The following is a 115,343-nucleotide window of genomic DNA, read 5'->3' as shown; positions in this document are numbered from 1 at the left end:
AGCAGGATTGAACCAATTCGAGATCGACTTCTTCCCGATGGGTGCCAGCGACTTCAGCACTCGGTTCGGCGTGTTGGTGCCGTACACAGGGCTCGTATTCGAAGTGCTGAGGCCATCGAACGTCGGAGTCAGGTAGTCACCCGTCACAGAGAGGAACGCTCCGCTCAACTTCCATCCGCCCAGGAAGCGCGAGGCATAGCCGTCATTGTTCAGGAAGTAGCCACCCTTGCCGATCGGTAGCTCGTACACCACGTTGGAAGTGAAGTCGAGACGCGGAGTGTAGCGTGCGTTGCCCTTCTCTCGCGAGAGGTTGAAGCTCTGCTCAGCCGTCACACCGCCGTCGATGCCGTTGGCAACGGTGTCGTCATCATCGGTCAAGTTCTTCGCCCAGGTCAGTGAAACGTCATAGCTCAGCCCATGGCGGAAGGTCCGGCTCAACTCACCCGAGAAGGCGTTGTAGTTTTCATACCCGCCGTTGCGGAAGAAGTACACCGAGTAGAAGTCCGGATAATTGCTGGTCGGCTGGTTGAATACAGTGCCCAGAGGACTCTGGTCAATGTTGTTGGCATACGGCAGCTTCACTCCACGTGTGCCGATGTAAGAAAGACGGAGGTCGGTTTCAAAACCGACATTCTCTTCCACCGTAAGGTTGAACTGCTGCACATAAGGATTGCGGAAGTTGGGGTCGGTTGCCGAATCGCTGATGTTACCCAGCAGGCTGCCCTGCGCCGAGGTGTTGAAGGGGCTCTGGAACGTGACCGTAGGCTGGTTGTTCACAAAGCTGTTGCTATAAGCGACGTTCACACCAAACGGACCCGCGTAGTTGTAGCCAAACAGAGCAGCGCTGACCTCGTCGTTGAAGATGCCATAACCGCCGCGAATAACAGTGCGGTCATTGTTGAACGGGCGATACGCAAAGCCGAAACGCGGATCGACGGCAAGCTTGTAGCCGTTACGCAGCGAACGGCCAGGCAGACCAACCGACTGCGCAGTCTCAATAGGAATCTGAGACGGGAAAACCGAGTTGATATTGGCAGCCGCAATCTGTAGGTTCGGCACGACGATCGCTCCACGGTACGGATCGAACGAGGCGACGATGTTCTTCTTGTCCACCGCAGGGCTGTCGTACTCGTAGCGCACGCCAAGGTTCAGCGTCAGGTTCTTCAGTACCTTCCAGTCATCCTGCAAGAACGTGTTCACATACCAGAGGCGCGCATACTCCGGGCTGCGAGCATACGTGTAGCTGGTGCTATCAGGAATGCCGAGAAGGAAATCTGCGTAGGCATTGCCGGTGTACTGGTTTGTGAAAGAGAAGCTGCCGAACGTCGGGTTGAAGTAGCTGTCGGCTTCCATCGGTCGATACTCCACACCCGCCTTGAACGAGTGCTTGCCGCGCTCATAGGTGATCTGGTCGATGTACTGGAAGGTCTCTTCCGTGGGCTGGCTCTCCGGCAACTGATACGGCGACGTGTAGCCGGAGATACCCAGCGAAGGAATACCTGTAAAGCTGTTCGCAACCACCGGAAAGCCCGTGATGCCAAGGGCATTCACAAGAGGCTGTCCTTCGATTGCACCACCATAGTGGTTCTCCGTGTGCGTTAGTCCGAACTTCGCGACGTTGACGATATGCGGAGACAGTATCCAGGTATCTTCCATCACGCCCTGCCACGTGTGGCGCTTCTGCACACGGTAGCCAGTGATTGAAGGAGGTAATCCGCTATCCAGCGATTCCGGCGAGGAACGAATGTATCCAACGCGCGCAAACAGAGTGTTGTTCTTTGAGAGCGAGTAATCCACTCGGCCATAGAAGCGGTTGGTATATACGTTCTGCGCGTAGGGTCCGAGGGTGCTCTGCCCAACAATAGAGCTGGGATAGAAAAGGCTCTGCCAATATTTTGCAGCTGGACTGATCAGCGACGGATCAATCTGGTTGTACTTTCCGCCATACGCAAACGGAGCTCCACCCGCATACGGATTCGTGATCGGCGTTGAAAGCGCACTGAAGTCGCCCGATTCAAACGCAGCCGTCGGCAGCGAAGGCGTCAGCGTAATCGGCGTGTCCTCACGCAACAGCTCGGACGAAGCATAGAAGAAGAGCTTGTCCTTGAGAATCGGACCGCCTACATCCGCACCGAAATCATTCTGGTTGTAGCTGCCGACCTTACCCTTGGCAAAATAGCCGGGCGCCTGCAACACATCGGCACCGTAATTCTCGAAGACATCGCCGTGGTAGCTGTTCGTGCCCGATTTGGTGATCATGCTGATGTTGAACAACTGGCCTAGTTCCGCCTTGTTGTTCACAGCCGTGTACTGAACCTCCTGCACCATGCCAAACGGTGGTAGCGAGGGGCCAACCATGTTGCCATAAAGTGCAGAGTTCGAGCTGATGCCATCGACGTTGTAATACGCCTCGTTGCCGCGCGATCCATACATCGACCAGTCAAACAGCGTGCCTGCCTGCGAACCACCCGGCAGCAGCGTCGTGTAGAACAGCAGGCCACTATCGCCCGTGCTGTCTGATGTGCCGAGCAGGTTCGACGACGTATCGTTGAGCTGCTCGGCCGTCACCGTGCTCGAGATCGAAGGCATCTCCAGGTTCAGCACCGACGTGTCCGCCATCACGGTGACCGTCGAGCTTACACCCGAGATCTTTAGATGAGCATCGATACGCACCGTCTGCTGCGCCGACAAGGCAATCGCTTTGTTCTGCAGCTCAGAAAAACCGTCGGCATCGATCTTCACTGTGTAGTTGCCAGGATTCAGGGCGGTCACCATATAGTTGCCGCTCGCATCCGAAACAACAGTACGCGAGAAATGCGTTCCCTCATTCGTCACGGTCACCGTAGCCTTCGGCACCAGCCCGCCATCGGCAGCCGTTACAGTACCTGTGATGTTGCCTTCCGTCCCTTGGGCAAACGAGGACCGAGTGAAGCAAAAGACTGACAACAGTCCCGCAAGTACGAAGAGACAAGGTGACCCCCAGGTGCGTCGTACGCTCCTGGAGGAACTGGTGTGAGCGTGGCCAGCAGACTTCGCAAACTTGGCTGTCATCGGGTACTTCCTCCGTTTGAATGTGTGCAGGTATCTATCCAAATCAGGAAAGATGGGAAGAACATGCGACCTGCATATCTTTTTATTACGATTACTTACTCTTAGTGACTTATTAGTGGACATTAGACGTGCCCGGACAGTTTGTCAAGAAGAAATGAAAGCTAAGGGAAAGTTTCGTAACATTTGCACCGCTTTTGTGGCGTGGATCCACTTTTGCCGCTATCGCGCCGCACACGCGCCGCCTCCACCCTCCTGTCGGAAGCAGGAGCGCGAACGAATGTGTGGTTCTTACGACTTAGCCCCAAACCGATAAAGCTTAGTCAGTGAGTGCGGCCTTGCCCTCGAAATGCAGCTCTACCTCTTCCAACGTCTTGCCCTTGGTCTCAGGCAGAAAGAAAGTAGCCGTCACAAAATAGATCAGCGTGAAGCCCGCAAACAGCAGGAACATCTGCGCGTACCCATACTTGCTGACGATCGGCAGAAACAGGACAGCCAATGTCGTGGACACCAGTTGATTGATCACCAGGGCGATGCTCATGCCCACCGACCGAATGCGCGTCGGCATCAACTCGGACAGCGCGAGCCATACGCAGACACCGGGACCCAAAGCGAAGAACGCGATAAACGAGAAGAGAGCAAGAGCCACCAGCTTGCCATGCGTCGCGCTGGGGATGCGGCCGATACGCGCCCGCTCAATCTTTAGCGGAGCCGTTCTCGCTGCCTTCAAATCAGCAAACGGATTCTTGAACAACGCCTCAATCGCGTTGCCAGGAACCGTATCCTCCCGCGTGATGTGAATTGGCGCCGCGGCGGGATCGTCCGATCGCACAAAGTTTGTCGCCCCCGTAAAGCCACCATACGAATAGATGACCACCAGCGAAGCTTGAGACGCCAGCGAGTTGTCGCTGTTGCCACCACTCGCAGAAAGAAGCCGCTCGGCCTCGTCCTTGTTGAAAGAAAGCGTAAGCTCCTGCGATGGCCCCACAAGCGATTGCACAGCGCGCTGGCACTCCAGGTCAGCTCTCTCCGTGCTCCAAAACAACGCTCCCACCACCAGCAGCGAGATCATGATGCCCGTGCTGCCGAGGATCAGCAGAAAACGCCGCCCCTTGCGGTCCACCAGCGTCATGCCAATCATCGTCATCAGAAAATTGACCGATGTGAAGAGGACATAGCCCCAGTGCGCGGCAAGATCAGAGAGTCCACTCTGCAACAGGATGCTGGTGTTGTAACCAATGATCGAGTTCACTCCCGTCGCCGTATTGCAGAAGAGAATCACACAGGCCAGCACAAAGGGCACCACATACTTTCGCTGCAGCAGCGAACCGGAAATCTTCTGCGTCGTCTCGCTCTGCAGAGAGACCGCACCCATCTCTAAAAACTCAAGCTCTGCCTTCGCTGCAGTCCGCGACCGCCGCAGCGATGCAAGCGCCTGCTCGCCGCGCCCCTTGCGATAGAGCCAGCGCGGAGACTCCGCCACAAACAGGCTGCCAATTGCAAACAGAATTCCCGGAGGCAGAGAGATCCAGAAGATGTGGCGCCATGCCTGATCCTTCACATGAAAGAGCTGAGCCACGTCGCCGCTCACAGCGACGGCCTGCACGCGATAGCTGTAATACATCCCGATGAGCGCCGCTGCCACAATCCCAAACGTCAGCATCCATTGAAAGATCCCCGTGCCCTTGCCCCGGTTCGAAGACGGCAGACACTCCGCCAGATACAGCGGCACCACCACCCCGATAAAGCCACCGCTGACACCCTGCAGCAGCCGCCCGACAATCAAAGTTCCATAGCCAGCCGACAAAGCTATGAGCGGGATGCTCAGCACGAAGATCAGTCCGCTGATCACCATCAATGGCTTGCGTCCGATCCAATCCGCCAGCAACCCGGCAAAGATCGTAGAGATAACGCTTCCCAGTAGCACCGCCGCAACAATCGAGGAGAGTTGGCTGACACTCAGCTTCGACGTAGCCTGCAGATACGGCAGAGCGCCACCGATGATGCCAATATCAACGCCATACAGCAGGCCACCAAGCCCCGCCACATACAACAGCAGAAGGTTATAGCGCCGCAGGTCGGCGGCTCCCGGCATAACAGCTTTCGCTTCACTCGTCATCGTTCGCAGCCTCGTCTTCCGGCGGCGCGAACCGCCATGCAGTCCCTGTCTAGCTCAGGTGTGGCAGCAGGCGCAGCGCGTTCTCGCGATACACCTTGCGCAACACGTCCTCCGGCAGATCGATGCCGTAAATATTCCATCGCCCCTGCCCCGAGGCATGCGTCGGATATTCGAAGTACTCATCCGCCGTCTCGAGAAAGCGATAGTAGAGCCGATACATCTTGATCTCTGGCACCAGGTCCGCGCCGAACAGAATGCGATCTGCAAAGCGCAGGAAAAACTTGCGTGCAGCATACGGCTGACGCCCAAGCTCCGAAGCGCGCGCGCTGATATCCACCATCACATTCGGGCAGTCATCCATCATCGCTGAAACCCGCTGCAAGTCTTCGCTGTTCTCCGCGATGTGCGCCCCGACAAAGGTTGTGTTCGGATGCCTCTTGAAGACTCGATCCCGCTGCTTCAGCAACTCATCCTTGCTGTACTGCGCTCCATAGAATCCCCAGTCAGGATGCGCCGCCAGCTCCTCATACCGCTCATTGTTCGCATCGATCGGCAGGAAGAACGCCTCGGGATCTCCGATGTGTACCATCACCGGCATCTTCAGTTCACCAAGCCGCTCGAAGATCGGTGCAAGCCGCGCATCATCCACGCGGATCAACTCGCCGCTCGCATCGCGTACCACCAGTCCAAGGTCCTTCCAGAACTTGAAGCCGACGATTCCTTCTGCCACCAGCCGCTCAATCCGCTCGAGACTCAGCGCAACGAATCCATCGAAGTCGGGAGCGTCCGCTCCTGTCCAATCCATCCAGCCAATCGTAGAGAACCGCTTCGCATCGGCCGCGCGATAGCGCCGAATCATCTCGACCGCTTCGTCGCCCACCTTCATCGTGATGTTGACCACATGCTCGATGCCGCACGCATCCATGATCTTCAAAACCTCGTGCGGGTCCTGTGCATCGAGGTGATTGTGATAATCGATAACCGGGAATCGCGGCACCAGCACCTCGGTCTGCCGTGTGTGCAACATGCTGCGTGGAGTGAACGAGCTGAGCGGCAGCGTCACCTCAGCCTTCGCTGAAACCATTGCGATGAACTTGTCCTGATCCTGCTGATCCGCCATTCCCGTCTCCTGCCGCATATCATCGGCCCACTAGGCATCGTAATTCCGTTCTCGAGCGTCTAGAATCCGGCTTGAAGGTACGAAGTGCCTGCTGTTGAAGAGAATTGTAAAACGAAATACTGATACATTTCCATATATTACGTTTTATTATCTTCACAGCTTTACCATCTCATTTTTGGAGGCCGCTATGCCCCAATCTCTCGCCCTTCGCGCCACTACCTCCCTCCTTCTCGCTCTATGCGTCACCGCGCCAGCATCGTCTACCTCCCCCTCCAAGGGCGACGCGGAAGGAAAGGGCATCCAGGCAGGCGCGCTCTCGGCCAATGTCACCATACATGGCGAAAAGTTTGATGGCCTCGCGTTCAAAGATGCTCTATCGAAACGAACCCTCCCCTTGGGCGAAGCCTTCGTTCTCGTGCTGAAGGATCATAGCGAACTGCGTTCCACGCAGATGCAGGTTGCCCCGATCCTCGACGCCGCCACCATCGTCGATCCGCACCGGGCCCTCAGTCGCTCTCACGACTCGACCGAGAGCCTCAAACGCTGCTGGAACTTCACCGCTCCGCAGCACAACGCACAGGCCCAGTGGTGCCTTATCGCGCGACCCGGAACGCAGTATCTGCGCGAACTCCTCCAGATCTCCGCGCAGAACAGCGACCTCCCGATCGCCGAAGTCCGCATGTTGCAGTTCGACGATGCGACCGCCAAGGTCGATGGCACCGTCAAGGGTTCGCCCGTCATCGACGGCAACATGTACTTTGGCGTCGAGCATCCCCTTTCCACGAGCAGCGTCAGCAACGGCGTCGTCACAACCTCGTACTTCCGCGAACTGCCTCTGCGCGCCGGTCAATCCATCACCTACTCCGCCGTCATCGGCACCGCCCCCGCAGGCGAGATGCGCCGCGCGTTCCTCACCTATATCGAAACCGAACGCCCGCGCCCCTACGAGCCCTTCCTTCACTACAACTCCTGGTACGACCTCGGCTTCGGCAATCGCTTCGACGAAGCAGGTGCCATCGACCGCATCAACGCCTTCGGCCAGCAACTTACGGAGCAGCGCCACGTCAAGCTCGACTCCTTCCTCTTCGACGACGGCTGGGACGATACGCACACCCTCTGGGGCTTCAACCCCGGCTTCCCCGATGGCTTCACCAAAGCCACCGCCGCCGCTGAAAGATACAACGCTGGCGTCGGCGTATGGCTCTCCCCGTGGGGCGGCTACGACAAGGAGAAAACTGAGCGCATCGCCTTCGGAACAGCGCACGGCTACGAAATCCTCAAGAACGGCTACGCTCTCTCCGGCCCAAAATATTTCGCTCAATTCGAAAAGACCTGCCTGGAGATGGTCGACAAATATCACGTCAATCAGTTCAAGTTCGATGGCACCGGCAACGTCGACCGCGTCTACCCGGGTAGCGCCTTTGACAGCGACTTCGACGCCGCCATCCACCTCATCGAGCGACTGCGCAAAGAGAAGCCCGATCTCTTCATCAACCTCACCACCGGCACCACCGCCTCGCCTTTCTGGCTCTTCTATGCAGACTCCATCTGGCGCAGCGGCGAAGATCACTCCTTCTCCGGCGAAGGTACTTGGCGCCAACGCTGGATCACCTACCGCGATGCGCAGACCTACAAAAACATCGTGCTCAAGGGACCTCTGTTCCCCTTGAACTCGCTCATGCTCCATGGCATCGTCTACGCAAAGCAGGCAGAGAACCTCGGCACAGACCCGGCCAACGACTTCGCCGATGAAGTCCACTCCTACTTCGGCACAGGCACGCAACTGCAGGAGATGTACATCACCCCATCGCTTCTCTCCAAAGAAAATTGGGACACGCTCGCTGCCTCCGCACGCTGGAGCCGCGCCCACGCTGCCACCCTCAAGGATGTTCATTGGGTCGGCGGCGATCCCGATAAACTGCAGCCATACGGTTGGGCAGCCTGGGGTTCGCAGCTGGGTATCCTCACCCTGCGCAATCCATCCAGCAAACCGCAGCACTTCGACATCGAACTCACCAGTGCCTTCGAGCTTACAAAGAATGCACCGCACAGCTATGCCGTACAGGGTGTTTGGAATGGCGTAAAAGGCTGGGCGCCAGGCGACATCCATAAGGTGCAGAGTGGCACACCCGTTGGCTTCGACCTCGCTCCGTTCGAAGTACTCACACTCGAAGCCACACCCCAGAAGTAGCGCTGCTACACCAACGTCAGGTTGATGTTCAGGCTTCGGAGGCCGTCAGCGGTCTCCGAAGTCAGATCGCTGTCAGTAATGACGTGATGGATAGCGGTCGCATCCACAATCTTCGACAGGCTGCGTCGATTGAACTTCGTCGAGTCGCACACAGCTACCACAGTAGACGCGGCCTTCACCATCGCTCGGTTCACCCGCGACTCCATCACGTTCGGCGTCGTCAGCCCCACCTCAAGGTCAAAGCCATCCACGCCCAGGAACAGGATGTCTGCATGCATATCGCGCAGCATATCTTCCGCCAGCGGCCCCACCAGCGAAAACGAATTCTTCCGCAGCGAGCCACCCGTCAACAGCACCTCAAAATCCGTGCCACTCAGCTCCGCTGCAATGTTCACCGCATTCGTAATAATCGTCAGATAGGAAAACCTCTTCAACGCGCGCGCAATCGCCGTGGTCGTCGTACCGGAGTCCAGCAGAACACACTGCCCCTCCTGCACTAGGTTCGCCGCCGCTGCTGCAATCCGCAGCTTTTCGCTCGAGTGACGCGTCTCCTTCTCCTGCAACGATGGATCAGAAAGAGCCCCGCTGCCCGGCAGTAGCGCTCCGCCATGCGTCCGCTGCAGCACACCACGCCCCTGCAGATAATCAAGGTCTTTGCGAATCGTGATGCGCGAGATGCCAAGAGACTCGGAGAGCTCCTCCACCAGAACGCGGCCATGCTTCTGCGCCAGCGCAACAATATATTGGCGGCGCTCTTCAATCAGCATCTGCGAACCCCGCTCGGGATCCTCTACGTTTGTCGGGAGAACTTCTTTCGATGTACTTTTCGCTGCCATAGGGATTCAAACGAGCTGTCTGACTCCACGAAGAGTACATCGCTACTTTCTTAAACGCAATTGGAAAGCCCATTCGAAAGAAAAACATCTACACTGCATCTCGCCTAAACAGCCCTGCACGCCGCCGCATAGTCACGCAGCACATCGCGAACCCGGTCCACGATCAGCGACTCTGGATCTCTCCCAATCTCCCCAGCCCGCACACGAACATACTGCGCCGGCAGATAACGGCTCAACATACTCTCCGGCAGCGTGATCGAAGAGAGGTTCGCGATCAGTCGCTCCACCGCCGCAGCGATCTCCGGCCGGTGCCAGTAATAGCGAACCCGATCGCTGTAGCTATAGAGCCTCAGTAACCGTTGCTCCTCCAGCGTGCCCGCGTAATACGGCAGCCAGTTCTCCGGCTCCTTCAACATCGTGCTCTCAATGGCCGCGCCCAGCTTCGAGCGTTGCGGCTCAGGAACCAGTTGCTGCTCCATATCTTCAAGCGCACTCAACGCCTCGCGCATGGCAAACGTCAGTCCCGGCCCAACCTTCAGGATCGCAAAGTCATCGCGCACCAGCTCTTGATACGCCTTTGCCAGCTGATAGTCCGTCGAGTGAGCCTCAAACACGATCGACTCCGGTTGGTTTCGCAGCCACTGCACCAGCGCCTCCGCCTTGGCAGGCTCGTAGTCCACCACCGCATCGTGGTCGAACTCCACGCCCGGCTGCACCACCATCGCAATCACGCGGCGCCATACACCCGGCAACTCACGCTTAAAGACCTTCTTGTGTACCGCCAGCGTATAAGCCGCAGCCTCGGTCGAGGTCGCAGGTAGTTCATGCACCGCATGCGTCGCTCCGCCCGGTACTGGAACTTCCGTGCCAATCACATACAACGCACGATCCCCTGTTTCATACGCAGCCTCAGCCGCCTTGCAGAGTTGTACCGCCCGCTGCGCCACCACCTCGTCAGAGAGCCGCTCGGGATCATCGGCGCAGGACATGCTGGCGTCCAGATGAATCTTCGTAAACCCAGCGCGCGCATACTCCGCAACCATTGTTTCGGCATGAGCCATCGCCTCGGCCGCTGGCAATTTTCGCCAGGGGTTTGGCCCTAGATGATCGCCGCCTAGCACCAGCTTCGCCGCATCCAGCCCCGCCGCCTCAATGTGCTGCATCACAAAGCTGCGGAACCCCGCAGGCCGCATCCCGGTATAGCCGCCGAACTGGTTCACCTGGTTGCTGGTCGCCTCCACTAGTAACAGTGAATCATCCGCAACCGCCTGCTCCGCTGCCGCTCGGATCACCCAAGGATGCGCAGAGCATACCGAATAAATGCCGGTAGCAATGCCCTCTTTACGCTTGGCCAAATGCTTCTGAAGAAGAGTCGACATAGCAGCCTCAGTAAATCTGGAACTTCTGCACCACACGGTTGATAACGCCGCCAGGGCTGGGCGCATCCGGCTTCAACTTATGCGCAACCGAAAAGTACAAGCCCAGCAACTGACCGAAGATCACATCCAGCACCGGGCGATACGCATCTTCCACGTCGCCGTTGATCTTTAGCGCCAGGTACGTATCGCAGTGCGGAGCAAGCTCTGCCTCTGCGAACGCCGGCCCTACAGCAAGACTCTCCGCCACAACCTCTTTCGCGCGAATCTCCGCCAGCAGGTCCTTCGCATACTTCGCTCGGCGCTCATCGCCCGACACGAAACACACAAAAAGCGTCTGTGGATCGAGTGCCGCCATCGGCCCGTGGCGCAGCCCAAGCACCGTCTCCGACATCGTCTTCACCTGACCGCCAGTCATCTCCAGGACCTTCAGCGCCGACTCTTTCGCCACACTCGCCAGCGCTCCGCTACCTACAAAGCAGATTCGCGCAAACCCGCGTGCCGCAAGCTCGTCCGCCTCTGCCCCAGCCTTCACCAGCAGATCATCACCAGCCTTTACCAGTTGCGCGAGCACAGGCTTGTACTCCTCGATCGACCATGCGTTCGCAAGGCAGTGCCCCATGATAATCATGTTCGTAAAGGAGCTCGTCATCGCCAGGCTGCGATCGTTCACCGCATCGTCCAGCACCACCACGCAGGCCCGCTCTACTCCTTTGCAAAGGTCCGCCATCCGCGCCTCGGCGTTGCACGTCACCACCAGGTGCGACACGCTCGGGTACATTTGAAGGGCCTGCTCCAGCACGGCGACACCTTCAGGCGAATCGCCGGAGCGCGAAAAGGAGATCCACAGATACTTGCGTCCCGGAATCACATACTCTTCCATGTTCGGTAGCAGGTCCGTACTCGCCACCGCGGACACATCGCAGCCCCACTTCTGGCGCAGCACGAACTCCAGCGCCAGCGAGACATAGTCCGAAGTGCCCGCGCCGATCAGCAGCACCGCCGGTCGTGCCTCCAGGGAAGCGCGTACGCCCAGTCCATCCAGAAACGTGGCGATCTCTGCCTGGTGCTGCTCAAAGATGCGGAGCGTCGTCTGCCAGGTCTCCGGCTGCTGTGCAATCTCTGCGGGCGTAAAAAGTAGACCCCGGGATTGCTTCTCTTCAACGGGCAGTTCTACAAAGCTTGCAAGAGATGTCGCCATCGGCTCCTCGTAAAGAAAAATAATCTCAATTCGTTATATCGAAACTAAAGATAAACAATAATAACCAATATACTACCTCAAGGAAAGCATAAACGACGAAAGGTTTCGAATGAGCACCCCTTCTAGCGAAACGTCCGCAAAGTCCCTCGACATCGTCATCGTCGGCGAAACCAACCTCGACCTCATTCTTTATGGACTGCCGGAGGACATGCCGGCGGAGCGTGAACTCCTCGGTGACGCCTTCATCACCACCCTCGGTGGCTCCTCTTCTATCCTGGCTCACAATCTTGCCACACTCGGTACGCGCACCGGCTTTGTCTCAGAGGTCGGCAGCGATCCCTTCGGCCAGATCGCCCTCGACTTCCTCAAAACCAGCGGCGTAGACCTCAGCCATATTCGCCCCAAACCCGGCGCAACCACAGGCGTCACCGTCCTCCTGCCCCACGGCAAACGTCGCCACATCCTTACCTACCCCGGCGTCATGTCCGAGCTGACCGTCGCAGACCTCGACTTCGCCTACCTCACCTCAGCCCGTCACTTCCACCTCTCCTCGTTGTTCCTCCAGACAGGCCTCCATGCTGGCCTGCCCGAACTCTTCGACCAGCTTCGAGCCGCGGGTCTCACGCTCTCGCTCGATACCAACGACGATCCGACCGACACTTGGCGCGGCGTTCTCGACACCCTCCTCGACAAGATCGACATCCTCCTGCCCAACGAAGACGAGTTGCTGCGCATCGCCGGCACCTCCACCTTGGAATCGGCACTCGATGCCCTCGCCTCGCGCGTCCCCCTGATCGTCGTCAAGTGCGGCTCACGCGGCGCTGTCGTCCAGCGCGGGAGCCAGCGAGACTGGGTCGCCCCACTCACAGTCGTGCCCGTCGACACCATCGGTGCCGGCGACAGTTTTAACTCAGGCTTCCTTAGCCGCTACCTCAAAGGCGCAAACCCGCTCGAAGCCGCCGCTTTCGGCAACCTAACAGGCGCGCTCTCCACACTTCGTCCCGGCGGCATCGCTGCCCATCACGACACGAGGCTGCGCACAGACTTTCTGCAGATGCACACTTTCCCCGCTTCAATCGAATAGGCGTCTGTTCTATTCAGCAAAAGTGACCATTTACCTACGAAATGAACTAACATGTGATGATTACGGCGCCATTTCATCCGGCTCCTATTTGCAACGAGAGGCGTCACCTCATGCGAAAGAACGCTCTGCTGGCCTTTGCCATTGCCCTGTCTGCTGTCCGCGTCTCCGGCCAGTCCACTGCCACAGACGCCTTTCACAACAATCTGATGCCAGAGCCATCCAGCCTCACCGCAAATACGGGCAGCCTCAGCATCACGAATGGCCTTACCGTAAGCGCCACCGGAGCCTCCTCCCCGCTGCTCGACCACGCGATCGTGCGGATGATCAGCCGCCTCGAAGACCGCACCGGCCTCCAGCTTTCCAAGCAGATCCAGACCGCCCCGACTGCCACGCTCGTCATCGACGTCCGCTCCGCCGGTCCAGCGGTTCAAAGCTTCGAGGAGGACGAATCCTACAGCCTCACCAGCACCGCCAACTCCATCAAGATCGAAGCCGCCACCCCGGTCGGCGCTCTTCACGCCATGGAGACCCTGCTCCAGCTCGTCCAGGCCAGCGGATCCAGCTACGTCATCCCCTCCGTCACCATTCAGGACTCGCCCCGCTTCCGCTGGCGCGGTCTCATGATCGATTGCGGCCGTCACTTCGAACCCATCGAAGTCCTCAAGCGCAACATCGACGCCATGGCCGCCGTAAAGCTCAATGTCTTCCACTGGCACCTCACCGAAGACCAGGGCTTCCGCATCGAGAGCAAGCGTTTCCCCAAGCTCACCGAGAAGGGTTCCGACGGCCTCTTCTATACCCAGGAGCAGGCGCGCGATCTCGTCGCCTACGCTCGTGAACGCGGCATCCGCGTCGTGCCTGAGTTCGAGATGCCCGGCCACTCCGTCGCCTGGCTCGTCGCCTACCCTGAGCTCAACAGCGGCTCGCAGCCCACCGGCATCCGTCGCGAGTTCGGCGTCTCTGACTACGTCCTCGACCCCACCCACCCCGAGACCTACAAGTTCATCGACTCCTTCCTCACCGAGATGACCACCATCTTCCCCGATGAATACATCCACATCGGCGGCGACGAAGCACCAGCGCCCGATTGGAAGAAGAACCCACGCATCCTCGCCTTCATGAAGGCGCACGACCTGCACGACAACGACGCGCTGCAGGCCTACTTTAATACTCAGGTCCTCGGCATACTTACAAAGCTGCACCGCCGCATGGCCGGTTGGGACGAGATCTTCAACCCCGCGCTGCCGAAGGACGTCGTCATCCAGTCCTGGCGCGGCGTAGCCTCGCTCGCCAAAGGAGCCCAGCAAGGCTACGAGGGCATCCTCTCTGCCCCGTACTACATCGACGGCATGCAACCGGCAGGCAAACTCTATCTCGCGGACCCCGTCCCCGCCGACACAACGCTTACACCCGAGCAGCAGAAGCTGATCCTCGGCGGCGAAGTCCCCATGTGGGCCGAGCATCTCGACCAGCGCACCATCGACTCCCGCATCTGGCCGCGCACCGCCGCCATCGCCGAGCGCTTCTGGTCGCCGCAGAACGTCCGTGACGTCGACGACATGTATCGCCGCCTCGACGTCGTCTCCGTCGAACTGGAAACCCTCGGCCTTCGTCACCTCACCAGCGAGGACGCCGAACTCCGCGCCCTCGCTGGCAGCGAAAACATCGCAGCCATGCGCGACTTCGCCTCCGCGTTCGAACCTGTCAGCTTCGGCGAACGCTCCTCCACACAGCACACCACGCAGCTGACCCCGCTCACCAGCTTCGTCGACGCCGTCCGCCCTGACCCACCCATCCGCCACCAGATCGAAGTCGCTGCAAAGACCTTTCTCACTGCCCCGACCGCACAAGACCCTGCAACGAACGACGCGCACCAACTGCTTCTACACTTCTTTGAAACGGTCGGCGCCTCCGTCCCGCGTGTTCAGCTTGTAATGGACAGGCAGCCGCGCTTCCAACCCATTCACACGCGCGCCGAGCAACTCACCGAACTCTCCGTCATTGGCATCGACGCGCTGAAGTATCTCAATACCTCTACCACGCCTCCCGCCCAGTGGAAGGAACACAGCCTCGCACAGATCGAAGCCGCAAAGAAGCCCAGCGGCCTCGTCAACTTCACCTTCCTCCCCGCACTCACGCAGTTAGTCAACGCCACACGCTAGCTAACATAGATGAGACGCAACCTGCTGTACCCATCCTCCGCGCAGACGATCTCGGCCACACGCCGCGACTTTCTGCGCGGAGCCATTGGGACTCTCTCCGCAGCCTCCATCAGCAGCGCAGCTCTCGCCTCACAGACAGCCTCCGTCCTTCGTCCCACACAGAAGACCATCGTCGTCACCTTCGGCGGCGGCGCGCGCGACGAGGAAACCTTCGCCAAAGATGGACAGGAAAACATCCCCAACCTGCTCCACACCCTTCTGCCGCAAGGCACCTTCTTCAGCCACGTCGTCAACGCCGGCATCCTCGGCCACTACGTCGCCACCGCCAGCATCGTCACCGGCAGCTACGAGCGCTTCGATAACTTCATCGCCCAGCCTCCACCTAATCCCACACTCTTCGAGTACTACCGCAAGGGCCTGCGCCGCCCCGCCTCCGACGCCTGGGTCATCGCTCCCAGCAATGGCTTCCAGCGGATCGGCAGCAGCAGCCACTCCAGCTTTGGTCCAGACTACGGAGCCGGTGTCATCCTGCCCAAGCGCCTGCTCGCCGCCGCCTTGCACAACAGCAAATCACTCGACGCCGATCGACTCTCATACCTGCTGCAGGACAGCTACGAGATGCCGCTCTACCAGCCGCTCCAGACCAGCATCGATCACGAGCTGCACCTCGACACACTCTCCTCCACACTCAAACTCTCCGTCGACGAATTCTTGCAGCACGCTCGCAGCCTCGACAGCGCCGACGAGCTCTCCATCTTCATCACGAAGCAGCTCATGAAACAGCACGCGCCTTCGCTCATGATGCTCACGCTGCATGACATGGACATCGCGCACTCCGGCGCTTACTCGCTCTATATCGACGCTATCCAGCGCGCCGACCGCCTCTGCGCCGAGCTCTGGAGCATGGTGCAGACGGATCCCGAATACAAAGACCGCACCACGCTCTACATCCTCCCCGACTTCGGCCGCGACGGCGACACCGACCCTGGCGGCAACGGCTTCCAGCACCATCGCACCGGCGGAGCCATGGCCCGCACCACCTGGATGCTTGCTCTCGGTCCTCACCTGCGCCAGAACACCATCGTCGATCGCCCCATCCAATCGATCGACCTCGTTCCCACCATCGGCAGCGTCTTAGGCTTCTCCACTAACTCCAGCGGCAAGCCCATCCGGGAGCTCCTATGACCCCGGCGCAACTCACACCCGCTTCCTTCGTCAGCTACTCCGCGCCCGCCCGCGCCTTCGCCATTGAGCACCTCGTTCTACTCCAACGACTCCCGCTCGCCGTCTGCCCCTCATTCCTCCAACAGATCCAGAACCTGCACACCAGCTTCCCCGCCGAACAGGAGGCGCTGCGCTGGCAATGCACCGCCCTCCAGGCTCTTCCCGCAGAGAAATACAAGCAGCTCACCGCGCCACTGTCCACGCTCGCGCTCACCCCTGCTCTTCAATCCATGGACTGGGTCAATGACCCCGCCGCTTTCATCACCGAACTGACCGCACATCTCTGGTCGAGCGGACAACTCAATCTGTTCCGCGCTGCAGCGACCTCTCTCTTCGCCGCCGTCCCACCGCGCGAAACCACGACCCATCGAACCGTCTTTGTCGTGCTCGGCAAAGACGCCACCATCGATCCGCGCAAAGCGCTCCGCAAGCTGGCTCGAAACGGCATCACCCTCACCGCCCTCAAGCACGAGACAGCTTGGCTGGACATTCGGAGCACCCTCCAACAGCGCGCCACCGACGCTCCCTATGCAAGCTGGTACATCGACGGCGGCCCACCTTTACCAGAACTAACCAACAGCCTGCTGCACGCCATAGCAATCAGCTACCCCGGCCTCTCTCCCCTTCGCGAACGCGTTCTGCAGCGCATGCAGTCCACCATCACCAGCGGCAGCGGCGGAGCCGAAGCCATGCGCACAAACCTCACCAGCACCTCACAGCAGGACGTCGCCGCAGCGGACATCACCCCAGACCCCATACTCCAGCGCTTCTACACCGAGCTCTTCACCCAGAGCTCCGGCCCACAAATCTTTAGCACCAGCTTTGTCCAGTGGACAGGCCGCGAACTCGCTCGCCGCGCACAGCCACAAACTCTTCTGCTGCGCTACACTCCCCGCCAGGCCTACCACGATCTCAACGAACTCGTCACCACCACAACCCCCACCCTCGACGCGCAAGGAGCCTTTCGCGACGCCGAGATGGGCGCCTACTACAACTGGATCGAGATGGACCGCATCACCACGAAGGGCAAACTCACCTTCGTCGCCTGGATCGAAGATCACCCCTTCGCCGTGATCCTCAGCCCCAACGCTCCCACAGCAACCACCGCCGCCACACCCATGCCCCTGTCCGAAGCCCTCCACAACTTCGGCTAAGCCAGCAGCCTTCACACCAAAAAGAAAAAGGGCTCCTCTGCAATCATCCGCAGAGGAGCCCTTTCGGTTAAGAGTTAGAAGTAGAGGTGACCCGCTAGCTGAATCACGCGTGCGTTCGGCAATACCGAGCTGAAGCGCGTGGACGTGATCTGGCCTGCGCTTCCACCGGTGATGCCACCACTCGGATCGCCGAAGGAAGGCGTGTTCATCAGGTTGATGCCATCCGCACGAAGCTCAAACGACGAGTTGTGGAACGGCAGCGCAAAGCTCTTGAACAACGACATATCCAGGCGATTGAAACCAGGACCCTCAACCGTCTGACGGCCGCGTTGTCCATAGGGAAGCGTTCCAGCGTTCGCCAACAGAACCGCGTTGGCGGTTGCGCCGCCTGCCTGCAGTGCAGCTTGATAATCCGCCTGCGTAGCGTACGCAGTTGGGGCCTGTGCGAATGCACAGGGGTTGAACCAGTGCGTGATCGTACGGGTTACCGCCGAGCAGGTCTCGTTCGGCTGGGTGACAGCACTTGCCGTGCCACCGGGCGTAAACGGGTTGCCAACGCGGAAGACTCCCGGGATCGCGATCGGTGTGCCAGTCTGCACCTGGAAGATAGCCGACGTCTTCCAACCACCTACCAGACCATCCACCAAACCACCGTGGTTCAGGAACGCCTTGCCCTTGCCAAATGGCAACTCATACTGAGGAGCAAAGGTGAAGCGATTGCGTACATCATTCGCGCTCGCACCGTACTGGAACTTCAGACCGAGGAACGCAGGGTTTCCAGCCTCGCCACCGTCCGTACCTTGGATCGGCTGCGCTGCATCATCCAGACTGTGCGACCAGCTGTAGCCCGTCATGAACGACAGACCATGCGAGAAGCGCTTGTCCAGCTTTGCCTGCAGTGAGTTGTAGTTGGCATCGCCTTCGTTGATGACCTGCACGATGTTGCCGAAGTCATAGAACGGCTGATAGTACTGCGAGCTCAGCGTAGCATCGTGCGGAATCACACCCGGATACTGGTTCGCGCTGTAGCTCACCCGCATATGACGAGTGATGTTGCCCTGGTAGCTGAGCGTGAATGCAATCGTCGGAGTGATCGTCTGCTGCACGCTCAGGTTGTAGGCCTCGGTGTAGGTGCTGCGCGCGTTGATGTCCTGACCGTAGAGCGAAGGCAGCTGCGCATTCGCCTCCAGGCCGGCATTCGACGTCGCCGCCGCTCCGAATCCCGTCTCCAGCGTCTGTCCATTGGTCGGGCAGACAACCCCCGTCGTCGCAGTGTTATAGCACTGGTTCGGATTCGGCTGGATGTAGCTCGTCAGGAAGAACGGAGGGTTGTTGTAAAGGTTCAGACCCAACCCGATGTTCTCCTGCCCGCCGTAGAAGAAGCCGAAGCCTCCGCGAACCACCATCGACGCCTTTGGCTGATACGCAAAGCCAATGCGCGGTGCGAACTCGTGATAATCCGGATGCACCAGCGAACGGTTCGACGTGTACTTGATCGCGATGTTGTCCTTGGCAAAGTCAGTCGTCAGGAACGCGGGGATCGGATAGTTCTGCTGCGATTGAGGAATGTAGAACGTACCGCTTCCCTGGTTCATGCCCGCAAAGTTGCCGACGAAGTTCGCCTGCTGATCGTGCAACTCCACGAACGGCTGCGTGTACTCCCAGCGAATACCCAGGTTGAGCGTGAAGTTCGAACGGAGCTTCCAGTCATCCTGAATATAGCCGGCGTTGTACCAGCGAAGATCCGTCACAGGCGTTGTGCTGTTCAAGCCAGCGTAGTTCTCCAGATCGAGCGCGAAGTCCGCAAGACCAGCGCCGGTGACGGCACCGGAGAGATCGCCGGGATCGCTGGTGTACGTTCCCTTGAAGCCCTGATAGCCGGTCGAATTAGCCGACTGCAGTCCATAGAAACGGATGTGCTGGATATTCACACCGAACGTGAAATCATGCTTGCCCTTCTGCCACGCCACGTTGTCGATGAACTCGACCACGTTCTGCTTCTCAGCCGAAGGCTCGTATCCCGGAATACCGATACCGAAGTTCGATCCACCGCCATTGAAGTCGAGATCGGGAAAGCCGCCGAGGTTCGGGCCGAACGGAATACCGCCCAGTCCGTATTGAGCTGCCACGTCGACCTGAGCTCCCTGTGGGAGGTACGAAGCCGAGAGGAAGTTATAGCCGACGCGGAACACGTTCGAAAGCTTCGGAGAGAAGAAGTGTGTGTAGCTGAACAGACCGCTCTTCGCGTAGTTCGTGTTGTGACCATCCGAGCCGTAACCGCCGCCATCCAGCACACCGAGAGGCGGAGTGTACGCAGATGGGTTATTGCTATAGCTATAGCGCCCGTACATCTGGTCCTTCGGGCTGAAGTTATAATCCACGCGCACGTCGTACTGTGTCGTGTTGTTCTGCGAAGCGGTTGCCGGAGCCGTGTAATTCTGCACCACCTGACCCGTCACACCCTGGTTCGGCAGCGGAAAAAGGTTCATCACCGTCTTCGCCACAGCATTGACGTTCGCCGGGCAAATAACGTTCTGGCCTGCAATCGCCGTGGCATACACAGGCGTGCTTCCCGCACACGTAAGGTAACGGGTCGGATCCTTTGCCAACTCGGCAGTACCTATGCTCGGAGTTACATTGCCGCCAACCTTATAAAGCGTGATGGCGCCATTGCCGTTCGTCAGCGCAGGGTTCAAATACTGCGAGAAGTCACCCGTACGTACAGCTGCCGTCGGCACCGTCAGGTTCGTCTGTGCGGGCTGGTAGATATTGATACGCTGCCCTTGTGCATCGGCAAAGATAAACAGCTTGTCCTTGATGACCGGACCGCCCAGCGTCGCTCCGAAGATGTTCTCGTGATAAGAAGTCTTCGGCTGGGGCGTCGAGCTGAAATTGAACTCGCGCGCCTTCAGGCGATCGCTACGATAGAACTCCCACAAAGATCCGTGGATGTTGTTCGTTCCCGACTTGATCGAAGCGTTGACAGCAGCGCCGGTCGATCGACCAAGCTCTGCGCTGTAATCGCTGGTCTGAACCTTGAACTCCTCCAGTGCCTCTGGCGGAGGCGCAACAGCGTACGTAGCACCGTTCAGAAAGTCCTGCATGTTGGAGTTGTTATCGACACCATCGAGAATGAAGTTGTTCTGCGATACACGGCTGCCGTTCGACGAAAATCCACCCTTCCCCGAGGTCTGCGTGTTGCCCTGGTTCGGCGCGGCCACACCCGTCGTCAGCTGCGCGAGAAACAAATAGTTGCGATCCAGAATCGGGAGGTTCTCGAGCTCAGCCTTGGTAAACACCTGGCCCGTCGAAGCCTCCTCGGTCTGCAGCTCTGCAGACGCATCCACCGTCACCGAGTCCGAAGCTCCGCCAGCCTTCAGCGTCAGGTTCAGGCCGACCGTCTGGCTCACATCGACGTGGATGTGGTCCTGAATCTGCGGCGCAAAGCCCGGAGCATTGATCGTCAGTTGGTAATTGCCGATCTTCACCGGCGAAAAGTTATAGGCGCCCGACTTATCCGTCGTGCGCGTCAGCGTGAGGTTCGTATCCGTGTCAATAAGCGTGACCGTTGCACCCGCCACGACCGCCTTCTGCGTGTCGTGAACGATGCCTGTCACTGCTCCTTGATCCATTTGTGCGTAAGCGGCCGACGTTCCGAACATACAAACCGGAACGAGAAGTAAACCAAGAAGAATTCTTTTAATGGGGTGCATTGGACGACTCCCGTTTAGTTCGCTGAAAGGCTATGTATCCGCTTACATCGTGGTCGCCAGATATTTTGTCGATTTCAGCTCTATATGAACGTTTACGTTATGCTCAACGTTAAAGTCAATTGAATTTTCTCCAGTGGAATGTTTATTTGACCTGTGAACATCCAGACCGAAGCTGCCGTAAGCCGCTTCACTCCCGGAGATGCCCCCAGAATGCCCATTCGTTTCAACGCCCTAGCCGCGCTCTGCCGACGTCTCGCCCTTCTCATCGCCATGTCCTTTACCTTGGCCGCGCAGTCGATCTTCGCGCAGACGCCCCCCGCACCCACTCCCCTTGCCACCGCTGGCGATCACTTCACCCTGCGCGGCAAGCCCTTCCAGCTCATCTCCGGCGAGCTCGAATACACTCGCATCCCTCGCCCCTACTGGCGCGATCGCCTGCGCAAAGCCCATGCCCTCGGCCTCAACGCCATCACCGTCTATGTCTTCTGGAACGTCCACGAACCTCGCCCCGGTGTCTACGACTTCTCCGGCCAGAACGACGTCGCTGAGTTCCTCCGCGAAGCCCAGCAGGAAGGACTCTACGTCATCCTTCGCCCCGGCCCCTACGTCTGCGCGGAGTGGGACCTCGGTGGCTATCCCTCCTGGCTCCTCAAAGATCACACGATGCAGCTACGCAGCCTTCAGCCGCAATTCAAAGCCGCAGCTACGAGCTGGATGCTGCGCCTCGGCCAGGAACTCGCACCACTCCAGGCCAGCAATGGAGGCCCCATCCTTGCCGTGCAGGTCGAAAACGAGTATGGCTCCTTCGGCGACGACCACACCTACATGCAGTGGATGCACGACCTCATCCTCAAGGCCGGCTTCACCACCTCGCTGCTCTACACCGGCGATGGTGCTGACGTCCTCAAGCAGGGCACGCTGCCCGGCCTTCTCGCAGGCATCGACTTCGGCACCGGCGATGCCGAGCGCTCCATCAAGCTCTACAAAACCTTCCGCCCCAACACGCCCATCTACGTCGCCGAGTACTGGGACGGCTGGTTCGATCACTGGGGCGAAAAGCATCAGGTCACCGACGCCGCCAAGCAGGAAGCCGAGATCCGTTCCATGCTCCAGCAGGGCTATTCCATCAGCCTCTACATGATCCACGGCGGCACCAGCTTCGGCTGGATGAACGGTGCCAACAGCGATCACGATGGCTACCAGCCCGACGTCACCAGCTACGACTACGACGCCCCGCTCGACGAGTCCGGCCGTCCTCGCCCCAAGTACTTCCGCCTCCGCACACTCATAGCAGAGATCACGCACCAGACCCCGGTCCCCGTGCCCGACTCACCACCTCTGATCACGCTCCCCACCATCCAACTCCGCACATCGCAATCCCTCTGGAACACACTCCCCGCAGCCATCGATTCCATCAAACCTCTCACCATGGAGGACGTCGATCAGCCTTATGGCTACATCCTCTATCGCACCAAGCTCAGTTCCACCGGCAAGGGCGAACTCGCCTTCACCGACCTCCACAGCTACGCGCGCATCTACCTCGACGGCGTACTCGCCGGCGTCGTCGACCGCCGCCTCGGCCAGAAGACTCTCGCCATCGACACCACCGGCAAACACCAGCTCGACATCCTCGTTGAAAACTCCGGTCGCATCAACTTCAACCCCATCATCCGCACCGAACGTGCTGGCATTCTCGGCGATGTCACCTTCCAGAAAACCGTGCTCAACAACTGGCAGATCTTTCCGCTGCCCCTGTCTCCATCACCCTCCAGCCAATTCAGCTCGAAGCCCTGCACAGGCCCCTGCTTCTACACCGCGCACTTCAACGTCACCACCCCCGGCGACACCTACCTCAACACGCAGCAACTCGGCAAAGGTGTCCTCTGGGTCAACGGCCATCTCCTTGGTCGCTTCTGGAACATCGGTCCCGCAGGCGCTCTCTATCTCCCCGGCGTCTGGCTACATGCAGGCCAAAACGACATCACCGTCTTCGATCTCAACGGCGGCGATCACCTCTCCGTCACCGGTGAAGACCACGCGACCTACTTCGAACCGAAGCCCGAGCTCACCACGCCGCTCCCCTGATTTCGCACGTAATATACACCGCGGGGCGGGCTGCGGCCTGCCCCGTTTTCCTAGCCATATGCAGCTACGATTAAGCGTGAACATGAACCAGACCCAAACCCTTTCCACTGAAATCCTTCGTCACATCTCCGAGCAGCTAGGCATCTCGCTCAACTCCCTCAACGCGACCATCGCGCTCTTCGACGAAGGCGGCACCGTCCCCTTCATCGCCCGCTATCGCAAAGAAGCCACCGGCGCGCTCGACGAAGTCAAGATCCGCGATATCGAAGAGAAGCTCGCCTACTTCCGCGAGCTCGTCAGCCGCCGCGAGACCATCCTCACCTCCATCGCCGAGCAGAACAAGCTCACCGACGAGCTCAAGGCCAAGATCGAAGCCACCTTCGACAAGAGCACGCTCGAAGACCTATACCTCCCCTACCGCCCCAAGCGTCGCACCAAGGCCACCATCGCCCGCGAGCGCGGCCTCGAACCCCTCGCCGACTACCTCTGGTCGCAGCAGCCCGCCTCGCAATCTCTTCTCGACTTCGCCGCCACCTTCCTCAACGAAGAGTTGCAGGTCGCCAGCATCAACGACGCCCTCGAAGGCGCGCGCCACATCCTCGCCGAACGCATCTCCGAACTCGCCGAAGTCCGCAAAGCCTTGCGCACCCTCATGCACGACGAAGGCACCATCGTCAGCCGCAAGATCATGGACGCGCAGGACCCTCAGGAAAAGTTCAAGATGTACTACGACTACAGCGAGCCCGTGAAGACGATCCCCTCGCACCGCATGCTCGCCATCCGTCGCGGCGAAGCCGAGTCCGTCCTCTACTTCCTCATCGAACTCGACGCCCTGCGCGCCACCGGCATTCTGCGCAAACACATCCTCGGCCCCGAAGGCGATTGGACACCGCAGCTCGAGCTCGCCATCGACGACTCCTGGTCGCGACTGCTCTCCTCCAGCATCCAGAGCGAGATCCGCTTCGAGCTCAAGCAGCGTTCTGACCTCGACGCCATTCAGGTCTTCCGCGACAACCTCAACAACCTTCTGCTCGCCCCGCCCGCTGGTCCCATCTCCGTTCTCGGCATCGACCCCGGCCTGCGCACCGGCTGCAAAATCGCCGTCGTCGATGAGACCGGCAAGTTCCTCGCCCACGATGTCATCTATCCGCACACCGGCCAGACCGCCAAGGCCAATCAGACCCTCGCGCAACTCGTAAAGCAGCACAACGTCCGTGCCATCGCCATCGGCAACGGCACCGCCTCGCGCGAGACCGACGCCATCGTCCGCGACTTCCTCGCCGAGCATCACCTCACCGACATCTTCAAAGTCATGGTCTCCGAATCCGGCGCCAGCATCTACTCCGCCTCCGACGTCGCGCGGCAGGAGTTCCCCGACCTCGACCTCACCGTGCGCGGCGCCATCTCCATCGCCCGCCGCCTGCAGGACCCGCTCTCCGAGCTCGTCAAGGTCGACCCCAAATCCATCGGCGTCGGTCAATATCAGCACGACGTCGATCAGCGCCAGCTTCAGCAATCGCTCGAAGCCACCATCGAAAGTTGCGTCAACAAGGTCGGCGTCGATCTCAACACCTCTTCGTGGACGCTGCTCCGCTACGTCGCCGGCATCACCGAACGCATGGCGCTCAATATCGTCCAGTTCCGCAACGACAACGGCCGCTTCACCTCGCGCGCGCAACTCAAAAAGGTCACTGGCGTTGGAGCCAAGACCTTCGAGCAGGCCGCAGGCTTCCTGCGCATTCGCGGCGGCTCGCAGCCACTCGATGCCACCGCCGTCCACCCCGAAAGCTACGAACTCGTCGAGCAGATCGCCACCAGCCTTGGCGCTCCCATCGAAAAGATCATCGCCGAACCGCAACTTCTCGACAGCGTCGATCGCTCGAAGTTCACAACCGGCACCTTCACCTTCAACGACATCCTCGAAGAACTCCGCAAGCCTGGACGTGATCCCCGCGACAAGTTCGTCGCTCCCACCTTCCACGAAGGCGTGCGCGAGTTCGCCGATGTGCAGCCCGACATGGTCCTCGAGGGCGTCGTCACCAACGTCACCAAGTTTGGAGCCTTCGTGGATATCGGCGTCCATCAGGACGGCCTCGTCCACATCTCCGAGCTCTCCAACCGTTACCTCAAAGACCCCAACGAAGCCGTCAAAGTCGGCCAGATCGTCAAGGTCAAGGTCCTCACCGCAGACTCCATCAGCAAGCGCATCGCTCTCTCGATGAAAGCCCTCATGCCCGCCGCAGGCCGACCCTCAACACCCGCGCCTGCCCGCGACGCTCGCTCCAACAACAACGGCAAGCGCCCACAGCAGCAGAGCAAGCCCGCACCAAAACCGGCCCTCAGCATGAACGACAAGCTCGCCATGCTCTCGACCCGCTGGAAGGTCCAGTAGACACTTACGTTTCGTAAGGGCCGGAAACGCCCTCCCATCCTCCCTCGACTTAGTCACAAACAAAAAGGCCCGCCACAAAATCTTGGCGGGCCTTTATCGATCGTCTGTTTCTACAAATCTTCCGTCACATCCGTAGGCTCCGCGTTCGGCGTCGACCGCTCCGTCCCCGTCGCAAAGGTAAAGAACGCATTCGCCGCACGCGACAGCGGAAGATTATGCAGCGAAATAATCCCAAGATCGCGAGGAATATTCACACCCTCAACCTCGATCGCCTGCACCAGCCCCTGCTTGATCTCTTCCAGAAAATTGATTCGCGGCATAAAGCTGATGCCCAGCCCCGCTACGATCAACCTCTTCAACAGCTCGCTCGAATCCAGCTCCATCGTCACGCGCCGCGCCGTCTTGTTTTGGATAAACAAGTGGTCGATCAGTTCGCGCCGTCGCCCTTCCTTCGGCACCAGGAACCCATGCTTCGCTGCATCCGACAGTGTCACCGTCTTCAGCGTCGTCAGCGGATGCTTCGCTGGCACCACCAGCACCAGTTTGTCCTCGTGGATCACCTCGACATGCAGCCGAGGATCGCGCACCGGCAGCGACACAATCCCAAACTCCACCTCGCGGTCCAGCACCAGCGACATCGTCTTCGACCGCTCCGCGCGCACAATGTTCAACGACACCCGCGGATACTGCTTCTTGAACTTCGTAATTAGCAGCGGCAGCACATACAGCGCCGTCGAATCATTCGCACTGATCGTCAGCGTGCCGCGCGGCATCCGCTCCATGTCCTCAAGCGTCAGCCGGATATGTTTCAACTGAATCAGTGACTGCTCTGCGAACGGCTGGAAAACCCGCCCCGCCGCCGTAAGCGTCACCTTGCCGCCGCCACGGTCCAGCAGCCGATGGCCCACATACGTCTCAAGAGATCGAATCTGCGCCGAGATCGAAGGCTGCGTCACATGCAGGCGTTCTGCCGCACGCGAAAAGCTCTTCTGCCGCGCCACCTCGAGAAACGTACTCAACCACTCAAAATCCATCTTCTGTCCTTGGAGAGACTGCTACTGCGTTCAAGCCTGCGTCCATCGGGTTACAGGGTAGACGATAAAGACAAGGGCCACTGCGGAAGCTCAGTATAGCTTATGCAGCGAATAGCCTTTCCCTATTGAGTCAGCGAAAGCAGCGCGTTACGATCGTTCATCTACCCACATAGCCGACGCCAACAAAGAGAGTTGCACTCTCTCCTATCGCGACCATAACGCTTCCGCTCTCTTCTTGATTCTCCGTACACCCTCTTCTGATAATCAAGGAGTAGCCACCCACAGACTCCACTCTTGCCAGAGGTATACGTTGAAACCTTCGCGTTCCGCAGCCAGCCTCGTGCTCGCTCTCAGCCTCGCCTCCTGCTGTCTGCGCGCCCAGTTTCCGCAGCCCGACGGCGGCACCCTCGAACGTGGCTCACTCCCCGAGCACTGGCTCTCGGAAGGTCCCAAGTGCATGGAGATCCCCGAGTGGCAGGTCCACGAGTACAACCCCAACTTCTTCATCCTCCGCCAGTCGCCCTGCACTGACTACGAGAAACCCTTCGTCTTCCTCTTCTTCGGCAAAGACAGAGCCATGCTCGTCGACACCGGCTCGCGCAACGGCAACCTCGCCCCCGCCATCCAGACCACCGTCAAGAACTGGCTCACGCGCAACAACCGAACCAGCGTCCCGCTCATCGTCACGCACACCCACGCGCACGGCGACCACATCTTCGGCGACAAGGCTCTGCAGACTCTCAACGATCCCGCCCTCCCCATCACCTTCGTAGCGCCCGAAATCGAAGCCACGCGGAAGTTCTTCTCCATCGACGCGTGGCCTTCCGGCACCGGCCACATCGACCTCGGCGGCCGCGTCCTCGACATCGTGCCCATCCCCGGCCACAACAACGTCAGCATCGCCTTCTACGACCGCAACACCGGCATCCTGCTCTCCGGCGATAGCCTCTACCCTGGTCGCCTCTACGTGCAGGACTTCCCCGCCTTCCAGGCCAGCACCGAACGCCTCATCAAGTTCACGGAAGGCAAGCCTATCGCTCACATCCTCGGCAACCACATCGAGCAGACCAGCACCCCATTCCTCGATTACCCCGTCGGCACCATCTATCAGCCAAACGAGCACGAACTCGCCCTCTCGCGCGGCTCTCTCCTCGAACTCGAAGACACCCTGCTCTCCATGCACGGTACGCCCAAACGCCTCGCCCTGCGCGACTTCTCCGTCTGGCCGCAGGGACAAGCCTTCGCTGTCCCGAACGAACGCGCAAAATCCGCTCAGCATATGAAAGAACAGAAGGAAAAGATGTGGGATCACACCACACCTTAATCTCTGCATCAGGGTCTTTTATCTCAGCAGCACAACTCGCACCGGAGGCACCATGTACCACCGCACATCAGGCTTCATCCTCGCAGCAGCCGTCGCCCTGCTCGGCGCCGTTTCCTGGAACCTCGCTTCGAACACCTCCACGGCCTCCGCGCACGAAGACGCTTCCAAGCCAGAGTTCTACACCACTAAGGTCAAGCCCATCTTCGACGCAAACTGCGCCCGCTGCCACGGCGGCATGAACCATCGCGGCGGCCTCAACATCGACACCAGAGAATCGCTGCTCAAAGGCGGCCACACCGGCCCGGCCATCGTCCCCGGCGACCCCTCCAAGTCCCTCCTCGTGACCCTCATCCGCCACGAAGGCCCCGTCAGCGATCCCATGCCCATGCCCCCCAAAGGTGACAAGCTCTCCGACGCCGACATCGCCACCATGACCGCATGGATCAAAGCCGGAGCCGTCATGCCCGCTGCGCCCGCTCAGTAGCTTGCTTCGCAGACTGTCTGCCAGAGCACACACTCTCAGACATTGTCATTCTGAGCGCAGCGAAGGACCTGCTTCTGCAGTAGCGAGAGGCGAAGCGGCGAGCCTGTTCACACATCAAAAGAGCCAGGGCAACCGCCCTGGCTCTTTCGTTCTTGAAGATCAAATCTACTGTCCGCTATAAACCTTCGGAACTCCCAGGCTTCCCGCCTTCGGCAGATGCCGTAGGTACAGCACCATCTCCCACATATCCCGATCCCCAAAGTCTCCACTGAACCCCGGCATCCCCGACGGATAGATCCCGTTCTTGATAATCGAATTCAACTGCCCATCGGTATACGCCTGCACCTCGGGCGAAGCCAGCGACGGCACCTGCGGCGACATCGTCGCTGCAAACGGCACACCCGTATTCTGCCCATCCAAGCCGTGACACACCATGCACTCCGACGCGAATAGTCCCTTACCCTCTTCGATGTTCTCTTCCGTCGCCTTGATGGGGTTCACGTCCTTCTTCCCCCCCACCGTAACGTGATGCTTCGCCCAGTACGCTACTTTGGTCTCCGTAGGCGAAGGCGGTGTAGCGCGGCAGCCTGCAAGGGCCAGCGTTGAAAGCAATACAACCGTACCCGCAGAGAATCTCCCGCCCATAGCATTGAAGGGTACGGGCTTCAGCCCGTACATCGAACTTGCCACGGAAGCAGAGGGCTTTAGCCCCGGAGGGAAATGATCAGACAACCGGGCGAACCTTGAGCGCATACTTCCAAAACATCTCATACTTCTATCGTCGACTCCCCATCAAGAACCTACATCACCGCTTACGCGATGATGTCGTGGACAACATTCCCGGCAACGTCCGTCAGACGGAAGTCGCGACCGCTCGAGCGGAACGTCAGCTTCGTGTGGTCGATGCCCATCAGGTACAGGATCGTCGCGTGAATGTCATGCACATGCACCGGTTTGTCGACGACCTTCCATCCGAAGTCATCCGTCGCTCCGTACGTCATGCCGCCCTTGATGCCGCCACCCGCAAGCCACATCGTAAAGCCATGTGGATTATGATCTCGGCCAGCGTGCGTTCCCGCACCGCCCAGCTCCACCACCGGCGTACGCCCAAACTCCGAGCCACAAACAATGATCGTCTCGTCCAGCAGTCCGCGGCCCTTCAGATCCTTGATCAGCGCGGCGTACGGCTGATCCGAGTCCTTCGCGTTCTTGCGGTGCGCCTGGATGTCCTGGTGAGCGTCCCACGGATCGCCCGAGGAGTAATACACCTGCACCATGCGAACGCCCTTTTCAATCAGGCGTGCCGCCGTCAGGCAGCCACGAGCCGTCGAGCCCTCACCGTACATCTTGATCGTCGCGGCCGTCTCCTTGCGCACGTCGAATACATCCGGAGCCTCCGTCTGCATACGGAACGCCGTCTCCATCGAGCCGATCGTCGCCTCCAGTTGAGGATCGGCGTCAGCCTTGTCCGCACCATACGTCTCTTCCACATTCAGCGCGTCGAGCTTCTTCACAAGATCCATCTCCTTGCGCTGCTGCTCAATGTCGTACTTCGAATTGTGGATGTCAGGAATCAGCTTGTACGGATCGAAATCCTTGTTGCTCGTATCCGAAGAAACATACGTCGCCTGGTTCACCGCAGGCAGGAAGCCCGCGCTCCATAGCGGCGGTCCCACCGTCGTCGGCACCCGCGGACACAGCACCACAAAGCCCGGCAGGTTTTTGTTCGTCGTACCCAGTCCATACGTCAGCCACGATCCCATCGAAGGCCGACCGATGATGTTCGCGCCCGTGTTCATCATGATCAGCGCCGGCTCGTGGTTCGGTATCTCCGTGTACACCGACTTCACCACGCAGATGTCATCCGCGCACTCGCCAACATTCGGAAACAGCTCCGACACCTCGAGCCCGCTCTTGCCATACGTCTTGAACTCGAACGGCGACTTCATCAGCGTGCCGGTCTTGCGCTCGTGCCCCAGATCGCCACCCGGCATCGCCTGCCCATCGTACTTCGCCAGCATCGGCTTGTGATCGAAGCTGTCGATGTGCGACAGACCGCCGTTCATAAACAGGAAGATGACATGTTTTGCCTTCGGCTTGAAGTGCGGGTCCTTCAGCATCCACGGATTCGTCGCCGCCGTCGTCGCGTCCGCAGAACCTGGCTTCTCCTTATTCATCGATTCGGCTTGCGCGAGCGATTCGCCAATCATTCCGGCGAAACTCATCATCGCGAATCCGCCGCCGATCTTCCGCAGCGCTTCGCGTCGTGTAGTAGGCTTTGGCTTCTCACAGGACATAGTCTGTTCTCCTCCAAATCTTTGTCATACCCAACGGAATCTGTTTCCGCTGCTGCTGCTCATTCGTTTGTCATTCCCGCAGGGAATCTGCTTCTTCAATTCAAAAACGTAGCTAATTCAAAAATTCAAACTCATTCGAGCTGAACAGCACGCGACAGTATTCCTTCCACGCATTGATCGGCTGTTGGTCCACCACGTATCCTGGCTTGTCCGGCGTGGTCTTGATAAACTCAAGCCCCGTCTGCAACTCCGCAACGCTCGGCTCCCGGCCATACACCAGGTGATAGATCTCCTTGATGCGTGCCGTGTCGTCGCCCTTGCTGTACACCTTGGTCGTCAACACCTCCGCCTGCTTGTACACAAACGGATCGTTCATGAAGTACAACCGCTGCACCGGCACGTTCGTTGAGAACCGCTGCTCCGCCGTAAACGTCGGATTTGGGAAATCGAACGCCTGCAGGAACGGATCGATGCGGAAACGGCTCACCTTCGCATACACCGTGCGCTTGTCGTTATCCATGCCCAACGGTGTCGCCGGTCCGCCAACCTTTTTCAGGTCCAAATCGCCCGCAGCAAACAGCACCGAATCGCGCAGCTGCTCCGCATCCAGACGCTGTATCGAGAAGTGCGAGTAGTACCGGTTGAGCGGGTCCTTCACATGCTCTTCCTGCGTCTCCTTGCTGCTCTGCTGGTATACCGCCGACAGCATGATCATACGTTGCAGCTTCTTCAGCGACATCCCGTTCTTCGTAAACTGCGTCGCCAGGTAATCCAGCAGCTCAGGGTCCGAAGGCGGATCGCCCACCTTGCCGAAGTTGTCCGGCGTATTCACGATGCCCGTTCCAAAGTGCCACTTCCACACTCGGTTTACGAACACACGCGCCGCAATCGGACTTGCCACAATGTCGTTCGCCAGCTCCAGGCGTCCGCTCTCCTTGCTGCTGTACGGCTTCTTGTCAGCCGGACCCAGTACCGTCAGGAACGCACGAGGCACAATATCGCCCTGCGCATGCGGGTTGCCGCGTACATCGAGTGCAATGTTGATGATCTTCGGCTTGTCTGCCATCCCATGCACGAACGGATACACATCCGAGTCCGGCTGGGCTCCACCGCGACGTCCGCCGCCACCTCCACCGCCGCCCTGCGCATTCAGGTACGCCTGCTCCACCGGCCCAAGCCGACGCGTCAGGTCCCATCCGCGATAGCTGAACAACGCAGGATCGCCGCGCTCTTCACCCTCGTCGCCCGAACTCAGGCTCCGCACGAACAGGTCGGTGTAGAAGTTCGCCTCCTCAGGAGGCAGCACCTTTAGCTCCAGCGTGCAGCCCGGGCAGAACTGGTCGTACGTGTCGAAGTCATTCGGCTTCACGTCCTTCTCACGCCGAGTCGGCACACCAGCCTTCGCCTTGATCTTGTCGTTCTCTTCCTCGATCTTCTTGTTCTTGATCTCGATGTCGAGCACGCGCTTCTGGAACGAGTCTCCCAGGAACTTCGCCTGCTCCTCCGTGCCACCCTCCGCGACCATCAACTGCCAGTCCTTCAGATACGGGTAATACATGGGCTTCTTCGCCAGGAACTTCACCCAGCGATCCAGCTGCTCCGGATCGAGCTTCGCCTGGTCCGCGGCCTCTTCCACCTTCGCCTTCGGCTTGCCCATCACGCGCCAGGCAGCCACCATGTACTGCGAGCTCTGCGCCGCATACGCCTTCGCAACCGCCTCACCCGCAATCTTCTGGAAGTCCTGGTTCATCTCCTGCTTTTGATCGGCGGCCTTCCGCTTTTCCTCATAGAAGATCACCTCGGCATCGGGAACGAAGTTGTACTCCTTATACGTCGAGCTCGCGAAGATGCCGCCCAGCGCGTAGTAGTCCTTCGCCAGGATCGGATCGTACTTGTGATCGTGGCAGCGAGCACACGCCACCGTCAGCCCCAACATGCCGCGCGTCACCGCATCGATGCGCTCGTTGCGCTCGTCCGCGCGTCCCTGAATCGGCTCCGCCTGATCCCAAATCCACGGCGCTCCGCCAAGGAATCCGGTGCCCTTCAAATCCTCAGGCGTCGGATGCGGAGACATCAAATCGCCCGCCAGCTGCATCTTCACAAACTTGTCATACGGCGTATCGTCGTTGATCTGCTTGATCACCCAGTCGCGATACACCCATGCGCCATCGAACGGCATATATCCACGTCCGCGCGGATCGAGACCACGGATGTCGTCATCGCCATAGCGCGCAACGTCCAGCCAGTGCCGTCCCCAGCGCTCTCCATACCGAGGCGACGCCAGCAGCCGGTCCACCACCTTCGCATACGCGTCCGGCGAGCTGTCCTTCTCGAACGCCTCAATCTCTTCCATCGACGGTGGCAGGCCCGTCAGGTCCAGCGTCGCGCGACGAATCAGCGTGCGCTTGTCCGCCATCGGCGCAGGCTTCATGCCCTTCTCCGTCAGCTTCGCCAGCACAAAATGATCGATGTCCGTCTTCGCCCACGCCTTGAACGCAGGGTCTTTGATGTCCGGCACCGTCGGATCCTTCAGCGGGACGAACGACCAGAACTGGCGCATGTCCTCCGTGATCACCTTACCCGTGCGGACAGGGGCCGTCGTCGTCGGCCACGGTGCCCCCATGCGGATCCACTCCGACAGGAACTTGATCTCTCCATCGGTCAGCTTTGCTGAGCCCTTCGGCATCTTCAGCGTTCCCGTCTGGTGGACCGCCTCGATCAGCAGGCTCTTCTCCGGATCACCCGGAACGATCGCTGGTCCCGTCTTACCGCCCTTCAGCAGGTCCTCACGCGAGTTCATGCTCAACCCGCCCGCCGCGCGATCCTGATGGCAGCTGCCACACGAGTTCACCAGAATCGGTCGCACATTCGTCTCGAAATACTCGTCGCCCGGCGAACCCTTCGCCTGCGCCGCCGTCAACGTCGCGACCACCGGCAGCGTCTCTTCCGCGCTGTCCCAGTGCCCGCCGCGCTTCACCCACTCAACCAGGTTTGCGATGTCTCCATCCGGCAGCTTGCCACCCTTCGGCGGCATCGCCAGGTCCCCCTTATGCAGCACCGCCTGGATCAGCAGGCTCTTTTCTGGATCGCCGGGAACAATCGCAGCGCCCGAATCTCCGCCCTTCAGCAGCGACGCCCGCGAGTCCAGCCGCAGCCCACCCGCAGCCTCCGTCGTGTGGCACTGGTAGCAGCTCTGCGCCAGCACCGGCCGCACCTTCTGCGTGAAGAACTGCGTGTTGTCCTCATTCGAAGCCGTCGGCACCTGCGCCACCGCAGGGGTGGCCTTCGCCTGGCCATGCACCGTCGCGGTGCTCACAGCAAAGCTGCCGGCGACTGCGATTGTCGAGATACCAAGGATGCGGACAAATGTTCGCATAGTGTCGGAAGAACTTTTCACAGCGTCTCTCCATCGAGCGGGAAAACGGTCGTTGTTTCTGCTTCAAAGGCAGAGCCATCGCGGTCATCGCCATCGGACGAAACCTTCTGATGATCCCCACGCGAAAAACTCTCGATGTACTCAACCAGATCGAGGAACTCTTTGCCGTTACGGTGCAGGCTCATCCCCGCCGCAGGCAACTTCATATCCAGCGCCACCCGCGATCCGCAACTGTCTTCGCGGCTCTCACGACGCAGCACAATCACACGCGTCCCCAGGAACAGGGCCTCCGCCGTGTTATGCGTTACAAACACAATCGTCGGCTTCGTCTCGCTCCATACCGACCGCAGCAGTCGCTGCAGGCTCGCGCGCGTCGCCGGATCGAGCGCACTGAACGCCTCATCCATCAGCAGCACGCGCGACTTCATCATCAGCGCCTGCGCGATCGCCACGCGCTGCTGCATGCCGCCCGATAGCTGATGCGGATACTTCGCCGCGTCCGAAGCATGAAGGCCCATGTGCTCCAACTGCCGCATCGCCTCCGCGCGGACCGTCTTGCGGAACGCGCGGAACCCCGGCATCAGCCTCCCAAAGATGTGTGCCTTCGACGTCTCCGGCCCCATGCACAGGTTCTCGAGTACCGTGCGATCAGGAAACAGCGAGTACCTCTGCGGCACATACCCCGACCGCGAATCGACCCGCTCCACCGGCTTGCCTGCCACCGTAATCGAACCCGACGTCGGCGGCTCCTGGCCAAGCAGCATCCGCAGCAGCGTACTCTTGCCGCAGCCCGTCTCGCCCAGCAACACCACGCACTCGCCCTCTTCAATCTCCAGCGAGATGTTCTGCAGTACCGTGCGCTTGCCCTTGCGCCCTACCGTGTACGTCATCGAAACATCGTCAACGCGAATTGCCGTCGCCGCCGCAGTCAACGCACGCGCGCCGTTCGCCACCTCAACTGCCGAGGCGCTCGCCACATGCAGCTCAGGAGTCATTACGCCTGAAACCATGGGTGCATCCTCCTGTTCAGTGTGCGCAGCGAAAAATCAATCAGGAACAGCAGCAGCGCGACCCACAGCACGTACGGCAGAATCACATCCATGCCCATATGCCGCCGCATGATCGCAATGCGGTATGCCAGCCCATCGGACGCCGCAATCATCTCGCCCGCAAACAGAAACAGCATCATCGGCTTCAGGTTCAGCCTCAGGCTGTTGATCACCTGCGGCATAATCTGCCGCGACACCACGCGATACGCCACATCGAAATTGTTCGCATCCAGCGTGAACGCCTTCACGATCTGCTCCTGCGGGACCGCCTTCACCATCTGCGTCACATCCAGGATCATCGTCGGCGCCACGCCAATCACGATCAGCGCAATCTTCGACCACTCCTCGATGCCAAACACGATGAACAAAATCGGCAGCAGCGACAGCGCCACAATCTTGTCGAAGAACAGCACGAAGCGCATGAAGAACGCCCCAAACCACGGATACAACCCTATGTGCAGCGCCAGCACCACCGCTGGAATCAGCAGAGCCAGGCTAATCAAAAACCGTCGTCCGCTCGAGATCGTGTCCTTCACAATCATCGAGTGCTTGAACCGCTCCCACTTCGAAGCATTGTCCGCAGGGATGTAATCGTCCTCTTCCGCAGGCTCCAGCACCGAGGCATGAATCCCCGCCGCCAGCTGCGTCAGGCTTGGCACCACACGATCTTCAGGGTTCTCATGGTGCCGCCGCACCGAGGTCTGCATGTAAAGCCCCATGCAGATCACAAACAGCATGCACGATGCAGCCTGCATCAGCAGCCGGTTCGGCCGTGCCTGAATCTCGAAAGGTGAAAGGTTCGCCATAAATCCTTAGAGCTTTCCGCTACAACTTTCCAAGCTGTGCTGCCTGCATATAAGCCGAGTTGAAACGGAACCGCACTCGGTCCTTCTTGCCCTGGATCGTTCCGTTCGGATACAGAATCGCCACGTCATCGACCGACTTGATGCCCTGCCCCAGAAGCCCGTGGGTAAAGCAGAACTGCCGTACCAGGTCCATCTTCTTCTGTAGGTCGGGCCCGTTCGTAAAGCTCACCGCTGCTGCTGGCGCGCTGAACAACGCTGTTGTCTTGAGCTGTTCTTTATACGAATCAACCGAGTCGCCAGACGCAGCTGCTGAGTATTTGATCGCATTAGCCTGTCCCGCCGCCACCTGCTGAATCGTCTCGTACCACGCACCCGTAATCGCCTTCGCAAACTTCTGTCCGTTCGGCGTATTCAGCAGCTCCGTACGCACCACCAGCAGGTCGAGAATCTCGCCCGGAATCTTCGACGAATCGAAGATCGACTTCACGCTCTTGTCCGCCACAATCTGGCTCACCAGCGGCTTCCACGTCACCACCGCTTGGTTTCCCTTGTTATTCAGGAACGCCGCCACGATGTCCGAATCAGACGTGTTGATCAGCTTCAGCTTGTTCAGCTGCGCCTGCTGTCCGTTCAGCACCATGCCACGCTCCAGCAGGTACTCCGACACCGTCTTCTGCACCAGCATCACAGGTTTGCCCGGCAGCGTCGCAAAGGTCAGTCCGTTGCGCGTCAGCACCGCATCGTTGCCGTTGCTGTAGTCGCCCACAATGATCGCGGTCGAATCCACGCCCGCAGCCGCAGGCATATCGAGAGCTTCCATGTTCGTCATCGTGCACGCATCGATGTTCTTCGCCACAAACGAATCCAGCGACGCCGCATAGTCGAACCGCTGCACCTTGATCGCAATCCCGTACTTGTCCGCCCACTTCTTCAAAATCCCCGACTTCTGCATGTAGAAGTAAGGGTTCCATCCCGCATACACCGACCAGCCCACCGTGAACGTCGGCGTCTCCGCCTTGGCCTGCGGCGCAAACGACGCCATCGTCAGAACCATCGCTGCGGCGGCAACAACACGGGAGAGGTGCTTCTTCATCTGCTTCATGTGCATCCTGAAAATTGAATTCGTCTCGAACGGTTGACTTACTTCTCTCCACAGCAGCGGAGAGGCAGAACATCGCAGAGCTCACCCTTGCAGGTAAGTCGTCATGCGATATTGATAGCGCAAGCGTCGTGGCTCGCTAAGTACCGTGGAACTGATTATTAGTTTAGGCCTGAAAACGCTGCATTTCACGCGCTATACCCGATCCCGATTGCCCTGATAACGAGATCCGATACCGTGGGTCGACAGCGCTGCGTCGCATCAACAAAAGCGCGTCCCGCATCCTCTAATTCGCCTCTTTCATCGCGTCCGCGCCGCCCTTGCCACCCCCGCCCGGCTCCTTCTTCGGCTTGTAGCTGCCATCCAGAATCTGGTCGATCGTTGCCAGCATCTCCGGCGAATCCGGGGCCACATCAGGGTCCAACCGGGCCACCACCGCGCCCTTCTTGTCCACCACAAACTTGGTGTAGTTCCACGCCACGTCCCCGCCCGCAGGAGCTCCTTTGCCCTTCGTCAGAAACGTGTAAAACGGCAGCTCATCGTCGCCCGTCAGCTTAGACACGCCCATAATCGGAAAGTCCACCTTGGCATCCGCATAGGCCTTCAGAATCTCCGCCTGCGTCCCCGGCTCCGCCGCTCCAAACTCATTCGACGGCACGCCAATCACCACCAGACCCTTATCCTTGTAGGTGTCATTCAGCTTGATCAGCGCCGCCAACTGGTCGTTATAGCTGGACTTACGCCCCAGGTTCACCACCACCAGATACTTGTCCTTGTACTGCGACAGCGCCACATCCTTACCGTCCGGCCCGATCAGATGGAAGTCATACGCCGTCTCGGTCTTGGCATCGTCACCGCCAGCCGCATCGCCACCACCCCCGCCGCCGCGACGGCGCCCGCCGCCCTTGCCACCCGGCCCCTTCTCCCCACCACCTTTGTCTCCCGCAGCCTTGTCCCCCTTCTCCCCGCGACCCTTGTCCGCAGGCGCAGACGCTGCCGACGGATCCGTAGGCTTAGTCCTCTGAGCGAACGTCGACGTCGACGTCGCCAAGATCGCCAGAACAAACAACAGGGACAGGTAAGCACCGGACTTCCGTCCAGAAACCGTCACTTGAGAAAAATAGGACACAGGGCGCTGAGACACGTGGACACTCCTTGCGGCTGTCATACGGTATAGAGGTGCGATTGTCACTGGATAGAGAGAGTAGGAGCGGCGCGGGTCCAGCCTCACTACCTCACATTTAAGAACGAATCGCCGTTTGACGCAACACGAAACAAACCTGAAATCGCCCCACCCCCTCCCATCAAGGCGAGGGAATGAGGCGAGATCGGGGGTTAGAAGTTGTACTTACCCGAAAACTGGAACTGACGCGGCTGGTTCTGGATGGCCGTGTAGTTACCGAACTTCGCGCTGTTGATGCTCGTCGTCGGAGCGCCCATCACCACATTGTTCATCACGTTGAACACCTCGACCGTCAGCTTGAACGTCTGGTCGTGATACGTGCGGAAAGACTTGCTCAGACCGTCGTCGAAGTCGAGATAGCCGTTGTAACGAAGCTCGTTACGCTGACCCGTCTCACCCGGATACGCCGTGCGGAAGCTCGCTGCACCTTGTGCCGGCGTCGCCGACTTCAGTGAGGTTACATACGCCGCCGTACCCGCTCCCGCAATCCGGCGCTTGCCCGTTGCCAGCGGAGCCGTCTGCACCGCGTAGCTGCCCGAAGCAAAGTCTGTACCGTAGTAGCCGCTGTCAGCTGCCGACCACGGGAAGCCCGTGTTGTAGTGCATCGTTCCGTTCAACTGCCAGCCGCTGATGATCCGGTCCAGAATCGGCCCCGGCGTGCTCAGGAACCGCTGCCCCTTTCCGAACGGCAGCGACATGTTGTAGTTGCCCGTAATGAGGTGCCGCACATCGTAATCGGAAACCGCATACATCTGGCTCGGACTGAAGGCGTTGATCACGCGGTTCGGGCTACTCGCACTCTCCGGCGACGATCCCTGGTCCATCGACTTCGACAGCGTGTAGTTGAAGTCGTACTCGTTGCCATGCTTGAACACGTGGCGCACCGAAGCCTGCAGCGCGTTGTAATTGCTGTTGCCGATCGTCGAGTTCACGAAGATAGACGAATACTCAGGGAAGAAGAACTGGTACGGTCCCTTCGGGCTCGCCGTGCTCAGCTTCGTTCCCGCCACGCCCACGTCGAACAGGTAAAGCGTGTTCGTCTCGTTACCGACCTTCGCATCGCTGATCAGCGATGCATAGTAGGCCTGGGCTCCCGTGTAGGTCACGCCGCCGGTTGTGTAGCTCGCATTCGGGAAGACATTCTGAAAGTAGCCGCTCTTCGCCACATTTGCCGCCGGCACGCCAGCCGCAATCATCTTGTCGTACGCCGTCACTGCTTGGAAGTACGTCTGGTTGCTGCCCGCGTCATAGAGGTTGTTCGGCTCGGCAACGTCCAGGTTCTCCAGCGTGTGATGTCCCAGGCGACCCACGTAGGAGAGCGTCACCGTCAGACCGTGCGTCACCTCGCGTTGAACCGAAAGGTTGAACGTCTCCGCATACGGCGTCTTCTGCGTCTGGTTGATGTCGCTCACGAACGAGCCGTTGAAGTTCGTGTACGTGTAGTTCGGGTTTACGATCGGCAGCTGCTCCGGCGAGGTCGCAATGATCGGCACGCTCGGCGTGTTCAGGTAGCTCGTAAAGCGTGGAGTCACCTGCGGGTACGGATACGACGCTCCGTTGGCGAAGCTCAATGCAAACGCTCCGCCCGAATCGTAAGCATCGATCAGCGCCGATCCAAAGTGATCGTAGGCCAGCGCAAAGCCGCCGCGAACCGAGGTCTTGTTGTCCGGCGTCGCCCAGGCAAACGCCAGGCGCGGAGCAAAGTTCCCCTTCTGCGGTGTGTATAGATTCGGCTGTCCATTCGCCTGTCCGGCAGCCTGCACAGCAAACGGAGTGCTGTAGCTCGAACCCGCAGCAGAACCCGTCAAACGGTTCTTGAAGAATGTGCCGCCAAGGTTGATGCTCGGTGCAATTTGCTGACCATTCTCTTCATACGGCACGCCCAGGTACAGGTAGCGCAGGCCCGCCGTGATCGTCAGACGCTCCGTCGCCTTCCACTGGTCGGAGATATAGTACTCCTGCTCGAAGCTCTTGTAGATGTGGTGCGGCACCGTGCCCGCAGGAGCAGCCACCAGCTGATTGTTCTGCACCGAGTAGTTCGTATACGTCGTCGCCGTCGTAATGCCTCCAACGTTAGCCAGGATATTGTTGTTGTAGTTGCTCTGTGCCGATGTCTGCACCGCGCCATACACCGCCGTCGGATCCAGGTCACCGCCCGTGCCCGCAATCTTCGCCGCTGCCAGTGCCGAAGCCTGGATGCCAGCCGTCGAATACAGCGTGCTCGCCGAGTAACGATTGTTCGTGATCAGGCGATCGTTCACACCGAACTGAATCACATGCTTGCCCCTCACCCACGTCGCATCATCCACGAAGTTGTTCGTTACTAGGATGTAGTCCGAGTTCTTCGTCGTACCTGTCAGGTTCGCGAACGCCGAGAAGCTCACGTTCGGATGAGCGCCCGCGCCCTGCGTGTTGTTGTTCTGCCGAGTGAAGCCGTAACGGAAGTTGTTCGTCAGGCTCGGCGTCACCGACCAGATGTGGCCCACTGCAAAACCTTTGCTATTGCCATACACACTCGATGCCGGCACAGCGCCCGGACCCGAATCGAACTGCAGCGCTGCCGCCGAGTTGTCCTGCTCCAGCGTGCCGCGGAAGAACAGGCTCTGCTTGTCGTTGATGTTGTAGTCGAAGCGAACAACATTCGTAATCTGGTGGTTCGGGTTCGGCGACACGAAGGTGTATGCGCCCGTATTCAGACCATCACCCGCGGTGTTCGCATTCGAGTGCGGAAACAGGTTCATATAAGCAACCGCAGCGGAATCCGTGCCGGGCGTCGTGCAGGGGCTGGTGCACTGCGCATCCAGTCCGGCAATCATCGTCGGAGTCAGCGCATACGGCGTTCCGCTCGTACACGATGCCGCCGAGGCACACTTCGGATACACCACGTTTCCCGTCACCAGCCCACCAATGTTTGTTCCCGCAAGCGCGCCGCCAGCCGTCGGGTTCTGCACAGACGGTACCGTCTGTGTCACCACGGCATCGGACGCGTACTTGTAGCCTTCGTACGCTCCAAAGAAGAAAAGCTTGTTCTTGATGATTGGTGCTCCGAATGAAGCGCCATACGTGTTGATCAGCACCTTTGCCGGAATATTCGGCTTGCCCGCATTCAGCGCAGCCTGCTTCACAAACCAATTGTTCGCCACAATACCCGGATCGCGATAGTACTCATACGCGCTTCCATGAAAGCTGTTCGTACCGCTGCGCGTAGCTACCGAAACCTGAGCGCCCGACGAGCGCCCCGCATCCGCATTCGCATTCGTCGTCGTCACGCGGAACTCCTGTACTGAGTCGCGCGTCGAGCGCAGGATGCCGACAAATGCCGTACCCGCCGTCAGATCGTTGTTGTCCACACCGTCCAGCGTCAGGTTCGTCTGATCATTACGAGCGCCGTTCACCACACCGGTCAACGCCGACGTGTTCGCACCCGCCGAACTGGGATTGTTCGGATCAAGCGCCAGCACGCCCGGCTGCAGCGAAAGTAGATAGTTCACATTGTTCGCGATAAATGGCAGGTTCTGCACCTGTGAGCTGTTAAACGCCTTGCCCAGCGTCGCATCGGTCGAGTTCACCGTCTCAACACCAGCAGCCACATCCACCACTTCAGTGTTGCCGATAGTCAGCTTGAAGTTCACCTTCTGCGGTGTCGCCACCAGCAGTTCGATATCGGCCACCTGCGGCGCAAACGCTGCCGCGCTCACCGTCACGCGATACTTCGCTGGCAGAATCTGATCGAAGGTGTACTCTCCCTTCGATCCCGATTTGACCACCTTGATAAACCCCGTCGCCGGGTTCGAGAGCTCCACAGCCGCATCCGGAACGAGCGCTCCGCTTGGGTCCGTCACTGTGCCGCTCAGGCCAGTCGTATTCGTCTGCGCGTGCAACGAACCGCCCAGCGGAGACAACATCAGGCCAAGCACGAACAATATCGACAGGAAGAAGGGTGCAGGGGTTAAGCGCGTTATGCGTAGACGCATCGGTGCCTCCAAAATTTTCAGGGTGAACACATTGGCCTTCGTCCTCATCAGCGCGGCAACGTTGGCGCGCATCGGAGCTCTTGCTCAGAACCGGAGAACTGGCCTTCTGGTTGAATGATTCGGATACTACCGGGCGGCGACAACCAAACCAAAGCAGCATAGGCTTCCTCTATGCCGCGCATAAAACCACGTTCCACGACGCAAACTCTCACCCTTATATAGCTACCCACACACGCGCGCAGCCCCGTCTTTATTGCTCATCCACGCTCTCCCTCTCCAGACATATCGTTTTGCCTATATGCCCCATAGACGATTCCCCGAACACCAGCGAACCTCATTTTTGCTGAACTAGAATCGAATCCTATTCAGCGAACCATCACCTTTTTCGCACCCTTGTCATAGGAGCTTTTGAAGAATGTCCTCGCGCCCTCTCAGCTTGTCCGCGGCAAAATCCGTTCTCTGCTCCCTCACGCTTCTCGCCGCTCCCATTGCCCTCGCGCAGGACGCCACACCCACACCGCAGCCCGCCGCTGCCACCCACGTTCGTCCCCCCCGCGTCCCGCGCCCCGGCGTCAAGACCGACGGCATCTCCCGCCCCATGTCCGACCTCGTCACCGAGGCCGTCATCCCCGTCGAAGGCTCGCCCGACTGGGCCACCATCTCCAAGGACTCCATCTGGATCACCAGCGCCCGCGCCAACCACGTCGTTCAGATCCTCGCCGCCACCAGCAAGCCCGGCCTCATCATCGATGTGCCACGGCCCTGCTCCGGTCTCGCCTACGGCGCAGACTCCATCTGGATTCCCAGCTGTGGCAGCCACTCCGTCCTTCGCGTCGACGCCGCCACCGGTAAGACCCTCGCCACCATCCCCGGCGATCCCGCCAACTCCGAAGGCGGCATCACCTTCGGCGCAGACTCCGCCTGGATCGTCACCAAGCCCTCGACGCTCATTCGCATCGACCCCAAAACGAACACCGTCGCTGCCTCCGTCGAACTTCCCTCCGGCTCGCAGAACCCCCTCTTCGCCGACGGCTACATCTGGATCACCTCCTTCGAGCACGACAACCTGCTCAAGCTCGATCCCAAAACCAACGCCATCGTCGCCACCATCCCCGTCGGCCCCAAGCCGCGCTTCCTCACCTCCGGCGCCGGCTCCATCTGGACCCTCAACCAGGGTGACGGCTCCGTCTCCCGTGTCGAGATGAAGTCCGGCAAGCCCCTCGCCACCATCGCTCTCGGCATCCCCGGCACCGGCGGCGAGATCACCTTCGGCGCTGGCTCCGTCTGGCCCACCAACATTGACTTCCCCGTCTCTCAGATCGACGCTGCCACCAACAAGGTTGTCAAGCAGTGGGGTGGCCCCGGTGGCGATGGCATCAAGTTCGGCTTCGGCTCCGTCTGGCTCTCCAACGGCCACGAACAAACCGTCGCCCGGTTCTCACCCTCGCAGAAGTAGCTCCCAGGAATCGATTCAATGCCCCAATCTTCCTCCAACTCCGTGCTTCTCGAAACCGAGCCACTCGTCACAACGAGCAACATTCCGCAGCCGGAAGTCGGCCCCGCAGAAAGACGGCAACATTTGAACTCTTTGGCACATCAGGATGACGTTCTCTGGGAGGAAACTCTCCCCGGCGCCTCCACCTGGTCTCACATCTTGAAGCGCGGCACCGCCCTTCGCATCGAAACGCTCGAAGACAACTGCAACGTCGGCGCGATCTTTCTCAACGCCGACAACCCCACCGAACGCCTCAACCTGCCCGACTCCCTCAAGGCCCAGCACATCGCGCGCCTGACTGCAGGCTCTGCCCTCTTCTCTGACATGGGCCGCGTCCTCTGCTCTATCACCGACGACACCCTCGGCTGGCACGACCCCCTCGGCGGCTGCTCCGATGACACCATGGTCGAACAGAAGTACGGCAAGCTCTCCTATCAGGAAGGCCGCAACCACTGGCACGTCAGCGCCCTCGACGGCTTCCTCATCGAACTCGCCAAGTACGGCCTCAGCTCCCGTGACCTCACCATGAACGTCAACTTCTTCTCCAAAGTCGAAGTCCTCTCCGACGGCTCGATGCACTTCGTCCCGAACTTCGCCAAAGCAGGAGCCGCCGTAGAACTCCGCGCCGAGATGAACACCCTCGTCCTGCTCAACACCTGCCAGCACCCCATGGACCCCGACCCGAACTACGCACAGCGCGCCGTCAAACTCACGCTAAAGAAAGTAGCCGCCCCTGGCCCCGACGACCTCTGCCGCACCGCCTGCGACGAAAATCGCCGCGGCTTCACGCTCACTGAACGCTACTTCCTCTAAACCATTTGTCATTCCGTAGCAAAGCGGAGGAATCTGCATCTTGCTCCTGTATTTTTCTTTGTCATTCCCGTAGGGAATCTGCTTCTCGAACCGCCACAACATAGGTCACACACCGAGCTTTTAGATAATGCCGGACTTTAGTCCGGCCAATAAAGGTCATACCAAAGATCGGGGCTTTAGCCCCTGGGACACCATGCCAGAGACCATCATCCAGACCAGCCCGCTCCTCGCCGAAGACGCCGCCTTCACCGCCACCGTCGGTGCAGGCGACCCCTTCGTCCACGTCATCCGCAAGGGCGAGGTCGTCCGCATCGTCGACCTCGAAGGTAACCAGGCCGTCGACACCCTCTTCTACAACGCGGACAACTACGCCGATCGCTACAGCGCGCAGGACACCATCCGTCACCAGAAAAACATCTACCTCACCACCGGCAGCGAACTCATCTCCACCGAGCGCCACCACCTGCTCACCATCGTCGCCGACACCTGCGGTCGTCACGACACCCTCGGCGGTGCCTGCTCCGCCGAAAGCAACATGGTCCGCTACGCCATCGACAAGCGCCCCATGCATGCCTGCCGCCAGGCCTTCATCAAAGGCGCTCTGCAATGGTCCGAGCAAACCGGCCGCCAGCTCGATAAACGCGACCTCACCGCCAACATCAACTTCTTCATGAACGTCCCCGTCACCACCGACGGCTCGCTAACCTTCGCCGACGGCGTCTCCGGCGCTGGCAAATACGTCGAGCTCCGCGCCGAGATGGACGTCCTTGTCGTCATCTCCAATTGCCCCCAGCTCAACAACCCCTGCAACGCCTACAATCCAACGCCCGTAAGCATCCTCATCTGGAACGCCGAACTAAGAATTCACTAGTAAGCAATCGAATCGGCGTAAACACAGCCATTGTCATCCTGACCCTGAGCGAAGCCGAAGGGGAAGGACCTGCTTTTGCCTTTGCTTTTGTTTCTGTCGTTGTCCTGCTTTTGGTTTGTCATCCCCGAAGGGAATCTGCTTTTGCCTTTCTTTTTGTCATTCCGTAGCAAAGCGCAGGAATCCGCATTTTGCTCGTGCTCTTTGTTTGTCATTCCCGACGGTAGTCTTCTTTTGCCTCTCTTTTTTTGTCATTCCGTAGCGAAGCGAAGGAATCTGCATTTGCTCCTGCCTTTTGCTTGTCATTCCCGAAGGGAATCTGTTTTCGCTTTGAAGGGGCGGGACTTCAGTCCCGCCATCCACGCGCCCAGTAGAAATGGGGCTTCAGCCCCTGAGGGAACTTCACCCCACGATGCTCACTGATCTGGCAACATGGCATCAAGGACCACGTCGCCTCTGCGGGCCAAAGGCCCGCCACATACCAGCCTAGGTCTATCTAAAATCAAAGGGCTGAAGGCCCGACACAATCGCACCACCGCAAATCGCAACACCGCCACCGGAGCACCGCATGTTCAAAAAAGTCCTTATCGCCAACCGAGGCGCCATTGCCTGCCGCATCATCCGCACCCTCCGCAAGATGGGTGTCGGCTCGGTCGCCGTCTACTCCTCCGCGGACAAAAACTCCCTGCACGTCCTTCAGGCTGACGAGGCCGTCTACATCGGCGAAGCTCCCGCCTCTGCCAGCTATCTCTCCTTCGACGCCATCTTCGCCGCCTGCGCCCAGACCGGCGCCGAAGCCATCCACCCCGGCTACGGCTTCCTCTCTGAAAACATCGCCTTCGCTCGCGAGTGCGCCGCCCGCGGCATCGCCTTCATCGGCCCCGCGCCCGAACAGATCGACGCCTTCGCCCTCAAGCACACAGCCCGCGCCACCGCGAAATCCTGCAACGTCCCCCTACTCCCCGGCACCGGCATCATCTCCAGCCTCGACGAAGCCCTCACCGAAGCCGCCACCCTCAAATACCCCGTCATGCTCAAAAGCTCCGGCGGCGGCGGCGGCATCGGCATGAAGGTCTGCCACTCCCCCGAAGACCTCCGCGAAGCCTACGACACTGTCATCCGTCTCGCGCAATCCAACTTCGGCAACTCCGCCGTCTACCTCGAAAAGTTCGTCACCCGCGCCCGCCACATCGAAGTCCAGATCTTCGGCGACGGCAAGGGCGGCGTCCTCGCCCTCGGCGAACGCGACTGCTCCGCCCAGCGTCGCCATCAGAAAGTTCTCGAAGAAACTCCCGCCCCCGGCCTCACCGACGCCACCCGCGAGCAGCTCTACGCCTCCGCCAAAGTCCTTGCCAAAGCCGTTAACTACGCCTCCGCAGGCACCGTCGAGTTCATCTACGACGACGACACCAATGACTTCTACTTCCTCGAGGTCAACACCCGTCTCCAGGTCGAACACGGCGTCACCGAAGAGGTCACCGGCACCGACCTCGTCGAGTGGATGGTCCTCCAGGCAGCAGGCGAAATGCCGCCGCTCGACAGCATCCACATCCAACCCGCCGGCGCCTCCATCGAAGCCCGCATCTACGCCGAAGACCCCGCCAAAGGCTTCCAGCCCTCGCCCGGCAAGCTCACCCAGGTCACCTTCCCCGGCCCCGACATCGCCCGTGTTGAAACCTGGATCGAGTCCGGCTCCACAATCACCTCCTTCTACGACCCCATGGTCGCCAAGATCATCGTCAAAGGTGCCACCCGCGAAGAAGCCCTCGCCAAAATGAGCACCGCCCTCGCCGCCATCGCCATCGACGGCACCGAGACCAACCTCCGCTACCTCCGCGAAATCGTCCGCACCCCCGAGTTCACCTCCGGCACCATCACCACCGCCTTCCTCGGCACCTTCGTCCCCTCGCGCAACGCCATCGAAGTCCTCGAAGGCGGCACCCAGACCACCCTCCAGGACTACCCCGGCCGCATCGGCTACTGGAACGTCGGCGTCCCCCCATCAGGCCCGATGGATCATCTCTCCTTCCGCCTCGCCAATCGACTCGTAGGCAATCCTGAAGGCACCACCGCGATCGAGTTCGCCACCATGGGCGGCCGCCTCAAGTTCCACGCCAAATCCGTCATCGCCCTCACCGGCGCAGACATGAACGCCAAACTCGACGGAAAACCCATCCCGCAATGGCAAGCCATCACCGTCGAACCCGGCTCCGTTCTCTCCCTCGGCGCCGCCTCCAAAGAAGGCATCCGCGCCTACCTCGCCGTGCAGGGCGGTTTCGACACCCAGCCCTACCTCGGCAGCCGCAGCACCTTTGTCCTCGGTGGTTTCGGAGGCCCCGCAGGCCGCGCCCTCCGCGCAGGCGACACCCTCCACATCGGCCAGTCCGACATCACCCCCACCACCCCAGCCATCCTCCCCGTCGGTCACCAGCCTCAGCTCACCCACGACTGGACGATCGGCGTCCTCGTCGGCCCCCACACCGCGCCAGAGTTCTTCACCCAGGAAGACATCGACATGATCTTCTCCGCCTCGTGGAAGGTCCACTACCAGTCCGACCGCACCGGCGTCCGCCTCATCGGCCCCAAGCCCACTTGGGCCCGCACCGACGGCGGCGAAGCCGGTCTGCACCCCTCCAACATCCACGACAACGCCTACGCCATCGGCACCATCGACTTCACCGGCGACATGCCCATCCTCCTCGGCCCCGACGGACCCTCGCTCGGCGGCTTCGTCTGCCCCGCCACCATCGTCCAGGCAGAACTCTGGAAGCTCGGCCAGCTCAAAGCAGGCGACCGCGTCCACTTCCAACCCATCACCCTCGAACTCGCCCAGCAGATGGAACGCGAGCAGGACGCCTTCATCGCCTCCTTCACGCCCTCGCTTACCACTTCTCACTCCTCACTTCTCACTGCCTCACCCTCACCCGAACCCGCCATCCTCCGCACCCTCACCGACCGCCCCACCCGCATGGTCTTCCGCGCCGACGGCGACAAGTATCTCCTCGTCGAATACGGCGAGCTCCAACTCGATCTCCACCTCCGCTTCCGAGTCCACATCCTGGAGCAGGCCCTCCGCGAAGCCGCCCTGCAGGATGAGGTAAGGGGCATCCTCGACATCACCCCCGGCGTCCGCTCCCTTCACATCCACTACGACAGCCGCATCCTCCAGCGCGCCGCGCTCATCGATAAGCTCGCCGAGCTCGACGTCGCCATGCCGCCGCTCACCGACATCACCGTCCCCTCCCGCATCGTCTACCTGCCGCTCTCCTGGGACGACCCCCAGGCCAAACTCGCGCAGGAAAAATACATGCAGGCCGTCCGTCCCGACGCCCCCTGGTGTCCCTCCAACATCGAGTTCATCCGCCGCATCAACGGCCTCGACTCCATCGACGACGTCTACCGCATCGTCCACGAAGCCAGCTATCTCGTCCTCGGTCTCGGCGACGTCTACCTCGGTGCGCCCGTCGCTACCCCTGTAGACCCGCGCCACCGTCTCGTCACCACCAAGTACAACCCCGCCCGCACCTGGACCCCCGAAAACGCCGTCGGCATCGGCGGCGCCTACATGTGCGTCTACGGCATGGAAGGCCCGGGCGGCTACCAGCTCGTCGGCCGCACGATCCAGGTCTGGAACACCTGGAAGTCCACCCCCGCCTTCGCTCCTGGCACTCCCTGGTCGCTGCGTTTCTTCGACCAGATCCGCTTCTTCCCCATCTCCGCCGCAGAGCTCCTCGAAGCCCGCGAAAAGTTCCCCCACGGCCTCTACCCCCTCCGCGTCGAAGAATCCACCTTCAACCTCGCCGACTACGACCGCTTCCTCGCCTCCATCGCCCCCGAAGCCGCCGCCTTCAAGCAACACCAGAAAGCCTCCTTTGACGCCGAGCGCGAACGCTGGCGCGCCGCCGGTCTCCTCACCCCGCCCGAAGCCCCCGAAGACACCACAGAAGCCGCCGTCATCACCATCCCCGACGGCTGCGAAGGCGTCTCCTCCCCCCTCACCGCCAGCGTCTTCCAGATCCCCGTCAAACCTGGCCAGCACGTCGCCGAAGGCGATAAACTCGTCATCCTCGATGCCATGAAGACCGAAATCGGCATCACCTCCCACATCACCGGCACCGTCGAAGCAATCTATTGCGAACTAGGCGCCCTCGTAAACGCAGGCCAACTCCTTTTCGCCATCCGCCCCCGCTAGATTCCTCTTTGTCTTGTCATTCCCGCGTTTGCACTTGCCTGGGTACTGGATGCCCCACCCATGCGCAGTATCATCGCGCATGGGTGGGATGAACACTCTCCACTCACCACGACTGCGGTCTTTGCTCTTGCACTTCTCACTTCTCACTTCTCACTTCTCACTAGCTCCCGAGGCACCCTATGAACATCGCCGCACTCCACACCCTCTACACCTCCGGCGCCTCCACCCCCGAAGCCACCATCGCCGCCATCTACGACCGCATCAACGCCGAAGGCCTGCGCCCCACCTGGATCGCCCTCGTCCCCCGCGAACAGGCCCTCGCCCGCGCAAAATCGCTTTCAACGGAAGAAGCAAAAACCCTCCCCCTCTACGGCATCCCCTTCGCCGTCAAAGACAACATCGACGTCGCCGGCATCCCCACCACCGCCGCCTGTCCCGACTACGCGTACACCCCCACCGATTCCGCCACGGTCGTCCAGAAGCTCGAAGCGGCCGGCGCCATCCTCATCGGCAAGACCAACATGGACCAGTTCGCCACCGGCCTCGTCGGCACCCGCTCGCCCTACGGCATCTGCTCCAGCGTCTTCAGCAAGACCCACATCTCCGGCGGCTCCAGCGCAGGCTCCGCCGTCGCCGTCGCCAACGGCACCGTTATCTTCTCCCTCGGCACCGATACCGCCGGCTCTGGCCGCGTCCCTGCCATGTTCAACAACCTCGTCGGCCTCAAGCCCACCCGCGGCGTACTCAGCACCCACGGCGTCGTCCCCGCCTGCCGCACCCTCGACTGCGTCTCCGTCTTCGCCGAAACCTCCGCCGACGCCGCCACCGTACTCGCCGCAGCCCGTGGACTCGACGAGAAAGACCCCTACTCCCGCACCCCCAGAACCGGCGAAGGCGCTACCCCCTGGGCTGGATCCACAATCTTCCGCTTCGGCGTCCCCGCCACCTCGTCGCTCAACTTCTTCGGCGACACTCACAACCCCGCGCTCTACCAGGCAGCCGTCGATCACCTGACCGTCCTCGGTGGCACACCTGTAGAGATCGACCTTGAGCCCTTCCTCGAAACCGCCCGTCTTCTCTATCAAGGCCCCTGGGTCGCCGAGCGCTACGCCGCCATCCAGCCCTTTCTCGAAGACGAAGGCTCCCACCACGCCTACCAGATGGATCCCACCGTCTCAAAGATCATCCTCGGCGCCCGCAGCTACACGGCCATCGACGCCTTCAAGGCCGCCTACAAGCTCGAAGCCCTCCGCCGCACCACCTCCGCCGTCTGGGCCGACATCGACCTCCTCATCCTGCCCACCGCGCCCCGCACCTACACCATCGCCGAAGTCGAAGCCGACCCCATCGCCCTCAACAGCACCCTCGGCACCTACACCAACTTCGTCAACCTGCTCGACCTCGCCGCCGTCGCCGTCCCCGCAGGCTTCCGCCCCGACGGCCTGCCCTTCGGCGTCACCCTCATCGCCCCGGCCTTCACCGACAACGCTCTCCTCCTCGCAGCCGACCGCCTCCACCGCGCCTACGCGACCACCCTCGGCAACTCCCAGCGCAAACTCACCGAAACTCCAGCCCTCAAGCCGACGGCCACCCCTCCGGGCTGCCTCCTCATGGCCGTCGTCGGAGCTCACCTCACCGGCCAGCCGCTCAACTGGCAGCTCACGCAGCGCAAGGGCCGCCTCGTCCGCACCTGCCGCACCCACCCCGACTACAAGTTCTATGCCCTCGCCAACACCACCCCCGCCAAGCCCGGCCTCGTCCGCGTCCCCAACTTCGCAGGCCCTGGCATCGAGGTGGAAGTCTGGGCGCTCCCCGAAGACACCGTCGGCAGCTTCGTAGCCGGAGTTCCCCAACCCCTCGGCATCGGCCAGCTCCGCCTCGAAGACGGCTCCCTCGTCATGGGCTTCATCGCCGAACCCGCCGCCACCGAAGGCGCCACCGAGATCACCCACTTCGGAGGCTGGCGCAACTACCTCGCCATCTTAAAGTAGCCTTTTTTATCCTGTCATTCCCGAAGGGAATCTGCGTCTCGAACCACCCATACCTCTAGCCCTTGTATGGGGGGAGGGGTACCTACCCCGCAAAGCTCCGTATCACCGTAGCCGAACCCTGCAGCGAATACGATTCAACCCAGGCGGGAACCACAACCAGCTCTCCAGCAACTAGTTCCACTTCACCAGCATCGCTGACCAGCTTGCCTTCACCCTTCAGCGTCACCAGATATTCGCCACCCTGATTCGCAAAGCTCTTCGCCTCGCTGCTCAGCTCGTAACGCTCCACCGTAAAGTGCGGTACAGAAATCAGCTGCGTTCCACCCGCGATCGCCTTCGCCGGAAACTTGCCCGCGTCCGTCGTCAGTTTCAGCACATCCATCCCAAGCTCAAGATGCAGCGGGCGCGGTCGACCGTAGTCATAAAGCCTGTACGTCGTATCTGAGTTCTGCTGAATCTCCAGAATCACCACGCCCGGCAGAATCGCATGGATCGTTCCAGCAGCCACATAGATCATGTCGCCCGCAGCGACCTTCGGATACTCCAGCAGCGACTCCAGCGTCTCATCGTGGATCGCCGCCAGCACCGCATCCTTCTGCGTTCCAGGCTTCAGGCCCATCGCAATCGCAGCCTCGGGCTCCGCTTCCAGCACGTACCAGCATTCGGTCTTCGCCTCAGCTCCGTTGCCAAGCCGCGCCGCATCCGCATCATCGGGATGCACTTGAACCGAAAGCTTTTCCTTCGGAAACAGGTACTTGATCAGCAGCGGCGAACGCTCCTTGCCGGTAAACAGCGGCGTCTCGCTTGACGTCACAGCCTCACCCAGCGTCTTACCCGCAAGCGGACCGTTCTCGATCACGCAGTCGTCACCCGAAAGCCACGCTTCGCCAATGGCCTTCTCACTCTTGAATTCGTACCAGGGCGAAAGACTGTTGTATCCCCAAACGCGCTCTACCATCAGCGGCTTCAAACGAAACGGCCCAAAACTCTTGCTCAAAACGTATATACCTCGCATCTACTTTTCTACACCAGCGGTTATCGCCCGCGAAACCACGGCGCCGTAAACATCTGTACACACAGCCCGCAATCGAAGATAAAATCAAGCCATCCCAACCATGTCTCTCATCCCGCGCCGACTCTCGAACACATCTGATCTGACTGCTCGACTCCGTCCCGCTCGATTCCAGACCGCACTCTGGCTAACACTCTGCGCGCTGCCACTCGTTCCCGCCCGCGCTCTATCGCCCGCCAAGAGGCCTGTCGCTCCCAGCGTGATCACCACCGCTACCGGCAGAGTGGAAACCGGCATGCTCGACGACGCGCCCTACCGCATCGACATCCCGAACAACTGGAACCACTCGCTGGTCGTCTTCTATCACGGCTACTCGGAAGAACCGTACCGCTATCATCCGACCGAAAAACTCCTCGGCCAGCAGCTGCCCTTCTACGATCGCGGCTACGCCGTCATCCAAAGCGCCTACTCGCAAACCGGCTGGGCACTCGCGCAGGCATATCCCGAGACCGAAAGCCTTCGCAAGTACTTCGTTCAGAGATACGGAGCGCCAAAAGAGACTTACGTCGCTGGAGGTTCCATGGGCGGCGAACTCGTCTCCATCACGCTTGAACTCAACCCTAAACCTTACATGGGCGGTCTCGACCTCTGTGGATCCGTCGGCCCCAGCCATCTCGCCTACGAACATCGCTTCGCCATGCGCGCAGCCTTCGATCACTACTTCCCGGACGTAATGCCGCCGCTCGTCCCCGTTCCAACCGATTACGTCGACTCGGACGCGATGCGGCAGAAGGTGTCCCGCGCGCTTAAGGCCAACCCTGCCAACGCGACGCTAATGCGCAACCTGATGCAACTGCACACCGATGGCGAAGTCGCGCACGACATCGCCTACTACACCTTCGTCGTCGGCGACTTTCAGCGTCGCGCTGGCGGCAACCCCTTCGACAACCGCAATACCATCTACACCGGCACCAACCCGACGAGTACGCAGAGCGACTACGAGCTCAACGACAAGGTCGCTCGCTACGCAGCTTCCCCCAAGGCCTTCGCCTACCTCGCGCGGCACTTCACGCCCAGCGGCAACCTTGGCAAGCCGATGCTTGCGCTGCACACCGTCTTCGATCCCATCGTGCAGATCCAGTATCTGCCCCTCTACTTCGAGCAGGTGCAGGCCGCCGGAGCCGAGCGCAACTTTGTCCAGCAGTATGTCGACGCCGAAGGCCATTGCAACTTCACCGAACAGGACATCGGCGACGCCTTCGACGAACTCGTTCACTGGACTCACGGCGGCCCGCAGCCACCTTCCGGCCTACTCAAGCTTCACCCAGAGAAGATCAAGACCCAACCGTAATCCCGCTTTCCCTTCAACCCCGTATAATGAACTATGGCAATCGCTCCGTCGGGTTCAGCCAAGCCTGCTGAACCTGAGAATTCCGCGCCGCCTGTCGGCGAGGTCGACCTGTCGACCAGCGAGGCCACTCCTGCGCTTCCAGACCCCGTCTCGGGCTACGCCAATCTCGACACAGCCTTTCATCACCTACTTGAAACAGTCAGTGCCAATCGCCCCGGCGATGATCTGAACCTGATTCGCAGCGCCTGGGCCTTCTGTATCCAACAACACGCCGGCCAGATGCGTGCCTCCGGCGAACCGTACATAGGCCATCCGCTCGAAGTCGCTCAGGTTCTTGCCGAGTTCAAGATGGATTCGACCGCGATCGCCGCAGGCCTGCTGCACGATGCCGTCGAAGACACCGACGTGACCGCCGCCGAGATAAGCAAACGCTTCGGTGAGCAGGTCGCGCACATTGTGGAAGGCGTTACCAAGCTCGACAAGATCAAGTTCGCCAACCGCGAAGACCACCAAGCGGAAAATATCCGCAAGATGCTGCTCGCCATGGTCACCGACCTGCGCGTCGTGATGATCAAGCTCGCCGACCGCCTGCATAACATGCGCACACTGGAGCACCTGAAGCCGGAGAAGCAGCAGCGCATCGCCCGCGAAACACTCGATGTCTACGCACCGCTCGCGCATCGTCTCGGCATGGGTAAGCTGCGCGGCGAGCTTGAAGATCTCTCGTTCCGCTACACCGACGCCTACAGCTACAAGCAGCTTTCAGAAGAGGTCGATGGCCTTCGCGGCGATGGCAAGGTCTTCCTCGATAAGATCGTCAGCACGCTCGAAGGCAAGCTGAAGGAATCGCACATCAAGGCTCGCGTCGAAGCCCGCATTAAGCGGCTCTACTCGATCCAGCAGAAGCTCACCAAGCACGCGATTCCCGTCGATCAGGTCTTCGATCTCTTCGCCGTTCGTGTCATCACGGAATCGGAGCAGGACTGCTACGCTGCGCTCGGTCTTCTCCACGCAGCATGGCGACCTGTTCCCGGCCGCTTCAAAGACTTCATCGCGATGCCGCGACCGAACCTCTATCAGTCGCTGCACACCACGCTCATCGCTGAAGGTGGACATCAGTTCGAGGTGCAGATCCGCACCGAGGAGATGCACAAGGTCGCAGAAGAGGGCATCGCCGCGCACTGGAAGTACAAGGCTGGCGACAACGTCTCTGCGAAGGACGAGCAACGTCTCGCGTGGGTTCGCCAGATGATGGAATGGCAGCGCGAGATGTCCGACCCGAACGAGTTCATGTCGACGCTCCGCATCGACCTGTATCCCGAAGAGGTCTACACCTTCACGCCCAAGGGTAAGGTGATCGTGCTGCCGAAGGACGGAACCCCCGTCGACTTCGCCTATGCGATTCACACCGACGTCGGTCACGCAACGACGAGCGCGAAGGTCAATGGCCGCATCGTGCCTCTGCGTCACAAGCTGCGCAACGGCGACATCGTTGAGATCACCACGCAGACCGGCCACAATCCGTCACGCGACTGGCTCAGCTTTGCCAAAAGTTCGCGCGCGCGCAACAAGATCAAGCACTGGCTCAACGAGAACCAGCGCGTCCGTGCCATCGAGATCGGTCAGAAGCTGCTCGAGCGCGAAGGTCGCAAATTCAAGATCTCTCTTGATCGCTTCAAAGAAGCCGACTACGACCGCGTCGCGAGTGAATACGGCCTCGCCGCACATGCCGATCTGCTCGCGGCCATCGGCTTCGGCAAGTACTCTGCGCGACAGACGCTGAACAAGCTCGAACCCGGCAGCACGATGCCTGTCGAAGCCGAGAAGCCTGCAGAAGGAGCGGTCAGCAACACGCTCTCGCACATGTCGGACGCGGTAAAGCGCGTCTTCTTCGGCAAAGGCTCCGAGTCCCTGCAGGTCGAAGGACAGGACGATCTCCTCGTCTACCGCGCTCGATGTTGCAACCCGATTCGCGGCGAAGCCATTATCGGCTACGTCACGCGCGGCAAGGGCGTTGCCGTCCACGCTCGCAGCTGTCCCAACGTGCAGAATCTTCTGTACGAGGCAGATCGTCGCATCGACGTCGCCTGGGCAGAAGACACCCACTCCGACTCTGGTCCTAAGCCTTCGACGTATCCTGTACGCCTCATCATCGTCTGCGACGATCGGTCTGGCTTGCTGAAGGAGTTCACGGCCATCATCGCCGAGGACGGCACAAACATTCGCTCGGTCGATACCAAGCCTTCGGTCGACGGCGTGGTAAACGTAGACTTCGTCATCGAAACACTCGATCTGCGCCACCTCACACGCCTCACGCAGAATCTGCGCAAGGTCCCAGGCGTGCGCGATGTGCTCCGCGTACAAAAGATCTAGCCAGCTTCTTCATCCAACCCACAGCAAGCCCATCGCGAGTGCTATGCATCGAGTGATATTCTCCTGCTGCAATCTGGAAGGCAGGTCAGTAGCTCATGAGCCGATCACAGCTCCCTCGCTTCGCGGCGCAAACTCTCGCGGTCGCTTCGCTTTTCATCGCTCCCTTCGGCCTCCTCGCACAGAAAACCGCGCAGCCGCCCATCGCCTCTCGTGCAGTACCGATCCTCACCGTCGACGGTCTTCGCTTCCGCGACCTCAATCGCAACGGCAAGCTCGATCCCTTCGAAGACTGGCGTCTCTCTCCGGAACAACGCACCGTCGATCTGCTTGCGCGGCTGTCCGTGGAAGAGAAGGCCGGGCTTATGATGCATGACTCCGCGCCTGCGGAAGGATCGCCTGGCGTTGGCATGGGCAAAGCCTACGATCTTCCACGTGTGCGCACCATCATCGCAGAGAAGAAGGTTGCCACCTTCATCACGCGCCTCACCACCGATGCGGCCTCGCTCGCCACGCAGAACAACCTGCTGCAACAGGAAGCCGAAGCCACACGCTTCGCGATCCCGCTGACGATTAGCACCGACCCTCGTAACAACTTCCACTCCACGCTTGGCGCAGGCAACGCCGCCGTGTCGTTCTCACAGTGGCCGGATATGACAGGCATGGGCGCAATCGGCGATCCCTCCGTGACCCGTCGCTTCGGCGACATCGCGAGGCAGGAGTACCGCGCAGTCGGCATTCAGGAGGCGCTCTCGCCCCAAGCCGATCTCGCGACCGAGCCGCGCTGGGGACGCATCGATGGCACCTTCGGCGAAGATCCCGTAGCCGTGAAGAAGCAGGTCGAAGCTTACATCGCCGGCTTCCAGGCAGGCGAGAACGGCCTGCAACGCGATAGCGTGTTGTGCGTCGTGAAGCACTTTGCTGGCTATGGCGCGATGAAGGACGGTCTCGATGCGCACAACTCGTACAGTCGTCATGCGGTCCTGAGCGCCGCTGGTTTCGAGCAGCATCTGATTCCCTTCACCGGCGCGTTCGCAGCGCACGTCGCAGCCGTGATGCCAACCTACGCCATCCTCGACACGCCAACGATCAACGGCAAGCCCACCGAACCCGTCGGAGCAGGCTTCAACAAAGAACTGCTCACCGGCGTTCTCCGCGGACGCTTCGGCTTCAAGGGCGTCATTCTCACTGACTGGCTCATCACCTCGAACTGTGAGGGTGAATGTCTCAATGGCGCACCTGCAGGCAAACAGCCCGGCATCGAACCCGGCAAGTTTGGCATGTCCTGGGGTGTCGAAACTCTCACGCCAGAACAGCGCTTTGCCAAGGCCATCGATGCAGGTGTCGATCAGTTCGGCGGCGTCTCCGACTCCGACCTCATTGTGAAGCTGGTACGCGAAGGCCATGTCTCAGCAGCGCGTCTGGATGAGTCTGCAAAGCGTATCCTCATCCAGAAGTTCGAACTCGGCCTCTTCGAAGATCCCTACGTCGATCCAGCTGCTGCCAGCGCAACTGCAGGCAAAGCGGAGTTCCGCCAGGCAGCGCTACTCGCTCAGGAGCGTTCGATGGTACTACTGAGCAACAAGCACGCATTGCCCCTTGCTGCATCCATGCGCAAAGTCTGGCTCATCGGCGTCGATCCAGAAGCGGCTCGCCATGCCGGTCTGACGCCTGCAGCAACACCGGCAGAAGCCGACTTCGCTCTCTTCCGCCTACACGCTCCGTCGCAACTGCTGCACCCCGGCTACTTCTTCGGCTCGCGTCAGCATGAAGGCGATCTCGATTTCAAACCGGGCGACGCGCAGCTCGCGGAGTTGGCAAAGCTACCTGCGAATCTGCCCGTCATCGCGGACATTTATCTCGATCGGCCAGCCATCGTTACGCCTCTGGTCGCTCGTACCTCAGTGCTGCTGGCAGATTTCGGCGCAAGCGACGAAGCTCTGCTGGCCGTCATCACCGGCAAAGCTCAACCGCAGGGACATCTTCCGTTTGAACTGCCGAGTTCGATGGAAGCTGTTCGCAGGCAACAGCCCGATCTGCCGCACGATTCAGCCTCTCCGCTCTTTGCCATCGGCTTCGGCCTTAGTTACTCCAAGCCCTAGAAGAATTCTCAAAAAGAGTCAGGGCAGCGTAAAGAACACGCTGCCTCGCTGTTCTCTAAGGCGATTGCGCTAGAGAATCTCCATCCGCTTCGCAGTTGCAGTCAGTATCTCAAGAGCCTTATCGATCTGCTCCTTCGTATGCTCGCTCGTCATGATGCAGCGCACACGTGCCTTGCCTTCCGGCACCGTGGGGAACGCAATCCCTGTCGCCATCAGTCCCTGCTCAAAGAGCGCGCGGCTAAAATCCATCGTCTTGCGCCCATCGCCCACGATCACAGGCGTGATCGGCGTCTCGCTCTTCGGTGTGCTCTTGCCACCGATGTCGAAACCCACCTCCGCAAGTTGCTGCTGAAAATACTTCGTGTTCGACCACAGCCGCTCGATACGCTCAGGTTCGTTTTCAAGAATATCGAAAGCCGCCATGCAGCTGGCCGCAACACTCGGGGGATGAGACGTAGAGAAAAGAAACGGTCGCGCGCGGTGGTACAAGTAGTCAATCAGATCACGCGAGCCGCAGACATAACCACCCAGCGCACCGATTGCTTTTGAAAGCGTTCCCACCTGTACGTCTACGCGCTGTGTGCAACCGAAGTGATCGACAGACCCGCGCCCGTTACGACCCAGCACGCCTGAAGCATGCGCATCATCGACCATCATGATCGCGCCATACTTGTCGCATAGATCGCACAGCTCCGCCACCGGACCAATATCGCCATCCATGCTGAAGACGCCATCAGTTATCACGAGCTTGCGACCCGGCTCGTGCTGAATCTCCTGCAACAGTTCTTCCGCGTGAGCAACATCTTTATGACGGAAGACCTTAATCTTCGCTCCCGATAGCCGAGCGCCGTCGATGATGCTGGCATGATTCAACTCATCCGACAGGATGAAATCCTGCTTGCCCAGAATGCTCGACACCGTGCCCGCATTCGCCGTAAATCCTGACTGAAAGACAACGCACGCCTCAACACCCTTGAACGCGGCGATCTTCTCTTCCAGCTCCATATGGATGCGCATCGTGCCAGCAATCGTCCGCACCGCACCTGAACCCACGCCGTACCTTTTCGTCGCTGCAATCGCTGCCTCACGCAGTTTCGGGTGATCGCACAACCCGAGATAGTTATTGCTCGCAAGGTTGATGACCTCGCGGCCGTCGTAGTGGCACACGGGCCCCTGCTCGTCATCCAGCACGCGCAGTTTGAAGTACGTGCCCTTTGCGCGCAACTCATCCAGTTGAGCGGTCAGGTGTGCCAGCTGAGGGCGCTTCGATGTCGACGCATCGGAAAGGGTTGTCAAAGTCTCCATAGCAATTTCATCTTAGACCTTTGCTCTCAACGGACGCGGAATCCACAGGCCCCACAGGCAGCAAAAATCCATTGTGAGCGCATCAAACTCATTATCTGGCTTTCGCAGGTTAGCGCTGTACTACTCCGACGTATGCCGTTGTCGAGAATAGCCGCGCAGGGAGAACGACACGATGCAGGACGAAAAACGCAAGCTCACAAATGTAATCTGTAGCGCCGCAGTGGCGGGACTTTTAGCGCTCGCCTTTCTCACCGGCTGCAAGGGTAAGGAAGACACTGCTCTCGATCAGGCCAAGTCGCAGGCTGCGACGACAAATACGCCGCAGCAGGTGCAGATGGTCGACAGCAAGGGTAATACGATCACCGATGTCGTACAGCCTCCTGCAGCACAGGGAGGTCAGGCCCTCGTCACCCGCACCGTCACGCCGCCCGCTCCCGGTGCAGTTCCGCCTGCAACCAACCCGGTCATCGTCCCCCTCGGTCCTGGCGTTTCGCCCAACTACAGCGCGCCCGCCGCGCCTGTGGCTCAGGGTGCGCCCGCGCCAGCGAACGTCTCGATGACTGTCCCGGCTGGCACGGGTCTCACCATCCGCGTGAATGAGCGCATCAGCGTTAAGACCGCCCATGCAGGCGATCGCTTCAGCGGTGAGATCGTTGAGCCGGTTGCGCAGAACGGCTCCGTCATCATCCCCAAAGGAACGCCTGTAAGTGGACGCATTGACGAGTCCCATCGTCGCGGTCATTTCAAAGGTCGCTCCTATCTTGAATTGCGCCTGACTGCCATGACGCTGAACGGCTCTGAGTATCCGCTGAACACGCGCGACAATGTGCAGACCAAAAAAGGCAAGGGTAAGCGCACGGCAGGCTTTATCGGCGGCATGACCGGTGCAGGCATGTTGATCGGCGGCCTCGCTACCGGCGGTGTCGGTCTAGCCATAGGCGGAGCAGCAGGCGCTGGCGCTGGCACCCTGATCGCAGGCACCACCGGGAATCGCGATATCGTGATCCCGGCTGAATCGATCGTTCACTTCCGCCTCTCGGATGATCTAGTCATCCAGCAGTAACAACAGGCAGTAGACCACAAAGCGAAAGGCCCATCCACCGGATGGGCCTTTCGCTTTCACTCTTGTCTTCTCACTCCTCACTACCTCTTCACCGTCAACAGAATCTTGCTCGCCTCGCCAGACTCCAGCAGATGCATCGCCTCATCAAACCGCTCCAGCGCCAGTCGATGCGTGATCACAGGCGATAGATCGATGTGACCTTCGCGCAGCAGCGCCTCTGCCTGGTACCAGGTCTCGTACATCTTGCGGCCGTTGATGCCATGCACAGTCGCACCTTTGAAGATGACCGCATTGGCAAGGTCCAGTTCCACAGGCCGCGAAGGAATGCCCAACAGGCTTGCACGACCACCCATGCGTAACAGTGAGAAGCCCTGGCGAATCGCCGACGGATGTCCACTCATCTCCAACAGGACATCCACACCATTTCCACCTGTCTCCGACTTCACTTGCAGCAGAAGATCGCTCGCAGCAGAATCGAGCGCGGCGTGCGCGCCCATCGTCGTTGCCAGGGCACGGCGTGTCTCGTTCGGCTCAATGGCAAAGATCTTCGCCGCGCCACAAGCCTTCGCGACTGCGATTGCAAACAGCCCGATCGGACCGCAGCCCGTCACTGCCACCGTCTGCCCTGCAATCGCACCGGAGAGCACCGTGTGTACCGCATTACCAAAGGGATCGAACAGTGAGCCGAAGTCACGCGGGATCGCCGGGTCGAGCTTCCAAACATTGCTCGCAGGGATGCGCACATAATCCGCAAAGGCTCCGTCCGCATCAACGCCTAGGATCTTAACAAACTGGCATACATGCGCCTGTCCAATCCGACACTGCAAGCAGTGACCGCACGCCACATGCATCTCTGCCGAAACGAAGTCACCCACCGCGATGCCCTGCACCAGCGATCCCACCGCTGCCACCGTCCCACAAAACTCATGCCCGGGGATATACGGCGGCTTGATGCGCGCCTGCGCCCACTCGTCCCAGTGATAGATGTGCAGATCGGTCCCGCAGACACTCGCCGTCTCCACGGCGATCAGCACGTCGCTCGCGCCAATCTCCGGCACGGGCACCTCGCGCATCTCCATCCCAGCCGCAGCCTGTGTCTTCATCAAAGCGCGCATCGTCTTACTCAACCCATGGTTCATCGCAACTCTCCTGCTGTCCGGCAACTCTGTGCTCGCACGCACGTCAAACAACTTATGGTAGCCCCAGGCCGAGTACCTTTACACTGCAACCAGCCCATGCTTTTCAAACGACTCATCGCGATTACCTTCCTCGCTGGCAGTAGCGTTCTGGCACAGACGCCAGCAGCGCCAACGCCTGCTCCTTCTGATGCGCAGGAGCAGGTTTTCACGCCTGACGGCCCCGGCTATTCCATCACAGCAAAGTCGACACTGGTGCTGGTGCCAGCCTTGGTGAAGACCAAGTCCGGGCAACTCGTTTACACCCTGAAGGCGAATGACTTTGTTCTTACCGACGATGGCGTTCAGCAGCCGCTGCGCCTCGAAGAAGACAACGGCGGTCAGCCGCTGGCCATGGTGATCTGCGTTGAAGTCGGTGGAGCGGGCCGAAACCATCTGCATGACTATGACGGCCTCGCGGCCTCGCTCGACAACATGCTCGGAGGTATCCCCCACAAGGTCGCCATCGTCGCCTTCGACAGCTCGCCGACCCTGGTGCATCACTTCAGCTCCCACCTCGACAGCATCTCGCAGACCCTCGCTTCGCAGGAAGATGGTGACTCCGGCGCTGCCATCCTTGACGCCATCAATTTCTCCGTCGATCAACTCCGTCCCGTTCCCACGACCTACCGCCGCGCCATCCTTCTCTTCTCGGAGACCAAGGATAACGGTAGCCATACAACACTCGCCCAGGCGTTGCGCGCCATCTCCGACACCAATACAGCGATTTACTCCGTTGCGTTCTCATCGAACCGCGCCGACGAAGCGGGCGCAGCTTCGAAGATCCACTCGGATGAACCCGGCCCTGAACACGGCTGTTTCTCGCATGATCCAAAGACCGACAAGGTGGTAAAGGAGGATGGCAGCACCGGCCCCGCGGAGGAGACCAAAGGTACGCAGTACTTCGACTGCGCCGCGCAGCTCGCGCCTCCCCTGATTCTGGCGCGCATGGCGGAGATAGCTTTGCGCAATGCGCTCCGCAAGAACATCTCCGAAGCCGTCGCGCAGTCTACTGGTGGAGAGAACTTCAAGTTCAAAGATGCGAAGACCCTCAACCGCGATCTCTTCACCATCGCCAACCACATACCCAACCGCTACGTACTCAGCTTCCATCCGCTGAACCCGCATGCTGGTCTGCACGCTGTCACCCTGAAGCTGAAGAACTATCCCGACCTCGTCGTCGAAGCACGCAGCAGCTATTGGGTGGATAACGACAGCACACCACCCACAGCAACTCCACCCGCCAAATAACTTCCGTCCGCTTAGCGACCGCGAAAACGGTTGATCTCGCGGCGGTCGCGCTTCGACGGCCGCGCCACCGGAGCGTCTTCTGCAAACAGCGCCTTGCGCTCGGCAGCGACGCGGTCGCGGTCCACCTTGCTCGCCTCAGTCTCGCGGTAGAGTGTCTGCGCCACAGCCGCGGGCCCACGCATCTCGCTCAACACCAGCACCTCAACGACGAAGATACCTGCCTCATTCTTCACGGTGAGCATGTCGCCGAGCCGCACCTCCCGCGCGGCCTTGGCCACAATCTCATTTGAGGTGATGCGGTTCATCTCGCAGGCCTTCGCCGCCAGCGCGCGCGTCTTGAAGAACCGCGCGGCCCACAACCACTTATCGATGCGTACTCCATTCATGCTTCCAACCCTTTCTGCACGGCTGCAAAGGTCGCAGCTTGCACTGCAGCGTCGTCCCCAAACCCTTCAAGCCACTGCATTCCCTCTTCTCGACGAAACCACGTCAACTGCCGCTTCGCATAGTTCCTATGCCCCTGTTGCGCGGCCGAGATCGCAGCCTCAGCAGGCATCTCTCCGCGCAGCAAACTCATTGCCTGTGCATAGCCCAGCGCACCCAGTGAGCGACATGCCTCGCCAAAGCGTTCGCGAATCATCTTCGTCTCCGCCACAAGCCCGCGATCAAACATCGCAGCCGCACGTTCGTTGATGCGCGCATACAGCTGCTCACGGAATGGCCCTATGGACGTCGGCCCCAGCACAAACTGCATCACGTTGTATCCCTGCAGCGGCTCGCGCCCAGCCTCCCACTGCGTCGTCTGCGGCGCGCTCCCAGCCAGCGTCACCTCGATGCTGCGGATCAACTTCGGCGCATCGTTTGCGTGGATCAGCGCCGCCGCCTTCGCATCCAGTCGCTGCAGAATCCGATGCAGCCACGCCGACCCCTTCGTCTCTACACACCCGCGCAGCCGCTCCCGCAGAGCCTCGTCCCGCCGCGGAGCCGGTGCCAGTCCCTGCAACAACGCCCGCAGATACAGCCCCGTACCACCAGCCACAATCGGCACCTTGCCTCGCTCGCGGATAGCCGCAATAGCCTCGCGTGCATGGCGAGCATAATCGCCCGCCGTGCACTCCTCGTTCGGCCAATACATATCGAGACAGTGGTGCGGCACACGTGCGCGCTCCTCAGGCGATGGCTTTGCCGAGCCAATATCCATCAGCCGATAGACGGCAACCGAATCGCAACTGACGATCTCACCGTCGAAGCGTTCGGCAAGCGCGATCGCCAACCCTGTCTTGCCGCTCGCGGTAGGCCCGGAAATCACGATCAGCGGATAGTCGCTCAAAAGTGCCTCCACCAGCCAGGTACAAACACGCGCTCGAAACCGGCGCGAGCCACGCTTATCCCCAGCGCAACTAGGGCCAGCAACACAAGCCCACGCACCACACTCCGGCGCTCAACCGTCGCGCGTTGCTGCTTACGCTCCTGTTGCTCGGCACGCGCACGCAGCAATGCTCGCGAAGGCGCGGGTGCCTGCGGTCGTGCTGCGCGAACTTCGTCGTTCGAAGTCATCTCTATTGAACTGGCTTGTTCACCATGAAGTAGATCCGCAGCTCCAGGTTCGGTCCGTGGAACTGCTTCGGAAGTGGCGGGAACTGCCCCTCGCTGATGATCGCTCCCCAGGCGGCCTTATCGATCGCAACATCGCCAGAGCGACCTTCAAGCGTCATACCGCCGATGCGACCGTCCGGCAGAATTGAGAAGCGTACCCGCGTCTCGCCCTGCTTGGAGATAGGCGGTTCGATCTCTTCCGGCAGCAGCGGAAGCCAGTTACGCTTCACATCACTCAACATACGCCGTAGATAGTCTGAGAAGTCCACACCCTGCATATCCGAAAGCACATCCACACCGCTGCCTGCAGAGGCTCCCTTACCGCTGCGCGTAATGTCATGCACACCGGAGGTTCCAACACGACCTTTGGCACTGTCACGCAGAAGGTTGTTCATCGCATTGCTGTCACTCGGCGTACCGAAGTTCGGCTTGGAGGGGGCGACCGCCGGTGTCGGAGCATCCGCCAATGGGGTGGGTAGCTTGGATGGAGCTGGAGCAGAAGGTAGAGGAGAAGGTGTTGGCGGAGTAGGCGTCGGTTGCGTAGCCGCAGGTGGCGTTTCAGGCTTAGGCTGCTCCGGTGCAGGTGCAGCCTTCGGCGGAGGCGGTGCCTCCGTGCGCAGCTTCTCCAACGTCTTCGTGTCCACCTTTGGAGCCGGACGAACCACACTGCGCGGCATCACCGGCGCGTTCAGCTCTACGACCTCACGGTGCTTCATCACATCGGACGGCATCACCAACTGCGGCGAATGCCACAAATATCTCGGCCCATACAAAACCACCCAGGCCAGCGCCACGCACAGGAAGAATGAGATGTATAGCGACTCGCGGAAGCGGCGCTTCGCCAGCTCATCCTCAATGGAATCGAGTACACGGATGAGCTCATGCTCATCCAGATCGCCGTAGCGACTCGTGCGGATGCGCACAGGTCCCGCAGGCTGCGGAGTCGGGGGTACGACATGCAGCGGTGCGTTGGCTGGCTCGTGCTCGGAAACCTCAAACGGGGTCTCGCCCGGCTGGGTCCCGGACTCGTTGCTGATTGGCTCTGGATCGCGGTGTGGGGTGCTTGTCGGCATTCGTTTACTTAGTGTTCTGACGCTCTTTAGCAGTGGAATGTTGCGCTTTGCCGACAGAAACACCGGGCTCTGCAGCCCCTCCCGACAAATTCCGCGCACCTTCGATGAATAATCCGCCAGAACACTCTCAAACGGCTGCCTTTATCTTCTCATCTTCGACAGAACTACAGGCAAAACTCCACCTCGGCGTCTAAGCGTCTTCGCTCGGCAGAAGCTCTCCCTTACGACGGTCGAAGACCTTGCGCACGATAAAGAACGCCAGCCAAAGCACCACCGCCACTGAAACACCGACGACAATGCTGCGATGGTCGCGCACCACGGCACGTATATCGTGGATCAGCGATGGACCAAACCAGATCGTCAGCAGCGAGAAGACCAGATATTGCGTGATCTTGCCAAGAAACGTCGCCAGCAGGAAAGGCCCGATGCGCATCTCGAAGACACCAGCGGCGAATTGAAAAACCTTCAGCGGCGTCGGCGGTGGCCCCATCGATGGAATCAGGATCGCGACAAACTCCTGCTTCTCGAAGCGGTCCCGCATCCGCTCATAGCGCGCACGGTCTACGCGCTTCAGCAGAAAAAGCTCTCCCCCGGCACGGCCAATATAGAACGGTATGAGCGAGCCCAGGGTCGACGCTCCTGCAGCCATCAGACAAAAAAGCAAAAACTTGTGCGGCTCATTGTGGACATACCCCACAATGACGCTGTCCATCGAGCCCGGGATGGGAATCAGGGCCGAGTCCAAGAGTGCGAGACCGCCCACCCCCCATACGCCGAGGGGCTTGAGGACGGCAAACACAGCCGCCGAAAATTTGTGCATTAATGCGATAGGTCCGAGTTTCACGTGTCCTTCTATTTTACCTTGCTGAGAGCGTGAGAGGCCGTTCGTTGACGCTTAGTGTGCGGTCTCACCCGCCAGCAGATTGAGCGCGTGACTCAGCAGTGGCAACACCGCCAGTAGCGAGCTCTTCGCACCTGCGGGACTTCCTGGCAGGTTAAGTACCAGCGCCCGCCCACACACCCCGCAGACCCCGCGCCCCAAGGCTGCATAGGGAGTATGTCTCGCACCGTCCTGCCGCATCAACTCCGCCAGCCCCGGCACCAGACGCTCACAAACAGCCAGAGTCGCTTCAGGCGTCACATCACGCTCGGCAAGACCTGTTCCACCGGTAGTCACTATCAGTGCGGCATGCTTGGCGGCCTCGCGCAGCGCCGCCTCCAGCTGCGGCTGCTCATCCGGCAACACAGCGCACTCGATAGCCTCCATCCCCGCTTCGCGTAAAGCCGCCACCACAGCCGGTCCGGAGAGGTCGCTCTGTTCGTCACGAAAGCAGCGGTCACTCACGGTAATGACTACAGCGCTGCGGCCAGCCAGGGAAGAAGAACTCATTCGTTCAGGATAGCCGAGACCCACACGCTCAGCGCAAAAGCAAAGAGGCCGCTCGGATGAAAGCGGCCTCTTTTGCGTTACAAGTTTCGGCTACCGAACAGCCACGCCCTGCTCTTCGGTCATCTTCGCTGCCAGTGCAGGCAGGCCAAACAACACCGCCGACACCAGCGCCGTAGAAATCAGATCATTCGCGTAGAACGGCAGCGCGGCGACATAGCAGCCAAACAGGCCCACAGCGCTGTGCGCATACATACCGCTGCCAAGCCAGACGACAAAGTTGCTCACCAGGAAAAAGCTTGTCGCAGAAGCAAGCACGCCGGCAACAACACGCATCGCCGTCACCTTGCGCAGCAGAACGCTGCCCGTCAGGCAGACCGCCGCATACCACGCCCACGTCACTAAATAACCCTTTACGTGAAACGGATAGTGATAGACCTGCGTCGTCAAGTACACATCCATCAGCGCCATCACGGCCACTGCTAGTGGCGTCTGCCAGCGCGGACGGCGCGATCCAAAGAACAGCAGCCCCGCCCCCACAGCCGTGAAGTTGAATGCAACAGCATGGTTCACATGCGGGATAAGGCGGCTCAGTGCAGCGAACAGAAGTACGAGGACAGCAAGCATGGAGATTCGCCTTTAGAGAAAGAGTCGACGCAGAGCGCCTACCTTGATTGTAATGGAACCACGCCGGCAAAACCGCCCACGCCGCATGGAATCAAGCCAGACCGTGCACAGAGGAGCTTCGGAGAGGCCGTTGACAAACATTGCGTGACTGCTGGGCACGGCCACACTTCAGTCGGCTGCGAGGAACAGGTTCACGATCACGCCTCGTCCCCGCAGGCAATTCTCATGCGGCTCCTCAGTCACCGTTCGCCAGCCAATGCAGCCAGTTCCGAAAGCGCTCGATCGGCCCTTTCTGCCCCGTTGCGGCAGGCCTTGGAGGCTCCAGCCTTACAGCATCCGGCGTGACCGCATCGGATTTTGCGGCGTCCGACCTACCGTCTGTCACTTTCGGCTGCACCTTGGCAGCCTTCGCCGGCGGGGGAACAATGGGCGGAGCCACCACTACAGGCTTTGCGGGCGCTGGCACAGGCTTCGCTTCTATTGGCGGAGCCACAGCCTTCGGCACCGGAGCCACCGGAGGTGCCACGCTGGCCGTCTCCGTCGCTGGCAGATCCAGCTTTGGCAGAACCGCCACATGCTGCACCGGAGACACCGGAGCCGCCGCGATGGGCTTCACCTTGACCACCTGCTGCGCCGGTTCAGGCGCAGCATCGGAACCAAACTTCGGCAGTGACAGATGGGCCTCATACACCGGTCCTCGACCCGGCGGCTCTCGGCGGCCATCGAGAGACTCACGCAGTACCTTGCCTGCCTCATCGACCGTCATCGTCGCCGTCAGAGGCGTAGTCTGCGACAGTCGCAGCCAGGAAATGTCCCCCATAAAGCGCGGATCCCTCATCACCACCCGTCGTGTCAGCCGGCCATAGTTTCCCTGCACCGGCGCGTCCTCGGTCACAATTGGCATCTCCGCCCAATCGAGATACACCCGTCCCAGCGGGCTCATCTCCGCCGCGCGGATCGCGCTATCGACAGCCAGCTTGGGATAGCTCACATCGCCGGTCGAAATCGCTCCGGTACGCGCGTCCACTGTCGCCAGCTGATACACCGGGCCATAATCGATTGCCAGCGCCCAGCGAAAAGGATCAAGCGGGTTCGGGCTTGCCAGCACCCGCCGCGCCTGCAGGAACTCCGTTGGCGGCGCAATCAGCTCCGTCTCCGAGCCAGCGTTCCCTCCCGTACTCGCACTCAGCTTGGACGGCCGCAGCGGCACCACCGTATCTACCGGCAGGTGTTCCAGATCGTAAGTCTGCAACATTCCAAATTCCACTGCACGCTGATGCGCAATCGCGCGCAGCCCCCACCAGGCGCAGATGCATAGCAACGCCGCAATCGCCAGACCGCGACCGCGAAACGGCTTCTCCTTCGCTCCTACCTCAGCGCTGACCAGGCTGAACACCGATGGCAGCAACAGGGCAAACGCCAGCAACAGAAAGATCACAGGATCGAAGATGAATGCAATCGACGCCGCATACCAGTGGGTATCGAACGGATAGAACGGCCGCAGTCCGTAGTTATTCGTATAGTCCAGCAGTAAATGGCTCAGCAGCCCCACCAGCGCGCAACCGTACAAAACTCCCCAGCGCACCGGGACGCGCGTAAGCGGTTTCCCGTCATACCCGGCGCGCGACCTTCGCCACCGATGCAGCGCATAGACGGCTCCGACAAGAATCGCCGCTTCAACGGGGAGCGCCACAAACGTGTGCGTGATGCCACGATGATGCGCAAAGCCCTCGACCGGCCCGCGCCAACTCCACACCGTGTCGATGTCCGGCATCTCCGCAGCGGCTGCCATGGTCAGCGTGGCATACGCGGCACGACGATTGAAGCCAGCTCGAGACAGGCAGGCGCCCGTCAACGCATGGGTTACCGGCTCCATCGAGTCATCCTCTTCCGATCAGATCGATAGCTCGGCAACTCGCAGAGTCTCCTCTCACGAGCGAACACGATTGTCATGGCGAACATGCAAGCAGTGTAGCGCGTGCAAGTCTCAGGAGCGAGAAGAAGCTATAGGGAAGTAAGGATTGAAGCCACGAATCAGGAGACTAGGAAGCGATGAACGAATCTTCCTGCGCTTCAGCCTCCGCCTTGGCAGCTGCCGCCTCACGCTCGCGATTGCTCTTGCTCATCGCCGTCATCATCTCCGTCTCAATGGGGGAAATCATGCTGGCGTTGAAGCCAATCGCCACGTTACCTGGAGCATCGCCCAAAGCTTCGGCGATGCGGTTCCAATGGAAGAACGGAGAAGTCGTCGGCAGCAGAATAAGTTTGCGAGCAGGTTCGGGAACTGCGAGATATAAGCCCCACGCAGAAAATGCTACGAAATAACCAATCGCACTTACCGCGTAAATAGGCGAGTAGAGGGAATGAGCTCCGACAGTCCAGAACCAGGTGGCCTGAACGAGTTCCGTCATTGAGATCACCCCAAGGCCAAGGGCCACGCCGAAAATGTGGCTACGGAACGTCAGACCCAATGGCTTGATCGCCACGCAGACAAAAAGCAGAAGGCAGAGCGTCAGGACATTGATACCTTCTTGAGCACGTTCAATCACAGTCGTTACTGCAATCGTCGACGGGCTGCCCGTAGCGAATACATGCGGGCCGAGAGCAATCACGATTCCAAGCAGAACCGATACACCGGCAACCCACTTGAAGATCAGCTTGCCCATACGCTGAAGTCCCTTGAGTGGGCGCATTGCGGCGTTGAACACGCTATAGATAACAGCGAGGATCAACGCCGACTGAACGATGGAAAGAAACTGCGTGCTGTAGAACAGGACTCGATAGGCAAGGTGGACTTCGATCCCTAAAGACTTGCGGAAAAACATGATCGGGATTTCGATAGCCAACATCGTCAAAACAGCGACGAGATAGCTGGCGAGAGCACGATTTTTCGAGATCAATTGCTTTCGCCACATAACTGCTAATATGACGACGCTTGCAATCAACAACGATATATCTGCGTATTCCAGTATCGTGTCCATCGAATGTTCCCCCAGAGTAAAGCAGCCTCGCTTTAGTATGAGGCTGAACCGTGGGAAATCATAGTGCCGTGAAAGATATTTTCACGCGATACTGCGCATTATGCCTACTTGTATAGGCCGCTTCACCGCTTTTTAGTGAAGGCCGCAAGCAGTCGGATCGTTCGGTGCGCAAAGTGTCTGAGATCCACCAACTACCGAAAGAGGAGCAACCGAAGCTTTGTTGATCGTGCGAGCGTGAGCGGAAACCGAAGCAGCGGTGAAACCGGCAATCGTGAGGGTCAGGACGAAGAGGCGGACGATGTTGTTCTTCATGGTAGGTTCTCCTTGGCAGATAATTTCAAGTGTCGCTGTTACTAATGGGTCACAACGTTGTCCCGTTGCTGAACTTCAATCTATTGATCCAGATCAGCTAAGTCCATATGCCAGAAGAGGATAGGCCAGGGCTCTTCCGTAATCATTACCTCAGTCATGGTGGTAATCGTGCCTTTTGCTTCCTTCATTACCGCTTTTGGTAACTTCACCAACAAGCAGGTAACCTACCGCAGGTCGTCCCCCCGCCCCGGCGCAGCAGACATCACCGTCCAGACCGCGTATCCTCACAGCAGACGATGGCACGCTCCCCCTATCCACGCTCCGATCGCGATCTAGTCAATAGAATCAGCCGTTCCGCAGGATCAAGGGCTGGCTATAAACAGCTCGTGCGCGAGCTCGGTCTCGGCGGTGGACGAGAACGGCGGCTGCTTGTGGAGCAGCTCACACGCATGGTCGCTCGAGGTGAATTGATCCGCGCAGGCGAGGACGCCTGGGCACTACCCACTAGCCCCGAAAAGTCGAAACATATAGCGACTGTCGACCAAGGTACTGCGTCTAAAGGCCGCTTTAACGGCTTCGAGGCGGCCGTTCGGTCGGGACGCGATCGTTTAGTCAGCGGCCGACTAGACCTGCACCGCGACGGATTCGGCTTTGTCCGCCCCGATAAATCCTCCGCGACCACCTCTTCGGTCAAAACAGACGACATCTTCATCCCGCCGAACGAGATCAACGGTGCCATGCAAGGCGATCTCGTCCTCGTGGACGAGGCTCCACCCAGCCGCGATGGCCGGCGTTCCGGCCGCGTCGCCCGTGTGCTTACGCGTCGCAACCCCACAGTGGTCGGCATCTTTCACTACGCCCGTCCCCATGGTCGCCGCTTTGATCCATCAGCACTCGCCGGCAACTACGTGACCCCGCTCGACGAGCGCATCACAGGCTCCATCCATATACCCGATGGCGACGAGGTCATCGCAGCCGAATTAGACACGCCCCACCGCATGCTGGGCGACGAAGCCCGCGAAACCCTGCAGCATCAGCCAGCCAACCCCGATCTCCCGCTGGAAGGCATGGCCGTCGATGTAGAGATCACGGCCTTCCCCACGCCCGGCCGCCCCGCTCGCGGACGCCTCATCGAAGTTCTCGGCCCACCCGATGCCTTCGGCGTCGACGTCGAGATCATCATCCGCAAGCACCATATTCCGCACACCTTCCCCGCCGCCGTCCTGGCTGAAGCCACCGACCGCGCGCTCGAAACCGTCGCCACCTTATCTACTGAGGACCTCGCCGACCGCGAAGACTTCCGTTCGTTCCCCATCGTCACCATTGACGGCGAGACCGCCCGCGACTTCGACGATGCCGTACTCGTCCGCGACCTGCCCGACGGCAACACCGAGCTGCAGGTACACATCGCCGACGTCAGCTGGTACGTCCGCCCCGGCTCCGCACTCGACACCGAAGCCCGCATGCGCGGCACCAGCGTCTACTTCCCGGACCGCGCAGTGCCGATGCTGCCGCACGCCCTGTCCAGCGGGATGTGCTCGCTGCTGCCGCACGAGGATCGCCTCGTCCTCAGCTGCATCATGGAGATCGATGCTCGCGGCGAGATTGTCCGCTACCGCGTAGCCGAAGGCCTGATTCGCTCTGCGCGCCGCATGACCTACACCAGCGTGCAGCATTGCATCAACGCCAGCCCATCTGCAGCTCACTGGAACAAATACACCGCCGTAACCCCTGAACCCTCTGCCGAAGACCTTGCCGAGCGCGAACGCATCGCCCTCGAACAGCCCGAACTCCCCGCAGCCTTCGACGCCATGCTTGAACTCGCGCTACGCCTCAATGCGAAACGCGTCCGTCGCGGCTCCATCGACTTCGACCTGCCCGAACCCATCGTCCAGTTCGACCCCGACGGCAACATGAAGGCCATCGTCCGCTCGGAGCGTGGCTGGTCGCATCGCCTCATCGAAGAGTTCATGCTTTCCGCCAACGAGTGCGTCGCCACCTGGCTTGAATCGCAGGACATCCCCTCTATCTATCGCATCCACGAGATGCCGGACCCCAAGCGCATCGTCGACTTCGAAGAGACCGCCGCCACCTTCGGCCATTCGCTCGGCCTCGGCAATCTGCCCGTGCGCAAGCTCACCATGAAGTCCGATCGCCGCGACTCTCGCCAGAAATCCTTCCGCGGCAAAGACTCCCGCGCTCCGCAACAACACGAGATCCCCGAGTCCATCCCCGTCACGCCGCAGATGTACCAGAAGCTCGTCCGCCGCATCAGCGGCACCTCCGAGGAGCGCATCCTCGCCTACCTCATGCTGCGTTCGCTCAAGCAGGCCCGCTACTCCGAGCAGAACGAAGGCCACTTCGCTCTCGCCAGCCCCAGCTATACCCACTTCACCTCACCCATTCGCCGCTATCCAGATCTCATCGTGCATCGCCTGGTGCGAGCGATGCTCCGCCGCGATGCGAACCCGCTCGGCGGCCCGATCACCTCCACCGATCCGCAGCCTTGGCAGGCAGACTTCGACCGTCGTCACAAATCGCCGCAGAGTTATTTGCAGAGCGTGTCGTCCCGCCAGAAGCGGCACACACACGAAGTAGGCTCGCCGACGCATCACAGCAAAGCCCAAACACCCGAACCGCCCATCGCCGCCGAAGAACTCACCGACATCGCCACCGAATCCTCCCTCGCCGAGCGCCGCTCCGCCGACGCCGAGCGCGAACTGATCGAGTGGAAGAAGATCAAATTCATGCAGGACCGCATCGGCGACGACTTCCACGCCACCATCCTTTCCTGCACCAAATACGGTTTCTTCGTCGAACTCGACGAACTCTTCATTGAAGGCCTCGTCCCTCTGCCTTCACTCACCGGCGACTTCTACAGCTTCCGCGACACCGACCGCACCATCGTCGGCAGCCGTACCGGCCACGTCTTCTCTCTCGGCCAGCGGGTCGAAGTCATCCTCGACCGCATCGACCGCCAACAGCGCCGCCTGCAATTCGCTCTCCTGCCCGGCACTGAACCCCTCGCGAACACTGGCGCACCCCGTCCCTCGCTTCGTTCCGGTAAAACAGACGCGAAGAAGGCCAAGTCCAAAGACAAGAATTCCGGCGGCACGAAGAAAGAGAAGAAAAAGATCGCCGCCACGGCCAAGAAGCGTCAACGAAAAGCCCGTTGATTCCGTGTGTTCGGTTCTCCGATGACCTCTCTCTCGCCGCGCGCATCCTATTTCAAAAGGAAGCCCTCACCTCCGGTAGCAATCGCCGGTGGATCATCGTCTGATGTAGTAACGGGGAGATGGCATGAGGAAACATCACAACCAGCGCATTTGGCTGCAGCGCAAAACATGCTTTGACGCGTCGCTCAATAGCAGCATAGTATCCGGTACATTGATGAGTCCTCGCACGCCATCGCGAACCTCCCGGATCTTGGCAGGCCTTCTACTGGCCTGTGTAACGTTCGGCCTGGCGGCGCAAAATCCGCACAAGAACGGACATCATCCACCCAAGAAAATGGAACGCGAGCAGGTCGAGGACCTCGAGCACCAATGGTCGCAGGCCATGCTCACCGGCGATGTCGCGGCTCTGGACAAACTGCTCTCGGACGACTATCTCGGCATTACCGCTTCAGGCGATCTGCTTACCAAAACCCAGCAACTCGACCGCTTGCGCAGCCGCCAGCTGAGCTTCGTCAAGCTCGACACCACCGAGTCCAAGATCAAGTTGCTCGGCCACATCGCCATCGTTACTTCCCTCGCAGAGCTCGACGCTACCAGCGAAGGAAAGCCACTCAACGGTGCCTTCCGCTATGTGAAGGTCTATCAGCGGCTCCCCAACGGCACATGGCGCATCACCAGCTTCGAAGCCACTCACGTCCGCCCCGGCGGACACCTCGGTCAGCGCGCCTCCGTCGAGGGTACCCAACCGTAGCAAAGCTGAATCTGGAGCAAAAAGAATAAGAGGCCGGGGAAGTCCCGACCTCTTCTTTTGTGAACTTACTGCCGTATTTAGGCGACCTGAGTTCGCGCCGAGGCTGTTTTGCCGCTCGCTTCGGGTACCTTTTTCAGGGAAACTTCCATCGCGGGCGTATCCAACTGCGTCAGGTCGGATGGCAGTGCCGGGCGAACGTTCAGGCCCTTCACACGGCAAGCTAGCGAACGAAGCGAGCCATTCAGCCGGGCATCGTCAGCCTCCATCACCGAAGTATAGGAGCGCCCATCGATGGGGCGTATGGACGAGGTTCCATTCGTGATGCCGCTCGTTAGAGCTCCATCCTGTGGTTGGCGCAACGCTCCAAACTGTGAGGGCAACGTCCATCCCCCGCTGCCGTGCATCGTGCGTCGGGGAGTATTCGCCGCGGTGGCTTGCAGGCGATCAGACGGGAACGTGCGTGCGAACGTGGTGTCACTCATGAAATTTCTCCGCTGGTATTTGCCGTACCTAAACTGTGATGCTACTCATCGGTCGCGAGTGACCCGAACTTTACAAAGTTCTTGCGATAAGCGAACAGATTTTTCAGGAGGCAGCTTGCAGCAGAGATCTATGCAACTGTGAGGACAACTATACCGCGCTAGAAGATGCTTCTTTCGAAAGAATTCTCATTAAGCGCCTTGCGAATCCTGTTCCAGGAATCGTCCAGCAGTTCGGGAAGTACCCGCGTTTCGGCCAGAACAGCCATAAAGTTGTTATCGCCCGTCCAGCGCGGCACCGCATGAAGGTGAAGGTGTTCCGCAATCCCAGCTCCCGCCGGCGCCCCCAGGTTCATCCCCAGGTTGAGCCCATGCGGTTTATACACGCTACGCAACGCCCGCTCCGCCCGCCGCGCCATACGCATCAGCTCCTCAGCGACCTCCAGCGGCAAAGCCGCCAGCGAACTCTGGTGCGCATAGGGAACAGCCATGAGATGGCCGCTGTTGTACGGGAAAGCATTCAGCATCAGAAATCCATACTGTCCGCGCTCCAGGATCCACACCGCTTTTTCCGCCTCGTCCGGAGACATACCGTGCGCGATCGCATAATCGGCCGCGGCAATCACATTGCAAAACACGCAGTGATGGTCTCCCGGCCAGGCCGCCAGAGACTCCGGCACCCCCTCGCGACCACCTCGGTCCCCCGTCACATAGGCATAACGCCATGGCGTCCAGAGACGCTCCCCACCCGACCTCTCGTCCGCGCTCATCCTCGCAGTATAGGACGGCACCGGCGCTCTCCGCTCGAAGATCGCCCAGCCCCAAAAATCTTGCAACCTGAGGGGGTACTCGACCGTCCATTACGCAGCAAGACATTTCCCTATCGTTAATACGTGCTTGATCTGCTTGACTTCGTTGACCCACCATCACCGCACTGCTACACTTGCACAGAGAGCCCCTGCGCGCGGGACCCAGTCGTAGCCGCTCTGTTCCAAAGCAATACTCACTCCCGCTGACATCAAGAACTCGTGCGATCCCTCCGTTGGAGGCAGAATTTTCTGCCCTCATGGCGAATCGCCCACGATGCAGCCCTAGTAGAGACACTGGATCCCGGAGCATTCGATTACCCATATGGCCGACCACGACCACAATTCTTCTTCAACCGAGAGCACAGCCCTGAACACGACACTTGAATCGACCACCCCCGATGCCGCGACCGAAACGTCGCACGACCTTTCCGCCACCCCTGAGACTGCCGCGCACGCCGCAGCCCCGGTAACCGATCCGATCCCCGCTATGCCCGAGCCTGTCGCGCTCGAGGCCGCTGAGGAGCCCGAGTACAGCGACGAAGACTTCGCTAAAGCACTCGAGAGCTTCGACCGCGAGCAGGCCGCTGAGAAGGACGCTGCCCAGTCACTGACCGCCGAAGAGGTTGTCGTGGCCGGTACGCTCGTCAAGATCACCGACAAGCACGCCGTCGTCGACATCGGTCTCAAGTCCGAGGGTCTCATTCCTCTGGATCAGATTCTGGATCACACCGGCGCGCCCAAGTTTGCCGTCGGCGATGTGATCGAGGTCGTTGTGGAGCGCGAGGAGTCCGAGGGCGGCTATCTGGTCAGCCACGAGAAGGCCCTGCGCCACAAGGTGTGGGACAAGCTTGAAGAGGCTGCCAACACCAAGACCCCCGTCAAGGGCATGGTCGTCTCGCGCGTCAAGGGTGGCCTTACTGTCGACATCGGCATCAAGGCATTCCTGCCCGGCTCGCAGGTTGAGGTGCGCCCCGTGCGCAACCTCGATGGCTACATCGGCACCGAGATAGAAGTCCGCGTCATCAAGCTGAATAAGAAGCGCGGCAACGTCGTCATCTCCCGTAAGGAAATCCTCGAGGAAGAGCAGAACGAGAAGAAGTCCGTCACGCTCTCCACCCTCGAAGAGGGTTCGGTCTTCACCGGTGTCGTTAAGAACCTCACAGACTACGGCGCATTCGTTGACATGGGCGGCCTCGACGGCCTGCTCCACATCACCGACATGAGCTGGGGCCGCCTTACTCACCCCCGCGACCTCGTCAACGTTGGCGACGAGATCCAGGTCAAGGTCCTCAAGTTCGACAAGGAAAAGCAGCGCGTCTCACTCGGCTTCAAGCAGCTCACGCCTGATCCATGGCTCGACGCCATCGAGCGTTACCCCGTGGGCGCTCAGGTGCGTGGCCGCGTCCTCTCGGTCACCGACTACGGTTCCTTCGTTGAGCTGGAGCAGGGCATCGAAGGTCTCGTACACGTCTCCGAGATGACCTGGTCCAAGCGGATGAAGCATCCGTCGAAGATGGTCAAGCCCGGCGACGAAGTCGACACCATCATTCTCTCCGTCAACCCGACCGACCGCCGCATCTCGCTCGGCATGAAGCAGCTCCAGGACAATCCCTGGGAGCAGCTCGAAGAGAAGTACCAGATCGGTTCGGTCATCGAAGGCCGCGTGCGTAACCTCACCGACTTCGGCGCCTTCATCGAGATCGAAGACGGCATCGACGGCTTGGTTCACGTCTCGAACCTCAGCTGGACCAAGCGCATCAAGCACCCCTCGGAAGTTCTCAAGAAGGGTGAAAAGGTCAAGGCAGTCGTCCTCGGCGTTGAGCCGGAGAACCGCCGCCTGTCGCTTGGCGTCAAGCAGCTCCAGCCCGATGTCTGGGATACCTTCTTCGCCCAGCACCGCGTCGGCGATGTCATCAAGGGTAAGGTTCTCCGCACCGCGCAGTTCGGCGCCTTTGTTGAGGTTGCTGAAGGTGTTGAAGGTCTCTGCCACGTCTCCGAAGCTGTGGACGATACCGGCAAGCAGATCACCCTGGAAGTCGATCAGGAGCACGAGTTCAAGATCGTCAAGATGAACCAGGAAGAGAAGAAGGTTGGACTCAGCATCAAGGCCATCGGCGAAGAGGCAACTCGCGCCGAAGTCGAGAGCTACAAGGAGTCTGCAGGCAGCGGCAAGGGCAAGAGCGGCAAGGGTGGCTCGAACTCCAGCAGCAGCAGCAACTCCGGCAGCACCACCTTGGGCGACCTGCTCAAGTGGAAGCAGTCCGAAAACGAAGACAGCGAGTAACTCACTCGCCAGCAACAAACGAAGGCCGCCAGCAATGGCGGCCTTCGTCATTTCACTCCCCCCCAAAAAAAGCTTGCTATCTCGACCAGCGGCGCGCACTTATGCCGCAGCGGGGAGACCTGCAGTTGCCGTTGCCCGCACCGCCTTACGGCACCAGCACGAAGTCCTTCACCGCCACCTTCACCCCACTCAGCCCCTGCGACTCCGCCGTCCGAATCCGCACAGTGATCTCATCGAACGTTCGGCCCTTCATCACCGCTCGCGGCAGCTGAAACGTCACATGGTCCGGCACCGTCCCGCGCTTCAGCGGCATGGGAGACGCCACACTCGTCGGCAGCACCTCATCCCCAAGCGAAATCGCCCCGCCATGCTTCTCCGCCGAGTTCCGCACCAGCACCTCCAGCGCAATCGACCCACGGACATTATCGGCGTTGTCCACCTCAACACGCAGCGACCGGCAGCAAGACATCGAAATCGGCGTATCCAAATGCTGATGCGCCTCCATCATCAGCGGCTCGTTGTCAGTTGAGAAGATGTGATTGCGAATCGGATCGCCCTGCGCCCGACGCACATTCGCAGTCGGCTGCGTATACGGTCGTTTGAAGAACCAGTACGCTCCATCGAACGCTATCTTGTGTGGATCACGGATTCCCGCACCCCCGGCAATGAGAGCCATCGGCACCACCACCTCATACGGCCGCTTCGGTGTCGTCAGGATAATCCCCGTAAAACCACCTGCCGCTCCAGCCGCGCTCGCACGAGGCTGTGCCGAATGGCTCACCGGGTGTAGCCCCAGCAGCGTGCTCATCTCGCCCGAAGCATACGCTGCAATAAATGGCACCAGTGCCAGCACCATCAACAACCACACCACTGCCGAGTTTGCCGCCGACACTCGTTGCCACCGCGAGATCGCGCCCTCGACAACATTCGTGCGCTCCAGCCAACGATCCACCGGATAGATCACCGCAGCCGCCAGCAGGCAGCCTGCCGTCCAGGCATGGCTCGTCGCCAGCATCGTAATCCCGATCTGCAGTCCCACTGAGGCCACAACAGCCGCTCGCGGAATCTCCCACAGCGGCATCTCGTTCTCGAACATCCTCACCGCGCTACCGCCCGATTCCTCGTTCAGAGCATCCTTCTTCCGCAGAAGCACCGTCGCAAACACAGCCGTTACCGGCAGCACCGCAGCTACCCAGGGTGACCGTTCCTGCGTCAGCAGCGCAATCAGCGGCAGCCACACGATCGCCACCCATGCCGTCCACACCACCGGCCACACACCCGCGCCGCGACTCTCATCGCGCACCCGGCACACGCCCCACACCGCAGCCGCGTGAACACTCCCCGCCACCATCAGATACACCGTAGCCAGCGTAAAGATCGGTTCCCACGAATGCACCGGCGTCATCGGTGGAGCACACACGAATGCCACCACCGCCGCCGTCAGCAGCAGGCTGACAAACAACGGCCACGTCATCGTCAATGAGGTTTCAGCAGAGGTTCTCGCGTGCCTAAAAGGCTCCTTCTTGAAGCAGCAGTCGGACGCAGAAGACAAGCCGATGCTTCCACAACAACCCTCCTGAATCAAGCTGAATCCACGCGGCCCATCCGTCCCGCGATTCGATTCGCCTCCCATCCCGGTGCTACCCTTCTCCCTATGCGTCTCCCTATCGCAGCAGCGCTCCTCGCCGCTTCCCTCGTCGCCCAAGCCCAGCAGGCTCCCTCGCTCGATCCCGCGACCGAAGCCAAAGTCGATGCCATCGCGAAAAAAGTCCTCGCCGAAACCGGCGTACCCTCTGCCTCCGTCGGCATCGTCAAAGACGGCGCCATCGTCTACACCAAAGCCTTTGGCCTCGCCATCGTCTCGCCGCCCAAAGCCTCCGAGGCCGCGATGGAGTACCCCATCGGCTCCATCTCCAAGCAGTTCACCGCCACCGCCGCGCTCATTCTGCAGCAGGACGGCAAGCTCTCCCTTGACGACAAGGTCGCCAAGTACTTCCCCGAACTCACCCGTTCGAACGAGGTCTCTCTCCGCAACCTCATGACCATGACCAGCGGCTACGAAGACTTCGCCCCGCAGGACTATCAGGTTCCCGCATGGCGCAAATCCGTTGACCCGCTCGCCAACGTCCGCCAGTGGGCCACCAAGCCGCTCGACTTCGACCCCGGCACCGACTGGCAGTACTCCAACACCAACTACGTGCTGCTCGGCCTCATTGTGCAGAAGGTCTCCGGAGAACCCCTCTACAAGTTCATCCAGGAACGCGTCCTCGCCCCTCTGCGGATGGAGACCGTCTTCAACGCCTACACCGATCGCAAACGCCTCCAGGTCGATGGCTACATGTCCAACGCCATGGCCGCGCCCCGCGTGCTGCCGCTCGAAGGCGACGGCTGGTACTTCGGCGACGGAGAACTCGCCATGCCCGCCTCCGGCCTGCTCACCTGGGACCTCGGCATCATCGACCGCACCCTGCTCACGCCCGAAAGCTACAAGGAGTTCGAAACCAGCTTCACCCTCAAGAACGGCAAGGACGCACACTACGGCCTCGGCATCTTCATCCGCCAGAAGAACGGCCGCCTCGTCTTCGAGCACAGCGGCGAAGTCGGCGGCTATGTCGCAGAAAACGTCGTCTATCCCAACGACCACGCAGCCGTCGTCGTGCTCACCAACGAGATCGCCAGCGAAGCCGCCAGTGAGATCGCCGCTGCCATCGAGCCTCTGATCCTGCCCGAGCCGCCGCCCGCCAAACCCTCACCCGCCGCCGGTGTCGTTGCCACGTTCGCTCCCAAACTCCAGCCCATCCTCACCGGCCTGCAGACCAGCCAGATCGACCGCTCCCTCTTCACCGACGACACCAACGACTACTTCAACAAAGAAACCCTCGCCGACTTCCAGTCCACCCTCGGCCCCCTCGGCACCATCACCAGCGTTGCGCCGCTCAGCTCCTCCCTCCGAGGCGGCATGACCTTCGGGCTCTACAAAGTGACGTTCTCCGGCGGTACCTCCGTGCTCGTCACCGTCTACCTGGAACCCGACGGCAAGATCGAACAGCTCCTCGTCATCGGCAAAGCCTAGCCGCCGAAGCCACGCAGAAACTGGGTGCCCCATGTCCCGATTCTGGGACGTGGGCTTCGCAGCATCTCTCTCCACTCCTCAACTCTCCAAGCTCCGTCATCACAGTTAAGTCCTAAACTCTTAGTTGACAACTACTCCGTCACGGCGTAATGTCCTAACTCATTAGGAGTCGCCATGCCCAAGCCCGAAAAAACCGCCCTCACCAAGCTCGAACTCCAGCTCATGCAGGTCATCTGGAAACGGGGCGCCAGCAGTGTCACCGAAGTCCAGGAAGGCCTTGAGCAGGAGCTGGCCTACACCACCGTCCAGACCATGCTCAACATCCTCGAGCGTAAGGGCAAGCTCACGCGCTCGCTCTCCGGCCGCGCCTACATCTACAGCGCCACCGTCAGCGAAGAAAAGGCCAGCAGTCACGCCGTCCGCGACCTCATCGACCGCATGTTCGGTGGCTCCAGTGAAGAGCTCGTCATGAGCCTGCTTAAAAGTCGACAGCTCGACGCGAAGAAGCTGGCAAAACTTACTGCACGGCTGAAGGACGAAAAGGAGGAAGCATGAAGATCATCGAGGCCTGGCTGCTCAGCTATCTATTGAACGCCCTCTGGCAGGTCCCGCTCGTCTTCGCCGCTGCCTGGCTGGCCGCGCGCGCCAACGATCGCAACGACACCGCCATCGCCCACCGCATCTGGGTCACCGCCCTGCTGCTGGAGGTCGCCCTTCCCGCTTGCTCGCTATCGCCCCTCGCCTTACTGCGAACCTTCGCAGACTCCGTCATGCGTGCCTTCGCAAAGACACCAGCACCGCAGGTCGCGACCGTCACCGTCACCATGGGCGCAGAGCGCGCACACGCAGGCCCTCACACCTCAACCTTTCTGCTCGATGCCGTCGGTTTTCTCTACCTCGGCGTCGTTCTCTACTTCACAGCGCGCCTCGCCTTTGCGCTCATCCAGACCATGCGCCTGCGTGCCAACGCAAAGCCAGTCTCGTTGAGTGGAGCCGCCGAAAACAGCTTCGCTCGACTCGCGCGCGTCTTCGGTGGCATCAAGGTCGATGTCGCCGTCACAGACGACCTCTGCGGCCCAGTCGTGCTCGGCCTGCACCGCCCGCTCCTCCTGCTGCCCTGCTCGATGCTGCCGAACGACACCTTGCCGCACGAAGACTTCGAGGCCGCCCTCGCCCACGAATTCGCTCACCTGCAGCGCAACGACTTCGCCAAGAACCTGCTGTACCAGCTGCTATCGCTGCCTCTCGCCTTCCATCCACTCCTCTGGGCCACTCGCACTCGCATCGCCGAAAGCCGCGAAATCCTCTGCGACTCCTTCGCCGCCGACGCAGTCAACGGCAGGCAGTGCTACGCGCACTCGCTGCTGCGCCTCGCCGCCATCTTCTCGGAGCGGACGCGCTCCACCAACCTCCACGCCATCGGCATGTTCGATGCCCACAGCTTTGAGAACTTTGAAAGGAGAGTCATGAACCTCACCCAGAGTCCTACGAAAATCCGTACCGCTCGCCGCCTAGCCGTCCTCACCCTCAGCGTGGCCCTCGGCCTGGGAGCCTGCACCTCAGCCCTAGCCCTCCACGTGCAGATCGCCGCACCCGCCCAGCAGGCGACACAACCGATCATCAAGCCGGACGCGCCACAGGCAGCATCACAAGCAGCGCCGATGGTGCTCGGTATCCCACGCTCGGGCAACAGCGCACCCGCACAGGTCATCGTTGCCGACATCTCCCCCGATCCAAATGCAAACTCCAACGCGTCACCTGCACCCATGAGGATCCGCTTCCTCACCCCTACCACAACGCCCGTGGACGCCACAGCGACGGCCACCCAATCCACCTCACCTAAAACCGACACAACCCAAGATGTGCATCTTCCCATCTCTGGCGACGTCATCGCTGGCGCTTTGATCTCAAAGGTCAACCCCGTCTACCCTCAAGAAGCAAAAGACAAACACATCGGCGGCACGGTCGTCCTCGCCGCCACCATAGATACGGAGGGCAACATATCCAGCCTAAAACTGATCTCCGGCCCCGACGAACTCACCAAATCGGCATGGGAAGCCGTCAAGCAGTGGAAGTACAAGCCCTACCTTCTCAACGGCAACCCAGTCGCCGTCGACACCACCATCACCGTCAACTACAGCCTCGCCAACTAGTCCTTCATCGTAATCGTCCTCGAGCATTGTCATCCTGAGCGCAGCGAAGGACCTGTTTTGCGAACCAGCACGCTATCAAACAAAAGCCGCGCCAAGGCCCATGACCTTGACGCGGCTTTCTCATCCTTCAATCATCGTCTACGCCAGCGCGTTCAACGCCTCGACATGCCGTTCCAGCATCTTCTGATAGAGCCCACCCACGGCATACTTCGCGAAGTGCGGCGTGCTCTTGTGAAACTCCACCGCCGCCTCATCCGCATACTGCTCATAGATCAGCACCGTATCCGCATCGCTCTCCACCGTATGCGGCACATACGAAACGCAACCAGCCTCCTTGCGAGACTCCGCCGTCAGCGCCTTCAAAATTTCCGCAATTTCCGCCCGATCTTCGTGACGAAAATTCATCCGCACCGTAAAACTAACCATCGTTTTCTCCTTCTAAATCTATGAAACCCAGCCTTGAAGAAAAAGGAGCAGCAAGCCTTTGCCTGCTACTCCACTTCCCTGCTTCCTATTCCCTGCTCTATCCGAAGATCTCCGCGAACGCAGGCTGCAGCATCGTCTCCACACGATCCGGCCCGGTCGAGATCACACCGATCTTCGCCTGGCTCTCGCGCTCAATGAACGACAGATAATCCTGCGCCAGCTTCGGCAGCTTGTCGTACTCGGTGATGCCCGCCGTCGGCTCCATCCATCCCTTCAGCGTCGTATACACCGGCTCAATCTTCTTGAAGCCAACCATATCCGCCGGGATCACGTCTGTCACCTTGCCATCGATCTTGTAGCCCGTGCACACCGGAATCTCCGGGCACTCGTCCATCACGTCCATCTTCGTAACCACCAGCCACTCCGTGCTGTTGATCATGTTGGAATAGCGCAGCAGCGGCAGATCCAGCCAGCCGCAACGACGCGGACGTCCCGTCACCGCGCCAAACTCATTGCCGCGCTTCGCGAGCAGCTCGCCCATCACGCCATCGTCCTGCGTCGGGAACGGACCCTCGCCCACGCGCGTCACATACGCCTTCGTCACGCCGATCACGGTGCCGATCTTCGTCGGACCAACGCCCGTTCCGGTCACCGCTCCGCCAGCCGTGCAGTTCGAGCTCGTCACAAACGGATACGTTCCATGGTCGATGTCCAGCAGCGCTCCCTGCGCTCCCTCGAACATCACATTTTGTCCTGCATTGATGGCATCGTTCAGCAGCACAGCCGTGTCCGCCACATACGGAGCGATTTGATCAGCCAGACGCGCATACTCCTCGTACATCTGCTTCGGATCGAGCGGTTCCGTGCCGAACAGCGCATGAGCAATCGTGTTCTTCTCATGGCACGCATTGTTGATGTGCGTCCGCAGCAGCGACGGGTTCAGCAGATCGACCACGCGCAAACCGTTGCGATGAATCTTGTCCTCATACGCCGGTCCAATGCCGCGACGCGTCGTGCCAATCGTCTGGCGTCCCGGAGCTGTCTCCGCAGCCAGCTCGATCATGCGGTGATACGGCAAAATTACCTGCGCGCGATTCGAAACAAACAGCTGCTTCGCCGCCGGGTCCCAAGCGGACAGCCCAGCTTCCTTCAGCTTCTTGACTTCATTCAGGAACGCCTGCGGATCGAACACCACACCATTGCCGATCACGCCCTTGCAGTCCGGACGCAACACGCCGCACGGAATAAGCTGCAGCACGATCTTCTTGCCATGGATGATGACGGTGTGTCCCGCATTGTGCCCACCGGCATAACGCGCAACGATATCGAACTTCTCGCTGAGAACATCGACGATCTTACCCTTACCCTCGTCGCCCCATTGGGCTCCCAGAATAACGGCGGACGGACGCTTGGCTTTGACGGCAGAACTGGAAGACTGGCTCACGAAACGGGCTCCGAAGCTTACGCGCCTCTCTGGCGGCGTGAAGGAATCTTGGGGGGAAGTGCGCGCAGCCGTGCTACAAGAGCCTCTCGCTCGCGCCCATGGTCAATTATACCGTCCCGATTCGGATGGCCCGCCTCACCGGCTAGCTGCGCTTATCCAGCGAGTCCATACGAGCTTCCAGCTTGCCCGTCAGGTGATAGAACTGTCGCAGATCGGCGTCGATGCGGCCAAGATGATCCTCAACCTTGCTGAAACGCGCCAGCATCTCAGAGCGAAGATCTTTTACCTCTCCGCGCAGATCTTTACTGTCGCTCCGGCTAAACAGAATCCCAGCGAGTATGGCGCTGAGCGGTATCCCGACAACGACAACATCATGCATGGCGAATCTCCTCGTCTGCCCTCAATTTACTGTACTCCTTGGCTCCAGGCCCAATAAATCTAACGCTTCCGCGGCATCGACAGCCCCACATCCCCCTGCACCAGCTGCTTGGTCCGCATCACAATCTGCCCCATGTGCTGCTGCATGTGTCCCGACACCTGCCCCACCGCCTCCAGCACCGTCGGATGCCGCCACGTTCCACCCGGCTGCGGATCTATCACCTCCAGCAGACGTTCCGGCGTCACCCCGCCGATCACCCCGCGCGCCTCCGCCAGCGTCAGCTCGAACCGTGCCACCGTCTCTTTTTTCGAGCCGCCAGCCTTCACTGAAAACTCCGCATCGCGCTCCCGCACATCCGGCTGCCCACCCACTCCATGCAGAATCCACTGCCGCACATTCCCCTCCAGGTGCAGCAGCAAATTCCCTACAGAGTTCTCCCAGTCACCGCCGCGCTCCCATAGCTGCGCCTCGCTCAACCGCTCCACGCACAGCAGAATGTCCCGCTCGGACATCTCCATCCGCTTCACCACAAACGCCACAAACATCTTCGCCACCGCATCGTTTTGCATTTCGCCATCCTAACGCCCCACCCAAATCATCGCCAAAAAATCACTTGGCACCGACACGCAAACATGTTCCAGTGTCCCTGCAACCCCTTCCTCAGAACTCTCGGGCCCCCACACATCTTCTGGAGGTTTCACCATGTTCCGTTCCACTCACATAGCCCTCGCTCTGCTGGCCTCAGCCACGCTCGCCTTCCCAATAGCCGCGCAGAACTTCACCGTCGACTTCACCAACTGCTCCGAATTCGTCGGTGAAGGCCCGGTCTCTCTCGCCGTCGCACAGCCTCTCGTCCCCAAACCTTTCGTCATCGCCCCGGGTCCCACAGCAGCCATCGCCAACATCGTCATTCGCGCTACAGGCTGCGCCGGCGCCTCCGTCAACCACGGTCCCTCCACGCCCACCAACCTCTCGCAGATCGGCATCAACATCGTCCCACCCGATGGCACCGGCGAAATCAACAACTACACCCTCATCTACGTCAGCAATAATCCCGACCTCGTACTGCACTTCATCGCCGCTGGCCTGCCCGCTCAATACGACCCGCAGCTCACCTACCAGTACCCTGCAGGCCCCACCGGCAGTGGCAACGTCTACGTCGCCGTGGCTCCCCCACCCGCTCTTTTCGGAGCAGGCACAGCCCCCTACTTCATCTACGGTCCTGAAACCGCTCCCCCACCAAGCTCCGCGCAGGACTTCCTCGCCAACTGGTGGTACGCCCCACAGACCATCTTCGGCGTCGCCCGTATGAGGCAGCAGTCCAACTTCCCCGCCATCAGCTTTGGTGGCCAGTCTGCCACGTTCTACACCGATAGCAACTCCACCCTCGGGAAACTCATCGGCGGCAACGCCGACAGCAACTTCTCCACCTTGCCTTTACGCGGCGTCTACCCAACCGCCCACATGGAAGTCACCGTCACCCACTAACGAAACTTGCCTTGCACGCAAAGCCCGGAGACCACCACATCTCCGGGCTTATCCGTCCCCAAAGACCTTGTCATCTCGATCGAAGGCGCGCACTTGCCTCGTAGCGGAGAGATCCTAGCATTTGTGCTGCGAGAGCCGAAGGCGCGAGCGTACGTTCACGCCTCAACACCACGCAAAAATCCAGCCAGCTGTAACCCCACTTCAGCCTCCTGCCGTCCCTTGCATCGACTGGCACTCAGCAGTTCCTTGAACAAGTGAGGTACCTCATGTCCAACTCCGGGCAAACGACGATCTACGCCTTCCTTCAGAAGCACACACACGAAGAAGGTGAGCACGATCCCCACGACTGGTGCCCCGCGCTCGATCGCCGCGCGGCCGTCCGTCTCCTCAGCCTCTCTGCCCTCGCCGCCGCTACCGGCTGCACCGCGACATCGATCAACGGCAAGGCAACGACCTCCACCACTTCAACAGCAACCACTGCCACAACCACAACCCTCTCTGCATCCGTCACCAGCGTCGCCGCCAATGTAGACGTCACCCTCACCGCCGTCGTCTCCCCCACCGCCGCCACCGGCACGGTCACCTTCTACAATGGCACCACCTCGCTCGGCTCTGCGACTCTCAGCTCCGGCGTCGCCACCCTCACCACTCTCTTCAGCACCGCTGGCACCGAGTCCCTCACAGCTACTTACGCAGGCAGCTCCACCTACGCCGCCAGCACCTCCGCAGCCGTCAGCCTCACCGTCACCTCTACCGCCGCCTGCAGCGTCACGCTCGAAGGCGAAGAAGGCCCCTACTTCGTCGACGACAGCGCCACCGGCTACAACCGTTCCAACATCCTCACCAACCTCGACGGTACCGACTCGCAGACCGGCGTCCCACTCACCCTCACGCTGTATGTCTACGACGCCAAGAACAGCTGCGCCGCCATGCAAAACGTCCAGGTCGACATCTGGCACTGCAATGCCGCAGGCATCTACTCCGCCGAAAGCGTCGAGTCCACCTCATCGCAGTCCTGGCTACGCGGCTATCAGCTCACCGACTCCACCGGCAAGGTCAGCTTCACCACCATCATCCCCGGCTGGTACTCCGGCCGTACGACACACATCCATTTCCGCCTGCGCTCCACCTACGACTCCACCGACACCAGCGGCAGCAACACCATGCAGATCTTCTTCGACCAGACGCTCATCGACACTCTCGCGACCTCCGTCTCGCCCTACTCCTCCGAAGGCACCAACCCCACCACCAATGCCTCCGACCACGTCTACACCGGCGAAGAAGACGGCACCACCCTCGTCACCATGACCGGCAGCACTTCCGCCGGCTACACCACGAGCTTCAACGCCTATCTGCCGATCTAAATTTCACTTTTTGCCTGAGAGAAGAGGGCAAGCGGTCCCGGGGGTTTTGTTTTGATACTCCTCCTCCCGGGACCATTTTTTGCGCCTAACCTACGCGACCTCTTCTCGGACCTCAGTCCGCTTCAGCTTCGGCACGCTGAACAGGCTCCGCGCAAAGTCACCGAAGTTGTCCCCCAGGAATCGCAGGCTCGTGCGCAAAACCGTCGCCGCCAGCACCATCTCGCACACGATCAGCGCCACCGCCGCTCCACGCAACCCAAAGTGCTGCGAGAGCGGCCACGCTGCCGCCAGCGTCAACGACGTCACAGTCAGATAGATCGCCGTAATCTGCTGATGCCGGTTCGTCGCCAGCAGCACCGTAATACTCGTCAGCCACAGCGACGAGAAGATCACCAACAGCAGCATCAGATCCAGCAGCACCGTGTCCGTCGGCACCTTGTGCAGCGTCCAGTGCCCCCATATCCACGGCCCCACCGCCGCCATCACCGCCACAATCGCCACACCCACACCGGTCGAAATCTGGCACGCCCGCCGATGGATCGACCGCGCCAACTCCCAGTCCTCCGCGCCCACCGCAATCGACATCTCCGGCCAGATCGTGTTGCTGATCATCATCATGAACTGCACCGCCGTGCGGCTCACCGTACGCGCCGTCGAGAACACCACCACCGCCACCGGCCCCAGCACATGCCCCACCACCAGCAGGATGCCCGTAAGGTTCATCGCCTGCCCGATCGGCATCGCAAAGAACGACAGCGACGGGCCCAGCAGCCGCTTCAGCGTCTCCCAGCGCGCATGAGCAAACCCGAACCGCAGCCACGGCACCTCACGCCGCAACGCCAGCCACAGCAATAGCGTTCCCACTGCATTCACGCCGAAGTACACCTCCGCCGTCTGCAGCACGCTACCGCCGAGCAACACCGTCCCACTCACCGCCAGAAAACTTCCCAGCAGGATCAGGCTCTTCAAAAACGTCCCGTACACATACTTCGCCACGCACCGAAACGCTGCCTGGTACAGCGTCTCCTGCATACTCAGCAGCGTACTCAGCACCAGCAGCAGGATCACCAGCTTCGTGTCATGCGGTGAAATGCTGTATGTATGCAGCCATCGCTGGAACGGCAGAAACCACACCAGAGCAAGAAACACCGCGCACAGCGCGGCTGAGATCACCGTCGTCAGAGCGAGCACGCTCTGAAACACCTCAAGCGCCTCGTCCTGCTTGCCCGCCGCCATCAGCATCGTCATCTCGTTGCCAGCGGTCGAACCAAAGCCCACATCGCTCAACGCAAAATAACTCGGCACACTGTTCAGCAGAATCCACTCGCCATACAGCGGAGCTCCCCAATGCTTCAGGAAGATCGGCACGCTCAGCACCTGGATCAGCGTCCCCACGCCGCGGCTGAAAATGTTTACGCCAAACCCTGCCGCCAGCCGCTTCTGCACCGCCGACCGCTCCCGACTCACCAGCGCGATGCTCTCCTCTTCGCTACCCACACATCACTCTCCGCAGAATCGCTACCCACCCAACTGGCACTCTATCGTTCCCCTATCTTATCGCCCCCTTCGCCCCTTTCCCTTTGTCATTCCCGAAGGGAATCCGCTTTTGCTTTTGCTTTTGCTGTCGATCTTGCTCTTGCCTTTACTCACTTCCCACTCCCCCACTCGTCCCACTCCCCCCTCAGGCAGTATCCTTAACCCGTGCCCGAGCTCCCCGAAGTAGAAACCGTCGCCAACGGAGTCGACGCCCGTATCCGCGGCCAGCGCATCCTCCGCGTCTGGACCAGCGGCAAGCCCCAGACCTTCAAGTCCCCTGAGTCCGAGCTCGCCGAAACCCTCACCCACGGCGAAATCCTCCGCGTCCGCCGTGTCGGCAAAACCATCGTCGCCGACATCGGCCGCCCAAACCATACTGTCCCCGCACAGCTCCTCATCCACCTCGGCATGACCGGTCGCCTGCTCGTCTCGCAGTCCGAAGTCCCCGTCCCGCTGCATACGCACCTTATCCTCTCCTTAGCCGACGGTCGCGAGCTCCGCTTCGTCGACCCTCGCCGCTTCGGTCGCCTCTCCATCGCGCACGAGCCTTACCTCGGCCCCGGCGCCGAGCCCACCACCATCTCCCCCGACGCTTTCGCCGACCTCTTCAAAGGCCGCAAGCTCGCCATCAAGGCCGCACTGCTCAACCAGTCCATCCTCCATGGCGTCGGCAACATCTACGCCGACGAGAGCCTCTTCCGCGCTGGCATCCGCCCCCGCCGCCAGGCAGGCCGCCTCACCCGCGCCGAACTCCACCGCCTCCACGCAGCCCTGCAGAAGGTCCTCGCCCACGCCATCAAGCTAGGCGGGTCCTCCGTCTCCGACTACGTCGACGCCGACGGCATCCGCGGCTTTTTCCAGCTCGAGCACAAGGTCTACAGCCGCGCTGGCGAACTCTGCCACGACTGCCAGGCCCCCCTCAAAAAGATCATCGTCGGCGGCCGCACCACCATCTACTGCCCCACCTGCCAGCACTAAGGCAGGATCACCCCTCTTCCGGCTTCAGCAATCAACCCGCGTCCAATAGGGAAGATGCCCGTCATTCTGAGCGGAGTTTAGCGTGTTCAAAATGCCTGTCATTCTGAGCGGAACTTATCGCGTTCAAGATGCTTGTCATGCTGAGCGGAGCTTGTCGCGCTCTTGCGACAAGCGGAGTCGAAGAACCCCGAAGAGGCCAGACGTACCTCGAACCTCGGCACCTTCTCACCCCGAATTTCTCCCACAATCCCGCCAAGAAAGCTGATTACTCTTAGAAAGACCAGCTAGAATCAACCCATTCTCCATAGCCTCACCGGGCCTGCGCCATGCGCAATGTTTCGCTCATCCCTCAGCGGAGTTCCCACGATGCGCTCACTCCTACTCGCGCTTCTGCTCGCCACCGCCTCCTTCGGTCAGGCCCCTCACCACGATCCCTTCGCCGCGCTCAAGCCTTCCACACCCGCTGAACGAGCCGTCCTCGCCGCCCTGCAACAGGGCAGCTCCCATCTCATAGCGGATCCACAAGACAACAAGCTCTCCGGCGAGTTCGTCCGCAGCGTCATGTTCATCGATGCCTCCGCCATTCCCTCAAACGCGCTCACCTTTCAGGGCTTCTCCATCAGCCTCGTCAGCATGATCGACGATCACCCCGCCGTCACCCTGGCTCTCCACTTTCTGAACTGCGACTTCCCCGAAGGCGGCAACTTCGGCGGCAACTTCACACGCTCCCTCAACTTCGACACATCCACCTTCAAAGGTTCACTCCGCTTCAACGGCATCCGCTCGCAGGCCAATATCCTGCTCACCGCCATCAGCTTCCCGAAGAGCGCCAGCCTGCTGCTCAGCGACGTTCAGACCACCGGAGACATCTACCTCAACCTCGCCGCCGCCCAGCCCACCAACGTCTCTCTGCTCAGCCTCAAATCCAACAGCTTCGACTTCATCGACCTTCACCCCGGGCTCAAACGAGTCCAGATCCGCTCCGGCACCTTCGACTCGGCTCAAATGCAGTTCCCTGCCTCAAGCCCCAACACGGAACTCGACTTCATGAGCTCCACCGTCGCCCACTGGCTGCGCATCAGCGGCACACTCAAAGACCTCTACCTCGACAGCACCACCGTCGCCGGCACAGCCCAGATTCAATCGCTACCCACCGACACCCTCGAGCTCGACTCCGCCACCTTCAATCTGCTCGCCCTCAAGTCCGACCCCGTTCAGTTGACGCACACCTTCCGCACGCCCACCACCACACTCCGCCTGCCCTCCACCATCTCGCTTGCAGGTGCCAGCTTCAGCCACATCAGCTTCGCCGTGACCGACGCAAAAACTGCCACCGGACAGAGTGCCGTCAACGGCCTGCCCTTCTTCCAGCACGCCGTCTTCTATCAACCCGCCCTGCTCAAATACCAGACGCAGCTACAGGACGAAGGCAACACAGAAGACGCTGCCACCATGAACCGCCTGATCCACCAGATCATGCGCTCGCAGGCCGTCCACGACTCCCCCTGGCTCATCCCGCGCCTCAAGGCCTGCGTCCTCTACGGCCTCGACTTCTTTCAGCAATGGGTCTTCGGCTACGGAGTCAGCATCATCCCGCCGTTCGTCAGCGCAGCTCTCTTCATCGCCCTTGGCACGCTGGTCTTCTTCCGCAAACACGTCATGGAACCCGTCGCTGCCGACTGCGTCCCACCCTCCCCCAACTACTCCGGCTTTTGGTACAGCCTCGAACTCTTCCTGCCCGTCGTCGAACTCGGAGTAGCCAAGTTCTGGCGCCCCCGCGCCGGCGAAGACCATCGCATCCTCTACGCCCGCATCCACCAGCTGGCCGGATGGATCCTCATCCCCGTCATGCTGGGCGTCCTCACCGGCTCACTCAAGTAGACGATCAGGCAGCAGTCTCACGCCGTCGCTTCATCGCAATCGGAACAGCACGCGCGATACGCTCGGCTCGTCTGGGCGTATTCACCGCCTCCCAGAGATCCATCCGACGCTGCGTATTCAGCCAGAAATCCGCCGAGTTCCCAAACACCCGCGCAAGGATCAACGCCGTGTCAGCCGTCATCGCCCGTCGGTCGCGGCATAGCTCATTCACATGCTTCCGCGGCAGACCCGCCTGTTCAGCGAGCTCCCCCTGCGTCAATCCCAGCGGCTCAAGGAACTCCTCCACAAGGATCGTTCCGACCGACACCGGCTTACGTTTTGTTTGCAACATAACTCTGCTCCCTAGCGAAAAGAATGGTCATCGAGGTATAGCTCTCGCGCGTCGCCGCCATCCCACTGGAAGATCAATCGCCAACGCTCATTCACACGGACGGAACAAAATCCTTCGAGCGAGCCGCTCAGCTTCTCAAAATGATTACTGGGCGGAGTACGCAGGTCGGCGTCGCTCCCAGCGTCATCGATCATCTGTAAATTTCGAAAGACTCTATCGCGCAACTCTGAGGGTAGCTTCTTCGAAAACGTGTCGTTGACGAAGAACTCTCTCAGCCACGCGTCGCGCCAGCTCTCGATCATTGAAACTCAATGTACCATTGCACGGTACTACCGCGCCAGCGCCTGCTCCGCCGCCACTGCCGCTCCCAGCACCCGCGTCTCGTGGCTATCGTTCACTACCTCCAGCGCATACCCCTGCAGCGGGCTCATCTTCACCATCTGGTGAAGATAATCCTTCAACATATTCAAATCCAGAAACCGCATGTTGTAGCCTGTCAGAAAGAACCGCCCCGCTCCTCGACTATGGATGCTGTTCGCCGTCGCTGCTGCCAGCGCCTTGTGCCACAGCTTCTTGAAGTCCAGGCACCGCGGGTCCGCATCTTTCTTGTTCGCCTCGGCAAACACCTCTTCCGGCTCCATATCCAGAAACCGCAGCCGCATCGAACGATGCCCCATGATCCCCTCGAGATGTCCCCGCCCGCCGCAGCCGCAGAAGTTCTCCTTCTCATCCAGCGTCACCACGGTATGCCCGTTCTCCCACACGCCCTCGGCAAACGGATACGTCCCAAAACCAATGCCCGTCCCAATCGTCCATACCCGCAGAAAATCATCCATGCGGCCGTGCTTGCTCGCCAGTCCCGCAGCCACAGCATCCGCATCGTTCAACACGTTCACCAGCGCCTTCAGCCCATGGCTCGCCAGTATCTCGGTCAGCTTGGCCTCGATGCGCGCCCCCTTCAGCTGCGGCAGGTTCGGAGCCTCTTCCACCACGCCATTCCGGATCAGCCCCGGCACCGCAATGCCAACCGCCTTGATCTCGCTCTCGCGCCCCTTCGCCACCTGCACCACCAGCTTGCAGATCGACTCGATCACCTGATCGGTCGGCATCTCCACCATCGAGTTGTCGTCGTCGGCATCCATCGCCTCATGCGCCGGGGGCAGGCTCACCACATCGCCCAGAATCTCGTGTCCCACCACAAGACCCGCATACAGGCGCTCCGCCATAATCACACCGATCGTCGTCATCCCGTCACTCTTCGCGGACTCACTCATCACTGGCGTCGCTTCACTCACGGCTGCACCCCTATCGTTCATCGTCTTGAAGCTCCCTCAAACCGTCTTACTCTGTTGTTTCGGTTTTAGCTATTTCAGATGCACCGCGACATCAACCGGCGCATACAAGTCTGAGACACTAGCTTGCGCAACCCCACATCGTCAAACGCATTTCGATCGGCCTTGCCTATAACCGCTCAATCCGGCTCACAACCTGAGCCCCATTACTCCATCAGACGAGCCTCAGACAGGAACGGGCGCAGCCACAAAAGCCACGCCCCCACAGTCTTCCTACGCCCTGTTCCCTACTTCCTGCCTCAATCCAGCTTCGACACCCGATTCAACCCATTGAACGCCGCTACCTTATAGCACTCGGCCAGCGTCGGATAGTTGAACACTGTCTCCACAAAATAATCGAGCTTGCCATTCAACGCCATCACCGCTTGCCCAATGTGCAGCAACTCGCTGGCACCTTCGCCAATGATGTGTACTCCCAGCAGCGCATGGCTCTCGCGATGGAAGATGATCTTCAAACGACCTGTCGTATCGCCGCGGATCTGCCCACGCGCAATCTCGCGGTAGTACGCCACACCCACCTCGTACGGCACATCTTCCTCCGTCAGCTGCTCCTCGGTCTTGCCGATAAAGCTGATCTCCGGAATCGTATAAATGCCATACGGATAGAAGCTCGGATTGCTCACAATGCTGTTGTCGCCAAACGCGCGCGCCGCCGCAATGCGTCCCTGCTCCATCGACACCGACGCCAGCGACGGGAACCCAATCACATCGCCCACCGCAAACACCGCCGGATTCTTCGTCCGGAAATCCTTGTCCACCGGGATACGCCCGCGCGAATCCGACTCAATCCCTGCAGCCGCCAGGTTCAGCTCATCCACATTGCCCTGCCGACCCACGGCATACAGCAGCGCATCACCCTGCAGCTTTTTCTTGCTCTCCAGGTTCGCCACGACGCCACCCTCCGGCGTCTCCTCAACCGACTCCACCTCTTCGTTCAGACGCATCGTCACACGCGCATCCCGCAGGTGATAGCTCAGCGCCTCCACAATCTCCTGGTCCGCAAACTCCAGCAAACGGGGCCGCCGCTCGATCAGCGTTACGCGCACGCCCAGAGCGGCGAACATACAGCAGTACTCCACGCCAATCACACCGCCGCCCACGATGATCATCGTCTTCGGCAGCTGCGGCAAGTCCAGAACCAGATCGCTGTTCACGATCGACGTGCCATTGATCGGCACCTTCGCCGACGCCGCCGGCTTCGTACCCGTCGCGATCAGGACGTTCTTCGCTTCATAAATTGCCGAGCCCTTGCTGTTGGTCACCTTCACATGGGTCGCATCTTCAAAGCTCGCCACACCCACCAGCATCTCGATGTTGTTGCGTGAAAGCTGCGCCTCGGTCACATCGACCTCGGTCTTGATCACATGCTGCACCCGGAACGCCAGGTCCGCCATCGTGATCCGTTCTTTCACCCGGTAGTTCATACCGTAGATCGACTTGTAGTTGTACCCCGACAGATGCAGCACCGCCTCCCGCATCGTCTTCGACGGGATTGTTCCGGTATTGATGCACGCGCCACCCACCACCTCGCGCATCTCCACCAGAGCTACCTTCTTGCCCATCTTGGCGCCATAGATAGCCGCACGCTGCCCTGCTGGGCCAGAACCAATCACGATCAGGTCGTAAACATTCGCCATAAATCTGTCTGTCGACTACTCCGGTAGATTTCTTATGGCCCACTCATCTCGCAACACGTTACGCCATCTTCGACGCCACTTCAAAACGCTGGTTGCTCTATCGACAAAAGGTACCGCTAACTATCATAGCCCTCTTTCGTCAAACCCCCGCCTTACGATAGACCACCAATTCGCATAGCCAAATTCTTCCCACTCTTTGTCTGTCATTCCCGAAGGAAACCTGCTTCTGCTCCCGCCGCTTGTCATCCCGCGGGGAATCTGCTTCTGCCTTTGTTTATCATTCCGAAGGGCATCCGCCTCTGTCTTCGTTTGTCATTCCGCAGCGAAGCGAAGGAATCTGCATTGGCCTCTGCTCTTTTGTTTTGTCGTTCCCGAAGAGCCTGCCCTGAGCGAAGTCGAACGGGGAATCTGCGTCTGTCTCTTTTTGTCATTCCGTAGCGAAGCGAAGGAATCTGCATTGGCCTTTGCTTTCGTTTTGTCCCTCCGAAGCGAATCTGCGTCTGCGCTTGTATCCACCGTCTCCTCTACACTCTGATCTTGATGCTCCGCTACGCCATCGTCGACGGTTCATACCTCATAGGAGACGCAGGTCGTCTTGCCGCTGACGGCGTCGACTACATTCAACTCCGCGCAAAGTCCCTGTCCGCAGGAGCGGTCCTCGATCTCGCACGATGCATTCTCCATGACATCGCCGAAATTCCCACCGCCCCCACCCGCCTCCTCATCAACTCCCGCGCCGACATCGCCCTCGCCACCCCCGCCCACGGCGTCCACCTCACCTCTGCCCCCGACGAACTCACCCCCACAGAAATCCGCCACCTCTACGCCGCTGCTCCCTACTCCCTGTTCCCTACTCCCTGCATCTCCCTCTCCTGCCACAGCCTCGCCGACATCGCCCGAGCCCGCACCCTCGCCCCCGACCTCATCCTCTTCGGCCCCATCTTCGAAAAGCGCGTCTCCGGCGAACTCGTCCAGCCTGGCATTGGCTTAAAAGCCCTCGCCGCCGCCGTCCACGCCGCTGGAGACATCCCCGTCCTAGCCCTCGGTGGCATCACCCACGAAAACACTCCCGCCTGCCTAGCCGCCGGAGCCGCAGGCATCGCCGCCATCCGCCTCTTTGCGTGAACCCTGATGCCGCGGCGTTCTTTAGAAAGAAACCTGTCATCCTGAGCGGAGTTTGGCGCGGCTTCTTGCGACAAACGCAGTCGAAGGACCCCGAGGGCGCTGTTCCCTGCCCTCATCGTCCGCACCTTTTAGCCAGCACCCCAGCAGCGCCTCAGACTCACCGGACTACCCCGCTCCCGTGCAGCGCACCGACCCTTTGACCACAGTGTGGTCCGCGCCTCGCAGGTCGAACTGTACCCCCCAGCCCCACACATCGTCCCCGTCGCTGTGGCGCACCGTTACCGAGCTCCGCCATAGCGGCTCTCCATTTGCCGCTGCCGCCGCAACCGCCGATATGTCCAGCCAGTTTCCGCCCTTCGGATCATTCTGCTCCGCCAGGAAACCGCTCAGGTAGTCGCCTATATTTACATCCCGCGTATCGGTGCCAACCCCGGAACACGAAGCATCGCTGCCAAGCGCAACATCCTGCAACTGCAACACTGCTCGCACAATCTCCTTATGCGTCGGCGGCACCTTCGGGTCGAACGCCGCCACGCGGTCAACAATGACCACCGGATCATTCCGATGAAGAAACCGCGATGCGCTCTTGCACGAAGCAAGGCATGCGCAGCACGCAAGCAAAGCAACAAGATGTCTCTTCATGGAATCAGCGCTCCAAAAAACAGGGCGCTATCCTGCACCGTCGGGTAATGTTTGATGAACTCCTCCGGCGTCTGCGTCACCACCTTGTGGTGTGAATTCGAGTAGTGCCAGATTGTCCCGCCGATAAAAATCCCAATATGCTTCTTAGGAATGTTCTCCATCACCTTCTTCGCAACATTGACGTTGCTGGCGCCGGTCACAAACACCAGACAGGGACTCAGCGTAGCCGGCCTGTCTGCCCAGGCACCCACTGAGGGACACTTCGCGAACACCTCATGCACCCTGATATTCATTCCCGGATTCTTTCCATGGCCAGCCAGCTGGCAGTTGTAGCCAAACCTGTAGTTCATGGCATGGCTCACAAAGTGCGCGCAGTGATTGTCGTTCGGTGCAACGAATCCGTTATTGCAGATGGCAGAGATGTTTTTGCCCAGGTACGCATTCAGATCGCTTGGCGTGATCATCGAGGCTCCTCGGTATAAGTCGTTCGCTCTCATCCACGAAGGATCAAAGCCTATACGGGGCCCGGCGACCATTCTTCTCGCATCAACACGAAATGGCAATTGAAATCTTGAAAGCGACTCCGGACTTCACGAGCTTGGGCTGAACTCAATCTAAGGACGAGTGCCTTGAAATGCTGTCAAGCCCCCAGGAGCCTCTGCCATCTCGTAAACCAAACAAAACAGGCCACTAAACGCTTGAAAAATAAATGCACTTTCTAAGTATCGGCTTTCTATAATGGTATTAGGAGATAAAAGCAGGAAAAGACGGGTCGAACACGGCCACGGCACGGTCAGAGGAAGGTCTCTCTAGCGACGCACGAAGTCCAGTCTTACCTCAATCGATTGAAGACTTTAGCTCGAAAGTATGGGGGGGAGAGGGGGGTACCTACCAACTCGTCCCAGACTGCCGAAACCCGGTCCGCCAGCTCCGCAACATCCGCATCGTTCTGAACGACAAGACACTCAGCCGCATGAACTTCGGTATGCTGCAAAGCCAATCTACGCCGCGCATCAGCCTCAAGCGCAACTCGCTCCTCGGCTGAAAGCTCTCGACCAGCAGCGACACGCTCGACATAGCGAGCAATCTTCTGCGCTTCCGGCGCAACCACCAGAACAACGCGATCAAACCGCGACCGCAGCTCTTCCGGCGTCGTTCCGTAAGCACTGAAGATCAAAGCCGACTCGACAACCACCACTTTGTCAGTCCCTGCGAACTTCGCCACAGCTTCAGCCTGAGCCGCAAGAACAGCAGGATGCACAATCGCATTCAACTCTTCCACCCGCGGCGCTTGCGGATCGAACGCCAGCTCCGCAAGCCTGCGGCGATCGAGCGTTCCAGCCGCAGCGACAACACCGCTTCCAAACTGCTCGACAATCGCCGCAAACACAGCTTCGCCAGGCTGCATCATCGCGCGGCCCATCTCGTCGGACGAGAGCACGATCGCTCCGCGCTCAGCGAGCATCCTGGCAACAGTCGACTTCCCGCTGCCAAGATCGCCCGTCAGACCGACGCGGAGCATCGAAGCTAGCTCTTCCGCCGCAGCTTCGCAGCCTTCACGGTATTCGACATCAGCATCGCAATGGTCAGCGCGCCGACTCCGCCCGGAACCGGCGTGAACGCGCTCGACACCGCGAACGCCGCAGGATCGACATCGCCGACGATGCTGCTGCCGCGCTTCTCAAAGCCCTCGCGGCGCTTCTCGTTGCCGGGGAAGAACCGCTCCACATCCTCAGCCTTATCGAGCCGATTGATCCCCACGTCGATGATCGTCGCTCCAGGCTTCACCATATCGGCAGTCACAAAACCAGGCCTTCCAATCGCAGCAATCAGAATGTCCGCCTCACGCGTAACAGCAGGCAGATCCTTCGTCTTCGAGTGACAGATCGTGACCGTCGCGCTCTCGTTGATGAGCATCGACGCGACAGGCTTGCCAACAATGTTCGAGCGACCGATCACCACGGCGTTCTGTCCAGCAATGGCGATCTTGCTGCGCTTCAGCACCTCGATAATGCCCGCAGGCGTGCACGGAGCAAGCACCTCATCCGGCGAAGCTCCGCTAAGCAGACGACCCGCATTGATCGGATGAAATCCATCGACATCCTTCTCAGGCAGCACGGCGTCGAGCAACTTATTGGTGTCGACGTGCGCGGGCAAAGGCAGCTGGATCAGGATGCCGTCAATGTCGTCACGCTTGTTCAGCGAGTCGACCAGCGCCAGCAGTTCTTCCGTTGTCGATTCAGCGACAGGCGTGAGCATCTCCGAATAGATCCCGAGCTCGCCGCAGGTCTTCACCTTGCTGCGAACGTAAATCTGCGAGGCAGGAACCTCGCCTACAAGGATCACGGCGAGCCCCGGCGTATAGCCCTGCGCAAGCGCCTCCGTAACCTGTTGTGCTACTTCAGCCTTGATCTCGGCGGCGATGGCGATGCCGTCCAATACACGTGGTTTTTCCGTTCCAAACGTCATACCTACAGCATATCGCGACAACGGAGAGTACGAGCTCCCTGAGGCTTCGCTATGAGGAAACGGCGACGCTACTCAACGCGATAGCGATGTACCTTAGCGCGACACAGCACAGGAACACACAGGCAGCTCCGATAAAGGAGCCATGTAGTTGAGCTGCAAATAAGACGCCGCTGCAACCCGCTGCCGTCGCTTCGACTCCAACCATACATAGGGATCGTTCCTTGCATGTCGAGCAGCACAAAGAAACAGGATGAAACGAGGACCTACTTTATGACTGAACCCACAGACATCTGTGATGTGGAACGATTTGCTCCTATGGAGCTGATGATGCTGCATACCAGGCTGTCCGGAGCGCAGGTGGATTCATTCCAGGCTGCTGAGATCGTGGCGGACTTTTTGAGCGGTCGCGGCTATGGCGTCTCGAAGCATGAGGCGCGGCAGTTAGTAGCACGCATCGACAGCAATCGGTGCTCGGTGGAACACATCCAGGCAGAGCTGGAACGGGTAGCGCGGGTGATGTAGCCAACGAGCTGTTGCCTACTGCATCAGCTCGCCTTCAGGCTCATCGGTGGGTGAGTCGATTTCGGCCTGAAAGCCTTCGAGCAGACGCTCCAGAAAAGCCTCTTCATCGAACTCCTTGCGCTGCATAGCCTCAGCGTTGACGATGTGTCGGGCCAGATCGGCCAGCACAATACCCCACGCAAACGGATCTTCCCAAACACCCGAGCGCAAAGAGACGTGTTGCCCTTCATTGGCAACCCACACACGAAGAAGTTCAAACGCGCCGCTATCGCCTGCTGCCGCTGGGGGTGGATCGAGAAACTTGGGACTCGCCATAGCAATCGTCTCCTTCGACTTTTTTACCGCACAATACCCATTGGAACACTGCAGAGGAATTGCGGCTATTCTAGCGAGCCGCAAGCGCAGCTTCGATGCCGCTGTTCACGTCAGCCTTGGCAAACTCCGCGGCTACGCGGATCGCATTCATGATCGCGCGCTCGTTGGAAGAGCCATGTCCCACAATACAGACGCCGCGAACACCTAGCAGCGGCGCTCCGCCGTATTCCGAGTAGTCGAGACGCTTCTTGAAGTTGTCAAAGGCTTTCTTGCTCAGCAAAGCTCCCACCTGCGAGGTCACCGTCGACTTCAGGCTCTCACGCAGCGACGAGCGCACCAGCCGAGCAAGACCTTCGCTGGTCTTCAACGCAACGTTGCCGATAAAGCCATCGCACACCACAACATCAGCAGCGCCGTTGTAAAGATCGCGACCTTCTACGTTACCCAGAAAGTTGAGAGGAAGTGCCTTCAATAACGGGAAAGTGTCCCGCGTGAGCGAGTTGCCCTTGGTCTCTTCTTCACCGATGGAGAGCAGACCGACGCGGGGGTTGGCGATGCGCAGCACGTTCTTGGAATATTGCTGGCCCATCACCGCGAACTGCACGAGATTCTCTGGATCGCAATCGACGTTCGCACCGACATCCAGCAGGACGCACGGATTCTTCGTCGAGGTCGGCAGCACGCTGGCCAGCGCGGGGCGATCGACTCCACCGAGGGAACCAAGCACCATCTTTGCGGTAGCCATCGCCGCACCAGTGTTACCGGCGGTGACAAAACCATTGGCACGGCCTTCGCGCACCATCTTCAGGCCAACACGCATCGACGAATCGCGCTTGGAGCGGACGGCCTGCGCGGCCTTGTCCTCCATGCTGATCCACTCGCTTGCCTGGACTATAAAGATGGGCAGCTTTCTGCCGCCGGAATGAGCGCGCAGCGCCTCTCGCAGCTTCGGACGCACCAACTCCTCCGGGCCCACGAGGTGGACACGGACGTCAAGGTGGCGAGCAGCAAGTATGGCGCCGCGAATCTCCGGATCAGGGGCCTTGTCAGACCCCATTGCGTCAAGAACGATGTCGATTGGCATCAGTGCTTCACTACAGATGGAAGGGGCTTCGCTGCGTTTGTTTTAGAGAACAGAGACTAAGCTGCGTTCTTCGCAACTACGGTCGCACGACCCTTGTACTGACCGCAAGCCTTGCAAGCGCGGTGAGGAAGCTTCTTCTCACCACAGTTGGGGCAGTTGGAAACTCCGGTCGGAGTGAGGAAGTCGTGGCTGCGGCGCTTTGCGGTGCGCTGCTTGGAGTGGCGCCGTTTCGGATTAGGCATGATGAAACCTCTTCTGGGCCGCGAGAACGAGGTTCATCGCAAGGCCGAAATCTTGATGCTACTTTTATCTTGATCAGGCTTTCGTGCCGACCTTGAGCCCAGCGAGTAAAGCGAGCCGGGGATCAGTCTGCTTCTCCGCGCACTCGCAGGTAGCGAGGTTGCGATTGATGCCGCAGTGCGGACAAAGACCCTTGCAGTCAGGCTGACAGAGTGTGCGTCCGGGCAGAGTTAAAACTACCTGCTCACGAACGGCGTCTTCCAGCGACAAACCGCTTGAACCATAATAACCGATTTCTGTCTCATCTTCCGAAATTGCTCGCTCTCCGGGCTCATCATCTGCGCCGCCGGGGCGAAAAATGAGGTCGAAGTCGAGATTTACGTTCTGAGGGACAGGTTCGATGCAGCGAGCACACTGCTGCGTGAAGTGGCCTTTGACATGAGCGCGGAGGCGAATGTCCTCAACAATGTTCTTCGGGCCGCGGTTTTCGAGGAGAATATCGGCTTCTCCCTTGACCTTGAGCGGCCCGACCTGTTCGATGTCTGGAGCGTAGTCGATTGTGCCTGGTTCGATGACTTCGTCCAGTTTGAGTGGCTCGTCGACGAGTTGCGAAGGTGTGATGAGCATACGTTCAGCGTAGGACCTGCGGAGTTGCGCGTCAATGCGCGGGTGTTGCTGATAGTTTGGTGGAAACGGGAGAATGCGCGATGGGAAGGCCAAACGAGATCAATTTGTCAGTGGAGAAGTATGTGATTGGCCTGATTGTCCGCGGGCTTATGTACTTGATTGTGCTGGTGATTGCCGCGTATCCGATCGATTGGGCGATCTGGAAGGCTCGTGTTGCAGCTGGCGGCGGAATGGGACAAGTTCAGGTGAGCCAAATGACTGCGGCCGAGATGAAGGGTGGAAAAGAGTCGTATTACTTCGATGGGACTTCGATGGTCGATTGCAGCAGCTCGCTGTTTCCGCAGGCTGGAGCTGGAGCTTGCTGGTGGGTAAAGCGACATCCTGTGGTGACAGAAAGGTACTAAAAAGTACCCCCTTCCCCTCCCATACTTTTGAGCCAAAGTATTGATGCACAAAGGGTTGACCGGGGTCCTCGGATTGCACTAAATGTGCACTAAAAACAGGGCACCGACTTTTAAATCGGTGCCCTGCTCCATCCAATTAGTAGCGTGGAGGAGGTGGTGGGGGCGGTCCCTGGTGGAGGAACTGTTCGTAGCCCCGGCGGAAACCGTCGCGGTAGTCTCCCCAGGCGGGGCCGGGGACGGGCGGATTGCGGAAGCGCGGGTGGTGGGCGAAGTTCGGCGGACGGCCAGCGGCCACGTCGTTGCGTGCGGCCTCAAAGCCATCGTGGATGCCCTGATCGTGGATCTGGACGCCCGGAGGCGGCGCGGCGTAGTACGGCTGCGGATGCGAGCAGCCAACGGCCGCGAAGGCAGCTGCGGAGAGCAGGGATATTGCGAGGATCTTCTTCATCGACACTCCTTTACGGGCAAACTGCCCACGCTCGCATAGACCCGCTCAGGAGATAAAGTTGCGGCATCAAGAAAAAACCCCATGCCTCAGAATCGAGACATGGGGCACCCAGCTTTGGCTGGTTCGTGATTAGTTGATGGAGATGCCGCCGTTGGTGGTTTCAAACTGGATGGTGGGGCCGCCGTTGCCCAGCTTGGTGTCGATGTCGCGGCGGTGGATGCCGGACTGATCTGCGCCGGGGAGGTTGATGTGCGTGCCGCCATTGGTGGTGCTGGCCACCAGGTGGGCGGAGTAGTTCGCGGGCGCGCTGATCTCGACGCCGCCGTTGGTCGTGGTGGCGGAGAGGCCGCTTCCCTGCCAGCCGGGGCCGTCGAGCGAGGCGTGGATGCCGCCGTTGGTGGTGGTGAGGTGGACATCTCCAGCGAGATGCTCGAAGTGGACGCCGCCGTTGGTGGTTTCGCCGCGGATGGCTCCGTTGAGCGCGACGAGCGAGAGGCCGCCGTTCATGGTGTGGAAGTTGCCAGCAAGGTTATGCGGGACGCGGAGCTTGAAGCTGACCGACCAGCTGCGGCCGCCGTGGGTCTGGGGGCCGTGGGCTTCGACGGTGCCGCCGGTCGAGACGGAGACCTCGTGCAGGAGCGAGGCGGCCTCGGACTGGCTGCCGGCGCGGGCGGTGACACGGGCTTCGAGGTAGATGTCGTGGCGGTCTTCGCCGATGACCTCGATGCCGCCGTTCTGGCCGTTGACGTTGAGGTGTCCGCCAGCGAGGGGGAAGGTGGCGGAGCGGACCTCGCAGACCTGCTCACCGCCGCCCATGACGCGGGCGAGGAAGCTGTGGTCACCGCCGTTGTCGTCGGTGCAGGGCTTAGCGGACTGGGCGTGGAGCGAGAGGCTAGCGGCGGCGCAGAGCGCGGCGGCGGAGATGAGGGTGTTGAGGCGCATGAGGGTCTCCTTCGATTGCGGTTCGAGAGGAGATACGCGTGGGGTGGGGCTGTGGTTCCCAGGGATTTCGGGGAAACGGCAGATGGAAGCAGTTATCATCTGGTGATAGTATCGAGAAGTGAAGCACGATCCGAGCCTCGATACCCTGCTTCTTCTCGATGGTGAGCGGTTCGTCGTTGAGGGTGGTTTCTGGGTGAAGTTTGAGGTGAAGCGTATGCCTTCCACGCCGGAGCGTCCCCACGGCCTGGACTACTCGCTGACGTTGCATGATGGCGATGGGGAGCGTCTGCTGGGTTTCGATAACGCCCACGCGATCCGTGAAGGCTCCGGCCCCGGCGCTCGCACGCGCATTGAGTACGACCACAAGCACAAGGGTGAGCGTGTCCGCTTTTACGACTACCAGGATGCCGTGACACTGCTGACTGACTTCTGGACAGAGGTCGATGTGATTTTGAAGGAGAGAGGAGCCAAGCCGTGAAGTCGTTGAAGATCGGAATCCTACCCCGAGAGAAGTACAAGGCGCGGACGCTGGCCATCGCGAAGGGCGAGTACGTGCCCGCGAAGGACGAGCCGAAGGTCTGGTTTGAGTCGGTGAAGTCGATGTCGCAGGTGCTGTCGGAGGAGAACCGGGCGTTGCTCAAGCTGATCCTGGAGACGGAGCCGAAGTCGCTGGTAGAGCTGGCGGAGCGGTCGGGCCGTGCGCCGTCGAACCTGTCGCGCACACTGCGGACGATGGAGCGCTATGGGCTGGTCCACTTTGAGCAGGGATCGAACCGGCAACTTGCGCCGCGGGTAGATTACTCGGGTGTGGCGTTTGAGATGTCGTTCTCTTAGAGGCGGGGGCGCTGCACCAGCATCCTGCGAACCCACATCTCAGGAGCGAGATGTGGGGCACCCGTCTGCTCTATACGTGCTTCTCAGCACTCATCGCCTGAAACTTGCGCAGGGCGTCGTTGACGGCGTCTGAATCGGGGAAGGCTTCCATGAGGTTGGGCGCGATGAGGACGACGTTCGTGCCTTCCTGCATGCGCTCGTAGTATTGCCTCGGACGGCTTTGGAGAACTCGAGCTTGCGGGGTGTGAGCGGAACGGCGTCTACCGACTCAATGTCACCTGTAACGTTTGAGTTCTTCATAACGCTTCTCATTTGCAGACTGCTGTTATTAACGAGCAAGGCTGCTCACCCAACCAGGATCAAAGAAATAGATCATGACTACCGCGGCCAAAGCGCCGGTCGCTCGGAACGCTATTTTTACTCCAGGCCTTTCAACACTTGTTTCAAGCGAGAAAAAACCGGGTATGAACGCGATACATAGACCAACAGATACGCCTGCGATGACGCGCAGCACGAGGAGGGTGGTGGGATCCTTTTCCTTCAAGTAAGCGCTGGCGCAAAGGGCTAGAACCAAGCCTCCCACACCTGTCCAAAAAGCACGAATCTCCCTGCCATGTTCACGATCCATTGCATATCTCCTTAGCGTAACGCGGTGCTGCATACTCTGTAGGCACGAAAACGCCGTCAAGCGATGTTGAATCGGGAAATGCCCGATGACCGCTTGGATTTCTTCTATCGTTGGCTCTCTATTCGTGAAGCCCTCTAGTTTCGTGGCTGCTATCGCTAGCTCGTAACTGTATTGCTCGATGGTCCAATCACTTTGCGGCACGTCTGCTCCAAAGATTAAGCGCGCTCAGTGGCTTCCTGATGTTTTGTAAAGTAGACGCGAACGGATCCCGGTCCCACTTCTATGTCCTTCAACTGAAAAGGATCAAAGATCTCGGTAGGGACTTGATCTAACCGATCAAAACGATCAATTCCGCCATTTGTAGCCGGAGAGATTACTGTGACGAATTGATCTATCACGCGACGAGCTGCCAACTCACCAAGCCAATACGCGACTCTGTCGCGACGCATGGAATGCAGTCGCTCGGTAATGTCATCTAGCGTGAAGAGCTCACCTGCACCAGCGTGTTCAAAAACGCCAATCAGCTGTTGCTGCTCGTCGCCTTCATTTCGCGTAGCTGATGATTTTCCCCAGAACATATTCGTAGTCCGCCTTCTCGCATTGAGGCACGACCCAAAACTCATTACTCTTTCCAGCAATCAGTGTGTGGATGTCCGACGCCAGTCCCGCACCTGGATTCTTCAGCCAAGTGCAGTTAACGATATCGCAGCGAGCTCTCGCTCCCGCTTTATTTAGAATAGCGGACATTGCGGCCTCAACTTCATCGTCACCCGACCCAAATAAGTTCTCGTTCCAGTTCGCTGTCGCAAAATTAACCGGAGCTCCTTTTTTGGAGCGAACCGTACCTGAACCGAACTTAATTGAGGAAGAAAGATTGGCTCCATTTTCAAGGAGATACCGACGGGCCTTGTTCAATGAGAAATCTTCATACAACAGACGATCGACGATCCCCGCCAGTTTGCCGAAAACTTTCTCGACCTCAGCCGGGTAGTCCATAGCGTTCCGGAACGACTGGATTCGCACTTCGGTATTTCCATCGGCGGAAACTCTAAAGATGTTCACTGCGCGGTCATTTGCCGGTCTTGAACGAACAACTTGTTCATCGCCTTCGTTCACCTTGCTGACCTGAACCATGTACGTTCGCACATCTACGAACTTCGCAGTGAAGGTATTTCCTGACGGCGTCTGCTCAATCCGCGCCTCCACAAGTTGCAGCCCAGGCGCTGCTTCAACTATGCGAGGCGTATCCATCGCATCAAGCACGTTCATTTTAGTAAGGCGCTTTCGCAGCGATTGTGCGTTTGTCAGCTCTCCGGCCTCGGTTCTCGTTGTCCTGTATAGGAACACGTGTTGACGACCGAACTCTTCTGCATCACGCAGTAGCTGAAGAATGTCACCACGGTCGAGATCGCCGTTATCGAGGTAAGGTTTGAGCCTATCGTCGCGCATACTTTCCCACGACGTAGCAGAGTAAGAGAGGCCTCGCTTCTTGAGAAAGGTCGAGACAGCGTTCAGGCTCGAATGCTTTTTGAGAAGACGGATTGCGCTATTAAGCTCCGCCGTGCTGAGCTTCTGAGTCACTGCATTCTCCTAGAATGCGTACTAAGCTACCAAGTAGATATTCGCGGCGCAACACATTTGTTCGCAACTTATTCCACAGTTACGCTCTTCGCCAGATTCCTTGGCTGATCCACGTCGCAGCCTCGTCTTACGGCGATATGGTAGGCGAGGAGCTGGAGGGGGACGGTTTCGAGGATGGGGAGAAGGAGTTCGTGGGTGGGGGGGATGTAGATGACGTGTTCGACGAGTTGCTGGATGTGGAGGTCGCCTTCGATGGCTATGGCGATGACTCGGCCGGAGCGGGCGGTGACTTCCTGGATGTTGGAGAGGGTTTTTTCGTACTTGAGGACGGAGCTGGGGTCGGCGGGGTCTTTGGTGGCGATGCAGACGACGGGGAGGGTTTCGTCGATGAGGGCGTTGGGGCCGTGCTTCATCTCGCCGGCGGGGTAGCCTTCGGCGTGGATGTAGGAGATCTCCTTGAGCTTGAGCGCGCCTTCGAGGGCGATGGGGTAGTGGATGCCGCGGCCAAGGAACAGAAAATCCCGCGCTGTCGAGAAGTGCTTGGCGAGGTCGCAGCACTGGTCGTCGACCGAGCGGAGGATGATTTCGAGCTTGCCGGGGATGAGGGAGAGCTGCGTAACGAGCTTGCGGGATTCCTCTTCCGTGACGGTGCCGCGCACCTGCGCGAGATAGAGCGCGAGGGTGAAGAGCGCGGTGAGCTGCGCGGTGAAGGCCTTGGTGCTGGCGACGCCGATCTCGGGGCCGGCGTTGGTGGTGATGACTCCGGCGGCGAGGCGGGTGACGGCGGAGCCGACGACGTTGCAGATGGCGAGCGTCTTTGAGCCCTTGGCGATGAGCTCGTGCTGCGCGGCGATGGTGTCGGCGGTTTCGCCGGACTGGGTGATGAGCAGGCCGAGTTCGAGCGGGTTCGGGATGGGGTCGCGGTAGCGGTACTCGCTGGCGTAGTCGACGTCGACGGGGAGGCGGGCGAGGCGCTCGATCATGAACTTGCCCGCGAGGCCGGAGTGCCAGCTGGTGCCGCAGGCGGCGATGGTGATGCCGGTGGCGGCCTTGAACTCGGCTTCGGTGATCTTCATGTCGGGCAGGAAGACCTTGCCGGTGTCGAGGGAGACGCGGCCGAGCGTGGTGTCGCGAACGGCGCGGGGCTGCTCGTTGATCTCCTTGAGCATGAAGTGCTTGTAGCCGGCTTTTTCGGCCTGGATGGGGTCCCATGTGATCCGCTGTGGCTTGAGCTCGAGCGGCTTGCCGGAGAAGTCGGTGAGGAGGATGCCAGCGGTGGTGAGGGTCGCGACCTCGCCGTCCTGCAGGAAGTAGATATCGCGGGTGTGGTGGAGGATGCCGGGGACGTCGGAGGCGAGGAAGAACTCGCCGTCGCCGATGCCGAGCACGGCGGGCGGGCCGAAGCGCGCGGCGACGAGCTTGTCGGGCTCGGCGGCGGAGAGCACACCGATGGCGAAGGCTCCGGTGAGGCGTTTGACGGCGCGGCGGACGGCTTCTTCGAGCGAGAGCGACTGCGGGAGTGTGCCTTCGATGACGGCGACGTTGGTGTTGGAGTCGGCTGCGTCGGTGTTGGTGAGGCGCGGGGGGCTTCCTGCGGCGAGCTCGAGCTCATCCTGAATAACGTGGGCGATGATTTCGGTGTCGGTCTCGGAGCGGAACTTGTGGCCGCGCGCCATGAGGGCCGTTTTGAGCTGGAGATAGTTTTCAACGATGCCGTTGTGCACGACGACGAGGGTGCCGGTGCCGTCGCGGTGCGGATGCGCGTTTTCCTCGGTGGGACGGCCGTGGGTGGCCCAGCGGGTGTGGCCTATGCCGTAGGTGCCCTGGACGGGGTCTTTGGCGAGGATTTCGGCGAGGTTGCGGAGCTTACCTGGCGCGCGGCGAAGCTGCAGCGGGTGGCCGCCACCAGCGACGGCGATGCCAGCGGAGTCATATCCGCGGTATTCGAGGCGGGCTAGGCCTTCCATGATGACTGGGACGCAAGCTTTTGGACCGATGTATCCGACGATTCCGCACATGTTGAGAGTGTAGACGCAGAATACGGCGGACAGGGTGGCACCTGCGAGGTGTTTACAGCATCAGACTGTGCAGACCGATCTATCGTGTCCCCCATCACATCGCGCAGGGCGGAACTGTCTTAGGCTTAGGGTCAAAGGTCAAGATCTGAAGAATGTTTGCCGCCTGATCCAACCTGAATGCGCTCGCGCTCGACCTACCACACAGGAGAACCGATGACCTCGACGACTGAAAGCCCGCTGACACCTGAAGAGCTTCGCAAGATGAACGCGTACTGGCGTGCGTGCAACTATCTTTCTGCCGGGATGATTTACCTGCGAGCGAATCCTCTGTTGAAGGAGCCGCTGAAGCCGGAGCACATCAAGAACCGGCTGCTGGGACACTGGGGATCGGATCCTGGTCAGTCGATGGTGTGGGTCCACCTGAACCGGCTGATCAAAAAGTATGACCTGAACATGATGTACATCGCTGGGCCTGGGCATGGCGCTCCGGCAACGCTGGCGAATAGCTATCTTGAGGGTCACTATTCAGAGATTTATCCGGACCGCAGCATGGATGAGGCGGGTCTGCTGCAGTTCTTCAAGCAGTTCTCGTTCCCGGGCGGCATCGGCAGTCATTGCACGCCGGAGACACCCGGCTCGATCCATGAGGGCGGCGAGTTGGGCTACAGTCTTTCGCACGGCTTTGGCGCTGCCTTCGATAATCCGGACCTGATCGTGACGGTAGTGGTGGGTGATGGCGAATCGGAGACAGGACCGCTGGCGACTTCGTGGCACTCGAACAAGTTTATGAACCCCATCCGCGATGGCGCGGTGCTGCCGATTCTGCATTTGAACGGCTACAAGATTGCGAACCCGACGATCCTTGCCCGCATTCCGCAGCAGGAGTTGGAACAGCTGATGCGTGGGTATGGCTATGAGCCGTACTTCGTGGAAGGCGACGATCCCGACACGATGCACCAGTTGATGGCCGCAACACTCGAGAAGGTCGTGCTGCGGATTCGCGAGATACAAGACAAGGCGCGCAGTACCGGCGATGCAACACGACCGATCTGGCCGATGATTGTGCTGAAGTCACCCAAGGGATGGACGGGGCCGAAGGAGGTCGACGGGCACAAGGTCGAAGGCTTCTGGCGAGCGCACCAGGTGCCGGTGCTCGACCCGCAGACGAACCCGACGAACCTGAAGATTGTTGAAGACTGGATGAAGAGCTACAAGCCGGAGGAACTGTTCGATGAGAACGGCCGCTTTGTAGAGGAGCTGCGTGAGCTTGCACCTGTTGGCGATCGACGCATCTCGGCGAACCCTCATGCAAACGGTGGTCTTTTGCGCAGGTCGCTTGATTTACCGAAGTTCGAAGACTACGCCGTAAAGATCAAGGTGCATGGACAGACGTCAGAGTCACCGACGGCGGCGCTGGCTGTGTTTCTTGCAGAGGTGATGCGGAAGAACATGAACAGCTTCCGCGTGTTCGGCCCGGATGAGACAGCTTCAAACAAGTTGGACGGCATCTACAAGGCTTCGAAGAAGGTGTGGAACGAAGAGTATCTGCCGGAGGATGCGGACGGCACAGAGATTTCACTCGACGGCCGCGTGATGGAGATGCTGAGCGAGCATACGCTCGAGGGCTGGTTCGAAGGGTACGTGCTTACTGGACGCCACGGACTGCTGTCGACCTACGAGGCGTTCGTGCACGTGATCGATTCGATGTTCAACCAGCATGCGAAGTGGCTGGAGAAGGCGAAAAACGAGTTGAGCTGGCGAGCTCCGGTGCCTTCGCTGAATCTGCTGATTACGTCGCTGGTGTGGCGGCAGGACCACAACGGATTTACACACCAGGACCCAGGCTTTCTTGATGTAGTCACAAACAAGAGCCCAGACGTGGTGCGCATCTATCTTCCGCCCGATGCAAACTGCCTGCTGAGTGTGACAGACCACTGCTTGCGGTCGCGAGACTATATCAACGTGATTGTGGCAGATAAACAGAAGCATCTGGTGTATCTGAACATGGATGAAGCTGTCGACCATTGCACAAAGGGCATCGGCACATGGGACTGGGCGAGCACGGACCAGGGCGTTGAGCCAGATGTAGTGATGGCTTGCGCGGGTGACATTCCGACAATGGAGAGCCTGGCCGCAGTAGAGATCCTGAAGAAAAAGGTGCCGGATCTTAAGATTCGGTTTGTGAATGTGGTGGACCTTTTCCGATTGATGCCGGAGCATGCGCATCCGCATGGGCTTTCGGATCGCGACTTCGATTCCCTGTTCACGAAGGACAAGCCAGTCGTCTTCAACTTCCACAGCTATCCTTCGCTCATTCATAAGCTCGCCTACAAGCGCCACAATCATGAGAACTTCCATGTGCGCGGATACAAGGAGAAGGGCAGCATCAACACGCCATTCGAGCTGGCGATGATCAACCAGATCGACCGCTTCAACCTATGCATCGACGTGATTGACCGAGTGCCGAGATTGCAGATGACGGCAGCACATTTGAAGGACTGGTTGAAGGATCAGATCACAGACAGCATGAACTATGCACATGCCGAAGGGATCGACCGCAAGGAGATCACCGACTGGACTTGGAAGGGCTGATGAGCGGCGCTGATATGAATGCCAAGAAGACGATTCTGGTGTTGAACAGCGGCTCTTCGTCGTTGAAGTTCGGCGTGTTTCAATGCGGAGCTGAGGACGAAGAGGCACTGTTCAACGGCAGCGCGGAGGGCATCGGCCGCAACGAAGGAAGCTTGTCGTTGAAGAGCGCCGATGGCAAGACCTTGTATGAGCAGGATCATGTGTTGGAGTCGCAGCAAGAGGCCCTGAAGACCATCGCTGGCGTGCTGGAGAAGCATCTTGATGAGCCAGTTGGTGCGGTGGGGCATCGGGTTGTGCATGGCGGACCCAAGTTGCGCGAGCATCAACTCATAACGCCTGAGGTGCTGGAGCAGCTTGCGGCAGCGGAGCATTTCGCTCCGCTGCATGTGTCGCAGGCCTTGAAGCTGATCAAAGAGGCGCAGGAAATCTTCAAGGATTGTCCGCACTATGCTTGCTTCGATGATGCGTTCCATCGCACGATGCCAGAGGTTGCATCGCATCTGCCGCTGCCTCAGAAGTACTTTATGCAGGGCGTGATGCGGTATGGGTTTCATGGGCTTTCGTATGAATCGCTGGTGTATCGGCTTGGCGGTTCAATCCCGCAGCGCGCGGTGTTTGCGCATCTTGGTAGTGGGTCAAGTGTGTGCGCTGTGCGCGAGGGTAAGTCGATCGACACGTCGATGGGACTGACGCCGACGGGCGGGCTCCCGATGGCGACACGGAGTGGTGATCTTGATCCGGGCGTGCTGCTGTACTTGATGCGTGCAGAGAAGATGGATGCGGATGCTCTGGAAGAGTTGCTGAACCATGCGTGCGGCTTGAAGGGGTTGTCCGATGGCGAGAGCGATATGCAGGCTCTGCTAAAGCGTGACGATGCGGCTGCAAAGTTTGCGGTGGATGCGTTTGCGACGGCGGTGCGGAAGTATGTTGGAGCTTATGCCGCGCTGATGGGTGGTGTCGATCTGCTGGTGTTTACCGGTGGGATTGGCGAGCACAGCGAGGTGATTCGAGCGAAGGTATGCGAGAGTCTGGCATTCGTTGGGCTTGGCTTGGGTAGTTCGAAGGTACAAGTGATGAAGGCCGAAGAAGAGCTGCAGATGGCTCGCCATTGCCGCGCACTGATGGCGCATACTTAGCGCCGATTTTATTGTTCACAGCGACGGAATCGCAGATAGCATGAGCGCATTGACTCGTTTGAGGAGACTTTATGTTCAAGGCTGTTCGGGTAATATTTGCGGTCGCTGCCGCCGTCGTGATGTGTGCGGGAGCGTCGGCGCAGTCCGTGAAGGTGGATGCACGAGAGGTCGAAGCTACGCGGGTACAGATGACCGCGATGCGCGATGCGTTCGTAAAAGCCGTCCACGATGCCGGCTTTACCTGCCCGATCGCCGCGCCCAGACTGCTCATCGTCGATGTCCCTTCCTTTGGGAGTTACGAGCCGTCGACCAATGAGTTGAAGACTTCTTCATGGACACAGATGACGGATGGAGAGCGGGCGCTTTTTCACAAATTCATGGGACCGAACAGCACGGATGAGATGGCGCGCGCGGAGTTTGAAGATGGGGCGCATCACTGGGTTTTCGTACACGAGATGGGACATTGGTGGCAGGAATGCCAGAAGGTCAGCAATGTGATGAAGCCCTACGCGCTGGAGTTTGGCGCGGACCGAATCGCAGCTGCGTACTGGAAAGAGCATGATCCTTCCGTGATCGAGCACCAGCGCCCCGTATTCGAGGCGATCGTAACGAGGTGGCCGAATCCGGTGCCGGAGGGGCAGAATGCCGAGACTTACTTCAATACAAACTATGAACAACTGGGACCGACGCCGGGGTACATCTGGTTCCAGGCTCACATGTGTTTGAAGGCGTACGACGAAAAGCCTGCGCCGAGTCTTGCGCAGGCTCTGCGAGAGACAAAATAAGAATCTACCGAATCTGGCCGAAGAGGACAGCTGTCGCAGGTGGGATCGCCGTGAGCCGCGTGCGGTTGGTATCCGTGAGAGTTGCCTCGCGGGCGTTGGGGGATGAGGCCGAAAG

Annotated in this window: 95 protein-coding genes (2 of these 95 running past the window's edge); 38 read left to right on the top strand and 57 right to left on the bottom strand. The window is 59.9% G+C overall.

Annotated elements, in window-relative coordinates; all coding sequences use genetic code 11:
• From OHL14_RS04155 to OHL14_RS04145, 3 genes are all read right to left on the bottom strand, one after another.
• On the bottom strand, positions 1 to 3,051 hold the 5' portion of the coding sequence (locus OHL14_RS04155; protein ID WP_263378057.1) for a TonB-dependent receptor. It extends 309 nt beyond the left edge of the window; the window shows 3,051 of its 3,360 coding nt (coding positions 1–3,051); the start codon lies at positions 3,049 to 3,051; its stop codon lies beyond the left edge, outside the window.
• Positions 3,052 to 3,367: 316 nt separating this feature from the next.
• Positions 3,368 to 5,167 carry a sugar porter family MFS transporter gene (locus tag OHL14_RS04150; protein WP_263378056.1) on the bottom strand — a complete coding sequence of 600 codons (1,800 nt, stop codon included), beginning with the start codon at positions 5,165 to 5,167 and terminating at the stop codon, positions 3,368 to 3,370.
• Between the two features lie 49 nt (positions 5,168 to 5,216).
• Positions 5,217 to 6,287, bottom strand: a complete 1,071-nt coding sequence (locus OHL14_RS04145) for an amidohydrolase family protein (RefSeq protein ID WP_263378055.1) — start codon at positions 6,285 to 6,287, stop codon at positions 5,217 to 5,219.
• Between the two features lie 187 nt (positions 6,288 to 6,474).
• On the opposite strand from OHL14_RS04145, the gene OHL14_RS04140 reads away from it, so the two are divergent.
• Positions 6,475 to 8,478 (top strand): alpha-galactosidase, encoded by a 2,004-nt coding sequence (locus OHL14_RS04140; RefSeq protein ID WP_263378054.1) that lies wholly within the window; start codon positions 6,475 to 6,477, stop codon positions 8,476 to 8,478.
• Positions 8,479 to 8,483: 5 nt separating this feature from the next.
• On the opposite strand, the gene agaR is transcribed toward OHL14_RS04140, so the two are convergent.
• The 3 genes from agaR to OHL14_RS04125 form a co-directional block, all read right to left on the bottom strand.
• Positions 8,484 to 9,314 carry a transcriptional repressor AgaR gene (agaR, locus tag OHL14_RS04135; RefSeq protein ID WP_396270855.1) on the bottom strand — a complete coding sequence of 277 codons (831 nt, stop codon included), beginning with the start codon at positions 9,312 to 9,314 and terminating at the stop codon, positions 8,484 to 8,486.
• A 104-nt stretch (positions 9,315 to 9,418) separates the two neighbouring features.
• On the bottom strand, positions 9,419 to 10,693 hold the full coding sequence (locus OHL14_RS04130; RefSeq protein ID WP_263378053.1) for a D-tagatose-bisphosphate aldolase, class II, non-catalytic subunit: 1,275 nt from the start codon (positions 10,691 to 10,693) through the stop codon (positions 9,419 to 9,421).
• Positions 10,694 to 10,700: 7 nt separating this feature from the next.
• Positions 10,701 to 11,891, bottom strand: coding sequence for an SIS domain-containing protein (locus OHL14_RS04125; RefSeq protein WP_263378052.1), 1,191 nt, complete (start codon positions 11,889 to 11,891; stop codon positions 10,701 to 10,703).
• Between the two features lie 109 nt (positions 11,892 to 12,000).
• Here OHL14_RS04125 and OHL14_RS04120 point away from each other — a divergent pair, with 109 nt between their 5' ends.
• From OHL14_RS04120 to OHL14_RS04105, 4 genes are all read left to right on the top strand, one after another.
• Positions 12,001 to 12,975 carry a carbohydrate kinase family protein gene (locus OHL14_RS04120; RefSeq protein ID WP_263378051.1) on the top strand — a complete coding sequence of 325 codons (975 nt, stop codon included), beginning with the start codon at positions 12,001 to 12,003 and terminating at the stop codon, positions 12,973 to 12,975.
• A gap of 110 nt (positions 12,976 to 13,085) precedes the next feature.
• Positions 13,086 to 15,137, top strand: coding sequence for a beta-N-acetylhexosaminidase (locus OHL14_RS04115; protein WP_263378050.1), 2,052 nt, complete (start codon positions 13,086 to 13,088; stop codon positions 15,135 to 15,137).
• 9 nt (positions 15,138 to 15,146) lie between these two features.
• The gene (locus OHL14_RS04110) at positions 15,147 to 16,322 is read left to right on the top strand and encodes a hypothetical protein (RefSeq protein WP_263378049.1); all 1,176 of its coding nucleotides are present in this window, start codon (positions 15,147 to 15,149) and stop codon (positions 16,320 to 16,322) included.
• Positions 16,319 to 17,515, top strand: a complete 1,197-nt coding sequence (locus OHL14_RS04105) for a hypothetical protein (RefSeq protein WP_263378048.1) — start codon at positions 16,319 to 16,321, stop codon at positions 17,513 to 17,515. The genes OHL14_RS04110 and OHL14_RS04105 overlap by 4 nt, the downstream gene beginning before the upstream one ends.
• A gap of 74 nt (positions 17,516 to 17,589) precedes the next feature.
• On the opposite strand, the gene OHL14_RS04100 is transcribed toward OHL14_RS04105, so the two are convergent.
• Entirely contained in the window at positions 17,590 to 21,132 is a 3,543-nt protein-coding gene (locus tag OHL14_RS04100; RefSeq protein WP_263378047.1) for a carboxypeptidase-like regulatory domain-containing protein, read from the bottom strand.
• 306 nt (positions 21,133 to 21,438) lie between these two features.
• On the opposite strand from OHL14_RS04100, the gene OHL14_RS04095 reads away from it, so the two are divergent.
• Together OHL14_RS04095 and OHL14_RS04090 are read left to right on the top strand one after the other, a co-directional pair.
• Positions 21,439 to 23,313, top strand: a complete 1,875-nt coding sequence (locus OHL14_RS04095) for a glycoside hydrolase family 35 protein (protein ID WP_263378046.1) — start codon at positions 21,439 to 21,441, stop codon at positions 23,311 to 23,313.
• A gap of 82 nt (positions 23,314 to 23,395) precedes the next feature.
• A complete protein-coding gene (locus OHL14_RS04090; protein ID WP_263378045.1) occupies positions 23,396 to 25,705 on the top strand; it encodes a Tex family protein in 2,310 nt (769 codons plus the stop codon).
• A 110-nt stretch (positions 25,706 to 25,815) separates the two neighbouring features.
• Here OHL14_RS04090 and OHL14_RS04085 read toward each other — a convergent pair whose 3' ends face one another.
• Positions 25,816 to 26,739, bottom strand: a complete 924-nt coding sequence (locus OHL14_RS04085; RefSeq protein WP_263378044.1) for a LysR family transcriptional regulator — start codon at positions 26,737 to 26,739, stop codon at positions 25,816 to 25,818.
• Between the two features lie 310 nt (positions 26,740 to 27,049).
• Here OHL14_RS04085 and OHL14_RS04080 point away from each other — a divergent pair, with 310 nt between their 5' ends.
• Positions 27,050 to 28,063 (top strand): MBL fold metallo-hydrolase, encoded by a 1,014-nt coding sequence (locus OHL14_RS04080; protein WP_263378043.1) that lies wholly within the window; start codon positions 27,050 to 27,052, stop codon positions 28,061 to 28,063.
• A 52-nt stretch (positions 28,064 to 28,115) separates the two neighbouring features.
• A complete protein-coding gene (locus OHL14_RS04075; protein ID WP_263378042.1) occupies positions 28,116 to 28,547 on the top strand; it encodes a c-type cytochrome domain-containing protein in 432 nt (143 codons plus the stop codon).
• A gap of 165 nt (positions 28,548 to 28,712) precedes the next feature.
• Here OHL14_RS04075 and OHL14_RS04070 read toward each other — a convergent pair whose 3' ends face one another.
• The 8 genes from OHL14_RS04070 to OHL14_RS04035 all read right to left on the bottom strand — a co-directional run bounded on the left by OHL14_RS04070 (position 28,713) and on the right by OHL14_RS04035 (position 42,331).
• Positions 28,713 to 29,237 (bottom strand): c-type cytochrome, encoded by a 525-nt coding sequence (locus OHL14_RS04070; protein WP_263378041.1) that lies wholly within the window; start codon positions 29,235 to 29,237, stop codon positions 28,713 to 28,715.
• Positions 29,238 to 29,359: 122 nt separating this feature from the next.
• On the bottom strand, positions 29,360 to 30,844 hold the full coding sequence (locus OHL14_RS04065) for a DUF1501 domain-containing protein (protein WP_263378040.1): 1,485 nt from the start codon (positions 30,842 to 30,844) through the stop codon (positions 29,360 to 29,362).
• A gap of 112 nt (positions 30,845 to 30,956) precedes the next feature.
• On the bottom strand, positions 30,957 to 34,241 hold the full coding sequence (locus tag OHL14_RS04060) for a PSD1 and planctomycete cytochrome C domain-containing protein (RefSeq protein WP_263378039.1): 3,285 nt from the start codon (positions 34,239 to 34,241) through the stop codon (positions 30,957 to 30,959).
• The gene (locus tag OHL14_RS04055; RefSeq protein ID WP_263378038.1) at positions 34,238 to 35,230 is read right to left on the bottom strand and encodes an ABC transporter ATP-binding protein; all 993 of its coding nucleotides are present in this window, start codon (positions 35,228 to 35,230) and stop codon (positions 34,238 to 34,240) included. The genes OHL14_RS04060 and OHL14_RS04055 overlap by 4 nt, the downstream gene beginning before the upstream one ends.
• Positions 35,215 to 36,075 carry an ABC transporter permease gene (locus OHL14_RS04050; RefSeq protein ID WP_263378037.1) on the bottom strand — a complete coding sequence of 287 codons (861 nt, stop codon included), beginning with the start codon at positions 36,073 to 36,075 and terminating at the stop codon, positions 35,215 to 35,217. The genes OHL14_RS04055 and OHL14_RS04050 overlap by 16 nt, the downstream gene beginning before the upstream one ends.
• Positions 36,076 to 36,094: 19 nt before the next feature.
• Positions 36,095 to 37,177, bottom strand: a complete 1,083-nt coding sequence (locus tag OHL14_RS04045) for a putative urea ABC transporter substrate-binding protein (protein ID WP_263378036.1) — start codon at positions 37,175 to 37,177, stop codon at positions 36,095 to 36,097.
• Positions 37,178 to 37,460: 283 nt separating this feature from the next.
• A complete protein-coding gene (locus OHL14_RS04040) occupies positions 37,461 to 38,318 on the bottom strand; it encodes a glutathione peroxidase (RefSeq protein WP_263378035.1) in 858 nt (285 codons plus the stop codon).
• Positions 38,319 to 38,509: 191 nt separating this feature from the next.
• The gene (locus OHL14_RS04035) at positions 38,510 to 42,331 is read right to left on the bottom strand and encodes a TonB-dependent receptor (RefSeq protein WP_263378034.1); all 3,822 of its coding nucleotides are present in this window, start codon (positions 42,329 to 42,331) and stop codon (positions 38,510 to 38,512) included.
• Positions 42,332 to 42,746: 415 nt separating this feature from the next.
• Between OHL14_RS04035 and OHL14_RS04030 the strand changes: the two genes are divergently transcribed.
• The 5 genes from OHL14_RS04030 to atzF all read left to right on the top strand — a co-directional run bounded on the left by OHL14_RS04030 (position 42,747) and on the right by atzF (position 51,690).
• On the top strand, positions 42,747 to 43,787 hold the full coding sequence (locus OHL14_RS04030) for a Vgb family protein (RefSeq protein WP_263378033.1): 1,041 nt from the start codon (positions 42,747 to 42,749) through the stop codon (positions 43,785 to 43,787).
• 18 nt (positions 43,788 to 43,805) lie between these two features.
• A complete protein-coding gene (locus OHL14_RS04025; protein ID WP_263378032.1) occupies positions 43,806 to 44,639 on the top strand; it encodes an urea amidolyase associated protein UAAP1 in 834 nt (277 codons plus the stop codon).
• A gap of 193 nt (positions 44,640 to 44,832) precedes the next feature.
• Positions 44,833 to 45,510, top strand: a complete 678-nt coding sequence (locus tag OHL14_RS04020) for an urea amidolyase associated protein UAAP2 (RefSeq protein ID WP_263378031.1) — start codon at positions 44,833 to 44,835, stop codon at positions 45,508 to 45,510.
• Positions 45,511 to 46,075: 565 nt separating this feature from the next.
• Entirely contained in the window at positions 46,076 to 49,699 is a 3,624-nt protein-coding gene (uca, locus tag OHL14_RS04015) for an urea carboxylase (protein ID WP_263378030.1), read from the top strand.
• A 179-nt stretch (positions 49,700 to 49,878) separates the two neighbouring features.
• The gene (atzF, locus tag OHL14_RS04010; protein ID WP_263378029.1) at positions 49,879 to 51,690 is read left to right on the top strand and encodes an allophanate hydrolase; all 1,812 of its coding nucleotides are present in this window, start codon (positions 49,879 to 49,881) and stop codon (positions 51,688 to 51,690) included.
• A gap of 82 nt (positions 51,691 to 51,772) precedes the next feature.
• On the opposite strand, the gene OHL14_RS04005 is transcribed toward atzF, so the two are convergent.
• Complete coding sequence (locus OHL14_RS04005; protein WP_263378028.1) at positions 51,773 to 52,687, bottom strand: type I phosphomannose isomerase catalytic subunit; 915 nt, start codon at positions 52,685 to 52,687, stop codon at positions 51,773 to 51,775.
• A gap of 118 nt (positions 52,688 to 52,805) precedes the next feature.
• Between OHL14_RS04005 and OHL14_RS04000 the strand changes: the two genes are divergently transcribed.
• The 3 genes from OHL14_RS04000 (at position 52,806) to OHL14_RS03990 (ending at position 58,525) form a co-directional block, all read left to right on the top strand.
• Positions 52,806 to 54,053 carry an alpha/beta hydrolase family protein gene (locus OHL14_RS04000; RefSeq protein ID WP_263378027.1) on the top strand — a complete coding sequence of 416 codons (1,248 nt, stop codon included), beginning with the start codon at positions 52,806 to 52,808 and terminating at the stop codon, positions 54,051 to 54,053.
• Between the two features lie 33 nt (positions 54,054 to 54,086).
• Positions 54,087 to 56,426: a RelA/SpoT family protein gene (locus OHL14_RS03995; protein ID WP_263378026.1), complete on the top strand. Its 2,340-nt coding sequence runs from the start codon at positions 54,087 to 54,089 to the stop codon at positions 56,424 to 56,426.
• Positions 56,427 to 56,521: 95 nt separating this feature from the next.
• The gene (locus OHL14_RS03990; protein ID WP_263378025.1) at positions 56,522 to 58,525 is read left to right on the top strand and encodes a glycoside hydrolase family 3 protein; all 2,004 of its coding nucleotides are present in this window, start codon (positions 56,522 to 56,524) and stop codon (positions 58,523 to 58,525) included.
• A gap of 69 nt (positions 58,526 to 58,594) precedes the next feature.
• On the opposite strand, the gene OHL14_RS03985 is transcribed toward OHL14_RS03990, so the two are convergent.
• Positions 58,595 to 59,830, bottom strand: coding sequence for a glycine C-acetyltransferase (locus tag OHL14_RS03985; RefSeq protein WP_263378024.1), 1,236 nt, complete (start codon positions 59,828 to 59,830; stop codon positions 58,595 to 58,597).
• A 172-nt stretch (positions 59,831 to 60,002) separates the two neighbouring features.
• Between OHL14_RS03985 and OHL14_RS03980 the strand changes: the two genes are divergently transcribed.
• Positions 60,003 to 60,893 carry a hypothetical protein gene (locus OHL14_RS03980; RefSeq protein ID WP_263378023.1) on the top strand — a complete coding sequence of 297 codons (891 nt, stop codon included), beginning with the start codon at positions 60,003 to 60,005 and terminating at the stop codon, positions 60,891 to 60,893.
• 80 nt (positions 60,894 to 60,973) lie between these two features.
• Here OHL14_RS03980 and tdh read toward each other — a convergent pair whose 3' ends face one another.
• The gene (tdh, locus tag OHL14_RS03975) at positions 60,974 to 62,032 is read right to left on the bottom strand and encodes an L-threonine 3-dehydrogenase (protein WP_263378022.1); all 1,059 of its coding nucleotides are present in this window, start codon (positions 62,030 to 62,032) and stop codon (positions 60,974 to 60,976) included.
• Between the two features lie 96 nt (positions 62,033 to 62,128).
• Here tdh and OHL14_RS03970 point away from each other — a divergent pair, with 96 nt between their 5' ends.
• Positions 62,129 to 63,319, top strand: a complete 1,191-nt coding sequence (locus tag OHL14_RS03970) for a VWA domain-containing protein (protein ID WP_263378021.1) — start codon at positions 62,129 to 62,131, stop codon at positions 63,317 to 63,319.
• A gap of 11 nt (positions 63,320 to 63,330) precedes the next feature.
• Here OHL14_RS03970 and OHL14_RS03965 read toward each other — a convergent pair whose 3' ends face one another.
• The 10 genes from OHL14_RS03965 to OHL14_RS03920 form a co-directional block, all read right to left on the bottom strand.
• Positions 63,331 to 63,705 (bottom strand): RNA-binding S4 domain-containing protein, encoded by a 375-nt coding sequence (locus OHL14_RS03965; protein ID WP_263378020.1) that lies wholly within the window; start codon positions 63,703 to 63,705, stop codon positions 63,331 to 63,333.
• Entirely contained in the window at positions 63,702 to 64,649 is a 948-nt protein-coding gene (miaA, locus tag OHL14_RS03960; RefSeq protein WP_263378019.1) for a tRNA (adenosine(37)-N6)-dimethylallyltransferase MiaA, read from the bottom strand. Before miaA ends, OHL14_RS03965 begins: the two co-directional genes overlap by 4 nt.
• The gene (locus tag OHL14_RS03955; protein WP_263378018.1) at positions 64,646 to 64,876 is read right to left on the bottom strand and encodes a hypothetical protein; all 231 of its coding nucleotides are present in this window, start codon (positions 64,874 to 64,876) and stop codon (positions 64,646 to 64,648) included. Before OHL14_RS03955 ends, miaA begins: the two co-directional genes overlap by 4 nt.
• Positions 64,877 to 64,878: 2 nt before the next feature.
• Positions 64,879 to 65,988 carry a TonB C-terminal domain-containing protein gene (locus OHL14_RS03950; protein ID WP_263378017.1) on the bottom strand — a complete coding sequence of 370 codons (1,110 nt, stop codon included), beginning with the start codon at positions 65,986 to 65,988 and terminating at the stop codon, positions 64,879 to 64,881.
• A 190-nt stretch (positions 65,989 to 66,178) separates the two neighbouring features.
• Positions 66,179 to 66,832 (bottom strand): YqaA family protein, encoded by a 654-nt coding sequence (locus OHL14_RS03945; protein WP_263378016.1) that lies wholly within the window; start codon positions 66,830 to 66,832, stop codon positions 66,179 to 66,181.
• Between the two features lie 51 nt (positions 66,833 to 66,883).
• Complete coding sequence (locus tag OHL14_RS03940) at positions 66,884 to 67,378, bottom strand: MogA/MoaB family molybdenum cofactor biosynthesis protein (protein ID WP_263378015.1); 495 nt, start codon at positions 67,376 to 67,378, stop codon at positions 66,884 to 66,886.
• 90 nt (positions 67,379 to 67,468) lie between these two features.
• On the bottom strand, positions 67,469 to 68,002 hold the full coding sequence (locus OHL14_RS03935) for a DUF6580 family putative transport protein (RefSeq protein WP_263378014.1): 534 nt from the start codon (positions 68,000 to 68,002) through the stop codon (positions 67,469 to 67,471).
• A 235-nt stretch (positions 68,003 to 68,237) separates the two neighbouring features.
• Entirely contained in the window at positions 68,238 to 69,878 is a 1,641-nt protein-coding gene (locus tag OHL14_RS03930; RefSeq protein WP_263378013.1) for a metal-dependent hydrolase, read from the bottom strand.
• A 166-nt stretch (positions 69,879 to 70,044) separates the two neighbouring features.
• Entirely contained in the window at positions 70,045 to 70,983 is a 939-nt protein-coding gene (locus tag OHL14_RS03925) for a hypothetical protein (RefSeq protein ID WP_263378012.1), read from the bottom strand.
• A 132-nt stretch (positions 70,984 to 71,115) separates the two neighbouring features.
• The gene (locus tag OHL14_RS03920) at positions 71,116 to 71,295 is read right to left on the bottom strand and encodes a hypothetical protein (protein WP_263378011.1); all 180 of its coding nucleotides are present in this window, start codon (positions 71,293 to 71,295) and stop codon (positions 71,116 to 71,118) included.
• Between the two features lie 168 nt (positions 71,296 to 71,463).
• Between OHL14_RS03920 and OHL14_RS03915 the strand changes: the two genes are divergently transcribed.
• The 3 genes from OHL14_RS03915 (at position 71,464) to OHL14_RS03905 (ending at position 75,222) form a co-directional block, all read left to right on the top strand.
• On the top strand, positions 71,464 to 71,631 hold the full coding sequence (locus OHL14_RS03915; protein ID WP_263378140.1) for a hypothetical protein: 168 nt from the start codon (positions 71,464 to 71,466) through the stop codon (positions 71,629 to 71,631).
• Positions 71,592 to 74,471: a ribonuclease R family protein gene (locus tag OHL14_RS03910; RefSeq protein WP_263378010.1), complete on the top strand. Its 2,880-nt coding sequence runs from the start codon at positions 71,592 to 71,594 to the stop codon at positions 74,469 to 74,471. Before OHL14_RS03915 ends, OHL14_RS03910 begins: the two co-directional genes overlap by 40 nt.
• Positions 74,472 to 74,721: 250 nt before the next feature.
• The gene (locus tag OHL14_RS03905; RefSeq protein ID WP_263378009.1) at positions 74,722 to 75,222 is read left to right on the top strand and encodes a nuclear transport factor 2 family protein; all 501 of its coding nucleotides are present in this window, start codon (positions 74,722 to 74,724) and stop codon (positions 75,220 to 75,222) included.
• A gap of 77 nt (positions 75,223 to 75,299) precedes the next feature.
• Here OHL14_RS03905 and OHL14_RS03900 read toward each other — a convergent pair whose 3' ends face one another.
• Both OHL14_RS03900 and OHL14_RS03895 read right to left on the bottom strand, forming a co-directional pair.
• Positions 75,300 to 75,704: a hypothetical protein gene (locus OHL14_RS03900; protein WP_263378008.1), complete on the bottom strand. Its 405-nt coding sequence runs from the start codon at positions 75,702 to 75,704 to the stop codon at positions 75,300 to 75,302.
• Between the two features lie 158 nt (positions 75,705 to 75,862).
• Positions 75,863 to 76,471: an HIT family protein gene (locus OHL14_RS03895; RefSeq protein ID WP_263378007.1), complete on the bottom strand. Its 609-nt coding sequence runs from the start codon at positions 76,469 to 76,471 to the stop codon at positions 75,863 to 75,865.
• Between the two features lie 361 nt (positions 76,472 to 76,832).
• Here OHL14_RS03895 and OHL14_RS03890 point away from each other — a divergent pair, with 361 nt between their 5' ends.
• Entirely contained in the window at positions 76,833 to 78,794 is a 1,962-nt protein-coding gene (locus tag OHL14_RS03890) for a 30S ribosomal protein S1 (RefSeq protein ID WP_263378006.1), read from the top strand.
• A gap of 145 nt (positions 78,795 to 78,939) precedes the next feature.
• Here OHL14_RS03890 and OHL14_RS03885 read toward each other — a convergent pair whose 3' ends face one another.
• Positions 78,940 to 80,268 (bottom strand): hypothetical protein, encoded by a 1,329-nt coding sequence (locus tag OHL14_RS03885; protein ID WP_263378005.1) that lies wholly within the window; start codon positions 80,266 to 80,268, stop codon positions 78,940 to 78,942.
• Positions 80,269 to 80,448: 180 nt separating this feature from the next.
• Here OHL14_RS03885 and OHL14_RS03880 point away from each other — a divergent pair, with 180 nt between their 5' ends.
• From OHL14_RS03880 to OHL14_RS03870, 3 genes are all read left to right on the top strand, one after another.
• Positions 80,449 to 81,867: a serine hydrolase domain-containing protein gene (locus tag OHL14_RS03880; protein WP_263378004.1), complete on the top strand. Its 1,419-nt coding sequence runs from the start codon at positions 80,449 to 80,451 to the stop codon at positions 81,865 to 81,867.
• Positions 81,868 to 82,041: 174 nt separating this feature from the next.
• Entirely contained in the window at positions 82,042 to 82,422 is a 381-nt protein-coding gene (locus tag OHL14_RS03875) for a BlaI/MecI/CopY family transcriptional regulator (protein ID WP_263378003.1), read from the top strand.
• Positions 82,419 to 84,020, top strand: coding sequence for a M56 family metallopeptidase (locus OHL14_RS03870; protein WP_263378002.1), 1,602 nt, complete (start codon positions 82,419 to 82,421; stop codon positions 84,018 to 84,020). Before OHL14_RS03875 ends, OHL14_RS03870 begins: the two co-directional genes overlap by 4 nt.
• A gap of 138 nt (positions 84,021 to 84,158) precedes the next feature.
• Here OHL14_RS03870 and OHL14_RS03865 read toward each other — a convergent pair whose 3' ends face one another.
• From OHL14_RS03865 to OHL14_RS03850, 4 genes are all read right to left on the bottom strand, one after another.
• Complete coding sequence (locus OHL14_RS03865; RefSeq protein ID WP_263378001.1) at positions 84,159 to 84,446, bottom strand: putative quinol monooxygenase; 288 nt, start codon at positions 84,444 to 84,446, stop codon at positions 84,159 to 84,161.
• 97 nt (positions 84,447 to 84,543) lie between these two features.
• Positions 84,544 to 85,890 (bottom strand): adenylosuccinate synthase, encoded by a 1,347-nt coding sequence (locus tag OHL14_RS03860; protein ID WP_263378000.1) that lies wholly within the window; start codon positions 85,888 to 85,890, stop codon positions 84,544 to 84,546.
• Between the two features lie 142 nt (positions 85,891 to 86,032).
• Complete coding sequence (locus OHL14_RS03855) at positions 86,033 to 86,269, bottom strand: hypothetical protein (RefSeq protein WP_263377999.1); 237 nt, start codon at positions 86,267 to 86,269, stop codon at positions 86,033 to 86,035.
• A 59-nt stretch (positions 86,270 to 86,328) separates the two neighbouring features.
• Positions 86,329 to 86,838 carry a DinB family protein gene (locus OHL14_RS03850; protein WP_263377998.1) on the bottom strand — a complete coding sequence of 170 codons (510 nt, stop codon included), beginning with the start codon at positions 86,836 to 86,838 and terminating at the stop codon, positions 86,329 to 86,331.
• 133 nt (positions 86,839 to 86,971) lie between these two features.
• Between OHL14_RS03850 and OHL14_RS03845 the strand changes: the two genes are divergently transcribed.
• On the top strand, positions 86,972 to 87,757 hold the full coding sequence (locus tag OHL14_RS03845) for a hypothetical protein (protein WP_263377997.1): 786 nt from the start codon (positions 86,972 to 86,974) through the stop codon (positions 87,755 to 87,757).
• Positions 87,758 to 88,023: 266 nt separating this feature from the next.
• On the top strand, positions 88,024 to 89,121 hold the full coding sequence (locus OHL14_RS03840; protein WP_263377996.1) for an Ig-like domain repeat protein: 1,098 nt from the start codon (positions 88,024 to 88,026) through the stop codon (positions 89,119 to 89,121).
• 90 nt (positions 89,122 to 89,211) lie between these two features.
• Here OHL14_RS03840 and OHL14_RS03835 read toward each other — a convergent pair whose 3' ends face one another.
• Positions 89,212 to 90,618, bottom strand: a complete 1,407-nt coding sequence (locus OHL14_RS03835; protein WP_263377995.1) for a lipopolysaccharide biosynthesis protein — start codon at positions 90,616 to 90,618, stop codon at positions 89,212 to 89,214.
• Between the two features lie 204 nt (positions 90,619 to 90,822).
• Between OHL14_RS03835 and mutM the strand changes: the two genes are divergently transcribed.
• Both mutM and OHL14_RS03825 read left to right on the top strand, forming a co-directional pair.
• The gene (gene mutM / locus OHL14_RS03830; protein ID WP_263377994.1) at positions 90,823 to 91,635 is read left to right on the top strand and encodes a bifunctional DNA-formamidopyrimidine glycosylase/DNA-(apurinic or apyrimidinic site) lyase; all 813 of its coding nucleotides are present in this window, start codon (positions 90,823 to 90,825) and stop codon (positions 91,633 to 91,635) included.
• Between the two features lie 366 nt (positions 91,636 to 92,001).
• Positions 92,002 to 93,516 carry a hypothetical protein gene (locus OHL14_RS03825; RefSeq protein WP_263377993.1) on the top strand — a complete coding sequence of 505 codons (1,515 nt, stop codon included), beginning with the start codon at positions 92,002 to 92,004 and terminating at the stop codon, positions 93,514 to 93,516.
• A gap of 4 nt (positions 93,517 to 93,520) precedes the next feature.
• Here the strand turns inward: OHL14_RS03825 and OHL14_RS03820 are convergent, their stop codons facing one another.
• The 4 genes from OHL14_RS03820 to sthA all read right to left on the bottom strand — a co-directional run bounded on the left by OHL14_RS03820 (position 93,521) and on the right by sthA (position 96,836).
• Positions 93,521 to 93,847 carry a HigA family addiction module antitoxin gene (locus OHL14_RS03820; protein WP_263377992.1) on the bottom strand — a complete coding sequence of 109 codons (327 nt, stop codon included), beginning with the start codon at positions 93,845 to 93,847 and terminating at the stop codon, positions 93,521 to 93,523.
• Positions 93,848 to 93,858: 11 nt separating this feature from the next.
• Positions 93,859 to 94,149, bottom strand: a complete 291-nt coding sequence (locus OHL14_RS03815) for a type II toxin-antitoxin system RelE/ParE family toxin (protein ID WP_263377991.1) — start codon at positions 94,147 to 94,149, stop codon at positions 93,859 to 93,861.
• A 27-nt stretch (positions 94,150 to 94,176) separates the two neighbouring features.
• Positions 94,177 to 95,163 (bottom strand): ROK family protein, encoded by a 987-nt coding sequence (locus tag OHL14_RS03810; RefSeq protein WP_317890391.1) that lies wholly within the window; start codon positions 95,161 to 95,163, stop codon positions 94,177 to 94,179.
• A gap of 275 nt (positions 95,164 to 95,438) precedes the next feature.
• Positions 95,439 to 96,836: a Si-specific NAD(P)(+) transhydrogenase gene (gene sthA / locus OHL14_RS03805; RefSeq protein WP_263377990.1), complete on the bottom strand. Its 1,398-nt coding sequence runs from the start codon at positions 96,834 to 96,836 to the stop codon at positions 95,439 to 95,441.
• Positions 96,837 to 97,376: 540 nt separating this feature from the next.
• On the opposite strand from sthA, the gene OHL14_RS03800 reads away from it, so the two are divergent.
• Positions 97,377 to 97,961 carry a thiamine phosphate synthase gene (locus tag OHL14_RS03800; RefSeq protein WP_263377989.1) on the top strand — a complete coding sequence of 195 codons (585 nt, stop codon included), beginning with the start codon at positions 97,377 to 97,379 and terminating at the stop codon, positions 97,959 to 97,961.
• Positions 97,962 to 98,126: 165 nt separating this feature from the next.
• On the opposite strand, the gene OHL14_RS03795 is transcribed toward OHL14_RS03800, so the two are convergent.
• The 4 genes from OHL14_RS03795 to OHL14_RS03780 all read right to left on the bottom strand — a co-directional run bounded on the left by OHL14_RS03795 (position 98,127) and on the right by OHL14_RS03780 (position 101,072).
• The gene (locus OHL14_RS03795; protein WP_263377988.1) at positions 98,127 to 98,513 is read right to left on the bottom strand and encodes a hypothetical protein; all 387 of its coding nucleotides are present in this window, start codon (positions 98,511 to 98,513) and stop codon (positions 98,127 to 98,129) included.
• An 86-nt stretch (positions 98,514 to 98,599) separates the two neighbouring features.
• Positions 98,600 to 99,067, bottom strand: coding sequence for a hypothetical protein (locus OHL14_RS03790; RefSeq protein WP_263377987.1), 468 nt, complete (start codon positions 99,065 to 99,067; stop codon positions 98,600 to 98,602).
• A 368-nt stretch (positions 99,068 to 99,435) separates the two neighbouring features.
• Positions 99,436 to 100,125, bottom strand: coding sequence for a dephospho-CoA kinase (gene coaE / locus OHL14_RS03785; RefSeq protein ID WP_263377986.1), 690 nt, complete (start codon positions 100,123 to 100,125; stop codon positions 99,436 to 99,438).
• A 5-nt stretch (positions 100,126 to 100,130) separates the two neighbouring features.
• Entirely contained in the window at positions 100,131 to 101,072 is a 942-nt protein-coding gene (locus tag OHL14_RS03780; RefSeq protein ID WP_263377985.1) for a bifunctional 5,10-methylenetetrahydrofolate dehydrogenase/5,10-methenyltetrahydrofolate cyclohydrolase, read from the bottom strand.
• 270 nt (positions 101,073 to 101,342) lie between these two features.
• On the opposite strand from OHL14_RS03780, the gene OHL14_RS03775 reads away from it, so the two are divergent.
• Positions 101,343 to 101,594 (top strand): hypothetical protein, encoded by a 252-nt coding sequence (locus OHL14_RS03775; protein WP_263377984.1) that lies wholly within the window; start codon positions 101,343 to 101,345, stop codon positions 101,592 to 101,594.
• A gap of 15 nt (positions 101,595 to 101,609) precedes the next feature.
• Here the strand turns inward: OHL14_RS03775 and OHL14_RS03770 are convergent, their stop codons facing one another.
• The 4 genes from OHL14_RS03770 to OHL14_RS03755 form a co-directional block, all read right to left on the bottom strand.
• Positions 101,610 to 101,909 carry a DUF5076 domain-containing protein gene (locus OHL14_RS03770; RefSeq protein ID WP_263377983.1) on the bottom strand — a complete coding sequence of 100 codons (300 nt, stop codon included), beginning with the start codon at positions 101,907 to 101,909 and terminating at the stop codon, positions 101,610 to 101,612.
• A gap of 70 nt (positions 101,910 to 101,979) precedes the next feature.
• Entirely contained in the window at positions 101,980 to 102,993 is a 1,014-nt protein-coding gene (gene plsX / locus OHL14_RS03765; protein ID WP_263377982.1) for a phosphate acyltransferase PlsX, read from the bottom strand.
• 56 nt (positions 102,994 to 103,049) lie between these two features.
• Entirely contained in the window at positions 103,050 to 103,235 is a 186-nt protein-coding gene (rpmF, locus tag OHL14_RS03760) for a 50S ribosomal protein L32 (protein ID WP_263377981.1), read from the bottom strand.
• A gap of 73 nt (positions 103,236 to 103,308) precedes the next feature.
• Complete coding sequence (locus OHL14_RS03755; RefSeq protein WP_263377980.1) at positions 103,309 to 103,860, bottom strand: YceD family protein; 552 nt, start codon at positions 103,858 to 103,860, stop codon at positions 103,309 to 103,311.
• Between the two features lie 80 nt (positions 103,861 to 103,940).
• On the opposite strand from OHL14_RS03755, the gene OHL14_RS03750 reads away from it, so the two are divergent.
• The gene (locus OHL14_RS03750; protein ID WP_263377979.1) at positions 103,941 to 104,264 is read left to right on the top strand and encodes a hypothetical protein; all 324 of its coding nucleotides are present in this window, start codon (positions 103,941 to 103,943) and stop codon (positions 104,262 to 104,264) included.
• Between the two features lie 136 nt (positions 104,265 to 104,400).
• Here OHL14_RS03750 and OHL14_RS03745 read toward each other — a convergent pair whose 3' ends face one another.
• Both OHL14_RS03745 and OHL14_RS03740 read right to left on the bottom strand, forming a co-directional pair.
• Positions 104,401 to 104,712: a hypothetical protein gene (locus OHL14_RS03745; RefSeq protein ID WP_263377978.1), complete on the bottom strand. Its 312-nt coding sequence runs from the start codon at positions 104,710 to 104,712 to the stop codon at positions 104,401 to 104,403.
• Positions 104,713 to 104,841: 129 nt separating this feature from the next.
• Positions 104,842 to 105,654 (bottom strand): DUF4097 domain-containing protein, encoded by an 813-nt coding sequence (locus OHL14_RS03740; protein WP_263377977.1) that lies wholly within the window; start codon positions 105,652 to 105,654, stop codon positions 104,842 to 104,844.
• A gap of 118 nt (positions 105,655 to 105,772) precedes the next feature.
• On the opposite strand from OHL14_RS03740, the gene OHL14_RS03735 reads away from it, so the two are divergent.
• Both OHL14_RS03735 and OHL14_RS03730 read left to right on the top strand, forming a co-directional pair.
• Positions 105,773 to 106,132, top strand: a complete 360-nt coding sequence (locus OHL14_RS03735) for a toxin-antitoxin system TumE family protein (RefSeq protein ID WP_263377976.1) — start codon at positions 105,773 to 105,775, stop codon at positions 106,130 to 106,132.
• Positions 106,129 to 106,488, top strand: a complete 360-nt coding sequence (locus OHL14_RS03730; RefSeq protein ID WP_263377975.1) for an HVO_A0114 family putative DNA-binding protein — start codon at positions 106,129 to 106,131, stop codon at positions 106,486 to 106,488. Before OHL14_RS03735 ends, OHL14_RS03730 begins: the two co-directional genes overlap by 4 nt.
• A gap of 70 nt (positions 106,489 to 106,558) precedes the next feature.
• On the opposite strand, the gene OHL14_RS03725 is transcribed toward OHL14_RS03730, so the two are convergent.
• From OHL14_RS03725 to glmS, 5 genes are all read right to left on the bottom strand, one after another.
• Positions 106,559 to 106,681, bottom strand: coding sequence for a hypothetical protein (locus OHL14_RS03725; RefSeq protein ID WP_263377974.1), 123 nt, complete (start codon positions 106,679 to 106,681; stop codon positions 106,559 to 106,561).
• A 135-nt stretch (positions 106,682 to 106,816) separates the two neighbouring features.
• Positions 106,817 to 107,116, bottom strand: a complete 300-nt coding sequence (locus OHL14_RS03720) for a hypothetical protein (RefSeq protein WP_263377973.1) — start codon at positions 107,114 to 107,116, stop codon at positions 106,817 to 106,819.
• A 215-nt stretch (positions 107,117 to 107,331) separates the two neighbouring features.
• Positions 107,332 to 107,694: a hypothetical protein gene (locus OHL14_RS03715; RefSeq protein WP_263377972.1), complete on the bottom strand. Its 363-nt coding sequence runs from the start codon at positions 107,692 to 107,694 to the stop codon at positions 107,332 to 107,334.
• Positions 107,660 to 108,697 (bottom strand): hypothetical protein, encoded by a 1,038-nt coding sequence (locus tag OHL14_RS03710; RefSeq protein WP_263377971.1) that lies wholly within the window; start codon positions 108,695 to 108,697, stop codon positions 107,660 to 107,662. Before OHL14_RS03710 ends, OHL14_RS03715 begins: the two co-directional genes overlap by 35 nt.
• Positions 108,698 to 108,765: 68 nt before the next feature.
• Positions 108,766 to 110,715, bottom strand: a complete 1,950-nt coding sequence (glmS, locus tag OHL14_RS03705) for a glutamine--fructose-6-phosphate transaminase (isomerizing) (RefSeq protein ID WP_263377970.1) — start codon at positions 110,713 to 110,715, stop codon at positions 108,766 to 108,768.
• A 213-nt stretch (positions 110,716 to 110,928) separates the two neighbouring features.
• On the opposite strand from glmS, the gene OHL14_RS03700 reads away from it, so the two are divergent.
• The 3 genes from OHL14_RS03700 (at position 110,929) to OHL14_RS03690 (ending at position 115,228) form a co-directional block, all read left to right on the top strand.
• Positions 110,929 to 113,307, top strand: a complete 2,379-nt coding sequence (locus tag OHL14_RS03700) for a phosphoketolase family protein (RefSeq protein ID WP_263377969.1) — start codon at positions 110,929 to 110,931, stop codon at positions 113,305 to 113,307.
• Positions 113,307 to 114,443 (top strand): acetate/propionate family kinase, encoded by a 1,137-nt coding sequence (locus tag OHL14_RS03695; RefSeq protein WP_263377968.1) that lies wholly within the window; start codon positions 113,307 to 113,309, stop codon positions 114,441 to 114,443. Before OHL14_RS03700 ends, OHL14_RS03695 begins: the two co-directional genes overlap by 1 nt.
• Positions 114,444 to 114,514: 71 nt before the next feature.
• Positions 114,515 to 115,228, top strand: coding sequence for a hypothetical protein (locus tag OHL14_RS03690; RefSeq protein ID WP_263377967.1), 714 nt, complete (start codon positions 114,515 to 114,517; stop codon positions 115,226 to 115,228).
• A 4-nt stretch (positions 115,229 to 115,232) separates the two neighbouring features.
• Here the strand turns inward: OHL14_RS03690 and OHL14_RS03685 are convergent, their stop codons facing one another.
• On the bottom strand, positions 115,233 to 115,343 hold the 3' portion of the coding sequence (locus OHL14_RS03685; RefSeq protein WP_263377966.1) for a hypothetical protein. The gene runs 1,392 nt beyond the window's last position; only the last 111 of its 1,503 coding nucleotides appear in the window; its start codon lies beyond the right edge, outside the window — the gene reads right to left on this strand; the stop codon is at positions 115,233 to 115,235.

Origin of the sequence: Granulicella paludicola (assembly GCF_025685545.1) — a bacterium.
Lineage (GTDB): Bacteria > Acidobacteriota > Terriglobia > Terriglobales > Acidobacteriaceae > Granulicella > Granulicella paludicola.
This window is presented reverse-complemented; position numbering and strand designations above follow the sequence as displayed.

What these genes read in the sequence shown, in the direction of transcription:
- OHL14_RS03900 (WP_263378008.1), bottom strand. Translation starts at nt 75,704, where the DNA reads ATGAGTGACACCACGTTCGCACGCACGTTCCCGTCTGATCGCCTGCAA.
- OHL14_RS03935 (WP_263378014.1), bottom strand. Translation starts at nt 68,002, where the DNA reads ATGCTTGCTGTCCTCGTACTTCTGTTCGCTGCACTGAGCCGCCTTATC.
- OHL14_RS03895 (WP_263378007.1), bottom strand. Translation starts at nt 76,471, where the DNA reads ATGAGCGCGGACGAGAGGTCGGGTGGGGAGCGTCTCTGGACGCCATGG.
- OHL14_RS03995 (WP_263378026.1), top strand. Translation starts at nt 54,087, where the DNA reads ATGGCAATCGCTCCGTCGGGTTCAGCCAAGCCTGCTGAACCTGAGAAT.
- OHL14_RS03775 (WP_263377984.1), top strand. Translation starts at nt 101,343, where the DNA reads ATGACTGAACCCACAGACATCTGTGATGTGGAACGATTTGCTCCTATG.
- OHL14_RS04140 (WP_263378054.1), top strand. Translation starts at nt 6,475, where the DNA reads ATGCCCCAATCTCTCGCCCTTCGCGCCACTACCTCCCTCCTTCTCGCT.
- OHL14_RS03865 (WP_263378001.1), bottom strand. Translation starts at nt 84,446, where the DNA reads ATGGTTAGTTTTACGGTGCGGATGAATTTTCGTCACGAAGATCGGGCG.
- OHL14_RS03940 (WP_263378015.1), bottom strand. Translation starts at nt 67,378, where the DNA reads ATGAGTTCTTCTTCCCTGGCTGGCCGCAGCGCTGTAGTCATTACCGTG.
- coaE (WP_263377986.1), bottom strand. Translation starts at nt 100,125, where the DNA reads ATGCTCCGCGTCGGTCTGACGGGCGATCTTGGCAGCGGGAAGTCGACT.
- atzF (WP_263378029.1), top strand. Translation starts at nt 49,879, where the DNA reads ATGAACATCGCCGCACTCCACACCCTCTACACCTCCGGCGCCTCCACC.
- sthA (WP_263377990.1), bottom strand. Translation starts at nt 96,836, where the DNA reads ATGGCGAATGTTTACGACCTGATCGTGATTGGTTCTGGCCCAGCAGGG.
- OHL14_RS04120 (WP_263378051.1), top strand. Translation starts at nt 12,001, where the DNA reads ATGAGCACCCCTTCTAGCGAAACGTCCGCAAAGTCCCTCGACATCGTC.
- OHL14_RS03745 (WP_263377978.1), bottom strand. Translation starts at nt 104,712, where the DNA reads ATGAAGAAGATCCTCGCAATATCCCTGCTCTCCGCAGCTGCCTTCGCG.
- OHL14_RS03755 (WP_263377980.1), bottom strand. Translation starts at nt 103,860, where the DNA reads ATGCTCATCACACCTTCGCAACTCGTCGACGAGCCACTCAAACTGGAC.
- OHL14_RS03840 (WP_263377996.1), top strand. Translation starts at nt 88,024, where the DNA reads ATGTCCAACTCCGGGCAAACGACGATCTACGCCTTCCTTCAGAAGCAC.
- OHL14_RS03890 (WP_263378006.1), top strand. Translation starts at nt 76,833, where the DNA reads ATGGCCGACCACGACCACAATTCTTCTTCAACCGAGAGCACAGCCCTG.
- agaR (WP_396270855.1), bottom strand. Translation starts at nt 9,314, where the DNA reads ATGGCAGCGAAAAGTACATCGAAAGAAGTTCTCCCGACAAACGTAGAG.
- OHL14_RS03815 (WP_263377991.1), bottom strand. Translation starts at nt 94,149, where the DNA reads ATGATCGAGAGCTGGCGCGACGCGTGGCTGAGAGAGTTCTTCGTCAAC.
- OHL14_RS03990 (WP_263378025.1), top strand. Translation starts at nt 56,522, where the DNA reads ATGAGCCGATCACAGCTCCCTCGCTTCGCGGCGCAAACTCTCGCGGTC.
- OHL14_RS03875 (WP_263378003.1), top strand. Translation starts at nt 82,042, where the DNA reads ATGCCCAAGCCCGAAAAAACCGCCCTCACCAAGCTCGAACTCCAGCTC.
- OHL14_RS03880 (WP_263378004.1), top strand. Translation starts at nt 80,449, where the DNA reads ATGCGTCTCCCTATCGCAGCAGCGCTCCTCGCCGCTTCCCTCGTCGCC.
- OHL14_RS03690 (WP_263377967.1), top strand. Translation starts at nt 114,515, where the DNA reads ATGTTCAAGGCTGTTCGGGTAATATTTGCGGTCGCTGCCGCCGTCGTG.
- OHL14_RS04000 (WP_263378027.1), top strand. Translation starts at nt 52,806, where the DNA reads ATGTCTCTCATCCCGCGCCGACTCTCGAACACATCTGATCTGACTGCT.
- OHL14_RS04105 (WP_263378048.1), top strand. Translation starts at nt 16,319, where the DNA reads ATGACCCCGGCGCAACTCACACCCGCTTCCTTCGTCAGCTACTCCGCG.
- OHL14_RS03850 (WP_263377998.1), bottom strand. Translation starts at nt 86,838, where the DNA reads ATGCAAAACGATGCGGTGGCGAAGATGTTTGTGGCGTTTGTGGTGAAG.
- uca (WP_263378030.1), top strand. Translation starts at nt 46,076, where the DNA reads ATGTTCAAAAAAGTCCTTATCGCCAACCGAGGCGCCATTGCCTGCCGC.
- plsX (WP_263377982.1), bottom strand. Translation starts at nt 102,993, where the DNA reads ATGCCAATCGACATCGTTCTTGACGCAATGGGGTCTGACAAGGCCCCT.
- OHL14_RS04125 (WP_263378052.1), bottom strand. Translation starts at nt 11,891, where the DNA reads ATGGCGACATCTCTTGCAAGCTTTGTAGAACTGCCCGTTGAAGAGAAG.
- OHL14_RS03790 (WP_263377987.1), bottom strand. Translation starts at nt 99,067, where the DNA reads ATGATCACGCCAAGCGATCTGAATGCGTACCTGGGCAAAAACATCTCT.
- OHL14_RS03980 (WP_263378023.1), top strand. Translation starts at nt 60,003, where the DNA reads ATGCAGGACGAAAAACGCAAGCTCACAAATGTAATCTGTAGCGCCGCA.
- OHL14_RS04020 (WP_263378031.1), top strand. Translation starts at nt 44,833, where the DNA reads ATGCCAGAGACCATCATCCAGACCAGCCCGCTCCTCGCCGAAGACGCC.
- OHL14_RS03800 (WP_263377989.1), top strand. Translation starts at nt 97,377, where the DNA reads ATGCTCCGCTACGCCATCGTCGACGGTTCATACCTCATAGGAGACGCA.
- OHL14_RS03965 (WP_263378020.1), bottom strand. Translation starts at nt 63,705, where the DNA reads ATGAATGGAGTACGCATCGATAAGTGGTTGTGGGCCGCGCGGTTCTTC.
- OHL14_RS03750 (WP_263377979.1), top strand. Translation starts at nt 103,941, where the DNA reads ATGGGAAGGCCAAACGAGATCAATTTGTCAGTGGAGAAGTATGTGATT.
- OHL14_RS03825 (WP_263377993.1), top strand. Translation starts at nt 92,002, where the DNA reads ATGCGCTCACTCCTACTCGCGCTTCTGCTCGCCACCGCCTCCTTCGGT.
- OHL14_RS04110 (WP_263378049.1), top strand. Translation starts at nt 15,147, where the DNA reads ATGAGACGCAACCTGCTGTACCCATCCTCCGCGCAGACGATCTCGGCC.
- OHL14_RS03820 (WP_263377992.1), bottom strand. Translation starts at nt 93,847, where the DNA reads ATGTTGCAAACAAAACGTAAGCCGGTGTCGGTCGGAACGATCCTTGTG.
- OHL14_RS03870 (WP_263378002.1), top strand. Translation starts at nt 82,419, where the DNA reads ATGAAGATCATCGAGGCCTGGCTGCTCAGCTATCTATTGAACGCCCTC.
- OHL14_RS04045 (WP_263378036.1), bottom strand. Translation starts at nt 37,177, where the DNA reads ATGAAGCAGATGAAGAAGCACCTCTCCCGTGTTGTTGCCGCCGCAGCG.
- OHL14_RS03845 (WP_263377997.1), top strand. Translation starts at nt 86,972, where the DNA reads ATGTTCCGTTCCACTCACATAGCCCTCGCTCTGCTGGCCTCAGCCACG.
- OHL14_RS03925 (WP_263378012.1), bottom strand. Translation starts at nt 70,983, where the DNA reads ATGGACACGATACTGGAATACGCAGATATATCGTTGTTGATTGCAAGC.
- OHL14_RS04090 (WP_263378045.1), top strand. Translation starts at nt 23,396, where the DNA reads ATGAACCAGACCCAAACCCTTTCCACTGAAATCCTTCGTCACATCTCC.
- OHL14_RS03910 (WP_263378010.1), top strand. Translation starts at nt 71,592, where the DNA reads ATGGCACGCTCCCCCTATCCACGCTCCGATCGCGATCTAGTCAATAGA.
- OHL14_RS03950 (WP_263378017.1), bottom strand. Translation starts at nt 65,988, where the DNA reads ATGCCGACAAGCACCCCACACCGCGATCCAGAGCCAATCAGCAACGAG.
- OHL14_RS04095 (WP_263378046.1), top strand. Translation starts at nt 21,439, where the DNA reads ATGCCCATTCGTTTCAACGCCCTAGCCGCGCTCTGCCGACGTCTCGCC.
- OHL14_RS04145 (WP_263378055.1), bottom strand. Translation starts at nt 6,287, where the DNA reads ATGGCGGATCAGCAGGATCAGGACAAGTTCATCGCAATGGTTTCAGCG.
- OHL14_RS03715 (WP_263377972.1), bottom strand. Translation starts at nt 107,694, where the DNA reads ATGTTCTGGGGAAAATCATCAGCTACGCGAAATGAAGGCGACGAGCAG.
- OHL14_RS03700 (WP_263377969.1), top strand. Translation starts at nt 110,929, where the DNA reads ATGACCTCGACGACTGAAAGCCCGCTGACACCTGAAGAGCTTCGCAAG.
- OHL14_RS03955 (WP_263378018.1), bottom strand. Translation starts at nt 64,876, where the DNA reads ATGACTTCGAACGACGAAGTTCGCGCAGCACGACCGCAGGCACCCGCG.
- OHL14_RS03920 (WP_263378011.1), bottom strand. Translation starts at nt 71,295, where the DNA reads ATGAAGAACAACATCGTCCGCCTCTTCGTCCTGACCCTCACGATTGCC.
- rpmF (WP_263377981.1), bottom strand. Translation starts at nt 103,235, where the DNA reads ATGCCTAATCCGAAACGGCGCCACTCCAAGCAGCGCACCGCAAAGCGC.
- OHL14_RS03740 (WP_263377977.1), bottom strand. Translation starts at nt 105,654, where the DNA reads ATGCGCCTCAACACCCTCATCTCCGCCGCCGCGCTCTGCGCCGCCGCT.
- OHL14_RS04115 (WP_263378050.1), top strand. Translation starts at nt 13,086, where the DNA reads ATGCGAAAGAACGCTCTGCTGGCCTTTGCCATTGCCCTGTCTGCTGTC.
- OHL14_RS03985 (WP_263378024.1), bottom strand. Translation starts at nt 59,830, where the DNA reads ATGGAGACTTTGACAACCCTTTCCGATGCGTCGACATCGAAGCGCCCT.
- glmS (WP_263377970.1), bottom strand. Translation starts at nt 110,715, where the DNA reads ATGTGCGGAATCGTCGGATACATCGGTCCAAAAGCTTGCGTCCCAGTC.
- OHL14_RS03855 (WP_263377999.1), bottom strand. Translation starts at nt 86,269, where the DNA reads ATGCATGATGTTGTCGTTGTCGGGATACCGCTCAGCGCCATACTCGCT.
- OHL14_RS04075 (WP_263378042.1), top strand. Translation starts at nt 28,116, where the DNA reads ATGTACCACCGCACATCAGGCTTCATCCTCGCAGCAGCCGTCGCCCTG.
- OHL14_RS03725 (WP_263377974.1), bottom strand. Translation starts at nt 106,681, where the DNA reads ATGCAGGAAGGCACGAACGTCGTCCTCATCGCGCCCAACCTCATGGAA.
- OHL14_RS03695 (WP_263377968.1), top strand. Translation starts at nt 113,307, where the DNA reads ATGAGCGGCGCTGATATGAATGCCAAGAAGACGATTCTGGTGTTGAAC.
- OHL14_RS03780 (WP_263377985.1), bottom strand. Translation starts at nt 101,072, where the DNA reads ATGACGTTTGGAACGGAAAAACCACGTGTATTGGACGGCATCGCCATC.
- OHL14_RS03885 (WP_263378005.1), bottom strand. Translation starts at nt 80,268, where the DNA reads ATGACGTGGCCGTTGTTTGTCAGCCTGCTGCTGACGGCGGCGGTGGTG.
- OHL14_RS04025 (WP_263378032.1), top strand. Translation starts at nt 43,806, where the DNA reads ATGCCCCAATCTTCCTCCAACTCCGTGCTTCTCGAAACCGAGCCACTC.
- OHL14_RS03970 (WP_263378021.1), top strand. Translation starts at nt 62,129, where the DNA reads ATGCTTTTCAAACGACTCATCGCGATTACCTTCCTCGCTGGCAGTAGC.
- OHL14_RS03810 (WP_317890391.1), bottom strand. Translation starts at nt 95,163, where the DNA reads ATGAACGATAGGGGTGCAGCCGTGAGTGAAGCGACGCCAGTGATGAGT.
- OHL14_RS04055 (WP_263378038.1), bottom strand. Translation starts at nt 35,230, where the DNA reads ATGGTTTCAGGCGTAATGACTCCTGAGCTGCATGTGGCGAGCGCCTCG.
- OHL14_RS04035 (WP_263378034.1), bottom strand. Translation starts at nt 42,331, where the DNA reads ATGCGTCTACGCATAACGCGCTTAACCCCTGCACCCTTCTTCCTGTCG.
- OHL14_RS04030 (WP_263378033.1), top strand. Translation starts at nt 42,747, where the DNA reads ATGTCCTCGCGCCCTCTCAGCTTGTCCGCGGCAAAATCCGTTCTCTGC.
- OHL14_RS04085 (WP_263378044.1), bottom strand. Translation starts at nt 26,739, where the DNA reads ATGGATTTTGAGTGGTTGAGTACGTTTCTCGAGGTGGCGCGGCAGAAG.
- OHL14_RS03930 (WP_263378013.1), bottom strand. Translation starts at nt 69,878, where the DNA reads ATGGAGCCGGTAACCCATGCGTTGACGGGCGCCTGCCTGTCTCGAGCT.
- OHL14_RS04065 (WP_263378040.1), bottom strand. Translation starts at nt 30,844, where the DNA reads ATGTCCTGTGAGAAGCCAAAGCCTACTACACGACGCGAAGCGCTGCGG.
- tdh (WP_263378022.1), bottom strand. Translation starts at nt 62,032, where the DNA reads ATGAACCATGGGTTGAGTAAGACGATGCGCGCTTTGATGAAGACACAG.
- OHL14_RS03770 (WP_263377983.1), bottom strand. Translation starts at nt 101,909, where the DNA reads ATGGCGAGTCCCAAGTTTCTCGATCCACCCCCAGCGGCAGCAGGCGAT.
- OHL14_RS03720 (WP_263377973.1), bottom strand. Translation starts at nt 107,116, where the DNA reads ATGGATCGTGAACATGGCAGGGAGATTCGTGCTTTTTGGACAGGTGTG.
- OHL14_RS04130 (WP_263378053.1), bottom strand. Translation starts at nt 10,693, where the DNA reads ATGTCGACTCTTCTTCAGAAGCATTTGGCCAAGCGTAAAGAGGGCATT.
- OHL14_RS04050 (WP_263378037.1), bottom strand. Translation starts at nt 36,075, where the DNA reads ATGGCGAACCTTTCACCTTTCGAGATTCAGGCACGGCCGAACCGGCTG.
- OHL14_RS04150 (WP_263378056.1), bottom strand. Translation starts at nt 5,167, where the DNA reads ATGACGAGTGAAGCGAAAGCTGTTATGCCGGGAGCCGCCGACCTGCGG.